We start from the raw sequence: 111,418 nt of genomic DNA, 5'->3' as shown, positions 1-111,418 counted from the left end.
ATCCGGCCTTCCTGGATCAGCCTGGCCACATTGGCGACGTTGATCTTGCTCCACACACTCTTGCTGCGCCGTCGCGTGTAGCGCTGCAGAAAACTCTGCTCGTCCAACCCCTTGCGCAAGCCATCGATCCAGCCCCAGCAAAGCACCACGTCGATGGCTTGTTTCGGCGTCACCGATGCCAGCCCCGAATTCACCTTGTGGATCTTGATCCAGACCTCATCCGCCTTGTCGTGATGCCGGGCGAGCCAGTCGTAGAAATCCTGTTCATCGGCGAATTCGCGGACGTTCTTGGGGTCGACTGTTACTGATGCCATTGGTGGGCGCTCCCTCACTCAGGCTTCTGCCAGCAACTGCTCCAGCCGCTGCTCCCGCAGCCCATAAAAGCGCTTGATCTCGGCGATCTGCGCCAGCAGCTCGGGCCGGCGCGCGGCCAGCGCCTCGGCTGCCAAACCCTGCGCCTTCACGGCCAGGATCATCTTGTTCTTGCTGGTGTGCTCCAGCGCGATGAACTCGAACACCTGGGTGCGGTAGCCCTGGCTTTCCAGCAGCAGCGCACGCAGCGAGTCGGTCACCATCTCGGCCTCCTGGCCCAGGTGGATGCCGTGCTGGAGCATGGGGCGCAGCACGGCCGGCATGGTCATCTGCGGGCGCAGCTCCTTGTGGCAGCAGGGCGAGCTCATGATGACGCGGGCGCCCGACTGCAGGCCGACGTGCAGGGCATGGTCGGTCGCGATGTCGCAGGCATGCAGGGCGATCATCACGTCCAGCGGCTGCACGGCCTGGGTGCGCACGTCGCCCTGGTCGAAGCGCAGGCCGGTCAGGCCCTCGTTGTCGATGATGGCGCCGCACAGCTTGACCATGTCGTCGCGCAGCTCGATGCCGGTCACGCGCGGCTGCAGGTTTTGCGACTGCAGCCAGTCGTGCACCGCAAAGGTCAGATAGCCCTTGCCCGAGCCGAAATCGGCAACCCGAACAGGGCCTGCCAGGCTGGCTTCCTCGACGGCCGAGGACAGGATCTCGACGAAGCGGTTGATCTGCTTCCACTTGCGCGCCATCGCCGGCACCAGGGCCGGCTCGCCCTTGACGAGATGGGTCAGGCCCAGGGCCGACCAGACCGGGTGGGCCATGTCCAGCGGGCGCTGCTTGGCCTTGTCATGGGCGGCCGGTGGCGGCGCTTCGGCGCCCTTGTCCGAGTCCACGCGCGTCACGCGCAGCGTCTCGCGGCCCTTGCGGCTGACGGCGAACTGCACCTCTTCGGTGGTCGTATGCAAGTGAGCGTTGCGAAAGCGCGCGCCCAGCAGCGTGGCGATCTCGGCCAGGCCCGCCTCGGGCGCGTGGTTCTTGGTGACGTCCTTGGTGCGATGCCGCCACAGAAAGCTCAGCGCCGGCTCGCCGCGCAACTCGACCAGGCGCACGGTCAGCCGCTCGACGTCGACGTCATCGCCCACCGGACCCGACAGCAGCAGCTTGCCGAACTGCCCGCCGGCCAGGGCCAGGCGGACGAGGTGCAGAAAGCGTTCGTGGGCCGGCGCCGTGGCGGCCGGCGGAGGCGTGATGAGGGACGTGAACAGGGGCGCGGCCATAGCCGCACATTGTCACTGGGGCCGCCGGCGCTGGCTCCACAGGCCGATGAAGCCCATGCCGGCCAGCAGCAGAGCCACGCTTTGCGGCTCCGGCACGGCGGCTGTCACCTGCAACGGCTCCCAGCTCATGGACACCAGGCCCAGGCGCTCGTCGGTGACGACGCCGGGGATCATGTAAGTGGGCCAGCCCTTGCTGTCGAAGCTGAAGAAGCGCGTGCCCTCGTCGTTCTGGCTGAAGGCGGCCATATGCCAGAGCGTGCCGTTGCCCAGCTCGTATTCCAGGCCCGCACGCTCGTTGAAACCCAGGCTGAAGGCCTGCACGGCGCGGTTGCCGGACCAGTGGAGCTCGAACTCGGTCAGCTCGTAGGCATAGAGCCAGCCGTTGCCGTCGAGGTCGCTGCCGGCGAAGTGGCCGCTCAGCGTGGCGCCATCGGCGTAGCCGGTCTGGTTGAAGTTGAAACTCTCGGCGCGCGCCGGTGCAACGCAGGCAGCGGCCAGGCCGACAAGGGCCGCAAGGGCGAGAAGACGGGGTGAGGACATGACGGAACTCCATCGGGGTTGAGGAGTCGTCATGCTGCCGATCGGGTCGCGTGGCCGCTTCGCCCAGGAGAGCCATGCCCGTGCCGCCGGTGATGGCCCGTTTGGGGCCAGGCGCGTCAGGCGTGCGTGATGTGCGCCCGCGTCTCGGCCGTGTCCAGGTGCGGCAGCGTGTTGAAGGTGACGAGGTGGTGGCGCTTGGGGTTGAAGGCGAACTCGGTGACGGCCGAATTGCGGATGCGCAAGTTGAGCTCGACAAAGGTCTCGGGCGGCGTGGACAGCACCTGGGCCACGGCCGTCGCGATCGGGCCGCCGCTGGAGACGATCAGCACCTGCTTGCCCACGCCCAGGGCCAGCACGCGGGCCAGTGCATCGGCCACGCCGGCGGCAAAGTCGGCGTGCAGCGGCATGCCCACCGGCGCCGTCTCGCCGCTCATCCAGGCCAGCAAGCCCTGGCGCAGCAGGCGGAAATGCTGCTTGACGGCCTCCGGCGTCGTGGGCACTTCGATAGTCCCCGGGTGAACGGCACGCACGATGGCCTCGCTGTCGTACTCGTTCAGCCCCGGCAGCGCGACGGCGGGCAGGTCCTCGCCATAGCCCTCGACGATGCCGGCCAGCGACTGGGCATGGCGCTTCAGCGTGCCGGTGAAGACGGCGTCGAAACGCTGGCCGCGTTCGCGCCAGTAGGCGCCGAGGTGGCAGCATTGCTCATGGCCCTTGGCACTGAGCTGGTCGTAGTCGGCCGCGCCAAAGCTGGCCTGACCGTGGCGGACGAGGTAGAGGCTTCCCATGACCCGCATCATGGATCGCGATGGCGCCTTCGGCTGTCGCGACAATGACGCCATGTCCCGACTCCGACAAGCCACCCGCGACGACACCGCCGAACTCTGGCGCGTGCGCTACGCCGTCACCGAAAACACCCTCACGCCGGGCCGCATTTCCGACGCCAAGCTGCATGCCTATCTCGAGGACTACGGCCGTGGCTGGGTCGTCGAGCTGGAGCCTGGCCGCATTGCCGGCTTCTCCATTGGCGACGCCCGCGACGGCCACATCTGGGCGATGTTCGTCGACCCGGCGCTGCACGGCCAGGGCTACGGCCGCCAGCTGCACGACGTGATGGTGGACTGGCTGTTCGAGCAGGGCCACAAGCGCCTGGACCTGGGCACCATGCCCGACTCACGCGCCGAGGCCTTCTACCGCCGCGCCGGCTGGACGCCGACCGACGAAGGCCTGGACGCCTACGGCGACAAACGTTTTGAACTGCACATCGAAGACTGGAAAACCCATGCTTGAAGCCCAAGTCATCGAGACCGGCCCCAACCCCGCCACCACCCTTATCGTGCTGCATGGTCTGGGCGACAGCGGCCACGGCTTCGTGCCCATCTGCGGCGAGCTGGATCTGAAGAGCCTGGGCGCCGTGCGCTTCATCCTCCCGCACGCGCCCGAGCGGCCGGTCACCATCAACGGCGGCTATGTGATGCGGGCCTGGTACGACATCCTGGGCGCCGACCTCGTCAAGCGCGAGGACGAGGCCGGCCTGCGCGAATCGCAGCGGCAGATCGCCGAACTCATCGACGGTGAGCGCCAGCGCGGCGTCGCGGCCGAGCGCATCATGCTCATTGGCTTCTCGCAGGGCTGCGCGATGGCGCTGATGACGGCGCTGCGCTACCCCGAGCGCCTGGGCGGTGCCGTCGGCCTGTCGGGTTATCTGCCACTGGCTGGAACGACGGCCGCCGAGCGTTCGACGGCGAACGCCGACCTGCCCATCTTCATGGCCCATGGCAGCCAGGACCCGGTCGTCGTGCCGGCCCGCGGCACGGCCAGCCGCGATGCGCTGCGCGCTCTGGGGCATGAGGTCGAATGGCATGACTACCCCATGCCGCACTCGGTCTGCATGGAAGAGATCGAGGACTTGAACGCCTGGCTGCTGAAGCAACTGGGCTGACTTCGCCGTCCTGTTCCCGACGCTGACCTCTGCAGCGCTGGGCGAAGATCGATGAGTCATGGAGCGCCTGGCCGAACAGATCGTTGACTGGCACAACCGCCACCCGCTCGCGCGGCGCATCGCCCTGGGCGATGTGCACACCGTGGGCGTGGTGGCCCTGCCCTTTGTGCGCGCCTCCGCCGAGGCGGGCGGCCTGGTCGAGCCCGTGCTGACCGACGTCGTCAGCGCCTTCGACGCGCTGCATGGCTCGCCACCGCTGTCACGTTGGGCGGCCTGGCAGCAGCGCCTGAAGCAGCTGCCGCGCCTGCTGAGCCGGCGCCCGCGCACGCAGTGGCGGGCCTTCAGCGAGAAATTCCTGCCCGGCCTGAGCCCGAACCAGGTCGAGCGCTTTGCGCTGGCGCACGGCTTTGCCGAGCCGCCGGCAACCCCCGAAAGCAAGCCTTGGCGGGTCATCGTCATCGACGAGAGCCTGGCCAGCAGCCATGGTGGCTGGCCCTTCGAGCTCTATCTGATGACGGCCGGCATCGACATGGGCAGCGGCCGCACCCGCGTGCTGGCGGGCCGCGGCATCCCATCTGAAATCGTCGGCCGCCGGCTGTGGGACCCGATCCGCCTGGGTGCCGTGGCGGCCGTGCTGGTGCTGCTGATCGCGGCGGGTGCCTGGACGCTGTGGCCACGCCACGCGGCTGAACCGGTCGCCGTGCCCGCCACAGCGGCATCGGCGGCATCGGCGCCCGCGCCAGCAGCGCAAGCGGCATCGATGCCGGCATCCGCTGCTTCCGCCGCCGAAGCCGCTGCCAGTGATGCGGCAGCCGACGCGCCGCCGCCCGACATCCGCCCGCGCTTCGTGGAGCGCACCGATGGCATCAAGCGCCCGCCCATGCAGCGCTCGGAAAAGCCCGCGGAGACGCCGGGGGAAAAAGCTGCGGAGAAGGCTGCTACCGAGACGGCGGCGGCAGCCTCTGCAGCAGCGGCCGCCAGCAAGCCCGAACCCGCCGACCCGCGGCTGGCCCGCTTTGCCCAATCGCCAGACAAGATCGTCGTCGCCCTCGTCGGCCCGCCGGGCAGCAAGGCCGAGGCCGAAGCCCTGCTGCTGAAGATGAAGGCGGGTCTGGTGGGCATGCACGGCAATCCCGATGCGCTGCAGGCCGACGTCATCCAGACGCCCGAAGGCTGGCGCGCCACGGTCTGGCCCTTCCCGAGCCGGGAGCAGGCCCAGCTGATCAACGCGACGCTGGTGGCGCGTGGCCTCAAGACCAAGGCCGTGAACTTCTAGCGCCGGATGACGAAGGCGCGCTTGTCGCTGCTGTCGAAACCGCAGCGCTCGTAGAAGGCCCAGACGGCCGGCTCCTTGCGGCTGGTGGTCAGCACGACCTTGTAGGCGCCTGCGTCCCAGGCTCTGTCGATGGCATGGCGTATGACGGCCTGGCCGTGGCCCTGGCCGCGATGCTCGGCATGGGTGACAACGTTCTCGATGACGCCGTAGCTGCTGCCGCCACGCGTCAGGTTGGGGATGACGGCGAGGTTGCAGCTGGCGATGAGCCGTTCACCGCCAAAGAGCCCGAAATGCCGCAGCCCCGGATAGGCAAACACAGCGCGCACCGCCTCTTGCGAAGGCGGCGCATCACCGGCGTTCAGATGCTGATAGAGATCAACAAGGGCATCGACATCGCCGATGCCCAGATCGCGGATCATGGTCATCGCATTTCTGCGGGCCGAGCGCCGGGCCGCTCCCTAGCCGGCCCGCGCTGGCGATGTGCTTGCGGCTCGATGCCGCAAGCATCGCCGTCCCCTCGGGGGACCGACCAGGCTCGCCTGCGTACAGCCAGGCGAGACTGGGCGAGGGGCACCATCACTTCACCTCGAGCTTCATCGTGTTGGCGATGAAGGCCAGGATGTCGCTGCGCTCCTCGATGATCTTCGAGGTGGGCTTGCCCGCGCCATGACCGGCATTGGTCTCGATGCGGATCAGCTTGGGCGCCGCGCCGGTGTCGGCGGCCTGCAGCGTCGCGGCGTACTTGAAGCTGTGGGCCGGCACGACGCGGTCGTCATGGTCACCGGTCGTGATCAGCACGGCCGGGTACTTGGTGCCGCTCTTGATGGTGTGCACCGGCGAATAGGCACGCAGGGCGTTGAACATCTCCGGGCTGTCGGCGCTGGTGCCGTAGTCGGTGGCCCATGCCCAGCCGATGGTGAAGTTCTGATAGCGCAGCATGTCCATCACGCCGACCTGCGGCACGGCGACGGCGAACAGATCCGGGCGCTGGTTGGTGACGGCGCCGACCAGCAGGCCGCCGTTGCTGCCGCCGTTGATGGCCAGCGTCGCCGGGCTGGCGACCTTGTTCTTGACCAACCAATCGCCGGCGGCGATGAAGTCGTCGAAGACGTTCTGCTTCTTCAGCTTGGTGCCGGCCTCGTGCCAGGCCGAGCCGTACTCGCCGCCGCCGCGGATGGAGGCGATGACGTAGACGCCGCCCATCTTCATCCACGTGGCCGCCGTGACGCCATAGCCCGGCGTGATGGAGATGTCGAAACCGCCGTAGCCATAGAGCAGCGTCGGGTTGCTGCCGTCCAGCTTCAGGCCCTTCCTGGCGGCGATGAAGATCGGGAAGCGGGTGCCGTCCTTGCTGGTGACGAACTCGCGGCGGGTTTCGAACTCGTCGGCGTTGAAGGCCGTCTTGGGCTTCTTGAACAAGCTGACCTTGCCGGTCTTGACGTCGTAGCGATGGATCTCGGCCGGCGTGGTCAGGCTGGTGTAGCTGAAGAAGGTTTCCTTGTCGCTCCAGCGGCCGCCGAAGCCGCCGGCGGTGCCGACGCCGGGCAGCTTGACCTCGCTGAGCTGCTTGCCGTCGGCGCCATGCACGCGCACCAGCGTGGCGGCGTCATGCAGATAGCTCAGCAGGAAGCGGCCGCCGACGGCGGAGGCCATGGTCATCGCGTCGGGGCCTTCGGCCACCAGCGTCTTCCAGTTGGCCTGCGCCGGGTTCTTCAGGTCGACGGCGACCAGCTTGCCGCGCGGTGCGCCCTTGTCGGTCTTGACGATGAGCTTGCCACCGACGGCGGCGATGGGGGTGTACTGGGCGTCGAAGTCCAGCGTGATGGGCTGGGGCTTGCCGCCGGCGAAGCCGCCCTTGGGCAGGGGCAGCACCATCAGGCCGTTCTTGCTGCCGGCGCTCTTCCAGACGCTGATGAGCAGCAGCTGGCCGTCGTCCGAGACCTCGGTGCCGAAGCCCCATTCCTTGTCGTCGCGGTTCTCGGCGACGAGAACGTCCTCGCCCTGGGCCGTGCCGAGGCGGTGGTAGTAGAGCTTCTGGAAGTAGTTGGCGCCGGTCAGCTTCTCGCCTTCCTTGGGCGCGTCGTAGCGGGCGTAGAAGAAGCCCTTGCCGTCGGCCGTCCAGGCGGCGCTGCTGAACTTGACCCAGTCGATCTTGTCGGCCAGGTCCTGGCCGGTGGCCAGGTCGCGCACCTTCCAGGTCTGCCAGTCGGAGCCGGCACCGGCGATGCCATAGGCCAGCAGCTTGCCGTCGCGCGAGGGCACGACGCCGCTCAGCGCCACGGTGCCGTCCTTGGACAGCAGGTTGGGGTCCAGCGCGACGGCGGGGGCGTCAGTCAGCGACTTGGCCGTGTACAGCACGTTCTGCTGCTGCAGGCCGTCGTTGCGGGTCCAGAAATAGCGGCCGCCCTCGCTGAAGGGGATGCCGAAGCGCTCGAAGTTGTAGAGCTCGGTGTAGATGCGGCGCGCCGGCAGGCGCTGCGGCATGGCGGCGAGGAATTTGTCGGTGACCTCGTTCTGCTGCACGACCCAGGCCTTGGTCTCGGCGCTGTTGTCGTCCTCCAGCCAGCGGTAGGGGTCGGCAACGGCGGTGTCGTGATACGCGTCGATCTGGTCGGCCTTACGCGTGACGGGATAGGTCAGCGACTGGGCCTGGGCGCTGGTAGCGAGCACGGCGGCGATGGCGATGGCAGACAGGGTGAGCTTCATCAGGCGGAGTCCTGGATTCGAGGAAGCGCCGATTCTCAGCCGGACCGGCAAGCCCCGCCGATCGTCATGCGATGAAGCCCTGACAGCAAAAACCCGGAGATCATGCCCACCGGCTCGCAGGCCGGTGGTCCTTCGTCAGGCGTCGGACAGGCCGCAGGGCCTGTCCTCGGTCCGGACTCAGCTCCGGTAGTCGGCGTTGATGGACACGTAGTCGTGGCTGAGGTCGCAGGTCCAGACCGTCGCGCTGGCCTGGCCACGGTTCAGGCCGACGCGGATGGTGATCTCCGACTGCTTCATGACGCGCTGGCCGTCTTCCTCGCGGTAGGTGGGCAGGCGCCCGCCCTGGCGCACGATGGCGACGTCGTCCAGGTCCAGGTCGATGAGCCCCTGGTCCAGATCACCGATACCGGCGTAACCCACCGCCGCCAGGATGCGGCCCAGGTTGGGGTCGCTGGCGAAAAAGGCGGTCTTGACCAGGGGCGAGTGGGCGATGGCGTAGGCCGCGAGCTTGCACTCGGCCTCGTCGCGGCCGCCCTCGATGGTGATGGCGATGAACTTGGTCGCACCCTCGCCGTCGCGCACGATGGCCTGGGCCAGCTCCTGGGCCAGCGCGATCAGCGCCTCGCGCAGCACCTTGGCGTCGGCGCTGTCCAGCGACGTGATCTCGGCATGCGCGGCCTTGCGGCTGGCGATCAGCATGAAGCAGTCGTTGGTGGACGTGTCGCCGTCGATGGTGATGCGGTTGAAGGAGGCGTCCGCGGCTTCCTTCACGAGGGGTTGCAGCAGGGCCGGAGCGATGTTGGCGTCCGTCGCGACGAAGCCCAGCATGGTGGCCATATTGGGGCGGATCATGCCGGCGCCCTTGGAGATGCCCGACAGCGTGACCGGCACGCCACCGATCTCGATGCGGCGCGAGGCGGCCTTGGGCAGGGTGTCCGTCGTCATGATGCCGGCGGCGGCCTCGGCCCAGTTGTCGGCCTTCAGCGCAGCCAGGGCCGCGGGCAGGCCGGCGGTGATGCGCTCGACGGGCAGCGTTTCCATGATGACGCCGGTCGAGAAGGGCAGGATCTGCTCCGGTTGGCAGCCGATCAGGCCGGCCAGGGCCTGGCAGGTTTCACGGGCGCGGGCGAGGCCGTCGGCACCGGTGCCGGCGTTGGCATTGCCGGTGTTGATCAGCAGCGCGCGGATGGCCGAACCCCCGGCCGGGTGCGCCAGGTGCTCGCGGCAAAGCTGCACGGGCGCGGCGCAGAAGCGGTTGGTGGTGAAGACGCCGGCGACGGCGGCGCCCTCGTCCAGCGCGATGACGCTGAGGTCACGCCGGTTGGCCTTGCGCACGCCGGCCATGGTCACGCCGAGGCGCACGCCCGGCACGGGCAACAGGGAGGCGGGATCGGGGGCGGTGAGATTGACGGGCATGGCGCGCTCGGTGGGAGTCAGGGAAAGCGCGCGGATTGTAGGAAGCAGAAAAGCAAAAAGGCTCCCGAGGGAGCCTTTTCAGCGGCGCGCGCTGCGCTCAGCGCGTCAGGCGGCGGCGGGCGATCATGCCGATGGCGCCCAGGCCGGCCAGCAGCAGGGCATAGGACTCGGGCTCGGGAACGGCGACCGTCGGCGTGGCGACGACCAGATCCTGGTAGTTGGCGTTGCTGAGCTTGGTCAGGCTGTACAGCGATGCGCCGTGGTAGGCCTGAGCGGCGGCCAGGTAGCTGCTGGCAAAGGTCTGCGCGCCGGTGGCCGTGGTGAGCTGTGCGCCCGTCAGGCCGGCGGTCTTCAGGAAGAAGTTGCCGTTGTTCTCTGCCAGGCTCAGCGTGCCGCTGGCCTCGCGCATGATTTCCCACACGGCGAGCTGGAAGCCTGCTTGCTGCGCGCCGTCATGCACGGAGCCGAAGCTGCTGGAGTACAGCGCCTGCAGCAGGGTGCCCTGCGTGCCGCTGAAGCTGCCGACCGTGTAGGTCTTGAAGCCCCTGCTCGTGATCGCGAACGACTGGTCGGGTTCGATGCAATAGGCCTGGAAGCTGCCGGTGGCCGCGTTCGTGTAGTTCAGGCCGCCGGTGATGTAGTTGGCCGTCAGCGAAGTCGTGAGCGCCGGGTCGCCGGCATCGCGGCTATCGAAACGGATGCTGACGTCGGCGAAGGCCGTGGCACTGGACAGCAGGGCTGCGGCGAGGGCGAAAGACTTGATCATGGTGGACTGCTCGTGAATTTCGGTCAGCCGGCTCAGCCGACGCGGCGGCGGCGCGACAGGCTCAGGCCAGCCAGGGCGACGGCGACAAGGGCCAGGGCGGTGGGCTCGGGCAGGTCGACGCCGCGGCCATTCAGCTGGGCTTGGTAGCCTTCGGGCGACTTGACGCCGTAGCCTTCACCGACGACATGCAGTTCCCAGTTGCCGGCCGACAGCCACAGCGGGCTCAGGCCCCAGGTTTCGGTGCCGCTCTCGTCGGCGTCCCAGTCGATGGCATGGGTTTCGGTCAGCGCGACGGTGGTACCGCCCAGCTTCAGGAAGGCCGACGTGATGTTCACGCTGGCGCTCGGCTCAGGGGAGAGGGTGAGGAGGGACGCGCCCAGCAGGGTCTGGCTGGTCAGCGTGAAGTTGAAGATGTTGTCGAAAGCGGCCGCGTCCTGGCCGTTGGACATGATGTTGTTGTTGCCGAAGGTGAACGACACCGGCGCGGCGGCGGCGGTACCGGCGGCGAAGGCCAGACTCAGGGCGGCGAAGGCTGTAGACAACGATTTCATGACGCGCTTTCAGGTTCTCTATTCGGGTCTACCCGGTGTTTTACCGGGGTATGGGCTGCACTCTAGGGGGGTGGACAAGGGCCTGGCACCCCTCATGCGTGTGGCGCAGGGGTCTGGTTGTGCCCAAACGCACGGTTTTCCCCCCACATGGGTGGGCTGAGCGAGGCCGGCGGCCCAATGAAAACGGGCCGGCAGAGCCGGCCCGTGAGGGATCGAGACCTGGAAACTCAGGCCAGCTTGCCGTGGCAGAGCTTGAATTTCTTGCCGCTGCCGCAGGGGCAGGGGTCGTTGCGGCCGATGTGACCGTACTCGGCCAGCAGCGTGGCGGGGTCGACGTCCTGGCTGATGGAGCCGTCTTCGTTCGGGTGCTGGTAGGTCACGTTGGACACCGCTTCGGCACGGCGCTCCATGGCCTCGGCGGCCTGGCTGGCCTCTTCCTGGCTCTGGATGCGCACATTCATCAGCGTGCGGGTGACTTCCATCTTCACGAGGTCCAGCAGCTGGGAGAACAGCTCGAAGGCTTCGCGCTTGTATTCCTGCTTGGGGTTCTTCTGGGCGTAGCCGCGCAGATGGATGCCCTGGCGCAGATAGTCCAGCGCGGCCAGGTGCTCGCGCCAGCGCTGGTCGATGCTCTGCAGCAGCACCATGCGCATGAAGGGGTTGAACTGATCGATGCCGACGCGGTCGAGCTTGTCCTGGAACAGCTCGTCGCCGGCCTTGGTGACGGCGGCCAGCAGGTCCTCGTCGGTGATGGAGTCGCTCTTCTTGACGAGTTCGGTCAGTGACAGGCCGATCTGCCATTCGCCCTGCAGCACCTGCTCCAGGCCGGGCAGGTCCCACTGCTCTTCCACGCTCTCGGCGGGCACGAAGGTGCGCACGACGTCGGTCAGCGTGGATTCGCGCAGCGAGGCGATCTGGGCGACCAGGACTTCGGCCTCGAGGATGTCGTTGCGCTGCTGGTAGATGACCTTGCGCTGGTCGTTCGACACGTCGTCGTATTCGAGCAGCTGCTTGCGGATGTCGAAGTTGCGGGCCTCGACCTTGCGCTGGGCGCCCTCGATGCTGCGCGTGACGATGCCGGCTTCGATGGCTTCGCCCTCGGGCATCTTGAGCCGGTCCATGATGGCGCGCACGCGCTCGCCGGCGAAGATGCGCATCAGCTGGTCGTCCAGCGACAGGTAGAAGCGCGAGGAGCCCGGGTCGCCCTGGCGGCCGGCACGGCCACGCAGCTGGTTGTCGATGCGGCGGCTCTCGTGGCGCTCAGTCGCGATGATGCGCAGGCCGCCCTCGGCGCGCACCTTGTCGTGCAGGCCCTGCCACTCGTCCTTGAGCTGCTGGATGCGGCGCGCCTTCTCGTCGGCGGGAATGGCGTCGTCGGCCTCGAGGAACTTGACCTGGTTCTCGACGTTGCCGCCCAGCACGATGTCGGTGCCGCGGCCGGCCATGTTGGTGGCGATGGTGATGACGCCCGGGCGACCGGCCTGGGCGACGATCTGCGCTTCCTTCTCGTGCTGCTTGGCGTTCAGCACGTTGTGGGGCAGCTTGGCCTGGTCCAGCAGCTTGGAGATCAGCTCCGAGTTCTCGATGGACGTCGTGCCGACGAGCACCGGCTGGCCGCGCGTGTGGCAGGCGCGGATGTCCTCGATGACGGCGTTGTACTTTTCCTTGTCGGTCTTGTAGACCAGGTCCAGTTCGTCCTTGCGGATGGTCGGGCGGTTCGGCGGGATGACGACGGTCTCGAGGCCGTAGATCTCCTGGAACTCATAGGCCTCGGTGTCGGCCGTGCCCGTCATGCCAGACAGCTTGCCGTACATGCGGAAGTAGTTCTGGAAGGTGATGGAGGCCAGCGTCTGGTTCTCGGCCTGGATCTGCACGCCTTCCTTGGCCTCGACGGCCTGGTGCAGGCCATCGCTCCAGCGGCGGCCGCTCATCAGGCGGCCGGTGAACTCGTCCACGATGGTGACTTCGCCGCCCTGCACGACGTAGTGCTGGTCACGGTGATAGACGTGGTGGGCCCGCAGCGCTGCATTCAGGTGATGCATCAGCGTGATGTTGGCCGCGTCGTAAAGGCTGGCGCCCTCAGGGATCAGGCCGGCCTCGGTCAGCAGCGCTTCCGCGACCTCGTGACCATCCTCGGTCAGGTGGATCTGGTGCGACTTCTCGTCCACCGTGAAGTCGCCGGCCTCGATGACGCCCTCGCCGGTGCGCGGGTCGAGCTCGCCGATCTGCTTCTTCAGCTTGGGCACGACGGCGTTGATGCGCAGATAGACGTCCGTGTGGTCGTCGGCCTGGCCCGAGATGATCAGCGGCGTGCGCGCCTCGTCGATGAGGATGGAGTCCACCTCGTCGACGATGGCGTAGGCCAGGCCGCGCTGCACGCGGTCAGCCGTCTCGTAGACCATGTTGTCGCGCAGGTAGTCGAAGCCGTACTCGTTGTTGGTGCCGTAGGTGACGTCAGCGGCATAGGCGGTCTGCTTCTGCTCGCGCGGCGCCTGTGGCAGGTTGATGCCCACCGACAGGCCCAGGAAGGTGTACAGCTTGCCCATCCACTCGGCGTCGCGACGCGCGAGGTAGTCGTTCACCGTGACGACGTGGACGCCCTTGCCCGTCAGCGCATTCAGGTAGACCGGCAGCGTCGCCATCAGCGTCTTGCCTTCGCCGGTGCGCATTTCGGCGATCTTGCCGTCGTTGAGCACCATGCCGCCGATCAGCTGCACGTCGAAGTGGCGCATCTTCAGCGCGCGCTTGCTGCCCTCGCGGCAGACGGCAAAGGCCTCGGGCAGGATGTCGTCAACGGTCTCGCCAGCGCTGATGCGCTGCTTGAACTCGGCCGTCTGGGCGCGCAGTTCGTCGTCGCTCAAGCCCTCGTACTTCGGCTCCAGCGCGTTGATCTTCGCCACGGTGCGGCGGTACTCTTTAAGCAGACGCTCGTTGCGGCTACCGAAAATCGAGGTGAGAAGCTTGGGCAACATGCTGCGAAGGAATGAGGAGCTGCGCGGCACCGGCCGGGGTCCCGGCGGGTGGAAGGCGCGAATCTGAGGGCATGGCAGGGCATTGCAAGACGGACTTGCCCGGCCGCGCAAAACGGCGCAGTTTAGCAGCGGGCCATGAAGCGGCCGGCCGCCTGACTACACTGCGGCCATGGCCACCCCGCCCCGCTATCTCGCGCCCAGGAGCTCGCGCGCCAGCGTCCCGTCGCCGACACCGGTGGCCGACGCGCTGCGCGCCCATGAAGGCCTGAGCCAGCTCAGCGCGCGCCTGGACGCGTCGCGGCGGCGGCTGCGCATCATCTCGCCCGCCCTGCCCGGCAACCTGCTGGCCAGCCTGCAGCCCGGGCCGCTGGACGAGGACGGCTGGAGCCTGCTGGCCGCCAACGCGGCCGTTGCCGCCAAGTTGCGCCACCTGCTGCCGCGCCTGGAAGCGCTGCTGGCCCAGGCCGGCCTGCCGGGGCATATCCGCGTCAAGCTGATCCAGAAATGAAAAAACCCACGGTCGCGAGACCGTGGGTTCTTGATTGGTGCCGGCTATCGGATTCGAACTGATGACCTACCGCTTACAAGGCGGTTGCTCTACCAACTGAGCTAAGCCGGCGAAGGACGCAAATTCTAGACGTTCACTTCACCCGTTTCAGCGAAGGCCGCGGGCCGCCGCTGGGAGTGTCCGGCGGGGGCGGCGTGTCGTCACCCTCGTCGTTGGCTTCGCTCGCCAGGCGCAGGCCGCTGCGCCGCGGCTCCGTCGCCACAGGGGCGGCGGGCACGTGGGCGCCTTCGGCCAGGGGCTCGGGGGCCGGAAAGGCCATGCCCTGGCCGTTCTCGCGGGCGTAGATGGCCACGACATGGTCCACCGGCACGATGATCTCGCGCGCGACACCGCCGAAGCGGGCCTTGAACTGGATGAACTCGTTGCCGAGGTCCAGTCCGCTGGTCGCATCGAAGCCGATGTTCAGCACGATCTCGTTGTTCGAGACGTACTCCATCGGCACCTGCACCGAGCGGTCGACGTGGACCGCGACATAGGGCGTGAAGCCGTTGTCCGTGCACCAGTCGTGCAGGGCACGGATCAGGTAGGGGCGGGTGGACGTGCCATTGCCCGCGCCGCCTTCGATCCCTTGCGATTTATCCATGTACAACAGTCAACCCGGTCAGGGCGCAATTCGGTCAGTAGACCCAGCAACCGACAGTGGAACCGGCTTGGCCAGCCCACTGACGGCTCCCCATGAGGCGAAGCGCGCAGGCGCTTCGGGGGACGATCAGCGGCGCATGACCTTTTCCGAGGGCGTCAGCGCCTCGATGTAGGCCGGGCGGCTGAAGATGCGCTCGGCGTACTTCAGCAGCGGCAGCGCGTTCTTGGACATGTCGATGCCGTAGTAGTCCAGGCGCCACAGCAGCGGGGCGATGGCCACGTCGAGCATCGAGAAGTCGTCGCCCAGCATGTACTTGTTCTTCAGGAAGATCGGGGCCAGCTGGGTCAGGCGGTCGCGGATCTGCGAGCGGGCCTTTTCCAGTTGCTTGTCCGTCGCCTTGGTCGTCGTGCCGCGGCCTTCGAGGATGTTCACGTGGGCGAACAGCTCCTTCTCGAAGTTGAGCAGGAACAGGCGCACGCGGGCGCGCGCCACCGGGTCGCCGGGCATCAGCTGCGGGTGCGGGAAGCGCTCGTCGATGTACTCGTTGATGATGTGCGATTCGTACAGGATGAGGTCGCGCTCGACGAGGATGGGCACCTCGTTGTACGGGTTCATCAGTGCGATGTCTTCGGGCTTCGCGAACAGGTCAACGTCACGGATTTCGAAGTCCATGCCTTTCTCGAACAGCACAAAGCGGCAGCGGTGCGAGTAGGGGTCGGTGGTACCGGAGTAGAGGACCATCATGGCTTGGGCTCCCGAGGGGTCAGTCAATCAAAACTCACGCGGCAGGCCGCCGCGCAAAAAGCAAACGCAGTGGGTGGCTGGATGCCCTCCCCACTGCGTGTTTGGCACCGCTTTGAGGCGGTGCCGGGACTTGCAGGTCTACTTCACATCCTTCCAGTACGAGGCGTTCAGACGCCAGGCGAATACGGTCAGGATGGACAGGAAGATCAGCACGATGACGCCCAGCTGGAAGCGCTGGCCTTGTGCCGGCTCGCCCATCCACTGCAGATAGGCGACCAGGTCGGCCACCGCTTCGTCGTACTGGCGCTCGGACAGCGTGCCGGGCGTCAGTTGCTGATAGCCGGCGAAAACGTGGATCTTCTTGTCGTGGTCATGCGGGTCGGCGACTTCCTCGAACTTGGCGGCGCGCTGGCCCTGCAGTTCCCACAGCACATGCGGCATCGCGACGCTGGGGAAGGCCAGGTTGTTCCAACCGGTAGCCTTCGTGTCGTCGCGGTAGAAGTTCCGCATATAGGTGTAGAGGTAGTCCGCACCGGAGCCCTTGGCGCCATCGGCGCGCGAGCGCGCGATGACGGTCAGGTCGGGCGGGTTGGCGCCGAAGAAGGCCTTGGCGTCCTTCGCGTCCAGGCTGACCTTCATGGTCTCACCGACCTTCTCGGCGGCGAACAGCAGGTTGTTCTTGATGTCGGCTTCGGACAGGCCGATGTCGCGCATGCGGTTGTAGCGCATGTAGGCGGCCGAGTGGCAGTTCAGGCAGTAGTTGACGAACAGCTTGGCGCCGTTCTGCAACGCAGCCATGTCCGCCATCTTTTCCTTGGGGAACTTGTCCCACTCGATGCCGCCACTGGAAGCGTGGGCGGCACCAGCCAGGCTCAGCGAAGCCAGCAGGAGAGCGATCAGCTTTTTCATTTGTGTTGTTGCTCCGCGGCTCAGTGGGCGTGGAAGGTCACACGGTCGGGCACCGGCTTGGGCGTCCCCAGGCGGCTCCACCACGGCATCAGCAGGAAGAAGCCGAAATAGAACAAGGTGCCCACCTGGGCGACCAGGGTGCCCATGTCGCTCGGCGGCTGGATGCCGAGGTAGCCCAGCCACAGGAAGAAGACGACGAAGACGGCGTAGACAACCTTGTGCCAGTCCGGGCGATAGCGGATCGACTTGACCGGGCTGTGGTCCAGCCAGGGCAGGAAGAACAGGATGACGACCGCGCCGCCCATGACGACCACGCCCCAGAACTTCGCGTCGAAGACCTTGAGCAGGAAGATCAGCACGGCAGCCGCCACCAGCAGCGCCACCTTGGCGGCGCCACCGAACTTGCCCTTCAGGAAGCTCACGACGGCCGCGATGCCGACGACGCCGCAGAGCACGTTGACCATGGTGTCGGTCGTCGCGCGCAGCATCGAGTAGAACGGCGTGAAGTACCAGACCGGGGCGATGTGCGCCGGCGTCTTCAGCGGGTCGGCCGGGATGAAGTTGTTGTACTCGAGGAAGTAGCCGCCCAGTTCCGGTGCGAAGAACAGGATGGACGTGAAGGCCATCAGGAACAGGCAGACGCCGTAGATGTCGTGCACCGTGTAGAACGGGTGGAAGGCCACGCCGTCCAGCGGGATGCCGGTCTTGGGGTCCTTGTGCTTCTTGATCTCGACGCCGTCGGGGTTGTTGGAACCGACGTCGTGCAGGGCCAGCAGGTGGGCCACCACCAGGCCCAGCAGCACCAGCGGCACGGCGATGACGTGGAAACTGAAGAAGCGGTTCAGCGTCGCGTCACCGACGACATAGTCGCCGCGGATCATCAGCGCCAGGTCCGGGCCGACGAAGGGCACGGCCGCGAACAGGTTCACGATGACCTGGGCGCCCCAGTAGGACATCTGGCCCCAGGGCAGCAGATAGCCCATGAAGGCTTCGGCCATCAGGCACAGGAAGATCGCGCAGCCGAAGATCCAGACCAGCTCGCGCGGCTTGCGGTAGCTGCCGTAGATCAGGCCACGGAACATGTGCAGGTAGACCACGACGAAGAAGGCCGAGGCGCCCGTGCTGTGCATGTAGCGGATCAGCCAGCCCCAGGGCACGTCGCGCATGATGTACTCGACCGACGCGAAGGCCAGGCCGGCATCGGGCTTGTAGTGCATCACCAGGAAGATGCCGGTGACGATCTGGATCACCAGCACCAGCAGCGCCAGCGAGCCGAAGACATACCACCAGTTGAAGTTCTTCGGTGCGTAGTACTCCGACATGTGGACCTTGTAGGCGTCGAACGCGGTCGGGAACCGGTTCTCCAGCCAGGTCATGGTCTTCACGCCTGCCGAGGCGCCTGCGGGTGCTTCTTTGAATTCAGCCATGTCTCGTCCCGTGGTTCCGTTTAGGCCTTCTTGTCTTCACCAATGACCAGTCGGGTGTCCGACAGGTACATATACGGCGGCACTTCGAGGTTGTCGGGCGCGGGCTTGTTCTTGAACACGCGGCCGGCCATGTCGAAGGTCGAGCCGTGGCAGGGGCACAGGAAACCGCCTGTCCAGTCGTCGGGCAGCGAGGGCTGGGCACCGGTGGCGAACTTGTCGCTCGGCGAGCAGCCCAGGTGGGAGCAGATGCCCACCACCACCAGGTATTCCTTCTTTTCCTGCCGCGAACGGTTCTCGTTCTTGGCGTACTCGGGAATCGGGAAAGCCTTGCGGTCCGAATTCGGATCGGCCAGCTGGCCGTCGTTCTTCTTCAGGGCCTCAAGCTGCTCCGGCGTGCGGCGCACGATCCAGACCGGCTTGCCGCGCCATTCGACGGTGAGCTTTTCGCCCGGCTTGATGCCGGAGATGTCGACCTCGACGGGGGCACCGGCGGCCTTGGCGCGCTCGCTCGGCGCAAAAGTGCTGACGAAGGGCACGGCGGTCGCAACGCCACCAACGGCGCCAGCGCAACCGGTTGCAATCAACCAGGTCCGCTTGCCTTGGTCCACTTGCTGGTCACTCATGAGGGTCCTCTAAAGAGACTTCTGATCAGGGGCAGCCCAGGATTCTAACGGACGCTTACCCACGGCTCGGCCAAGCGGCGACCGACCACAGGTTTACCCGCCTTCTAGGTGCATGGACTTGGCGCCAACATCGCCCGAGTCATCTCACAGACATCGCCATCCAGGAGGCCCGCATGAGTTTCTTCTCCGAGTTCAAGGAGTTCGCCGTCAAAGGCAATGTCGTCGACCTGGCGGTCGGCGTGATCATCGGCGGCGCCTTCGGCAAGATCGTCGACTCCCTGGTCGGTGACGTCATCATGCCGGTCGTCAGCAAGATCTTCGGCGGGCTGGACTTCAGCAATTACTTCATCCCGCTGGCCGGCCAGACGGCCACCACGCTGGCCGAAGCCAAGAAGACCGGCGCCGTGCTGGCCTATGGCAGCTTCCTGACCGTTTCGCTGAATTTCATCATCCTGGCCTTCGTCATCTTCCTGATGATTCAGCAGATCAACCGCCTCAAGCGTGAGCCCGAAGCCACCCCCGCGCCAGCCGAGCCGCCGCCCACGCCGGAAGATATTCAGCTGCTGCGCGAGATTCGCGACTCGCTGAAGCGCTAAGCTCTCGCCCCGCTCCGCCGCCCGGTAAGCAATAGTTACCGGGCTTTTTTTTGCCACCAAATTGGCAACCCGTTGAAAACCCGTGCTTGTTGCAAGCGCGATACTTTCGATGCAGCTCGTGCCACTTTGTTGATGAACGCGCCAGAGATACGCCTCAATCCTCACCTCGAAGCCTCGCTGACCCGCATCCGTCTGGCGGGTGAGCAGGCGGCTGAGCGCTGCGCGGAAGGACTTGGGCTGTTGGCGCTGTCCTCCGGCCAGGTCAAGAAGCGCGACACGCTGCTGGCGGCTCAATTCGTTTTCCGCCAGCAGCAAGGCGTGTTTTCGCAGCGTTTTGTGCAGAGTTTGCGCAAGCAGGTCGCGGCCGAGCAATCCGATCCCAAGCCGCAGACCGCGGCGCCAGCCAAGAAGGGCTGGGGCGAGCTCTCGCTGATGGACGACGACCAGGTCAACAACCTGGTGGCCGCCGACCGCATCGGCCTGGCCATCGGCCACCACTGCGAGTGGGAGCTGCGCGAGGTCGAGTCCTATGTCGCCGGCATCCAGGTCGGCGAGCGCAACCCCTTGCGGCCCGAACTCATCGGCCAGGGCCTGCTCGACGCCATCCAGGCCATCACCGACGACCCCGTCACCCGCCAGACCCTGACCGACGAGCTGACCCGCTCCCTGGCCCAGGAGATGCGCGCCTGCTACGGCGACATCGCCGAGCTGCTGCGCTCGCGCGGCCTGCGCCCCCAGGATTTGCGTGTGCGCGCGACGCCGGACGGCGCGGCCTCGCGCCTGGGTGGCCTGGGCGCCCCCACCCAGCCGGGCGACCTCGATTCGGGTCACGGCGGCATGTCCACCCGCGGCGGCTACGGCGGCTCGGGGCATGGCGGCCTGGGCGGGCAAGGCGGCCAGGGCGGCGGCCGCAACACCGGCTTCGGTGGCATGGGCGGCGGCTTCGGTGGTCGCGGCGGTGGCGGTGGTGGCGGCGGCTTCGGCCGGGTCGAACCGCAGATGATGGACCTGCTGCGCCGCCTCGCGCAGGCGCCCGGGGCCTATGAGCCAGCCTACGACAGCCACGGCAACTCCGGCCGCATGGGCCTGGACACCCTCAGTGGCGAACCCAGCGCCTGGGGGCAGATGCCCCTGCCGGCCAATCTCATCAACCAGCACCGCGACGAGCTGCGGCAGATGGCCACAGGCCGGCTGGACCACATGGTCATCGACGTCGTCGCCGGCCTGTTCGACCAGATCCTGTCCGACCCCAAGGTGCCGCCGCAGATGGCGCGCCTGCTCGCCCGCCTGCAGCTGCCCGTGCTGCGCGTGGCCCTGGGCGACGAGACCTTCTTCTCCTCGCGCCGCCATCCGGTGCGCGTGTTCGTCAACCGCATGGGCTCGCTCGCCTGCGCCTTCGACGACTTCAGCGATGACCCGGGCCGCTCCTTCCTGGCCCATGTCCGCGACCTCGTGCAGGACGTCGCCCAGGGCGATTTCGACCGCATGGACGTCTACACGGCCAAACTGGACGCCCTCGAAACCTTCATCGCCGAGCAGACCCGCAACACGCTGAAGGCCGCTGGCGACGCCGCCGCCGTCGTCGAACGCCGCGAGACCGACCTGCGCCTGCAGCAGCGCTATGCGCTGCAACTGCAGCAGCAGCTGGCCCGGGTGCCGATGCAGGACTTCCTGCGCAGCTTCCTCGCCCAGGTCTGGAGCCAGGCCATCGTGCTGGCCTCGCGAGAAGGCGCGCCGGAGCGGGCGCTGCGCCTGCGCACCCTCGGCCGCACCCTGGTCATGAGCGTGCAGCCCAAGGGCGGCACGGCGGCCCGCGCCGACTTCCTGCGCGAGCTGCCCAATCTGATGCGCACCCTCAACGAGGGCATGGATCTGATCCGCTGGCCGGACGGCCCACGCAAGGACTTCTTCGGCGTGCTGCTGCCGGCACACGCCGAGTCGCTGAAGGGCCAGGCCCCCAGCGCCCTCGACACCAATCTGCTGATCAAGCAGCTTGATCAGATCTTCGGCGTCGCGCCGCCTGGAGAAGCCGATCTCGCCAAGCCCATCGCGGGCGAAAGCGCCCCCGGCGAGCTCGACGCCAGCCAGCGCCTGACGCCGGCCGAGGCCAAGAGCCTGGGCCTGGTCGAGGACGCCAGCGTCGACTGGAACGGCGAGCTCGATCTCGACCTGTCGGGCAACGACGCCGCCGCGGCGGCCGAGCCTCTGCAGGCCGTGGACATCTCCATCGACGGCCTGCCCGCCGCCGAAAGCCCATCAGAGCCCAGCGGCGGGGCCGGGCTGATGGACAACATGCAGATCGGCTTCGCCTACCAGATGCACACCGGCACCGAGTGGCAGAAGGTGCGCCTGGCCCATGTCAGCGCGGGTCGCAGCTTCTTCATCTTCACGCATGGCAGCCGCCACCAGGAGACGGTGACGATGACGGCCCGCATGCTGAGGAAGCTCTGCGAGGCCGACCGCATGCGCGCCTTCGAGAACGCTTACCTGCTCGAGCGCGCCACCGCGCGCGCGCGCGCGCAGCTGGCGGCGCTTACGCCGGCGCGCTAAGCCGTCGAGCCATTGCCAATGCCGTACCCAGGCTGGCTGGGTCGGCCAGGCCCCGCCCCGCGATGTCGAAGGCCGTGCCGTGGTCGGGGCTGGTGCGCACGAAGGGCAGGCCCAGCGTCACATTGACGCCCTGCTCCACGCCCAGGTACTTGACCGGGATCAAGCCATGGTCGTGCACCATCGCGACGACGACGTCGAACTCACCGCGGCGCGCGCGCATGAAGATGGTGTCGGGCGCATAGGGGCCGCTGGCATCCATGCCCGCCGCGCGTGCATCGGCAATGGCTGGCGCGATGTGCAGGATCTCCTCGTCGCCGAACAGGCCACCTTCGCCCGCATGCGGGTTCAGGCCTGCCACCGCGATGCGCGGCGCCGCGATGCCCATGCGCTGCAGCGCCGCCTGCGTGATGCTCAGCGTCTCGGCCACCGCCTCGCGGGTCACGCGCTCGATCGCCTCGCGCAGCGAGCAGTGGATGGTGACGAGCACCGTGCGCAGCTCCTCATTGGCCAGCATCATGCGCACCGGCACGCCACCCGCCAGCGCCTGCAGCATCTCCGTGTGGCCCGGATAGGGCGAGCCGGCCGCGTGCAGGGCCTCCTTGTGGATGGGGGCCGTGACGAGGGCGCGCGCCCGGCCGGCCTGGATCAGGCCGACGGCGGCCGCTATGCACAGGGCCGCGGCCGCGCCGGCACGGGCGTCGACCTGGCCCAGCGGTGCCTCGATCAGACCCACCGGCAGGCCCACGGGTTGCCAGACCGGCAGGCAGCGCGGCGGCACGCGGCCTAACTCCTCGGGCTCCTGCAGCTCGGCCACCGCCAGCCCGCCGCCGATGGCCGCAACGGCCCTCCTCAGCACGGCCACGTCGCCCACCACGAGGGCGTCGCGCGGCGCATTCTGGCGCCACAGCCTGGCGATGATCTCGGGGCCGATGCCGCAGGCATCACCCATGCTGACGACCAGGGGCTGGCCTAGGGAGTTTTCCGGGGTCATGCTGCATTCTTTCATCACCTCGGTGGCGCACTGGCAGACTGCCGACCGCCTGATCACGCCGTGGAGATTCTCTTGCGCAAGACCCTTGTTGCCGCCCTTGTTGCCACCCTGACCGCCGGCCTGCACCTGGCCGCACCGGCCGCCACCCAAGCGGCCCCCAAGCCCGCAGCCACGGCTGCCGACGCCTCTGCCAAGGCCCATCAGGCGCTGCAGGCCCTGTTCGATGAAGCCTGGGAGTCCGAGGCCCGCGCCGCGCCCGAATGGGCGACGCTGCGCGGCGACCTGCGCTTCAACGACAAGCTGAGCGACCGCTCCGAGGCCGGCCTCGCCGCCCGCGACGCCTTCGCCCGCGACATGCTGGCCCGCGCCCGCGCGGTGGACGTCGGCCTGCTCAGCGACACCGACCGCGTGTCCCTCGCCCTGTTCATCAACCGCTACCAGCAGGAAGTGGCCATGCAGGGCTTCGCCGGCTGGCGCACGTTGACGCTGGGCACGCTGTACGGCGCGCAGTCGGCGCTGGCCGGTTTTGCACGCAATGTGCCGGTCAACAACGAGGCCCAGGTCAAGCAGTGGCTGGCGCGCCTGGCCGCTTATCCGGCGCGGGTCGACCAGGAGATCGCCATCCTGCGCCACGGCCTGGCGCTGGGCTGGGTCACGTCCAAGCCGGTGCTGGCCCGTGCCATCGCCCAGGTCGAGGGCCAACTGACCGAGGACGTCACCAAGAGCCCTGCCTACGAGCCCTTCGCTCGCATGACAGTGGACGCCGGCGTCAAGGCCAACTACCAGACCCAGGGCCAGGCGGCCATGCGCGAGCTCTTCTACCCGGCCCAGCGCAAGCTGCTCGCCGTCATGAAGGACGAGCTCAGCCCCAAGGCGCCCGACAGCGGCTCGCTGTCGACCTACCCAGGCGGCGACAAGGTTTATGAGGCGCTGATCCTGCGCCATGTGACGCTGCCGCTGGCGGCCGGCGACATCCACACCACCGGCCTGCGCGAGGCCGCGCGCATCCGCGCCGAGATGGAGAAGGTCAAGGCCGAGGCCGGCTTCGACGGCGACCTCGCCGCCTTCAAGAAATTCCTCTACAGCGACCCCAAGTTCTTCAACCAGAGCGCCGATGAGCTGCTGGACGGCTACCGCGCCATCGCCAAGCGCATCGACCCCGAGCTGCCCAAGCTCTTCACCCAGTTGCCGCGCTCGCCCTATGGCATCCGCGGCATGCCGCCCTACACCGGCGAAGGCGCGGCCGACAACTACAACGGCCCGTCGCTGGACGGCACGACGCCCGGCTGGTTCAACGCCAACGCGATCGCCTTCAAGCGCCGGCCCAAGTGGGCGATGGAGACCCTGGTGGCCCACGAGACCGTGCCCGGCCATCACCTGCAGATCTCGCGCCAGGTCGAGCTGGGCGAGCTGCCCAACTTCCGCCGCCAATCGCAGTACTCGGTCTTCAGCGAAGGCTGGGCGCTGTATGCCGAGACGCTGGGGCCGCAGATCGGCCTGTTCCGCGACCCCTACACGCGCTTCGGCCACCTGCAGGCGCAGATGTTCCGCGCCGCCCGCCTGGTCACCGACACCGGCCTGCACGCGCTGGGCTGGAACCGCGACAAGGCCATCGCCTACATGATCGAGCAGACCGGCCACGACGCCACCTTCATGACGGCCGAGGTCGACCGCTACCTGTCCCAGCCCGGCCAGGCGCTGAGCTACATGATGGGCGAACTGAAGATCAAGGAGCTGCGCGCCCGCTCGGAAGCCGCCCTCGGCGCCAGGTTCGACCAGCGCCGCTTCCACATGGCCGTCATCGACCAGGGGGCCATGCCGCTGCCGCTGCTGGAGCAGCGCATCAATGCGTGGATCTTGAGCGAAAAGGCACGGCCATGAGCTACGCAATCGGCATTCCCGGCCAGCCCTGGGGCCCGACCGAGGTCGCCGCCTGGCGTGGGCGCCTCGTCAAGCAGCGCAGCTTTGCGGCTGACGTGGTCGCCGCCATCGAGCCCCTGAAGCAGGACTTCGACGTCAGCGAATACGGCGCCGTGGTCTACAACGGCGAGCGCTTCCCGCTGCTGGCCATCCGCAGCCGCGGCTGGCGCGACGACCTGCCCATCCACGTCGTGACCGGTGGCGTGCACGGCTACGAGACCAGCGGCGTGCAGGGTGCGTTGCAGTTCATCCGCGAGCATGGTCAGGAAGTCGCCGGCCGCGCCAACCTGCTGGTGGTGCCTTGCGTCAGCCCCTGGGCCTATGAGCGCGTGCAGCGCTGGAACTTCGACGCCCTGGACCCCAACCGCAACTTCCGTGCAGGCAGCCCCGTGCCCGAGTCCGCGGCCCTGGTGGCCTTGCTGGCGCCGCTGCGCGGCCGCGTGCTGATGCATATCGACCTGCACGAGACGACCGACACGGACGAGTCGGAGTTCCGCCCGGCCCTGGCGGCACGCGATGGCGAGGTGTTCGAGCCTGGCGTGATCCCCGATGGCTTCTACCTTGTCGACGACGCCGAGCACCCGCAACCCGAGTTCCAGCGGGCTGTCATTGCCGCGGTGGCCCAGGTCACCCACATCGCCGAGCCCGATGCCAACGGCCAGATCATTGGCTGTCCGCTGCAGTCGCCCGGCGTCATCAGCTTCGCGGTGCGCAGCCGCAACCTGTGCGCCGCCATCACCGGCGCCCGCTTCAGCACGACGACCGAGGTCTACCCCGACAGCCCGCGCGCCACGCCCGAGCAATGCAACGCGGCGCAGGTCGCCGCCACCCGCGCCGCGATCGCCTACGCGCTGGCGGCCGAGACCTGAACCTCAGGCGGCGTCATTCACAGACCAGCAGGCCCCTGGCGCCCACGCCATGCGTGGACTGCAGCAGCGACGTGGCATTCACCAGCCGCCCCATGCGGCGCCGCACGAAGCCGTCGGCATCGCGCTCGAGCTTGACGCAGAGTTCAGGGTCCAGCCCCATCGCGATGCGCTCCTCGAAGGTGGGCTTGGGCGAATTGCTGCGCGGGTCGGTCGTGGCCGGGTTGGCCAGGGCGCCGCGCAGGATTTCGGGGCTGGGCCTCAGGTTCAGCGCGCCGGGTGCAGAAGCCGCCGCACCGGGTGACACGGCCGCACCGGTCGCCGCAACCACGGGGGCGCCCTCGCCGCTCGGCGCGGCGGACAGGGTTGGCGTGGGTCTCGGGCTGATGCCCGGTGATGCGGCGGCGGGCGGCCGCGCCTGCACGCGCGCCGCACGCTGGCGCAACTGCGGCGGCTGCGGCACCAGGCGCAGCACCACTGAACGCCGCGCTTCTTCGCCTCCCGCCGGCCACCGTCGCGCCTGCAAGACGAGCAGCAGCAACACCGYGTGCCCCAACAGCACGGCGCAGACCGCCACCTGCCGGCGCCGGGACGAAGCCAGGCGCCAGCGGCCTGGCCGCATGACGGCCTCCGCCGCCTTCACGCGCCGGCCAGATGAAGGCCAAGCATCCCAAGGACACGAGTGGGCGAGCGGGCAACGCAGCAGCAGGAAGGCATGCCGGATGCTAGGAGCCGCGGCCCCGCGCCGGGTTACGCCAGGATTAGGTCAGGCTGGGTTGTCCACGTCGATGAACTGCCAGCTGAGGCCCAGGTCCTGGGCGACCTGGGCACCCACGCCCTGCACGCCATAGCGCTCGGTGGCGTGGTGGCCGGCGGCGATGAAGGCGACGCCGGTCTCGCGGGCGTAGTGGGCTTGCGGTTCGGAGATCTCGCCGGTGATGAAGACATCGGCGCCGGCCGCGATGGCCGATTCAAAATAGCCCTGGGCGCCGCCCGTGCACCAGGCGACGCGGCGCAGCGGGCGGCCGTCACCGGGCACGGCGGTCACGGGGCGACCGAGCCGTTCGGCCAGTTGCGCCGTCAGCGCATCGAGACCGGTCGCCTCGACGGCAGCGCTGAAGCCCAGGTCCTGTTCGCCGAAGCGGCGGTCCGCCGTCCAGCCGAACTGCGCGCCGAGCTGGGCGTTGTTGCCCAGGGTCGGGTGGGCGTCCAGCGGCAGGTGGTAGGCGAAGAGGTTGATGTCATGCTGGATCAGGCGGGCCAGGCGCTGCTTCATCCAGCCCGTCACGCGGCCGTCCTGGCCGCGCCAGAACAGGCCGTGGTGCACGAGGATGGCGTCCGCCTTGGCGGCGATGGCCGCATCGATCAGCGCCAGGCTGGCAGTGACCCCGCAGACGAGATGGCGGACATCTGCGCGCCCCTCGACCTGCAGACCGTTCGGCCCATAATCCTTGAAGCGCGCGGGCTCCAGCAACTGGTTCAGTCGGAGCTCCAGCGCGGCGCGATCGGTCATGGCTTGATGGGGATGTGGTGTTGAAACGGCTCTGGCTGATTTTCGCGCAGGCGGTCACCGTCATCCTCGCCGCACTCTTTGTCGTCGCGACGCTGAAGCCGCAATGGCTGAAGAACGCCCGCCTGCCCGACGCGACCATCGCCCAGACCGCGCGCCAGATCGCGCTGCCCCCATCCGCCGCCGCCTCCGTGGTGCGCGTGGGCTTTTCGCAGGCCGCGCGTGTCGCGGCGCCGGCGGTCGTCAGCATCACGGCCAGCAAGGCGCCGTCTCGAGCGGGCCGTGCGCACGAGCAGTTGTTCGGCTTCCCGTTCGGACCACGCCAGCCGCGCGGCAACCCTCAGCTCGGCCTGGGATCGGGCGTCATCATTTCGGCCGACGGCGTGCTGCTGACCAACAACCATGTCGTCGATGGCGCCTCCGACATCGAGGTCATGCTCAGCGACGGCCGCCAGGCCAAGGCCAAGCTGATTGGCACCGACCCCGAGACCGATGTCGCCGTGCTGAAGATCAATCTCCCCGACCTGCCGGTCATCGCGATGGGCGACGCGGCCAGCCTGGCTGTGGGCGACGTCGTGCTGGCCATCGGCAACCCCTTCAATGTCGGCCAGACCGTCACGTCCGGCATCGTCTCGGCGCTGGGCCGCAACCAGTTGGGCATCAACACCTTCGAGAACTTCATCCAGACCGACGCGGCCATCAACCCCGGCAACTCGGGCGGCGCGCTGGTGGATGCCGATGGCCGGCTGGTGGGCATCAACACGGCCATCTTCTCGCGCAGCGGCGGGTCCCTGGGCATCGGTTTTGCCATCCCCGTCGATGTGGCGCGCCAGGTGGCCTCATCACTGCTGCAGGACGGGGTCGTCGCGCGCGGCTGGATCGGCGTGCAGACGCGCGAGCTGACGCCGGAGCTGGCCGAGGCACTGAAGCTGGGCGATGCCAAGGGCGTCCTGATCGGCGGCGTCTACGACGATGCGCCAGCGGCCAAGGCCGGCATCAAGCCGGGCGATGTGCTGACCCGCGTCGGCGCGCATGCGGTGGCGACGCCGACCGAGCTGCTGGCCAGCGTCGCGGCGCTCAAGCCCAGCAGCCAGGTCGAGGTGAGCGTGCAGCGCGCCGGCAAGGCCCTGCAGTTCCAGCTCGCCGTGGCGCAGCGGCCGCGGCCGCCACGCAATCAGGACGACTGATCGGTGGTGGTCGCCTCAGCCTCGTCGGGCGCCTTGGTATGGCGCACGAAGTAGCCGGCGGCGAACAGGCCCACTTCATAGAGCAGGCACATCGGGATGGCCAAGGCCAGCTGGGAGACGATGTCCGGCGGCGTGATGACGGCCGCGACGATGAAGGCGACGACGATGAAGTAGCCGCGCCATTCGCGCAGCTTCTCGACCGACACGATGCCCATGCGCGCCAGCACGACGACGATGACCGGCACCTCGAAGGCCGCGCCGAAGGCGATGAACATGTTCATCACGAAGCCGAGGTAGGCCTCGATGTCTGGCGCCGCCGTGATGCTCTTGGGCGCAAAGCTCTGGATGAACTTGAAGACCTGGCCGAAGACGAAGAAATAGCAGAAGGCCACACCGCCGAAGAACAGCAGCGTGCTCGACAGGACCAGCGGCACCACCAGGCGCTTTTCGTGCGAATACAGGCCCGGCGCGACAAAGGCCCAGGCCTGATAGAGCACGATGGGCAGCGCCAGCATGAAGCCGGCCAGCATCGTGATCTTGATCGGCACGAAGAAGGGCGCGATGACGTTGGTCGCGATCATCTTGGTGCCTTCGGGCAGGTTGGCCACCAGCGGCGCGGCCAGCCAGTCATAGAGCTGGCTCGGGCCCGGGTAGAGGCAGAGCACGCCGAAGCAGACCGCGATGGCGATGACGGCACGCAGCAGCCGGTCGCGCAACTCCATCAGGTGGGTGACGAAGGGCTGTTCGGTGCCGGCGAGTTCGTCGTGGTCGGGGTTCTGGAAGGAGCTCATCAACGGATACCCGGCGGACGGAAGCGCGCCACTCGGGCAGCCCCTGATTGGGTGTGACGCTTCACGCCGGCCTTCTGCTTGAACCACACCGGCGTGCTGCCGCGCTTGAGGCGCCAGTTCTTCCGGGGATGGCGGTATTCCGGCGGCGGCGGCGCGATGGTCGTGCCCGCTTCGTAGGACGGGTCGCTGGTCACGTCGCTCCAGGTCTGGTTCAGGGCCTGGCTGGCCGAGTCCACCTCCTGGCGCACGCTCTGCTCGACATCGCGCGCCGCCGTCTCGAACTGGGACTTCATCTTCTGAAGTTCCTCCAGCTCGATGGAGCGGTTGACCTCGGCCTTCACGTCGGCCACATAGCGCTGCGCCTTGCCGAGCAAGGTGCCCACCGTGCGGGCCACGCGCGGCAGCTTCTCGGGGCCGATGACGATCAAGGCCACCGCGCCGATCAGCGCGATCTTGTCGAAGCCGAAGTCAAGCACTTAGGACTTGGTCTTGGCGTCGACGTCGACCGTGTTCGGGTCATTGACCTTGCGAGCGGTGACCTGCTGGGGCGCAGCGGCCGCGTCCTCGGACGCAGTGCCGTCCTTCACGCCATCCTTGAAACCCTTGACGGCCGCGCCGAGGTCGGAACCGACATTGCGGAGCTTCTTGGTGCCGAAGATGGCGATGACGACGACGAGGACGATCAGCCAGTGCCAAATACTGAATGAACCCATGATGTTGACTCCTTGTGGACTGGCTCAAATTCTAGGTGAGGGATGACCCTAGCATCAGGGGTCATTTCGAGGCCGAGCGCGTTCCGGTGCGATCGTGCTCAGCCCTTAGGTTTGGTCACAACTCAGCCTTTCAACCAGGGACGCGGGCCGCCCATCACATGCAGATGCAGGTGCAACACCTCCTGACCGCCGTCGGGACCGGTGTTGATGACGTGGCGGAAACCGTTGGTGACGCCCAGTTCCTTCATCAGCCGCGGGCCCAGGGCCGTCATCTTGCCCAGCAGCGCGGCATCGGCTTCGGTCACATCGCCCATGGACGCGATGTGGCGCTTGGGGATGATGAGGACGTGGACAGGCGCCCAGGGATGGATGTCGTGGAAGGCGAGGACGTCTTCGTCCTCATAGGCCTTCTTGCTCGGGATCTGGCCGGCGACGATCTTGCAGAACAGGCAGTTGGGGTCGTGAGTCATCTTTTGCTCGCTTCAGACCGGCATGGGCTTGCCGTCGTTCCAGTTCAGGAAGCCCTTGACGATGCGGTAGAGGAACCAGATGCCGTCTACGGCGAGGATCACGAAGCCCACGCCCAGCAGCAAGGTGGCAAAGCCCAGGACGCCCCACACCAGACTCCACCAGAAGGTGCGGATCTGCCAGGTGAAATGGCTGGCGTAGACGGTGTCCGCGGCGTCCTCGCGCTTGATGTAGTTGATGATGATGGCGACGACGCCGGTGAAGCCGGTGAAGAAGCTCAGCGCATAGAGGGCATAGACCACCATCGTCAGCTGCTTGAGGCTGGCCAGCTTCTCGTCGGGCGCGCCGACACCCAATGCCACGGGGCTAGGATCATTGTTCATGGCGCTTCTTTCGTCGGCGGGTTGCGGGACGCAAATTCTTCCAGGCCGGACAAGCCCTCGCGACGCGCAAGTTCCCTGAGCACGTCCTCGGGCGTCAGGCCGAAATGGGCCAGCGCGACCATGCTGTGGAACCAAAGATCGGCCACTTCATAGACGACCTTCTGCGGGTCGCCATCCTTGGCGGCCATGACGGTCTCGGTGGCTTCTTCGCCGACCTTCTTCAGGATGGCGTCCAGGCCCTTGTCGAAGAGCTTGGCGACATAGCTCGTCGTCGGATCGGCGCCTTTGCGGGAGGCGATGACCGCGCCGACGCGGTGGAGGATGTCGTCACTCATAGATCTTGCTCGGGTCCTTCAGGACCGGCTCGGTGGCGCTCCAGACGCCGTTTTCCAGCTTCTGGAAGAAGCAGCTGTGGCGGCCGGTGTGACAAGCGATGCCCGGCTCGTGGCCCAGCTGGGTGATGGTCAGCAGCACGACGTCGTTGTCGCAGTCCATGCGGATGGCGTGCACCTGCTGGAAGTGGCCGCTCTCCTCGCCCTTGTGCCAGAGCTTGGCTCGCGAACGGCTCCAGTAGACGGCCTGGCCGCGCTCGGCCGTCAGCGCCAGCGCCTCGCGGTTCATCCACGCGAACATCAGCACGTCGCCCGTGCCCTGCTCCTGGGCGATGACGGGCACCAGGCCCTTGTCATCCCATTTGATTTCGTCCAACCAGCTCATGGTTTCAGTCTAGGTGAGTGGGGCCGACATGGCCGCGCTCCGCGGCGAACCAATCCAGCACGGGGAAAGTGCCCGGCAGCACCGGCTTCACCTGCACGGGCAGATTGGCCCAGGCCATCTGCTGGTTCTCCAGCATCTGGAACTCACCCGTCCACTCGAACACCTTGCAGAAGTTCAGCCGCACCAGTGCGTGGGGGTAGTCGAAGATCTCCGTCTTCCACGGGTAGGCGGCAGCTATCTCGATGCCGATCTCCTCGCGCAGCTCGCGCGCCAGCGCCTGCTCGACGGTCTCGCCCGCCTCGACCTTGCCGCCCGGGAATTCCCAGTAGCCGGCATAGACCTTGCCCTCGGGGCGCGAGGTCAGCAGGAACTGGCCGTCAGGGGCGACGAGAACGCCAACCGCCACTTCGGTGATGGGACGTTCACTCATTCGGCCCGCCCCGCCATGTCGCGCGCGAATTGGTAGGCCACGCGGCCCGACCGCGAACCCCGCTCCAGGGCCCAGATCAGGGCCTGCTGGCGCGCGCCTTCGATGGCGGTGTCGTCGAGGCCGAAGTGGCGCAGCCACTGCGCCACGATGGCCAGGTATTCGTTCTGGCTGAAGGGATAGAAGCTGATCCACAGGCCGAAGCGCTCGGACAGCGAGATCTTCTCTTCCACCGCTTCGCCGGGATGGATCTCGCCATGCTCGCCATGGGTGCCCGAGAGGTTGTCGACCATCTTCTCGGGCAGCAGGTGGCGGCGGTTGCTGGTGGCGTAGATCAGCACGTTGTCGGTGGCGGCCGCGACCGAGCCGTCGAGCACGCTCTTCAGCGCCTTGTAGCTGGCCTCGCCTTCGTCGAAGCTCAAGTCGTCGCAGAAAACGACGAAGCGCTCCGGGCGGGCGGCGACCTGTTCGACGAGGTCCGGCAGGTCGACCAGGTCGGCCTTGTCGACTTCGATGAGGCGCAGGCCCTGGGCCGAGAACTCGTTCAGCACGGCCTTGATCAGCGAGCTCTTGCCCGTGCCCTTGGCGCCCGTCAGCAGCACGTTGTTGGCCGGCTTGCCGGCGACGAACTGGGCGGTATTGCGCAGCAGACGCTCCTTCTGCGGCTCGACTTCCTTCAGATCCGACAAGGCGATGCGGCTGATGGCACGCACCGGCTCCAGGCACAGCGCGCCGTGCCGTCGGCGGGCGCGGAAGGCGGTGGACGCGGCCCAGTCGGGCGGCTTGGCGGCGTGGGGCAGCACCGCTTCGAGGCGGGTCAGCAGGCCCTCGGCGCGGACAAGGAAAGATTCCAGAGCGGCAGACATCGCCGCAGTTTAGGCCGGCAGGCTCAGGCGATCGCCTTGAGCGAGGCTTCCAATTGCTCGGTCGGCAGCCGCTTGAAGCCCGAACGCGCATAGCGCTGCAGCCGGCCGATGATGAAGCTCACCCAGACCGAAGCCTGGGCGTTGGCCTGCACGGTCGGCGTCAGCGAGCCCTGCGCCTCGGCCGCGGTGCGCAGCACCTGGCGCAGCGAGGACTCGATGCGGTCGAAGAACTGGTTCATGCGCGCCACCAGGCGCTCGTTCTCGTAGACGAGGGCGTCACCCACCATCACGCGTGTCATGCCGGGGTTCTTCTCGCCGAACTGCAGGATGACGCTGGCGATGCGCGCGGCCTTGCCGGGCGGCGGCAGGGGGTGCGGCGAGTCGGCGATCTGGTTGACCAGGCCGAAGACGCTGCCCTCGATGAAGTCGATCAGCGCCTCGAACATCTGCGCCTTGCTGGCGAAGTGGCGGTACAGGGCCGCCTCGCTGACGTCGAGCTTGGCGGCCAGCGCCGCCGTCGTGACGCGGTCGGCGCCCGGCTGCTCCAGCATGCCGGCCAGCACCTGCAGGATCTGCGTGCGGCGCTCGCCGGGCTTGGGGCGCTTCTTCGGGCTGGAAGTGGGGTTGTCGGCGGCGGGCTGGTCAGCGTCCATGCCGACGATGCTAATCGCGCAGCCAGCCTAAACGGCGCGCTTCGTAGATCGCTTCCACCTTCGAACGGACGTGCAGCTTGCGGTAGACCCGCTTGACATAGGTCATCACCGTGTGCGGCGAGACCTGCATGAACTGCGCGATCTCGTCGAAGGTGAAGCCCTTGGCGGCCAGGTGCAGCACGCGCGACTCCTGCTCGGAGAGGGCGACGACCTCTTCGTCCGCCATCGTGGCGGCCATCGCCTCGGGCGACGGGCCGGTGGAGCCCTGGCTGCCAGGCGCCAGGCGCACCAGCAGACGGCGGGCGATGACGGGGCTGATGGGACTGCCGCCAGCGCGCAGCGAGCGCAACTGGCCGGGCAGGTCCAGCGCCAGGCTGTCTTTCAGCAGATAGCCGGTGGCACCCGCCTCGATGCTGGCCACCACATGCTGCTCGTCGCCAAACACGGAAATGACCATGACCTCGCACTGCGGCCGTGTCTGGGCCGCATGGCGGATCAGCTCGATACCGCTACCACCAGGCAGGTCCAGGTCGACGAGGAGGACGTCGGGCTGGAGTTGGTCGAACATGCGCCGGCCCTGGGGCAGGTCGGGCGCGATGCCCAGCAATTCAATGTCGGGCACGCTGCCGAGGGCATGCGTGAAGGCCTCCCGGAAGCGGGCTTGGTCTTCGACGATCAGGACCGAGAACGGGGACATGGACTCTGTGGGACTCTTCAAAGCGGGGAACCCCCATTGTCCGACGAAGATTCCCCCTCAGCCATGCGCGTCTTCCTTCATTACTGGGGGGAACGTAACAACGCGGCCAGCGAGCGTACCCGCCGGTCCACATAGGCGGGGCGGTGCTGCAGGCGCCGGCCATCGGCCGCCTTGCGCAGCCAGCGTTGCATCCAGACCGTCCCCATCCCCAGGCTGCGGGCCGCTTTCTGGTGGATCAGCGTGTCCTCGACGAGGATGCACTGCTCCGGTCGCAGCTTCAGCCGCGCCAGCACGATGCGGAACATGCGCGTGTCGGGCTTGGGGCGGGAGTGGCCGAAGATGATCATGTCCTCGACGCAGATCAGCCGCTCGAACACGCCGGTCAGGCCGATGGCCGCCAGCACGCGCTCGGCATAGCTGCGCGGCGCATTGGTCATCAGCAGCTTGCGCCCGGGAAGCCGGCGCAGCGCGGACAGGTCGTGGCCATGGCCGTGCAGATGCGCCTCCAGCCCGGGCAGCCTGTGCGTCTCGCGGAGGAAGTGGGCCGGCTTCACGCCATGGTGGCGCTGCAGCCCCGTCAGCGTCGCGCCATAGCGCTGCCAGTAGACGGTGCGCAGCACGGCGGCCTCCTCCTCGGTCAGGCCGAGGTAGGTGACCATATAGGCCGACATGGAGGTGTTCAGCTCGGCGAACGCGCGGTGCGAGGCGTTGTGCAGCGTGTCGTCGAGGTCGAACAGCCAAGTCTTGGGGCTTCGTCGACTCATCGTGAGCTGATCATCGCAAGTCCTCCCCTTCGGCTCAGACGCGGCACGAGCATTTCGTCTCATCGAGACGAAATCATCGTGCCGTAGGCCTGATCCGTCAGGATCTCCAGCAACATTGCATGCGGCACGCGGCCGTCGATGATGTGCACGGCATTGACGCCGCTCTTGGCCGCGTCGATGGCGCCGGCGATCTTGGGGATCATGCCGCCGCTGATGGTGCCGTCCTCCACCAGCTCGTCGATGCGGCGCGGCGTCAGCTCGGTCAGCAGCTCGCCCTGCTTGTCCAGCACGCCGCGGATATTGGTCAGCATCAACAGCTTCTCGGCCTGCAGCACCGTGGCCAGCTTGGCGGCCACGACGTCGGCGTTGATGTTGTAGCTCTCGTTGTGCTCGCCGAAACCGATGGGGCTGACGACGGGGATGAACTGATCGTCCTGCAGGGCCTTCACGACGCTGGGGTCGATGGCGACGATGTCGCCGACCTGGCCGACGTCGTGCTCCTTGCTCGGGTCGTCCTTGTCCAGCATGCGCAGCTTGCGGGCGCGGATCATGCCGCCGTCACGCCCCGTCAGGCCCACGGCCTTGCCACCGGCGGCATTGATGAGGCCGACGATGTCCTGCTGCACCTGGCCAGCCAGCACCCACTCGACGACTTCCATCGTCTCCTCGTCGGTGACACGCATGCCCTGGACGAACTCGCCCTTCTTGCCCAGGCGGCTCAGTGCGCCTTCGATCTGCGGCCCGCCACCGTGCACGACGATGGGATTCAGGCCGACGAGCTTGAGCAGCACGACGTCCTCGGCGAAGTCCTGCTGCAGGGCCGGGTCGGTCATGGCGTTGCCGCCGTACTTGATGACGATGGTCTTGCCGTGGAACTTGCGGATATAGGGCAGGGCCTGGGAAAGGATCTCGGCCTTCTCGCGCGGCGCGATGTGGGAGACGTCGGTGGCGTGGGGGGTGGTCATGGCTGCTCCGGGGGGACTTGCCGTCATTCTAGGAAGGGCCCGGGCACTCAGGCCCGATCCTTGAACACCAACTTGCATTGGCGCTTGTAGGCCCACCAGGCCGAGAGGCTCGCCGTCGCCAGTGCCGACAGCGCCGCCCAGGTGGCGACCGACGCATAGCCGAAGCCGGTGTCGCGGCGTTGCAGCCATTCGACGGCGCCGAGCAGCGCCGCGGCCAGCAGGAAGACCTGCACGAAGCGCAGCAACCAGAACCTCTCCAGAATCTTCGCCACTGCGGGCCCCGCGTCGAACAAGAAGGTGGGCGGCATTGTTGCCTGCCAGGGCCCGCACCATGGCGAGAATGCGGGGCATGCAAGCCAGCGCCTATCTGAAGCTCTCCATCGCGACGGCCCTCGTGACGATCGCCCTGAAGACGGCCGCCTGGTGGTGGACCGGCTCGGTCAGCCTGGCTGCCGATGCGCTGGAATCCCTCGTCAACCTGGCCGGCGCGGTGTTCGCGCTGGCCATGGTCACGCTCGCGGCCCAGCCGCCGGACGAAGGCCACCCCTATGGCCACCACAAGGCGGAGTATTTCTCCAGCGGCTTCGAAGGCATCCTCATCATCGCGGCGGCCCTGGGCATCCTGTGGGGCGCCGCGGACCGTTGGCGGCACCCGCAGCCGCTGGAGTCCATCGGCCTGGGCGTGACGCTGGCCGTCGTCAGCTCGGCGCTGAACGGCTGGATGGCCTGGGCCATGCTGCGCAAGGCGCGCGAGGTGCGCTCGGTCGCGCTGGCAGGCGATGCGCGCCACCTGATCACCGACGTCTGGACCTCGGCCGGCGTCGTGGCCGGTCTGCTGGGCGTCATGGCCACCGGCTGGCATTGGCTGGATCCGCTGCTGGCCGTCATCGTGGCGCTCAACATCCTGCGCGAGGGTGTGCACCTGATGCGCGAATCCACCGGCGGCCTGATGGACCAGGCCCTGGACGCCGAATCCATGGCCGAGGTGATGGCGGTGCTGGATGGTTTTCTCCATCCGCATGCCATCCGTTTCGATCACATCGCCAGCCGCGTGGCCGGCCAGCGCCGCTTCGTCGACCTGCATATGCACATGCCGGCGAGCTGGACGCTGGGCCGCGCGGCCGCGCTGCGCGTGGACGTGGAGCAGGCGCTGATGAGCGCGGTGCCGGGGCTGCGCGCCAGCATCCAGCTGCTGCCCATGGACGTCGAGGCCCACACCATGGACCAGGAAGACCTGCTGTGATCGCCGCGCCGCAAGCCCTCTCTCGCCCCTGATTTCCCATAGGCGCAAAGTCCTGCCGGCGCCACCTCGGGATCGCAATTTTCGGGAATGTCCCGCCCCGCGACTTGGGGTTGTTGCTGGCGGCGGTGGGACGTAGTGTCAGCGCCATTGCGGCCGAAATGGGGTCTTCATCATGAAGCAGCTATTGGCAGGACTGGCGCTCGTCGCGCTCGGGGCACCGGCGCTGGCCATGCCGACGTTGGTCGAAGGCTTCGACGACATCAGCCTGCTGGGCGCCGCCGGGTGGAACCAGATCAACAACAGCAYGCCGGGCGGCAGCACGAGTTGGTTCCAGGGCGACAACGTCAGCAGCTTCCCGGCCAGCTCGGGCGCCGCCAACTCCTATATCGCCTCCAACTTCAACGCCGCCAGCTTCGGTGGCGCGATCAGCAACTGGTTGATCACGCCGATGCTCACCCTGCACAACGGCGATGTGCTGAGCTTCGTCGTGCGGGTGGCCGGCAGTGGCTTCCTCGATACGCTGGAAACCCGCCTGAGCCTGTCCGGCGCCAGCAGCGACGTCGGCGCCACCACCTCCAGCTTCGGTGACTTCGCAATCCTGCTGGGCAGCTATTCGTCGACCAATGACGACGGCTGGGTGACGCAGAACTACACCATCTCCGGCCTGGCCAGCGACACCCTCGGGCGGCTCGCCTTCCGTTACGTGGTGGGCGACACCTCGGTGGACGGCAACTACATCGGCGTGGACACCGTCCAGGTGAACGCCGCCGCTCAGCGGCTGCCCGAGCCGGGCACGCTGGCGCTGAGCGCGCTCGCGCTCGCGCTGGCAGGCCTGTGGCGGATACGCCGCCGAACCTGAGCTTCGTTCGGCCGCGCTGGCCGACCATCACGGCCCACCGGCGCCGGCCCTTTGTCTAAGTCGTGAACTAGCAAGGAGCAAGCATGGATCTGCATACCTTCCATTTGCGGCCGGTATCCGCCGCGGCGTCGGTGGCCTTGATCATGCTGGCGGCGCCAGCCTGCGCAGCGGAAGGCCCCGCAACCGACAGCGCATCAGGCCAGGCCGCCAGCGGCATCATGAGCTTCCCGCATGTGCGCGTGATCAATGCGCCCGTGGCAGGCGCGGGCAAGGCAGCCCAGCTGCCAGCCCAAACGCCCGCGATGACCGCCTTCATCGACCCGGCCACCGGCCAGCTGGTGCAGCCCACGGCCGAGCAGGCGGCGGCGCTGCAGGCTGCTGCCGCCGCTGCCGCTGCCTCGCGGCAAGCGGCCAAGACCAACGGCCGCGCGCGTGCCATGGCCGTGACCCAGCCCACCATGCTCTACGGCCCCGACGGCAGCGTGGGCATGACGCTCGACGACAGCTCGGCCAGCTATGCGGTCGCGCGCAAGGACGCCAAGGGGCGGCTGCAGCAGGCCTGCGCACCCACGGCAGAGGCCGCCATGGCGCAACTCGAGGCCGCCGACCGGGCAGCAAAGGGAGGGCAAAAGTGAATCACCACCTCACCGCAATCCCGGCGCGCACGGTGCTCCGCGGCGCCCTCCTCGGCGGCATCGGCCTGGCCTTCTCCGCCCTGACCTTCGCCGCTTCGACCATCGTGATCGTCAATGGCGATCCAGCCGGTGTCGGCTTCAATGACGCCACCCCGGCGGCACCCGTGGGCGGCAACCCCGGCACCACCCTCGGCCAGCAACGCCTGAACGCCTTCCAGGCTGCCGCCAACACCTGGGGCGCCACCCTCACCAGCAGCGTCACCATCCGCGTGCTGGCCACCTGGGAAGCCCTGACCTGCACCGCCACCGGCGCCGTGCTCGGCAGCGCCGGCGCGACCGAAGTGTTCCGCGACAGCCCCAGCATGCCGGTGCCCGGCACCTGGTTCGGCAAGGCGCAGGCCAATATGTTAGCTGGCGTCGAGCTTGACCCCGCGACCGCCGACATCCGCGCCCGCTTCAACATCAACCTGGGCCAGGCGGGTTGCCTGACCGGCATCTTCTTCTACCTCGGCCTGGACAACAACCACGGCACGAACGTCGACCTGGTGACCGTGCTCACGCATGAGTTCGGCCATGGCCTGGGCTTCCAGACCTACACCAACGCCAGCAGCGGCGCACAGCTCGCGGGATTTCCAAGCATCTGGGACCACTTCCTGCTGGACGCGGCCACCGGCAAGCTCTGGAAGAACATGACCAATGCCGAACGGGCCGCCTCGTCGCTCAAGAACGGCAAGCTGGTCTGGACGGGCAGCAACGTCAACGCCAACCTGGCCACCGTGCTGCAGGCCGGCACGCCGCTCCTCAGCATCAGCATGCCGGCCTCGGTGGCGGGCAACTACTCGGTCGGCACGGCTTCCTTCGGGCCGGCGCTGTCCAGCCCCGGCCTGACCGGAGAGATCATGCCCGTGGTCGACACGGCGCCCAATCTCGGCCTCGCCTGCAACCCGCTGTCGGCGGCCAATGCCCTGGCGGTCACGGGCAAGATCGCGCTGGTCGACCGCGGCGTCTGCACCTTCAACGTCAAGGTCAAGAACGCCCAGAACGCCGGCGCGATCGCGGTGATCGTGGCCGACAACGTGGCCGGTTCACCGCCACCCGGCCTGGGCGGCACTGACGCCACCGTCACCATCCCGTCGGTGCGCATCACCCAGGCCGACGGCGCGGCGCTCAAGGCGGCGTTGGCCACCCGCACGCGCACGCGTTCGGGCATGTTCGCCAACCTGGGCGTGGATCTGTCGGTGCGTGCCGGTGCCGACGGCGCCGGCCGCATGCTGATGTTTGCGCCCAACCCCTTCCAGGGCGGTTCGTCCGTCTCGCATTTCGACACCAGCGCCTTCCCCAACCTCTTGATGGAGCCATCGATCAACGGTGACCTGAGCCACTCGGTCGTGCTGCCCAAGGACCTCACCTACCAGTTGCTCAAGGATATCGGCTGGCTTTGAAGGGGCGCTGGGGCCGGGCGCCCCGCCCTGTGCTGCAATCCCGACAGGATCACAGCACAGGAGGAGCACTTGATCAGTCTGCTGCAGCGCGTCGCCCAAGCGCGCGTGGAGGTGGCCGGCCGCGTCACCGGCGAGATCGGCCAGGGTCTGCTGATGCTGGTCTGCGCCGAGCCGACCGACAGCGAAGCGACGGCCGAGACGCTGATTGCCAAGGTGCTGAAGCTGCGCGTCTTCAGCGACGACGCCGGCAAGATGAACCGCAGCCTGCAGGACGTGGCCGGCGGCCTGCTCATCGTCAGCCAGTTCACGTTGGCGGCCGACACCAGCGGCGGCAACCGGCCGAGCTTCACCGGCGCGGCGCCGGCCGAGCAGGGCCGGCGGCTTTACGAACACACGCTGGCATTCGCGCGCAGCCAGCATGCTGTCGTCGCCAACGGCGAGTTCGGCGCCGACATGCAGGTCCACCTCGTCAACGACGGGCCGGTGACCATTCCGATGCGGATGGGCTGATGGCCAAGATCGTCCACATAGCTTCGACCACCGGCCTCGAGCCCGTGCTTGACCAGCCGCGCGAAGACCGCCGCCTCAGCGGTGCGCCGCGGCGCCAGACCTGGACGCTGCACGAAGCCGGCCCGATGAGCGCCGGCATCTGGGCCTGCGAGGTCGGCCGCTGGCGCATCGTCTTCCCCGCCGGGCGCCAGGAGTATTTCCACGTGCTCGAAGGCCGCGTGCGCCTGCACGGGCCGGACGGTGCCGTCGACATCGGCCCGGGCCAAGGCGGCGTCATCCCGCCGGGTTTCGAGGGCGAGTTTGAAGTGCTGGCGCCGGTACGCAAGCACTTCGTCCTCGTCGACGTGGGCTAGCCGAGCTCGATCGTCCAGCGATTCACGCTGCCCGGCGCCGGTCGCGCCAGCGCCAGCGCGCCCATGCGGTAGGCATGCGGGCGGCGCAGGGCGGTGATCTCCTGGCCCGACTCGTCCCGCACACGCACGACGCCGTGGCCGCGCGGGCCGACGCGGTAGCTCAGCTCGAAGCGCAGGTCCGCCAGCGTCAGCTGCACGGTCAACCCGTCCAGCACCGCCGGCATGACGGGGTCGACGACGAGGCCGCCCTGCTCCAGCCTCAGCCCGAGCAGCGAGTTGATGACCAGGCCCAGCGCAATGCCCGGGCCGCTGGAGTAGATGCGCCAGCCACCGTCCAGCGCCACCTCGCCGGCCAGCGCACGGCCATAGTGGGCCTGGGCCTCGTAGCGGTCGGCGAAGGCGGCGTCGGAGCTGGAGTAGTAGCAGTTGGCCTGGCGCCGGCTCGCGCTCGGCACGCGGTCCGTCAGCGCGATCGGGTGGGCAAGCGTGAGCGCGTGCAGGAAGGCCTCGGCGTGGCCGAGGTGGGCCAGCATCTGCGCATAACGCAGATGGGCATGCATATACATGATGCCGATCTCGCGGCCGAAGAAGGTGCTGGTCTCGGCGCGCTGGAAGAGCTGCGAGGGGCCGCCGCGATAGGGCAGCGGCGCGTCGAACAGGCGGGCGCCATCGGGGCCCTTCAGGTGCAGCTCGATCAAGGCCGCCTGCACCGCCGCCTGCTCGGGCGTGAAGAGCTCGTCGATGACGGCATGCATCATCGGCAGCAGGCTGTAGCGCAGGCCGGTGCGCGTGTCGCGCGGATGGATCCACAGCTCGCGTTCGCCCTGCTCGGGGAAGAGTGCATAGCCGGCGACGACATCGTCCTGCACCAGCAGGCGCTGGAACTCGGCGCGCACGCCCATGGCTTCGGCCGTCAGCGCGGCGGCTGCATCGGCGCGGCCGAGGCGGCCCAAGGCCGTCGCCAGCGTGTGCAGCATCTGGTGGTGCAGCGTGACCGTCCAGGCGCTGCACAGGCGCTCGCGCAGGGCCGGGTCGGCCGGCTGCAGCGAATCGTTCCAGTCGCCATGCCAGTAGGCGGCCAGGCCCGTGCCGGGCACGACGCGCTGGCGGATCAGCGCCAGCGCTTGCTCGACATGCGCAGCCAGGCTGACTGCCTCACCACCGTGGAAGGGCAGCACCTCGTCGAGCAGACCGGCGTCGCCGCTGGCGATCAGGTATTGCGCCAAGGCCAGCAACGGCCAGAAGACGATGTCGCCATGCGAGTCACCGGCACGGATGTTGGACTCGCGCTCGAAGAACATGAACCACTGCGGCCAGTCGCCGTCGGGGTTCTGGGCCGCGAAGACGCGCAGCAGCAGGTCGCGCACGGGAGCGGTCTGGCCGAGCGCCAGCAGCATTTCCAGCGGCCCCTGGCAGACATCGCGCGTGCCCCAGCCGCCACCCGAATACTGCTCAAGGCCGCGCGGCGACAGATAGTGCACCAGGGCGTTGTGGGCATACCAGGGCAGGATGTCGCTGAGCTGCGCCAGGGCCGGGTGCTGCCATTGCGGCAGCGTCAATGGCTGAGCGGGTGGCGGCAAGGTCTCGAGCAGCTCGCCGCGCAGCGTCAGTGAAAAAGCATGGGCCGGCGAGAAATCCAGGCACAGCAGCGGCTCGCCGCGGCTGACACCGTCGTCGAACAGCCGGCCGTCGTCGCCGACGATGGACAGGCCCGGCGCTTCGACGACGAGGCCGCCGCCGGGGAAGCGTTCCGCCAGCTCGCTGCCCTCGGGCGGTGTGATGCGCAAGCGGTAGTCGCTGTGCTCCCACACAGGCTTGGCCGACGCGGCACCATCATCACCGCCGACCGCCAGGTTGATGCTGGCCCGCAGGCGCAACGCGCGGCCCTTGAGCACACGCAGGCTCAGTGCCATCGCATCCGGCGCGGCGCCGGCCGACGCGATGACCTCGATGACGCCGGTATCAAAGGCATACAGCCAGCGGCAGCGCTGCGGCTGGATCTCGAAGGCCGACGGCAGGCCAAGCAGCTCCCAGTCGCAGGCTTGCTGCTGCACGAACAGCCGCAAACCGGCCGTGCCGAACAGGCCGAGCAGGCTGCGCTGAGTGGACAGCAGGCGGTTGATGCTGACATGGCCCTGGGTCAGCATGGAATGGAAGACGCCGCCCATCCAGCAGGTGGACGTCAGCGCGCCCTCGTCGGGCACGAGGTGGTCGCCGCTGCGCAGGATGTGGCCATGCGGTCGCTGCACGAGCAATTCCTTGGCGCGCAATACGACGTGGCGGCTCTCATCGGCGAAGAAGCTCAGCAATTGGCCGTCCTGCCACTCCTCGTGGCGGCGCTCTCCGGGCAGCCAGGCCGCCAGGTCCTCGGCGCTCAGCTCGCGGCTGGCCAGCATCTGTGCGCTGGCGAACAGGCTGGGCGTGGGTGCCAGGCCAGGCGCGTCCAGCATGGCAGACGGTTGGGCCTCGGGCAGCGCCAGCACGGCGGGCAGGCGCCCCAGATCGGCATCGCCGCTGGCCTCGGGGTGGTGGGGCTGCAGCGCCAGGAAGAAGCCAGCCGCCGTGCGCTCGCCGGGCGCCAGCGCGATGGCCTCGTCCTGCAGTGCAACGACGGCATGCTCGTGCTGCAGGCGCCGCCCCGGCAGGCCGCTCAGCAGGCCTGGCGGCGGCGCGCCCTCACGCGCGGCATGGCCCCACACCTGGCTGGCGTCGGTCGCGAAGCTGTCGGCGCGGCGCAGCGAACCCGCCAGCAGCCAGGGGTGGCGGCCGCTCTGGGCCTGGTTCTGGCGCGCGGCCAGCAGGGCACCGTGGCGGGGGTGCTGCAGCGGCTGCAGATCGATGTAGTGGCTGACGTAGAACTCGTTGGTGCGCGCGGCGCCATAGTCGGCCAGACCGACGTCCTGCACCAGCACGGGCGAGATCTCGCAGGCGGTGTCGCCCAGATTCGCGGCCTGCAGATGCCAGAACAGCACGGGCTCGCTGGCCGACAGGCGCAATTGCAGCCGCAAGGCCAGGCCCTCCCATTCACCGCGCATCTCGAAGCCGCCTGCATCGCTGTGCACGCTCAGCGGCGAGCGCGGCCCGAGCAGCGGCACGATGCGCCAACCGCTATCGCCCGCCTCGCGGCGGCGCAGCCAGACATTGGCCAGCCCGCCTTCCAGCTCATTGCCCGGAAAGAGGTTGAGCATCAGCGCCGGCCCGAACATCAGCCGGCGCAAGGCGCCGTGGGACAGCAGCTCGGCTTGGAGGCCGGCCGGATTGCTAAGCGAGTGAGCGGTCATGTTTGTCGCTGCGCCAACAGCCAGGGCAGCAGATCGGGGTCTTGATAGGCGGGGGTCCAGGAGTCGTGGCCGACGCCGGGATAGATGGTGAAGCTGACCCGGCCGCCCACGGCGCGCAGCGCGTCGACGCAGGCCTGCTGGCCGGCCAGCGGCACGGCGGTGTCGGCATCGCCGTGATAGGCGCGCACCGGCACCTCGCGCATGGCCTCGACGGAGACCGGGTCGCCGAAACCGCAGACCGGCGCGATGGCTGCGAGGTCGCGCGGATAGGCGCTGGCCCAGTTCCACACGCCGTGGCCCCCGAGGCTGAGGCCGGTGGCGAGGCTGCGCCGGCGGTCCACGTAGAGCCGCGCCTGCAGGGCCAGCATCAGGCGGTGCAGGCGCTCGGGCTGCCAGCGCGCGCCGTCTTCGAGCTGCGGGCTGACGATGATGAACTGCGGGTTCACGCCGCGTGCCGCCCACGACGGCGGGCCGTGGATCTTGACCTTCTCCAGGTCGGTGCCGCGCTCGCCCGAGCCGTGCAGGAAGACCAGCAGCGGCCAGCGCTCGCGCCTCTCGGTGTAGGCGCGCGGCAGCGACACCCACATGCGCTCGCCCTCGATCTCCCAGGCCCGCTGCTCACCAGCGGCCAGGCCGGCAGGTGGCGTCGGCGGCATGGCCGCGCAGGCGCTGAGCAGAGCGGGCGTCGTCAACAGCAATTGGCGGCGGTTCATCGTCATGGCGTGGGCTCCAGCTGAACGGTGGTGGCGTTGGCGGGCAGCGGCAACTCGCGGCCCTGCCAGCTCAGCGCTTGAGTTTCGACGTTAGCGCGCGGCAATGGCCCTGCGCCAGGCCAGGCCAGGCGCATCTCGCCGCCCAGCCGCTCGGGGCGGCGGTCGATGTGCAGCGTCCAGCCGCCGTCGGCGCGCTTGAGCAGGCGATAGTCCAGCCGCCCCCAGGCGGTGGACAGGCCCGCGACGCCGATGTCGCCCGCCTCGCGCCAGCTCGCCGGCAGGCCCGCGCCGAGCACCAGGTCGGTTTCGGTCTCATAGGCGAGCAGGTCCAGGGCCGAGCGCAGATAGTCGGACGAGACCCAGGCATGGGGCATGTCGCCGAGGAAGCCCGGCTTGCGCGCATCCGGCCGCACGACCTCGGCCCACAGGTTCCAGCCCGCGGGGCGCTGGTGGCCGAAGAACCAGGCCAGCAGCCGGTGCGCTTCGTCCGCCCGGCCCAGTCGCACCAGGGCGCTGACATTGCGCAGCTCGTAGGGCGTGTAGTCGGCCCAGGCCTTGCGGCCCTCGATGCGGGCCAGGGCCTCGGCCCAGTAGCGGTCGAAGGTGGCGCGCAACAGTTCGGGCGCGAGATGGCCAGCCTGGGCCGGGTTCAGCGCCATCGTCGTGGACGTCGCATCGAAGTCGCCGCGATCGGCGGCGCCGGCGATGTGGGTGATGCCGTAGTGCTTCGCGGTCGCGGCGATGGAGGCGGCCAGGTCGGCCGCGAACTCGTCGCGCGACACCGCCCAGCGCACGGCTTGCGCCGTGTCGCCCAGGGCCTGCGCGATCTGTACCGCGTCCTTGTAGCCGCGCAGGGCCCAGAAGTCGTCCCAGTAGGCGTAGGCGGCCTTGTCCGAATAGCCCTCGTGGCTGATGGAGGGCGGCATCAGCCCCTTGAAGCGCGGGTCGGCATCGGGCTTGCGCTCGCTCTGGCGCAGAGCTTCCATCCACGCGACGACGCGCTGTACCTTGGGCCAGTGGCGCTCCAGCAGCGCGCGGTCCTGGGTATGGCGCCAAAGTTCGGCGACGGCGAACAGGTATTGGCCGTGGCTGTCGTTCTCGACGACGGGATCGGCGCCGCGCTGATCCACGCAGCAGGGCACCTTGCCGGATTCGAAGATATGGCCGCCGAACCAGTCGACGAACTCCCTCGCCGCCTGCGGCTCGCCCATGCGCACCAGACCGGCCACCATCATGGCGCCGTCGCGCACCCAGGAGCGGGCATAGGAGCGGGTGCCGGGTCGCAGCGCCGGGCCGTCGCGCGACATCAGGATCTGGGCCAGCGCGCTGCGCAAGGTGTCGGCCACTGGCTGGGCCTGCGGCGGCAGCTGCAGCTCCAACACGCCGAGGCGGTCGCGCCATTGCGCGGCGGCCACGGCGAAGCGGGCGTCCAGCGTGGCGGTGTCGCCATTGCCCGTCACCCAGCCGAAGCTGCGCGACTCGCCAGGCGCCAGCTCGACGTCAAAGCGCAGCAGCGCCGAGGGCAGGCTCTCGACATCGCGCAGGTGCGTGAGCGGCGGCGCCTGCAGCAGCGCGGCCAGACCCGGGCCGCTGCTCCAGGGCGCGGCGCGGACTTCGGTGGGCGCCTCGCGCGGCGTCAGGCGCAGTCCCGGTGCCGTCAGCGCGCCCTCGGCCCAATGCAGGGAAGGCAGCGGGCTGATGCCGCCCTGCGTCGACAGGAATTGCTGCGGCGGGTTGACCTGCCAGGGGCGCAGTGCGAGCAGCAGCGCATAGTGCTGCGGTTTCGGCGTCGGGTTGCGCAGCGTGTAGCGGGCCAGCAGCTTGGGATCCTTGGCCGGGCCGTCGGCGGCGGCTTCGACGCGCAGCTCCACGTCCGCATGCCGCCACTGCACGACGGGCAGCGCGTGCTCGACGAGGCTGTGCTCGATGCGCGCCTGAGCCCAGGTGACGAGGCGGCCGTCATCCAGCCGCACAGCGGGTTCGACGCTGGGGCCGCCACGGGCCAGCTCGATGGCGCCGTCTTCGCTGACGAGGCCGGAGCGCTGGGCGCCGCCGTCGACGCCGACGACGGTCCAGTAGTTCTGCTCGCCGAGGAAGGCGCGCGGCAGCTCACCACGCGGCAGCGCGCGGGCGAGCTCGGCGACAGCGGCGTTGCTGTCGGGCCATTGGGCGGCGTCACGCAACTCGAGCTCGGGCGGCTTTTTGCCCTCGTAGCGCAGCCGGATCCAGCGCCACTCCTGCTCGCCGAGGAAGAGGGCCCGGCCGGGGCGTGCGGACAGCAGCTTCCAGCGCCGGTTGTCGTCCGACACCTCGACCCGCAGCGGCGCGCCGCTGGCGAACCACAGGCCGTTGAACTCACGCAGCTGCTGGAAGTCCAGCGTCACCTCGCCGGCACCCTGCTTGCGGCGCGGTTCGGGCCAGGCCTTGGGTGCGGGCTCGCGCGGCTCGCGGCCGATCGCGCCGACACACAGGGCCCCGGCCCCGCCGCCATCCTGCTGGCCGGCGACGACGACGAACTCGATGAACTGGCTGCGCTTGAGCACGCGGTCTTCGGTCGGGCCCCAGGCGAAGGCGATGTGGCGGCGCTTGAAGCGCGTCTCGGTCAGCGTGTCGGGCAGGGCCAGCGCCGGGCGGTGGATCCACCAGACGTTGTCGCCGCTGGCATCGACGAATTTGATCTGCACGTCGTTGCCGGCGGTCTTGCCCTTGAGCTGGGTGGTCAGCGCGAAATCGGCCGGCCAGTCCAGCGGCAGTTCGCGGCGCAGCACGGCATAGCCGGAGACGCCGGTGAAGTCGTAGTCGAGGCAAAGGGAGTCGTCGCGCGCGTCGCGGCGCAGGCTGGCCTTGACCTGGTCGGAGGCCGTCGCTTTCCAGCGGCTGGCGTCCTTCATGTCGTCCAGTACGACGGCGCCCGCGCAGGGGGCGGCCAGCAGCAGCAGGCAGGCCAACAGCTTCTTCATTTCACGCTGCCCATCAACAAGCCCTGCATGTAGTAGCGCTGCAGGGCGACGAACAAGGCCAGCACCGGCAGCACCGTGATGACGGCGCCGGCCATCATCAGCTCGCTGTCCTGCACATGCTCGCGCGACAGCGCGGCAAGAGCGACGGGCAGCGTGTGCATCTCGCCGTCGGTCAGCACGATCAGGGGCCACATGAAGTCGTTCCAGCTGCCGAGGAAGGCGAACACGGCCAGCGTGACGAGGACAGGCTTCAGCGTCGGCAGCACGACGCTCCAGAAGATGCGCCACTCGCCGGCCCCATCCAGCCGCGCCGCCTCGAGCAACTCGTCCGGCACGCCGCGCGCGTACTGGCGCACCAGGAAGATGCCGAAGATGCCGGCCATGCTGGGAATCAGCACGCCCATCCAGGTGTTCACCAGGCCCATGCCCTTGAGCATCAGGAAGAGGGGCAGCATGGCAACCTGGCCCGGAATCACCAGGGCCGCGATCAGCAGGCCGAAGACGCGCTCGCGGTGGCGAAAGCGCAGCTTGGCGAATGAGTAGCCCGCCAGCGTGTTGAAGCTGACCGAGACCAGCGTGCTGATGACGGCCAGGCCCAGGCTGTTGACAAAGGCGCGCTTGAGGCCGCCGTCGCCGAGCAGCTGCTGGTAGTGCGCAAAAGTCGGATGCTTGGGGATCAGCGGCGGCGGCAGGCTCTGGGCCGTGCCGGCCGGCATCAGCGACACGCAGACCATCCAAACCAGCGGGAAGGCCGCCAGCGCCGCAAAGGCCCACAGCAGGCCGTTGACGAAGACCGTTTTGGGCTTCATGCGCCCTCCCCCGTCAACCGGCGCTGCACGGCGATCAGGCCCTTGCTGACCACCACGATGATGACGAAGAGGACGAAGGCCACGGCCGAGGCCAGGCCCAGGTTCCACCACTTGAAGCCTTCCTCGTACATCAGATAGAGCACGCTGACCGTGCTCTGCAGCGGCCCGCCCTGGGTCATCACATAGGGTTCGGCAAAGAGCTGGAAGTAGCCGGCCGTCGTCAGGATGGTGACCATCAAGAGCGTGGGCGCGATGCTGGCGAGCGTGATGTAGCGGAACTGGGCCCAGCTGCGCGCACCGTCCAGCCGCGCGGCCTCGTACAGGTCGTGGGGCACGGCCTGCAGGGCGGCGATGAAGATGATCATGTTGCCGCCGAAGTTCTTCCAGGCGGCGAACAGGATGATGGTGGGCATGGACCAGTGCGGGTCGCCCAGCCAGTCCACCGGATCCAGGCCCAGCGACTGCAGCGTGTAGTTCACCAGGCCGTACTTGACGTGGAAGAGATAGCGCCAGATGACGGCGACGGCGACCAGCGTCGTCACCACGGGGGCGAACAAGGCCGTGCGCAGCAGCGGCTTGAAGCGCACGAGCTTGCTCTGCAGCAGCACGGCCGCAGCCAGCGAGACGCCGATGGACAGCGGCACGCCGAGCACGACGAAATAGAGGGTGTTGCCCAGGGCCTTCCAGAACAGCGGCAGGCCGAGCACGTGCAGATAGTTGTCCAGGCCCTGCCAGCGCAGATTGCGCAAATCGGCCAGGGCATAGATGTCGAAGTCGGTCAGGCTGAGCACCAGGCCGGCGAAGACCGGCACGCCGAAGAAGAGGGCAATGACGATCAACGCCGGGGCGGCGAAGGCCCAGGCGGCGAGCGACTCACGACCGCTGTGCTTCATGCGACGACCTTTCGGTCCAGCATCCAGCGCCGCTTTTCCAGGATGCCGTCGACGAGGGCATCCAGCCGCTTCACCGTCGTGTCCAGGTCGGTCACGCCGTGCACCGCGCGCGTCGCGGCGAGCTGCATCTCCTTCTCGATGCGCTCCCATTCGGGCACGGCCGGCGCTGCGCGTACGCGCTGCAGCTGGCGGTGGAAGGCGGCGGCGTGCCTGTCCTCGGCCAGCGTCGCGCCGTTCAGCGGCAGGGCCCAGGCGCTGCGCCGCGCCGGCAGGTCACCGGTCAGGCGATAGAACTCCAGCTGCACATCGGGCCGGCTCAGATAGCTGATCAACGCCCAGACCTCGGCCTTGTGGCGCGAGCGCTTGAACATCGCGAGGCTGGCGCCGCCAGCGAGGGACGCACCGGGGCCGTTCGGGCCGGGCAGCTCGGCGGTGATCCAGGCATTGGCCAGTTCGGCCGGCAGGCGGCGCTTGAACTCGCCGATGTCCCAGGGCCCGGACATATAGAAGGCGAAGTTGCCGCGGCCGAACTCCTGCCAGAGGTTGCCGATCTGCACCTCGCTGACGCCGGGCGCCTCGCCGCGCTGGAAGCGCTCCAGGTAGAAGCCCAGAGCGGTGCGAAAGCCTGGCGACGAGAAGTTGCCGTAGCGGCCGCCATCACGCAGCACCTCGCCCGGCTGCTGCAGGGCCAGGGCCAGCAGCGGCGCGGACTCGTTGGTGGGCAGCAGCATGGGCTTGTCCATGCCGTGCTGGCGCAACCTGGCCAGTGCCGCGCGCCAGTCGTCCCAGCTCACGGGCATGGACGGGATGCCGGCACGCGCCAGCAGGTCCTGGCGCACGAACATCAGCCGCGTGTCCACATACCAGGGCAGGCCCACGCGCTGGCCACCGGGCGCATTCGTCGCCCAGATGCCGTCGAAGTAGTCACCCGGTACAAGAGCCGGCGTGCGCGCCAGCCAGGGCTCCAGCGCCTCCAGCGCGCCCAGGGCCTGCATCTCGGGCAGCCAGGTGTTGCCGACCTGGGCGAGGTCGGGCGTCGCGTCGCCGGCGAAGGCGGTCAGCAGCTTCTCATGCGCGGCCGTCCAGGGCAGTTGCTCGACCTTCACGCGCACGCCCGGGTGCTCGCGCTCGAAGGCCGGCATCAGCTCGGCCACGACCTCGCTCTCGCGGCCCATCGCCCAGAAGCGCAGCGTGGTGCCGCGCTCTTGCGCGCAACCTGTCAGGGCTGCTGCGGCGGATGCAGTGAGCAGGTCGCGGCGGCGCATGTCAGAAGCTGTGGGCGGATCCGGCGCGCCCGAGCAGGCCGTTGCAGTGACGCCAATCAAGGCGCAAAGCGCAGTCGTAGCTGGGGCTACGGCGAGCATTTGCAACGCCGAGTGGCGGCGCTGCGGCGGGATGAGGGGGCGTGAGGGATTCGTTCACAGCTTCTCTAGCCAGCCCCCGGTGAAGCCGGCGCGCTTGAGGCCGCGCACCAGATGCGCGTTCTTGYGCATGACCTGCCACACCAGCTCGCCGCGGTGGTTGCCCATCATGGCCAGCAGGGGGCCCTGGTCGATGCCCAGCATGTCGGTGTCCACCCAGCCCTTGCCGGGCTCGATGCGGCCATGCGTGAGACGCACGTCGGGGTAGTTGAAGCTGGGATTGAAGGCATCCCAGAAACCATAGCGCCCCCAGGTGTGCGGGTAGCGCTCCTTGATGGCCATCAGCGCCGGGATGACGATCTCGGGCGCGAAGGCGATGGAACTGCCGGCCGCATAGGGCGCCAGCGTGCCATCGTCGTACAGGCCCATGCCGCGGCCGGCATAGCTGATGAAGCGGCGCTTCTCGGTCTTGCCGGCGGTCGTCTTGTAGGCCAGCTTGATGTCGGCCGGGCCGTCGCTGGCGCTGACACCCCAGACCTCGGCGCTGTAGCCCTGCCAGCCCAGCGGGTTGGCGGCGGCGTAGTCGCGCTGCACATAGGTGGCGCGGCGCGAGTTCTCGAAATAGTCCAGGCCCTTGGCACGCATATAGGCGTCGCGAATGCCGCGGAAGTCCACCCAGCAATGCGTGAACTGGTGGCCAAACAGCGGCGGGAAGCGCAGGAAAGTCTGGCCATGGCTCTCGCCCCAGCTGTGCTCGTCGTAGGTGCTGAGCCAGGCGTCATAGGCCTCGGGCAGCACCGGCCGCGTGGGCGAGCCCAGGGCCAGCAGATAGACCATCATGGCCTCGTTGTAGCCCTTCCAGTCGGACGGGATGAAGCCCTTCTCGGGCGACCAGCCGTGGCTGATGGACGGCGGCCGCACCTGGGCCCAGGCCCAGTCGACGCGGCCGTAGAGCTCATCTACCAGCTTGCGGATGGCGGCCTCGTCGGCATGCTCGCCATCGAAGTAGCTCTGGGCATGCAGGGCGCCCATCAGCAACAACGCCGTGTCGACGGTGGACAGCTCGCACTGGGCGAAGCGCAGGCCCTCCTTCATGTCGAGGAAGTGATAGAAAAATCCCTTGTGGCCGGCCACGCCGGTCTTGCCCGGGCCCTGCGGCAGGCCGGCGAAGAAGCGCAGCGTCGTCAAGGTGCGCTCGCGCGCCTGGGCTCGCGTGATGTAGCCACGCGCCACGCCGACCGGATAGGCGCTCAGCGCGAAGCCGACGGCCGCGATGCTGGCGAAGGACGGCGTCGGCCAGCGGTCGGGTGCCAGGCCGGTCTTCGCATCCGTCGTCTCCCAGAAGAAGTCGAAGGTGCGACGCTCGAGGTCGGCCAGGAAGGTGTCGGCCGCGGGCGCCGCCGTCTCGGCCCAGCTGGGCAGGTTGGCGGCCAGGGCAAGGCCGGCGCCGTGTGCAAGGACGGCGCGTCGGGTCAGCAAACTCATGATGGGGGTGATTGTGGGAGCCGGCCTTGCATTCGGCGCAGCCAGCTCCCGGACTTCAGGATCAGAACGTGTAGCTCACGCCCAGCTTGAACTGCCGCATCGTGCCGCGCACACCGGTCTTGGTGTCGAAGTGGTCGTTGTCGCCACCGAGCGCGTTCTTGGGCGGGGTCGACGGGCCACCGACCCAGTCGTCGTAATAGCCCCAGTTGGCGGTGTTGAACAGGTTGAGCACGTCGGCGCGGATCTGCAGCTCGCCGCCATAGACCTTGAAGCTCTTGGCCAGCGCCATGTCGAGCTGCTTGAAGGTGTCGGAGCCGCGCGCGACGGCGACGCAGCCGTTGGCGCCGCTGAAGCCGGTATGGCAGTCCACCACGCGCCGCGGCTGGCCGTCGCCCACGGTCAGCTTGCCCGAAAGCTGCATGCCCCAGGGCAGGCTGTCGATCAGGCCGCCCACCACCAGGCGGTTCTTCTCGGCATCCTTGGCCGGCCGGAAGCCGTAGGTGCTCTTGCCGTACGTCCAGTCGAAGATGTCATCCGACCATTCGTTGTTGGTGGTCTTGGCGTCCGTGTGGGTGTAGGCCACCGTCATGCTCCAGCCGCTGGCCTGGGTGTAGGGCTTCTCCAGCGACAGGAAGAGGCTGGTCGACTTGTTCTGGCCGACGAAGTCGCCGAGCACGATGGTGCCGTAGTTGCGCGGCGCACCGCCCCACAGCGGATCGATGGAGTTCGAATTGCCGAAGCCGCCGTTGGGGTCGCGATTGCCGTTGAACCAGATGAACTGGTTCTTGGCATGGACCTTCGAGATCGCGACGTCCATATTCCATTGCCCCAGGGCCTGGCGCAGGCCCAGGCTCATCTGGTCCGCGAAGGGCATCTTGAAATCGTTGCGGATCATCCAGGTCTCGCCATTGGGCTGCTGGTTCTTCTGCAGTTCGTCCAGCGCGTTGTTGGCCATCCTGCGGTCGTAGCTGCGGCCCACCCCGCCATAGATCACCGAGGCCTTGTCGCCGAACACGTCGAAGGACGCGCCCAGGCGCGGCGCGAAGGCCGTCTTGAACTCCTTGCGCGAATTGCCGGTCGCGATGTAGTCCGCGATATTGATGCCCCCCTTGGCCATCGACTGCGCATACGTCTGGCCAGCAGGTGCCGTGATGCCATCGACGGTGCGGCCGTCCAGCGCATTCAGCATGGCGATGCGATCAGCCGGCGTCACGTATTTGTTGTTGAGCATGTTGTCTTCATAGTCCCAGCGGATGCCGAGATTGAGTTCCAACTGCTTGGTGAGCTTCCAGTCGTCCTGGATGTAGATGCCGTATTGCTTGTTCTTGAAGTTGGCCGTGGCATCGGGCACCGCGAGGCGGATGTTGCACTGGTCGCTGGACAGGCCGCTGCTGCTGACGTTGGTGCCGGTGCAGGCCAGGCCGCTGAAGTAGGGCATGCCGGTCGTCGTGTTCACCACGGTGTCGATGGCGGCCACGCGGAAGGCCGTGCCCCTGAGGTCGTATTCCATCGCCTTGAGCTGCACACCGCCCTTGAAGACGTGGCCCGCCAGGCCCGTGTAGCTGAGGTCGTCCTTCAGGTAGAAGCCGCTCTGGCGGCGGTCCTGGGCATTGGGCGAGCCGCCGTCGAAAAAGATGTCCTGAACGTTGTTGATGGCGTTGGTGGGCGAGTACTTGTAGCGAACCAGCGGGGCGCCGGAGTCCGACTGCGGGTTCCACTTGGTGCTCTCCCAGCCCACGCGGGCCTCGTTGAGCCAGGTGTCGCCCGTGTACTCGTGCTTCAGGTCGAGGCGGTACTCGTTGTTGTTGTTGTTGATGGCGGTGCTCTTCGAGAAGCGATCGCCGTCGACCGAGTAGCCCGTTTCCTTGCGCAGCGTCGTCGTCAGGTCCAGGCGCTGGCGGTCGTCGATCTCGGCCGACAGCTTGCCGAACAGCAGATGCTCCTTGAATTCGCCCTTGAACGAGCCCTGCTCTGCTGCAAGCGTGGCAATGACACCGGGGCTGCCCGGGTATTTGTCCAGGTTGGTCGCGGTCAGCTGGCGGGGCTTGTCGAGCGTCTTGCCGTCATAGGCGACGAAGTAGTGCAGCGTGTCCGGCTTGATCGCACCGCCGATGCTGAAGCCGCCTTCGAGCTGCTTGTTGGACGGCGTGGCGATGCCATTGGCCTCATCACGCTTCTGGATGGGGCTCAGCGAGGTCCAGTTGCTGCCCGTGCGGTTGACGTAAACGTTTCCATGCGTTTCATTGCCGCCCGATTTGGTGACTGCGGAGATGGCCACGCTGGAGACTTGGTCGTACTCGGCCTTGTAGTTCTGCGTCAGCACGCGGTACTCGGCGATGGCCGTCTGCGGGAAGGGATTGCCGCGGCTGGTGTCCTGGCCGGAGACGCCGCCCCGCAGGATGTTGTTCTTGCGCCCGACGCCATCGATGAAGACGTTGAGGGAGTCCTGGTTCTGCGAGCCGCTGCGCACCCGCGTATTGCCGGCGGGGTCGGTGTCGAAGCGCACGCCCGGCGCGAAATCGGCAGCCGACAGGAAGTTGCGCGACGCCTGCGGGATGGCCTCGATCATCCGGTTGGAAACCGTCATGCCAACCTGCGAGTCGATGACGCCCTGGCGCTGCGCGCTGCCCTGGATGACGACGGTGCCGAGCTTGGCGTCGGTGCTGGCCAGGTCCAGCGTGGCGTTCTGTCCCACCGACAGCGTGACGAGGCTGCCCGTGGCGGCGCCGCCGACGCGGATCTCGTAGCTGCCCGGATTCAGGCCCAGCAGCACATAGCTGCCGTCGGCCAGGGTCTTGGCGCGATAGGTGTTGCCGTTGCTCTTGTTGACGGCGACGACATCGGTGCCGGCCGGCGCCGTGGCGCCCGCGGCGGTGATGGTGCCGCGCACGGTCGCGTTGGATGACTGTGCCTGGGCGGCGCCGGCGAGTACGAAGCAGACGGCCGTGGCCAGCGCGTGGCGGCGCCAGTGTTTGCAGTGGGAAGCGTTGCTCATGATGTCCTTGTCTCCTGGTTGTGTACTGTGGTTCGGACGGGATTCAGGTGCTGCCGCAGGACTGGCGCACGACGAGCTGCACCGGCATGACGGTGGCGCTCGGGTCGGTAGCGTTGCTTTCGAGGGTGTCGGCCAGCGCATCGAGCGCCTGGCTGCCCAAAGCAGCAATCGGCACGTGCATGGTCGTCAGCGCGGGGCTGACATAGCGCGCGATGGGGATGTCGTCGAAGCCCGCCAGCGCCATGTCTTCGGGCAGGCGCACGCCACCGGCTTGCAGGGCGCCGAGCAGACCGATGGCCATGATGTCATTGGCGGCGAAGACGGCGTCGGGCCGCTCGGCCGCCGGCAGGGCCAGCAACGCCGCCGCGGCGCGCTGGCCACCGGCTTCGGAGAAGTCGCCTTCCAGCAGCCAGGGCTCGACACCGGCGGCCAAGCCGGCGCGGTAACCACGCTCGCGCTCGCGTGCCTCGAAGTTGGCCTGCGGCCCGCCGAGGAAGGCGATGCGGCGCCGGCCGCTGCGCACCAGGTGCTCGGTCATCGCGCGCGCACCGCCGAAGTTGTCGACGGCGAAGACGCGCTGCGTCGGCTTGCTGACGCCGGAGTTCAGCAGCACGGCCGGCAGGGCCGGCGGCAGGTTCTGCGACAGGAAGTCGTCGTCGGCATGCGGCGACATGACGATGAGGCCGTCGACACGGCCGTTCATCGCGCGCAGCGCGGCAGCGGCCTCGTGGGCGTCGTCGTGGGAGCTGGACAGCAGCAGGTGCAGGCCGCGCGCGCGGGCGGCCTGGTCGATGCCGCGGATCAGCTCGGAGAAGAACTCACCGTGCAGGTCGGGCAGCAAGGCGCCGATGGTGTCGGTGCGGCGCGTGATGAGGCTGCGCGCGGCGCCCGACGGGCTGTAGCGCAGTTCGCGGGCGACTTCGACGATGCGCTGGCGCGTGTCGGGCAGCACGTTCTCGGCGCCGTTGAGCGCACGCGAGACCGTGGCAACCGACACGCCGGCGACGCGGGCGACATCCTTGATCGTGGCGGGAGAGACCGTCATCTTGTTCTCAGAGGTTGGCGCCATGGGAAGCGATGACCTCAGCATAGAAGCGCGCGCTGGCCTTGGGCGTGCGCTTCTGTGTCTGAAAGTCCACATGCACGAGACCGAAGCGCTTGGCGAACCCAAGAGCCCACTCGAGGTTGTCGAACAGCGACCAGGCGCAGTAGCCACGCACGTCGGCGCCACGGCTTATGGCGTCCTGCACGGCGGCGATGTGGGTGCGCAGATAGTGCACCCGCAGCGGGTCGTCGATGCGGCCGTCTATTGAACTGGGGGGGTCGTAGAAGGCGGCACCGTTCTCGGTGACGTAGAGAGGCAGGCCGCCGTAGCGCTCGTGCATCCACACCAGGGTGTCGGCCAGGCTTTGCGGGTGCAGCTCCCAGCCCGTCTCGGTGTAGATGCCGCCGGGCTGGCGCTGCGGCGCGGCGGGCACGGGCCAGGCCTTGGCGTCGTGGCGGACGACGGCGCGGGTGTAGTAGTTCAGGCCGAGGAAGTCCACCGGTTGCTTCAGCGCCTCGACCTCGGCGGCCGGCCAGTCCGGCCAGGCTTCACCAAAGACTTCGCGCAGCTCGTCCGGGTAGCTGCCCAGCAGCGCCGGGTCGAGGTACTGCCGGTTCATATAGGCGTCGGCCAGCCTGGCCGCATGGCGGTCGTACTCGCTGGCATCGGCAGGCAGATGCTTGGGCTCGATGTTGACGACGAGACCGATCCTGTTTTTGCCGGTCGCCCGGTAGGCCTGCACGCCCTTGGCGTGGGACTGCATCAGCCGGTGGGCCACGATGGCCGCCTCGAAGGCGCTCTTGTGGCCGGGCGCCAGCGTGCCATGCATGAAGCCGCCGTCGGCCACGACCCAGGGCTCGTTGAGCGTGACCCACATGGGCACGCGGTCGTCCAGCGCCTTGAAGCAGACCTGCGCATAGTCGGCGAACCAGTCCGGCATGTCGGGGTTGAGCCAGCCGCCACGGTCGTCCAGCGCGGCGGGCAGGTCCCAGTGGTGCAGCGTCGCCATCGGCGTGATGCCGGCGGCCAGCAGTTCGTCGACGAGGCGCTCGTAGAAGCCCAGGCCGGCCGCGTTCACCGCGCCACGTCCTTGATTTCGACCTTCAGGCAGCACCCGGTTCCAGGCGATGCTGAAGCGATAGGCGGTCAGGCCGAGCTCGCGCATCAGCGCGACGTCGTCCTTCATGCGGCGGTAGTGGTCGCAGGCCATGTCGCCGGTGTCGCCGCCGAGCACGCGGCCCGGCGTGCGCACGAAGCGATGCCAGTTGCTGACGCCGGCCCCATCGGCCAGCGGCGAGCCTTCGATCTGATAGGCGGAAGTCGCGCAGCCCCAGAGGAAGCCAGGCGGGAACGGTTGTCTCATCCGTATGCCGACTCCGCTTGCACGGGTCGGTCTCTGCGTCGTCATGTAAACGTTTACATGCATTCTTTCCGTGAATACTTGACGAGTCAACAGCGTGTTTACCCGCTGCGTGAGCCACGGCTGCAGGGGCCTCTCCTGGCAAGTCCCGAATCGGGCACGTGCGGCGCGCTGCTATCGTCCGCCCGCCAAAAAAACCAGGGAGAAACGCATGTCCATTCAAGAAGACCCGATCGTCCGCAGCGCCGCCCGCTGGTTCTGGTGGATCGCCGGGCTGTCGCTCGTCAACGCCGTGATGTTCCACAGCGGCAGCGACGGCAACTTCGTCCTTGGCCTGGCCATGACGACGCTCGCGAACGCCATGTTCGCGTCGATGCTGCCGGTGGCCATCGCGCTGACGGCTCTGACCGTCGGCTTCTACTTCGCGATGGGCCTTTACGCCCAGCGCGGCAAGCTCTGGGCCTTCTATGCCGGCCTGGCGCTCTACATCGTCGACGCGCTCATCTATCTGAAGTTCGAGGACTGGATGTCGGTCGGCTTCCATGCGCTGGCGGCCTTCTTCATCGCCCGGGGCCTGATGCGCGTACGCGAGCTCGAGCGCCTGCCCGCGGCCGAAGGCGCCTGAGCATGAGCGGTGCGCCTCCCGACGGCCTGCCGGTCTACCGCCTGCTGACCGGCCCCGACGACGCGGGCTTCTGCCATCGCGTCAGCGAGGCGCTGGCACTGGGCTACCGGCTCTACGGCTCGCCGGCGGCGACGTTCATCGGCGAGCGAGTCATCGTGGCGCAGGCCTTGCTCTGGCCCTCGGCAGACGATCGCGTCAACGGCTGAAACTCCCTCCCCGCGAGCATCGCCGTCCCCTCGGGGACCGCCTGGACTTGCCTGCGTTCAGCGGGGCAAGGCCAGGCGAGGGGCACCACATCAATCCGCGTAGATGCCGGCCGCCTTGATGACCGGCGTGAGCTTGGCGATCTCCGCCTCGACGAACTTCTTGTGATCGGCAGGCGTGAGGCGGGCGTCATTGATGATGACCGCACCCAGGGCCTCCTGGCGCTTGTGGAAGTCGGCATCCTTGAGCGCCGCGCGCAGCGCCGTGTTGATCTTGTCGATGACGGCCTTGGGCGTGCCCTTGGGCGCGTACATGCCGTGCCAGACCGTCAGATTGAAGCCCTTCAACCCCGATTCGTCCGCCGTCGGCAGCTTGGCCAGCACGCCGCTGGTCAGGCGCTTGGACGACATCACCGCATAGGCCTTGACCTTGCCGGCCTCGATCTGGCCGGTGGTGTTGGTGGTCTGGTCGCACATGATGTCGACCTGGCCGCCGAGCAGGTCGTTCATGGCCGGCGCGGTGCCCTTGTAGGGGACGGTCGTCATGTCGATCTTGATGGCCGACTGGTACAGCAGGCCGCACAGATGCGAGGCCGAGCCGACACCGGCGTGGGCCAGGTTGATGCTGCCCTTGTTGCTGTCCAGCCATTTGCTCAGCTCGGCATAGTTGCCGGCCGGCAGGTTGGGGCGGCCGATCAGCGTCATCGGCACCTCATTGACCATGCCGAGGTATTCGAAGTCTTCCAGCGTCTTGTAGGGCAGCGAGCGGTACAGGGCCGGTGCACTGGCGATGCCGATGTGATGCAGCAGCAGCGTGTAGCCGTCGGGTGCGGCCTTGGCGACCTTGTTCGCACCCAGCGTGCCGCCGACACCGCCGACGTTCTCGATGATGATGGTGGCGCCCAGGGGCTTGCGCAGCGCCTCGGCCAGGTCACGGGCAACCTTGTCGGTCGGCCCGCCGGCCGCGAAGGGCACGATCACCGTGACGGGCTTGTCGGGATAGTCGGCAACGGCGGTGCCGGCAGCCATCAGGGCCGCGAGGGCGATCAGGGTCGTGCGCATGGGGTCGTCTCCAGGGTGCTTGTGCGCGCGATCTTAGGCATAGCGCTGCACCCGGCGCCCCCGGGATGGCCCCAGGCTCGTCCCGTCAGGGGTAGCTCAGCGTCAGCGTGTAGCGCTGCGTGCTGCTGCTGCCCGAATAGGCGCCCACGCGGATGTAGACGGCCAGCGCCGCAGCCCCGGTGTTCTTGTAGCTCATGGACTCGGTGCAGGTGCCGCTCTCCGACGACGTGAGCGTCGTGCCGCTGGCGTTGTGCAGATAGAGGTCGTAATCGAAGGCGGCCGGGCAGCTCATGTCGACGCGCAGCGTCTTGCCGGCGGCCAGCGTGACCTTGAAATAGTCCTTGTCGGTCGTCGTGGCCATGGCGCCGCTGAGGGTCGTCTGGTTGGTGACGACGTTGGCCGTGGCGATGGTGCCGTTGGACTCAGTCTCGTTGAGCGTCGCGCTGGCGTTGCTGATGCTGAAGTTGACAGCCGACGAGGCGCCCGAGTTGCCGGCCGCGTCGTACGCGCGGGCGACCAGGCTGTGGCTGGCGTTGGTGAGCGTCGTCGAGTCCAGCGTCATCGAATAGGGCGAGGTGGTGTCGCTGCCCTTGACGACACCGTCGACGACGAAGTCGACACGCGCCACGCCGACGTTGTCGCTGGCCGTGGCCGACAGCGTGATGGTTCCCGCCGTGCCGGACTCGCTGGCCGTCGCAGTGGGCGGCGTGGTGTCGACCTGCGAATTGGACTGCGTGACCCAGACGGGCGCCGTCCACAGCATCTTGCCGTCGTTCTGCGTGATCTTGGCGTAGTAGAAATGCTCGCCGACGGCCGGCGTCGTGCTGGCCGTGGCGCTGCTGGCCAGCAGCGTGACGGTGCCGTTGCGCTGGGGCACGCCTTCGTAGATCTGCACGCTGGTGGCCGTCTTGCCGCTGCTGCTCACGTAGCCCACGCTCAGGTTGAGGGCGCCGCCGTTGGCGAAGCGCTCGCCCATCACATGGCCGTTGGCGGTCAGCGCGATCTGCGCCGTCTTGTCCATCGTCGCGAAGACGCGGCGCGCCTTGATCGCATCGAGGAAGCTGGTCTTGCTCAGCGCCGTGCCGTTGGGGATGAGGATGCCCGTGCGGTTGGTGTAGGACTTGCCCCAGTTGGCGCAATGGTTGTCCTGGTTGCTGGCGGGTGCGACGTGGAAGCCGCGTTCCAGCATCTTGTTGAAGGCGTCCTCGAAGTTGCTGAGACCCGTCTCGGTCTCGGTCGTGTTGGACGAGAAGGCCGAGCTGTTCAGGATCTCGGTCAGCACCATGACCTCGTCGCCATCGGCGCTGTAGCCCAGGGCCGTGCCACCGACGAGGAACTGGCCGGTGGTGTCGGGATGGTTGAACTGGCCGACGAGGCCGAGCTGGCGCATCGTCGCGTAGAGCGCCGCGTAGTCGCTCTTGGCCGTGAAGCGGTCGCCGAAGAGCTGGTTGCTGCTGTTGTATTCCCAGGCGAACAACTCCGTGCTGTTGAAGATGTTCATGTGGCCGCCATTGCTGATGACGCCCCATTCCATGCCGTAAAGGGCAAGGTAGTTGGACGTCGTCGCGGCGGTGGCAGCGGAGAGGCCGGCCTGGTAGCGGCTCTTGGCAGTGGCGGGGCTGCCGCTCGCGTTGGTGCTGGAGGAGCCGTCGAAATAGTGGTTGTGCTCGGAGGACATCAGGATGTCCAGGCCGGCCGTCTTGCCATAGGTGAAGGCGTCGGCCGGGCCGAAGGCACCCGTCTGCGCGGGCTGCGACGACGAGCAGCTGCTCAAGGCGCCGCCGCCGTCCGAGTCATTCGTCTGGCTGTGCAGATTGGCGTAGTAGACGGTGTAGGGCAGGCTGTTGATGGCCGGCGCCGACTGCGCCTTGACGAGGCCCCGCCCGGCCGCGGTGGCCATGGGCGCATAGGGCGGCAGCTCGACGCTGGCCGGCTGGCCGAGGGCGATCGGCCATTGCTGCTCGGCATGGTCCAGCGCTGCGGCCGCGGCCAGCAGGCGCTCCTGGCGCCCGGTTGTTGCGCCCTGGCTCAAAGCGGTCGCGGCGTCGAGGCTGGCGGCCTCGAGCTTGAGTTGGTAGAGGCCATCGGCGAGCGCCGTGCCACCGGTGCCGCGGCCGGCCCAGCGTACGCTGGCCGTCACCGGCGCGCCGGCGTAGCGCGACTCGCCGCTCCAGCGCTGCAGCACGCGGCCCTGTGCGTCGACGAGGCTGAGCGCCCACGCAAAGACCTGGCCGTCGGCGATGCCGGGGTGGTCCATCTGCACGCTGAACACGCGCTCGCCGCTGGCGGCCGTGACCGCAAACGGCGCGGACAGCGTGGCCGAGAACTCGTGATGGTCAGGGTCCTTGGCGCGCGGGCGCACGGCGGCGGTCTTGGTCAGGTCGCCTTCGGCCTGGGAAGACTGGGCAGAGGCCTGCGGGTCACTGCTGTTGCCGCCTCCGCAGGCTGCGAGCAGCAGCACGAGCAGGGTGGGCGGAAGATGGCGAGAAAGCCGGCGATGGGTCATGGCGCGTCCTCAGCTGGTGCCAGCGGTGGCCGGCAAAGCGGCGGACTGTGGTGGCGCCGCCAAGCTGAGTCCATGCGGGCCTTCCTGTCACCGATTCAGGTGAGGGCCTGTTCACACTGCGGTAGCAGGCCCCGCCGGCCCCGAGGTCTTCAAACGCGCGTCACACGGGGCGGCGATCCTCGATGACCCGGCCATCGTTGGGCAGGCTGCCCGGCGCCAGCAGCTCGACCTCACCGCGCAGCTTGGTGATGTCGCGCAGCGCCATCTGCAACTGCTCGACGAGGCCCTCGATCGGCTCGGCCTCGATCTGAAGGCACATGCGGTCATTGGYCAGCTCACCCTCGACGACGAGGCGGGCCCGGCCACGCTGGCCGCAACGTGACAGCACCTCGGCCACCTGGCCCGCGTGCACGAACATGCCACGCACCTTGGCCGACTGGTCGGCCCGGCCCAGCCAGCCGCGCAGGCGCTGGTTGGTGCGGCCGCAGGGACTTGCGCCCGGCAGCACGGCGGACAGGTCGCCGGTCGCGAAGCGGATCAAGGGATAGCCGGCGCTGAGCGTCGTCACGATGACCTCGCCGACCTCGCCCTCCGCCAGCGGCTCACCCGAGCCGGGCCGCACGATCTCGACGATGACGCCCTCGTCGACGACCAGGCCCTCACGGGCCGCGGTCTGGTAGGCGATGAGACCGAGATCGGCCGTCGCGTAGCACTGGTAGGCGTTGACGCCATGATCGGCAAACCAGCTGACCAAGGCCGGCGGGCAGGCCTCGCCGCTGACGAGGGCACGTTGCAGATAAGGCAGCACATGCCCGCCTTCCGCCGCCTTCTCCAGCAGGATGCGCAGCAGGCTGGGCGTGCCGGCATAGGCCTCGGGCTGCAGGTCCAGCAGGGCCTGCAACTGCAGATCGGTGTTGCCGACGCCGCCTGGCACGCTGGCTGCGCCCAGTGCACGCAGGCCCGCCTCCATCATGGCGCCAGCTGGCGTCAGGTGGTAGCTGAAGCCCACATGGGCGAGCTGACCGGCGCGGATGCCGGCCGCATGCAGGGCGCGAGCGGCGCGCCAGGGGTCGATGCCGTCGGCGTCGGGCTCGGGCTCGTACAGCGGCCCGGGTGACTGGAAGATGCGCCGCGGCATGCCGGCGGCAAAGCCACCGAGGCGCAGCGCCCGCCGCGCGGCCTGGGCGGCGGCGAGGCTGCTCTTGCGCGTCAGCGGCAGCGTGGCCAGCGCGGTGCGCGAGGTGATGCTCGCGGCGTCGACGCCGGCCAGCAGCTCGGTGTAGGCCGGACTGCTGGATTGAGCATGCGCGATCTGTTCCGGCAGCGCAGCCATCAGCGCGGCCTCGCGCTCGCCGGGATCACGGACCTCAAGGCTGTCGAAGAACTCGCCTGAATTCACTCGTCTTCCTTCCAGCGCGTGAGCCGGCGCTTGATCTCGTCCTGCAGCTTGCGCAGTTCGGTCGCCGACTTCAGCGTGAAGCTGTCCCACTCGGGCGTGCGCGCCGGGCGCTTGGTGAGCTGGACCTTGACGGTCGCACCCTCCACCGCCAGCTTGAGCACCACGTCGGCGCCCAGCATCCAGCCTTCGCCCCGCTCGGCCAGCACGCGCTGGTCGCGCGCAAAGCGCTTCATCGTCAGCAGCGCCGAGTCCGCATCAAAGGGCGGAGGCGCCATCTCCCAGTTGTCATCACTCATGTCGGCCCCCACGTCGTTTCACTCCTGCCCCCCGAGGGGGCGCTCGCCGGCTTGGGACGGCCCTGCGCTCGGCTCGTCATGCCAGCCACCTCTTGCGACGTTTGTAGGACTTGACGTCCTTGAAGCTGCGCCGCCCCTCCCCGCCGACGCCGAGATAGAACTCCTTGACGTCCTCGTTCTCGCGCAGCGCGCTGGCAGCGCCGTCCATGACGACGCGACCGTTCTCCAGGATGTAGCCATAGTCGGCATAACGCAGCGCCATGCTGGTGTTCTGCTCGGCCAGCAGGAAGGTCGTCCTCTCCTTGGTGTTGAGGTCGCGCACGATCTCAAACACCTCCTCGACGATCTGCGGCGCCAGGCCCATGGACGGCTCGTCCAGCAACACCATCCTGGGGTTGGCCATCAGCGCGCGGCCGATGGCGCACATCTGCTGCTCGCCGCCCGAGGTGTAGGCCGCCTGGCTGCTGCGGCGCGTCTTCAGTCGCGGGAAGTAGTTGTAGACCTTTTCCAGCGTCGCCGCCACGGCCGCCCGCCCGTCCTTGCGCGTGTACGCGCCGGTCATCAGGTTCTCTTCGATGGTCAGGTGGGCGAAGCAGTGCCGCCCCTCCATGACCTGCACCACGCCACGCTCCACCATGGCCGCCGTCGACAGCTTCTCGATGCGCTCGCCGCGCAGCTCGATGCTGCCCTTGGTGACCTCGCCGCGCTCGCCTTCCAGCAGGTTGGAGACGGCCCGCAGCGTGGTCGTCTTGCCRGCGCCATTGCCGCCCAGCAAGGCCACCACCTGGCCCTCGGCCACCTGCAGGCTCACGCCCTTGAGCACGAGGATGACGTGGTTGTAGATGACCTCGATGCCATTCACATCGAGCAGCGGCTTGCTCATCTTCAGCTCTGGCAATCCGCCGGGGTACGGCGGGTGATCTTCTTTTCACCCGCGTACTTGTCCGCCGCCGCCTTGACCATCGGCTTGATGATCTGGCTGTCGGCCTCGTACCAGTCGCTGCTGAAGCTCCACTTCGCGCCGTCCCAGGTGTGGATGCGTGCCCAGGTCGAGCCCTGGTGGTCGGTGCAACTGGTGCTGATCGGGCGGATGACACCGGTCAGGCCCAGGGACGCCAGCTTCTTGTCGTCCAGCGCCAGGTTCTCCAGGCCCCAGCGCACCTGCTCGCCGGTCATGACCTTGCCCTTGCCGAAGCGCTCCTGCGCACGCCGCACGGCCTCCACGCCGAGCGCCTGGATGACCAGGCCGCGCGTGTACAGCACCGAGCCGACCTCGTCCTTCGGGCCCGTGCCCTGGCCCTTGTCGTGCACGAGCTTGAGGATGTCCTGGATGACCTTGGGGCTCTGGCCCGAGGTGTTGAGGTTGAGCGCGTTGTAGCCCTTGGCGCCCTCGCCCACGTCCTTCACGTCGGGCTCGGCGCCCGACCACCAGACGCCGTACATCTTGTCGCGCGGATAGCCGGTGGCCTGGGCCTCCTTCAGCGCGGTGGAGTTCATGACGCCCCAGCCCCACAGCAGCGTGTAGTCGGGCCGGGCCTGGCGCACCTGCAGCCAGGCCGACTTCTGCTCCACGCCAGGTGCGGTCACGGGGATCTTCACCAGCTCGAAGCCATGCGTCTTGGCGCGCTCTTCCAGCAGCGGGATGGGCTCCTTGCCGAAGGGGCTGTCGTGATAGACCAGGGCGATCTTCTTGCCCTTGAGCTTGTCCAGGCCGCCCTCCTTCTTGCCGATGTGCTGGATGAGGATGTCGGCCGCCGTCCAGTAGCTGCCCATCAGCGGGAAGTTCCAGGCGAACACGCCGCCATCGGCCGAGGCCGACAGGCCATAGCCCAGCGTGATCAGCGGGATCTTGTCGTTGGGAACCTTGTCGGTCAGCGCGAAGGTGATGCCGGTGGCCTGCGGATCGAACAGCGTCGCGCCCTTGCCCTTCAGGCGCTCGTAGCACTCCACGCCCTTGTCGGTCGCGTAGCCGGTCTCGCATTCCTCGAAGGTCAGCTTGACGCCGTTGACGCCGCCGTCACGCGCATTGATCAGCTTGATGTAGTCCTGCTTGCCATTGGCCCAGGGCGTGCCGTTGGGCGAATAGGGGCCGGTGCGGTAGACCAGCAACGGGAAGAACTGCTCCTTGGCCTGGGCCTGGGCGGCCGGCGTGGCGAGCTGCAATGCGGCAAGGGCCGCGCAGGCGATGAGGGTCTTCATGGGCTTTGTCTCCTGTCGTTGTGGTGCGTTGGATTCAATGCGGGAAGGGCCAGAGGCGCAACTTCTCTTTGGCGGTTGCCCAGAGTCGCGCGAGGCCGTGTGGTTCCTTGATGAGGAAGAACACGATGAGGGCGCCGAAGATCATCAGCGCGAGATGCGAGGCGGTGGCCGTGTCGATGGGCAGGCCGGTCCAATAGGGCAGCTTGTCCAGGATCAGCGGCAGCACGACGATGAAGGCCGCGCCGAAGAAGGCACCCGAGATCGAACCCAGGCCGCCGATGATGACCATGAAGAGCAGGTCGAACGAGCGGTTGATGCCGAAGGCCGCCGGCTCCCAGGAGCCCAGGTGCACGAAACCCCACAGCGCGCCGGCCACGCCGATGATGAAGCTGCTGACGGCAAAGGCGCTGAGCTTGGCCTGCATGGGCCGGATGCCGATGACGGCGGCCGCGACGTCCATGTCACGCATGGCCATCCACGAGCGGCCGATGTGGCCGCGCACGAGGTTCTTGGTGGCCAGCGCGAACACGACGACGAAGCTCAGGCACAACAAGTAGCGCGACGCGGGGGACTCGACGCTGAGGCCGGCCATGCTCAGCCCCGCCACGCTGACCGAGCCGGACGAAGACCCGTTGGTGACCCAGGGCAGGCGCAGACAGGCCCAGTCGACAAAGAACTGCGCCGCCAGCGTCGCGACCGCGAGGTAAAGACCCTTGATGCGCAGCGACGGCAGGCCGAAGGCGACACCCAGCACGGTCGCGCCCAGGCCACCCGCCAGCAGCGACACGATCAGCGGCATGCCCTCGAATCGCGCCTGGCAGTTGTAGGCCACATAGGCGCCCACGGCCATGAAGGCGCCCGAGCCCAGCGAGATCTGGCCGCAGTAGCCGACCAGCACGTTAAGGCCGAGCGCGGCGAGGGACAGGATCAGGAAGGGGATGAAGATGGCGCGCAGCAGGTATTCGCTGGACACCATCGGGATGACGACGAAGGCGGCGATCAGCATCAACGCCATCGCGATGCGGTCCTGGCGGATGGGCAGGATCTGGCTGTCCGCCGAGTAGGTCGTCTTGAACTGGCCGTTTTCGCGGTAGAGCATCGTCAGACCCGATCAATGATCTTCTCGCCAAACAGCCCTTGAGGCCTGACGAGCAACACGACAAGAACCAGCACGTAGCCGAACCAGTATTCGATACCACCGCCAAGCATGGGGCCCAGATAGGCCTCGGACAGCTTCTCCCCCACGCCAATCAGCAGACCGCCGACGATGGCGCCCGGCACGCTGGTCAGCCCACCGAGGATGACGACGGGCAGTGCCTTCAGCGCCACCAGCGACAGCGAAAACTGCACCCCGAGCTTGCTGCCCCAGATCATCCCGGCCACCAGCGCGACAAAGCCGGCCACGCTCCAGACGATGACCCAGATGCGCGACAGCGGGATGCCGATGCTCTGCGCGGCCTGGTGGTCGTCGGCGACAGCGCGCAGCGCGCGGCCGGTGGCGGTCTTCTGGAAGAACAGCGACAGCCCGGCCACCAGCGCCGCTGCGATCAGTGCCGCGTAGAGATCCTCCTTGCTGACGAGGATGCCGCCCTGGAAGACATCCTCGAACAGGAACATCGGGTCCTTGGGCAGGCCGATGTCGATCTTGTAGATGTCGTTGCCGAACAGCGTCTGGCCCAGGCCTTCGAGCAGATAGGCGATGCCCAGCGTGGCCATCAGCAGCGTCACGCCTTCCTGGTTGACGAGCTTGGACAGCGCCAATCGCTCCACCAGCCAGGCCACGACCACCATCACCGCCAGCGCGCCGACAAAGGCCAGCAGGTTGATGAGGATCTTGCCGTCCAGGCCTGTGAACTTCGGGATCCATTCGGCAAAGCGCGCCATCGCGAGCGCCGCGAACAGCACCATGGCGCCCTGCGCGAAATTGAAGACACCGCTGGCCTTGAAGATCAGCACAAAGCCCAGCGCGATGAGGGAATAGAGCATCCCCGCCATCAGGCCGCCAATGAGGGTTTCGAGGAATGGGCCCATCAGTGTGAAGCTCCCAGATAGGCTTTGATGACGTCTTCGTTCTTGCGCACGTCATCCGGCGCACCGTCGCCGATCTTCTTGCCGTAGTCCAGCACGACGACCCGGTCCGAGATGTCCATGACGACGCCCATGTCGTGCTCGATAAGGACGATGGTGGTGCCGAACTCGTCGTTGACGTCCAGGATGAAGCGGCACATGTCCTGCTTCTCTTCCACATTCATGCCGGCCATGGGCTCGTCCAACAGCAAGAGGCTGGGCTCCATCGCCAAGGCACGGCCGAGGTCCACACGCTTTTGCAGGCCATAGGGCAGGCGGCCGACCGGCGTCTTGCGATAGGCCTGGATCTCGAGGAAATCGATGATGCGTTCCACCGCTTCGCGCTGCTCGCTCTCTTCGCGCCGCGCGGGGCCGAGGTGAAGGGCCTGCCAGAACAGGCCGCGCTGCATGCGCAGGTTGCGGCCGGTCATGATGTTGTCCAGCACGCTCATGCCCTTGAACAGCGCCAGGTTCTGGAAAGTGCGGGCCACGCCCATCTCGGCGACCTGGCGCGGGCTCATGCCCTTGAAGGTGCGGCCGCGCAGCGTGATGGCGCCCTGCTGCGGCTGATACACACCGTTGATGCAGTTCAGCATCGAGCTCTTGCCCGCGCCGTTGGGGCCGATGATGGCGCGCACCTCGTGCTCGCGCACATCGAAGCTGATGTCGGTCAGCGCCTTCACGCCGCCGAAGGCGAGCGAGATGTTCTTCACTTCCAGGACGACTTCGCCGATCTTCTTCATGCGGCCTGTCCCTTGACGGCCGGGAAGGTCTTGGCCTCGACGATGCGCAGATCGGCCGCCACCATGGACGTGCGGCCATCCTCGAACTTGACCTGGGTCTCGATGTATTGCGACACCTTGCCGTCGTAGAGCGCGTCTATCAGCACGCCGTACTTCTCGGCGATGGCGCCGCGGCGCACCTTGCGCGTGCGCGTCAGCTCGCCGTCATCGGCGTCCAGTTCCTTGTGCAGGATGAGGAAGCGGCTGATCTGGCTGCCGGCCAGCAACTCGTCCTGGGCCAGGTCGGCGTTGACCTTCTCGACGCAGTCGAGGATGAGCTCGTAGACCTCGGCGCGCTGGGCCAGGTCGGTGTAGCCGGCATAGGGCAGGTTGCGGCGCTCGGCCCAGTTGCCGACGGCCTCGAAGTCGATGTTGATGAAGGCGCAGACCTTCTCGCGCTTGTCGCCGAAGCAGACCGCTTCCTTGATGTGGGAGAAGAACTTCAGCTTGTTCTCGACGTACTTGGGTGCAAACATCGCGCCATCGAAGGCGCCTCCCATCAGGCGGCCGACATCCTTGGCACGGTCGATGATCTTCAGGTGGCCGCCTGGCGTCAGGAACCCCGCATCGCCGGTGTGATACCAGCCGTCTGCCGTCAGCGCCTCGGCCGTCGCCGCGTCGTTCTTGTAATAGCCCTTGAGCAGGCCGGGCGAGCGCACCAGCAGCTCGCCGCTGTCGGTCAGCTTGATCTCCACGCCGTCGATGGGCACGCCCACCGTGTCGGCGCGGGCCTCGTGGTCGGGCTGCAGGCAGACGAAGACGGCGGTTTCCGTCGAGCCGTAGAGCTGCTTCAGATTGATGCCGATGGCTCGATAGAAGCTGAACAGGTCGGGACCGATGGCCTCGCCCGCCGTATAGGCGACACGCACGCGCGAGAAGCCCAGCGTGTTGCGCAACGGGCCGTAGATCAGCACATCACCCAAGGCATAGGCCAGGCGGTCCAGCAGCCCCACGGGCTGCTTGTCCATCAACCGCGGGCCGACACAGCGCGCCAACGTCATGCAACGCTCGAACAGCCAGCGCTTGACCGCAGAGGCGTCCTCCATGCGGATCATGACCGTCGTCAGCAGGCCCTCGAAGACCCGCGGCGGCGCGAAGTAATAGGTCGGGCCGACCTCCTTCAGGTCGATGCTGACGGTGGAGGCCGACTCCGGGCAGTTGACGACATAGCCCACGGCCAGCCACTGCGCATAGCTGAAGATGTTCTGGCCGACCCAGGCCGGCGGCAGATAGGCCAGCACTTCTTCGTCGGACGTCAGCTTGTCGAAGCGCTGGCCCGCCTGGGCGCGGTCGATCAGCGTCGCATGGGTGTGCATGACGCCCTTGGGGTTGCCCGTCGTGCCCGAGGTGAAGAACAGCGCCGCCACGTCACCAGGCAGGCAGGCCGCCACCTCGGCGGCAAAGAAATCCGGCCGCTCCATGGCGTAGGCGCGCCCGCGGGCGGCCAGTTCGTCCAGCGATGCCAGCCCTTGCTCGTCATAGTGGCGCAGGCCACGCGGGTCGTCGAACCAGATGCTCTTGAGCTGCGGGCACTGCTCGCGCAGCTCCAGCAGCTTGTCGACCTGTTCCTGGTCCTCGACGATGGCGAAAGCGATCTCGGCGTTGTTCAGCGGGAAGACGAACTCGGCCGCGACGGCGTCCTGATAGAGGGGCACCGGCACGGCACCCAGGCATTGCGCGGCCAGCATGCTGGCGTACAGGCGCGGCCGGTTTTCACCGACAACGATGATGTGCTCGCCGCGGCGCAGGCCGGCGGCCGCAAGACCCAAGGCCAGCTCCTGAACCAGCGCCGCGAGCTGCGCCCACGACAGCGTCTGCCACACGCCATAAGCCTTCTCGCGCAGCGCAGGCGCGTCGGGCCGGCGGGCGGCATGGTCGAGCAAGAGCCGAGGGAAGGTCGTCAAGCCTGTCTCCAATGCGAGGGCTGGAGCCCCCGTCTGTGGGAGCCATTCTGGTCAGTACTTTGACGCCCATCTGTCCGTACGACGACAATTTACGGGTCTTCACGGCCCAGACTTTCCCACCCCCATGGCCGACACGCCGCTGCCGCTCAGACAACGCACCCGTCGGCCGACGCCAGCCGAACTGGACGCCATCCCCTGGCTGAAGCTGCTGGACGGTGCGATGCGCGAGCGCGCCGTCACGACGCTGGAGGTCGGCGACGCCGAGCCCGGCGAGCGGCTGTGTCGCATCGGGCGCCCCGCGACGCTGTGGTTCGGCGTCGTCGACGGCCTCTTGAAGATGAACAACGACGACTCGCTGGGCGCTGCCGTCACCTTCACCGGCATCCCGCCGGGCGGCTGGTTCGGCGAGGGCACGCTGCTCAAGCGCGAGGTCTACCGCTACAACATCCAGGCCCTGCGGCCCAGCGTCGTCGCCGGCCTGCCCATCGACAGCTTTCATGCCTTGCTGGACGGCAGCATCGCCTTCAACCGCTTCGTGCTGGACCAGCTGAACGAGCGCCTGGGGCAATTCATCGCCGCGCGCGAGACCGACCGCATCCACGACCCCGACGTGCGCGTCGCCCGCAACCTGGCCGCCCTCTTCCACCCGACGCTGTATCCCGGCGTGGGCAACTGGCTGCGCATCACGCAGCAGGAGCTGGGCTATCTGGTGGGCTTGTCGCGCCAGCGCGTGAACCAGGCGCTGAACCGCCTGGGCGGCGACGGCCTGATCCGCATCGAGTACGGCGGGCTGCGGGTGCTGGACCTGCAGGGCCTCAGGCGCTTCCAGCCGGAGGCCGCCTAGGCCCTGAATCTCTGCGGCGACAGCTGCTGCGCCGTGACCCCCATGTCCGCCAGGTCCTGCGGCAGTGCGCGCCCCAGCGCCAGCGCCGCAGCCGCGCGGCCCAGAGCCGGCGAAGTCTGGATGCCGTAGCCGCCCTGCCCCGCGCACCAGAAAAAGCCCGGCGCCGAAGCGTCGAAGCCCACGACGGGCGAGCGGTCCGGGCTGAACACGCGCAGCCCCGCCCAGCGGTGGCGCACGCGCTTCACGGGCCGGCCGGTCAGCGTCTCGAAGCGGTCCACGGCGATGGCCACGTCCAGCTCCTCGGGCTGGGCGTCGCAGGGCGGGCTGGGCGTTTCGTCGGCGGCGGAGATCAGCAGCAGGCCGGCGTCGGGCTTGAAGTACTGGCTCTCGTCGATGGCGACGACGGCCGGCCACAGCGTCGCGTCCACGCCGTCGGGCAGGTCGATGAGGACAGCGGTGCGGCGCAGCGGCTGCAGCGGCACGGGCGCGACGCCGGCCAGCGCCGCCACATCGTCGGCCCAGGCACCGGCCGCATTGATGACGACACCAGCGCGAAAGCTGCCGGCGGCCGTGTGCGCCAGCCAGTGCGAGCCCTCGCGCTCCAGCCCCTTCAGCCCCGTGCCCAGATGCAGCTCGGCGCCGGCAGCGCGCGCGCTGCGCAGAAAGCCCTGGTGCAGCAGGTCGACTTCGATGTCGGCCGAGCTCACGTCCAGCAGCGCGCCGGCAATGCGGTCGCGCTGCAGCAGGGGCACGCGGGCCAGCACCTCGTCGACGCTCAGCGTGGTCGTGCGTTCGCGCACATCCGCATCGGCCGTGAAGCTCGCGACGAGGTCGAGCTGGCCGGCGCCGACCAGGAACAGCGTGTGCCGCTCGCGCAGCAGCGCCTCCTTGACCATGCCTTGCGACGGCGTGCGGAAATAGCCCAGGCTGGCCCGCGTCAGCGCGCGGATGGTCGCGTTGCCGTAGAGGGCCGAGTACAGGGCGGCCGAACGGCCGGTGGAGTGGTAACCCGCATGGGGCTCGGCTTCCAGCACGGCCACACTCGCCTTCCCCGCGAGGGAGGCCGCCACCGAGGCTCCGGCAATGCCGGCACCGATGACGATGCAATCCACGTTCTTCGTCGTTGTCACTTGGCCCATGGCTGCTTGCATGTAATTTTCCAATTTGGAAAATAACTGTACCATCACGAAAATCGTTGAGCAATGCTGAAATCGGTGTGCCCGGCGCCCTTTGGAAGGTTTTGAGGAGATCGAGTGGACGCTTCCCTGCAAGCCCGCGCGCCCGCGCAGTGGTTCGGCCAGCCACGTGGCCTGGTGGTGCTCTTCCTGACCGAGATGTGGGAGAAGTTCTCCTTCTACGGCATGAAGGCGCTGCTGATCTATTACATGATCCGGCACCTGCAGTTCCCGCAGGCCGACGCCTCGCTGATCTATGGCGCCTACACCGGCGGCGTCTATCTGACGCCCATCTTCGGCGGCTATATCGCCGACCGCTGGCTGGGCCGGCGGCGCGCCATCCTCATCGGCGGCTCGCTGATGGCCCTGGGCCACTTCACGCTGGCCTTCGAGTCGGCCTTCTTCCCGGCCCTGCTGCTGATCGCCCTGGGCAACGGCCTCTTCCTGCCCAATCTGCCCAGCCAGGTGGGGGATCTCTATGAAGAGAACGACCCGCGCCGTGGCGGCTCCTACAACATCTACTACGTCGGCGTGAACCTGGGCGCGCTGCTGGCGCCGCTGGTGTGTGGGACCCTGGGCGAGGTCTACGGCTGGCACTACGGCTTCGGCGCGGCGGGCATCGGCATGTGCGTGGGCCTGGTCATCTATGTGCTGGGCGCCAGGCATCTGCCACCCGACCGGCCGCGCTCGGCCGAGCCGGCTGCAGCCGCATCGGGCAGCTTCTCCGCCGCGAGTGTCCTGCCGCTGCTGCTTGTCGGCCTGGCGGTCGTCGTCTTCCGCAGTGGCTACGAGCAGAGCGGCAACACGCTGGCCGTCTGGGCCGAAACCGGCGTGGATCGCGCGCTGTGGGGCTTCACGATACCGGTCACGTGGATGCAGTCGCTGAACCCCTTCTTCGTCTTCCTGTTCACGCCTTTCGTCATCGCCGGTTGGCGTCGCGCCGCCGAGCGCGGGCGGGAGCCCTCGTCGCTGATGAAGATGTCGCTGGGCGCCGCCGGCGTGGCCCTGTCCTATCTGATGCTGGCCCTGCTGGCCGCCACGCATGGCAGCACGCCCGTCAGCACCTTGTGGGTGGTGGCCTTCTTCGTCGTCTACACGTTGGCCGAGCTCTACATCCTGCCGGTGGGCCTGGGCCTGTTCGCGCGCCTGGCGCCCAAAGGCATGGGCGGCACCTTCGTCGCGGCCTGGTTCCTCGCCTCCTTCGGCGGCAACTTGCTGTCGGGCGTGGTGGGTCGCCACCTGGAGTCACTGGGCGCGGCGAACTTCTTCGTCGTGCTGGGCGTCATCACCGGGATCGCCGCGGTGGCGCTGTTCGCGCTGCGGCCCCAGCTAAAGCGCGTGGAAGACGCGAGAAAGAAAGCCTCTAGCGCCGCGTAACCTTCGCCTTGGGTTTGGCCGCGGCCCGCGCCGCCTTGGCCGGCGCGGCCGGCTCGGGTGCCGTCAGGCGCTGCGAGGCCTCGACGAAGTGATGCGTCATCACGTCGCCCTGGCCGTTGCGCGGCGCGCAGGTGGCCACCAGCCGGCAGGCGCCTTCTGAAGCCTTCAGATAGGCGTGGCCCATCTCGCTGTCGAAGAAGATGGAGTCGCCCGGCTTCAAGATGACAGGCGCGTACAGCTCGGAGTGGAAGGCGACCTCGCCTTCGAGGACGTAGGAAAACTCTTCGCCCGGGTGGCGGATCAGGTCGCCGAACTCAGCCTTGAACTCGTCCAGCGTGCGCGCCCGCACCTCGACGATCAGCGGCGTGAAGCGCTTGTTCAGCAGCTCCGACGCGAGATAGGTCTGCTTGTAGCTCTGCGTGTCGACGACCTGGCCGTCGCCGACGCGGTGCACCACGCGCCGGCCACCGCCATTGGGCGCCGGGCGGGCGCCCTGGGCGTCGTGCAGCAGTTCGGCCATGTCCACGCCCAGGCCGCGGCTGAGCAGCATCAGCTTGTCGTACGACAGCGAGACATTGCCTTTTTCCAATTTGGACAACGTGGACACCGCCATGCCGGTGCGCTCGCCCACCTGGGCCAGGGTCAGGCCGAGGCGCTTGCGCACGCTGCGGATGTGTTCGCCGGGAGAGGTGGAAGAGGCCATGTCTCTAGGGAGAGGGAGTCGTTTCATCTTAGGCCATGCCTGCCTGCGGGCCGTCTGCTCGCTTGCCCTGAGCCGAGTTGGTATTTTCATCTAAGGTTTACACCAATGGGAAAGATTTTTCCAAATTGGAAACTTCACTCATCGAACAACCCAACTTCTGACTCAGGAGATGCCATGAGCCGGTCCATCCGCTTCGCTCGCCTCGGCACGCCGCCCCAACGCCACAAGCTTGCGGCCTTGCTCGTGCCCTGCCTCGCCGCGCTGTGCGCATCGCCCGCGTGGGCGCAGACGAACGCTGCCACAGACAGCAAGGCCGATGTCGAGAAGCTCGACGTCGTGACCGTCACGGCCACGCGCCGCCGCGAGCCGGTGCGCGACGTGCCGCTGCGCGTGGAGACGCTGGGCGCCGAACCGATGGAGCGCGCCGGCGCCACGTCGCTGAGCGACTACGTCGGCAGCCTGCCGGGCATCGACGTGAAGACCTCCGGCGGCCCGGGCCGCAACGCCGTCACGATGCGCGGCGTCAGCGTCGGCGAGCAGCAGATCGCCACCGTCGGCATGTACGTCGACGAAGTGGCCTTTGGCTCCAGCAGCGCCTTCGTCGGCGGCGCCAACACGGCGCTGGATTTGTCACTGCTGGACCTGAAGCACATCGAGGTGCTGCGCGGCCCCCAGGGCACGCTGTACGGCGCCGGCGCCATGGGCGGGCTGCTGAAGTACGTGACCAACGAGCCGGACAGCACGCAGTTCTCCGGCAAGGTGGGCGTCGGCATGCGCCAGGCCCGCGGCGGGGCTCTGGGCCACACCGAGCATGCGGTGCTGAACGTGCCGCTGAGCCAGGACGTCGCCGCGCTGCGCGTGTCGGCCTTCAACGACCACGAGGGCGGCTATATCGACGCCGTCGGCAAGGCTGCGGGCGAGCACATCAACGACGGCAACACGCGCGGCGCGCGGGTGTCGGCACTGATCGAGCCCATGGCCAAGATGAAGCTGCGCCTGGCCCACACCCAGCAGGAGATCCAGCGCAACGGCCTCAACGTCATCGAGTACGACGCCGCCAAGGGCCAGCCGGTCTACGGCGACCTGACCCGCCATCTCGACACGGGTGAGGCCTACAAGCTCAAGACGCGCCTCAGCTCGGCCGACTTCGAATACGACCTGGGCTGGGCGCGCTTCAACGCCATCGCGTCGACGCAGCGCCTGGACAGCGCCACCGGCCAGGACGCCACGGCCCTGCTGGGCGGCAACCCGGCCTTCGATTTCGTGTCGCTGGACAACGCCTTCAGCCTGCGCAAGCAGACCCAGGAGCTGCGCCTGACCTCGCAGCGCGGCACGATCGAATGGCTGCTGGGCTACTACCGCACCAAGGAGACCGGCCACGTCGGCCAGCGCCTGTGGGCGCAGCTGGCGGGCGGTGGCGGCGACATGACGCTGACCACCACCGGCCAGCCCTCCGAGTACCGCGAGCGCGCCCTCTATGGCGACCTGACCTGGAATATCGACCCGACCTGGTCACTGACCCTGGGCGCCCGCGTGGCCAAGAACGAGCAGGTCTACACCGTCTTCGTCAACGACGTGCTGAACTCCTCGGCACCCAGCGACGACACGGCCAAGACCTATCTCGCCACGCTGCGCTATGCCCTCGACAAGACCAGCAACGTCTACTTCCGCGCCGCCAGCGGCTACCGGCCGGGCGGCCCCAATTCGCCGGCCATCGACGCCAACGGCCAGGTCATCCCCGGCACGCCCGCCACCTTCGGCCACGACACCTTGTGGAGCTACGAGCTCGGCTACAAGGCCGACCTGCTGGACAAGCGCCTGAACCTCGAGGCGGCCTTGTTCAACATCGACTGGAAAGACCTGCAGCAGCCCAAGGCCGTGGGCGCCAGCACCATCGTCGTCAACGCCGGCAAGGCACGCGTGCGCGGCCTGGAACTCGYGGCGCGCTACAAGGTCGACGCGCACTGGAATCTGGACGGCAACCTGGCCTACACCGACCCCAAGCTGACCGAAGGCTCCACTGCCCTCGGCCCCTCGGGCTCGCGCCTGCCCAACACCGCCAAGCTGGCCTACACCCTGGGCCTGCGCTATGCCTATGACCTGGCCAACCACCCGTCCTACGCCGGCCTGAATGTGCGGCGCGTGGGCCAGCGCAATGCCGGCTTCGATTCGGCGGGCAGCTCGGTGCCCAACTTCAGCCAGCCGGGCTACACGCTGGTGGACGCGCAATGGGGCCTGGAGATCGGCGGCTGGCAGCTGGCCGCCTTCGTCCGCAACCTGACCGACAAGCGTGCCATCCTCGGCGCCGACACGGCCCTGACGGCCTTCGGTCTGCCGCTCAACGTCACGACGGTGGCTCCGCGCACGGTGGGCGCCAACCTGACCTTCAACTTCTGACCCTGGACCTCCCATGAAGCAGTTGTTCACCCGCCTGCGCGCCGCCGCGCTGGCCCTGTGCATCGGCGCGCTGCCGGCCGCCTTCGCCCAGACCAAGCCGGCCACGCCACTGACGGCCGTCGACGTCGAGGCCTTCATCGATGGCCTGGTGCCCACGGCGCTGCGCAACGCGCGCGTGCCGGGCGCCGTCGTCGTCGTCGTCAAGGACGGCCAGCCGCTGCTGCAAAAGGGCTACGGCCTGGCCGACTGGGACAAGAACATCCCCGTCGACCCGCACAAGACGCTGTTCCGGCCCGGCTCGGTGTCCAAGCTGTTCACGTGGACGGCCGTCATGCAGCTCGTCGAGCAGGGCAAGCTGGACCTCGACGCCGACCTGAACAAATACCTGGACTTCACCATCCCGGGCCGCAACGGCAAGGCGCTGACGCTGCGCCATGTGATGACGCACACGACGGGCTTCGAGGAGACGGCGCGCGACCTGCTGACCTACGACAGCGCCGGGCCCGACCTCGGCAAGGTGCTCAAGGGCTATATCCCGCCCTATGTCTACGACCCCGGCACGACGCCCGGCTATTCCAACTACGCGACGTCGCTGGCCGGCTACATCGTGCAGCGCGTCAGCGGCAAGTCCTTCGACGACTACATGGACCAGCAGGTCTTCGCACCGCTGGGCATGAAGCAATCGACCTTCCGCCAGCCGCTGCCCGACGCGCTCAAGGGCCAGATGTCGCAGGGCTATATGACCTGGGACGAGAAGCCCAAGGGCTTCGAGGTCATCAGCATGCCGCCGGCCGGCAGCATGTCGGCCACCGGCGCCGACATGGGCCGCTTCATGCTGGCTTTCCTGCAGCAGGGCAAGCTCGGTGAGGCTCAGCTCCTCAAGCCCGAGACGGTCAAGCTGATGCACACCCAGCTGACCCGGCCGCTGCCGGGGCTGCTGGGCATCGGCCTGGGCTTCTACGAGCAGAACATCAACGGCCACCGCGTGCTGGCGCATGGCGGCGATACCGTGCTCTTCCACAGTGACCTGCTGCTGTTCGTCGACGATGGCATCGGCCTCTACATCTCCGTCAACGCCCCCGGCCATGAGCGCCAGGGCGGCTGGTTGCGCGACAAGCTGTTCGAGGCCTTCGCCGACCGCTATCTGCCCGACCAGCGCCCGGCCACCAAGCCGGAGGTGGACGAAGCCACCGCCAAGCTGCATGCCCAGCAGATGGCGGGCAACTACCGCAACACGCGCCGCGAGGATTCAACCTGGCTGTCGGTGCTGCAGCTGCTGAGCCCGGTCAAGATCCAGGCCCTGGAAGACGGCCGCCTGTCCATCGACCTGGCCGGTTCGCGCAGCAACTATCGCGAGGTGAAGCCCTATTTCTGGGAGGAGGAGCACGGCAAGCGCCGGCTGCAGGCCGTGGTCGAGAACGGCAGGGTCAAGCATTGGGGCCTGGAGCCCTATGTCTTCGCCTTCATCTTCGAGCCCGTGCCCTTCATGGCCAGCACGACGGTGCTGGTGCTGATGGGCCTGGCCATTGGCACGCTGCTGCTGACCGTGCTGCTGTGGCCCGTCGCCGCCCTGCTGCGCCGCCGCCACCATGTGGCCGTGCCGCCCGCCAAGCAGGTGACCTGGGTGCGTGGCGCCAGCGTGGGGGCGATGGTGGCCCTCGGCCTGTGGGGCTGGGTCGTGGCCCTGCTGGAAAGCCTGGGCGATGCGTCCATCCTGCTGCCCCTGGCCCAGCTGAGCCTGGCGCTGTCGGCCATCGGCGGCCTGGTCGTGGCCGGCCTGCATGTCCGCAATGTGCTGAAGGTGGGGGACAAGTGGAGCAAGGCGCTGGCAGTGGCGTGGGTGTTGGCCTTCGCCATCCTGCTGCTCGTGAGCCTGAACCACCACCTGATCAGCTTCAACCAGTACTACTGACATGAGCAAGCCGATGCGGCTCTTCCTCGGCGGGCTGGTGCACGAGACCAGCAGCTTCTCGCCCCTGCCCACCAGCGTGCAATCCTTCCGCGAAGGCGTGCTGATCCACCGCAGCGACCCGCGGGCCTTGCAGCAGGTCGCGGCCCAGCCCAATCTGATGGGCGTCGTCGCGGCCGCGGCGCGACAGGGCGACACGCTGCTGCCGGGGCTGTATGCCGAGGCCCAGCCGTCGGGCCCCTTGTCCCGCAGCGACTACGAGGCGCTGCGCGACGAGCAGCTGGCCGACCTGCGCGCGTCCATGAGCCAGGGGCCGGTCGACGCCGTGCTGCTGGTGCTGCACGGCGCCATGCTGGCCGAGGGCTATCACGACTGTGAAGGCGACCTGCTGATGCGGGTGCGCGAGCTCATCGGCCCCCAGGTGCCGCTGGGCGCGCTGCTGGACCTGCATTGCAACCTCAGCCCGGCCATGCTGGAGTCTGGCGCGGCCCTGGTGGCCTGCAAGGAGTACCCGCACATCGACTACGCCGCCCGCGGCGAGGAACTGCACGCCATGCTGGGCGCCATGGCGCGCGGCGACCTGGCGATCAAGGCCCACTGGAAGCGCGTGCCGCTGCTGGGCATCTTCGGCACCACCGTCGCGCCGATGAGCGACTTCGTGGCGCGGCTCAAGGACAGCGAAGACCGGCTGCCGGGCATCCTGTCGGTGTCGGTGCTGCATGGCTTCCCCTGGGCCGACACGCCGCACACCTGCGCGGCCGTGCTGGTGCTGGCCGAGGATTCGCCGGCCGCGGCGGGCGTGGCTTCAGATCTGCTGGAGGAGTTGGCCGAGGCCTTCTACGGCATCCGCGAGACAGCGGCCGCCAAGCGCCTGCCGCTGAAGGAGGCGCTGGACCTGGCCGAAGCCGAGATGCGGCTGGCCCGACCCGGCCCCGTCGTGCTGGCCGACACCGCCGACAACGCCGGCGGCGGTGCGGCGGGCGACAGCACCTTCGTGCTGCGCGAGCTGCTGGAGCGCGGCCTGCGCGATGTGGCCCTGGGCATGATCTGGGACCCGCAGGCCGTGGCCATCGCGACCTCGGCCGGCGTCGGCGCACGGCTGCCGCTGCGCATCGGCGGCAAGGTGGGGCCGATGTCGGGCGACCCGGTGGATCTCGAGGTGGAGGTGCTGGCCTGTCGTGCCGATGCCCGCCAGCGCAGCTTGACGCCCGGCGGCACCGATCCCCTCGGCCCTTCAGTGGCGGTGCGCGCCAAGGGCATCGACATCGTGCTGAACAGCATCCGCCAGCAGGTGTTCTCGGCCGAGTGCTTCACCCAGCTCGGCATCAACCCAGCGGCCAAGCGGCTGGTGGTCGTCAAGTCGACCCAGCATTTCCGCTCCGGCTTCGACGCGATGGCTGCGGCAGTCGTCTATGCCGACTCGCCGGGCAGCCTGCAGGCCAATATCGGCAGCCTGCCCTTCAGGCATCTGCCGCGGCCGGTCTGGCCGCTCGACTAGGCTGGCGACGGCAAATTTGCCCCCCCAACCAAGGGACGGCACGCAACCGACCGGTTGGGCCGGTCACGCACAATCCCTGCCAGCACGATGGAGCCGCTCGGGCTCAGTGCGCAAATAATTCAGGGAGTCTTTGATGAAAAACCGCCAAGGCATGGGCAGCTTGCTGCTTGCCTGTGCAATTGCCTTCGTTGCGCCGCTCGCTTCGGCCACACCCAGCGGGTTCCAAGTCACCACGGTCAACCTGTGGACCAACGACCTTGCCTATAACGCCACGAGTGGCGAATGGCTCGTCGCCGTGCCAAGTTATGCGGCGTTCGGCGTCGGCAATTCCATCACTCGGGTTTCGTCAACGGGCAAGGTGCTCCAGTCCACCTACATGGGCAGCGAGCCTTATCGCATCGCGCTGTCCCAAGACGGCAGCTTGGGTTACGTCAGCCTCTGGGGCGCGAATGCCATCCRCTCCTTCAATGGCCTGACTGGCGCTGCGCTGACTCAGGTTTCCCTTGGCAGCAACTATGCCGAGGACCTCGAGGTGTCGCCGACCGACAAGACCGTCGTTGCCGCATCTCTGGCCAATCACTATTTCAGCCCGCGACACGAGGGCGTTGCCATCTTCAAGAATGGCGTCCTGCTGCCCGGTCAAACACCCGGCCATACGGGTTCCAACGTCATCGAGTTTGGCGCGGATGGCTCCACGCTTTACGGCTTCAATACCGAGACCAGCGAACGGGGTTTTCGGACCATGGGAGTCAGCGACTCTGGCGTGACGGTCCAATCCGTCAAGAACCAGGTCTTCAATGGATATACCCAAGACATCCAGTACGACTCTGGCATGGTTTTCAACAGCAACGGCGAGGTCGTCGATGCAGCCACGGGCCAAAAGCTGGGCCAGTTCCCGATCGTTGGCTATCAAGGCAGCTTGCTGGCCTCGGTGGCAACTGGCGAAGCCTATTTCCTGCACAACAGTGGCGTGTTGACCATCTTCGATCTCGCCACGTTCACCGCCAAGGCGACGTATTCGCTCGGCATCCAGATCGGTGCGGGCGGAACGTTCACGGACCTGACCCTGGGGGCGAATGGCAATCTGGCAGTCAACGCAGGGGGCGAGAAGATCTATCTGCTGACTGCCGTGCCGGAGCCGGGCAGCGCGGCGCTGCTGCTGCTGGGCCTGCTTGGCTTGGCCTGGCGCAGGTCGCGCCAGCAGGCCTGAGGCGAATCTCTCAGGCCGCGAAAGCGATCGCTTCGGGCTCGCCGCGCGGCAGCGTCGCCCAGCGGTCGGCGCCCAACTCGTAGAGCAGGGCTGCAGCGCTGCCGGGGCCGTCGGCGAGGGTGCCTTTGAGGCGCAGGCCCAGGCATTCCAGCGTCTTGCGCGTGGGGGCATTGCTCGGCAGCACGGCGGCGACGACGGCGCCTTCATGGTGCTGCTCGAAGGCCTGGCTCATCGCGTACTGGGCCATTTCGGACGCCAGGCCGCGGCCCCAGGCCTGGGGCGTGATGCGGTAGTAGAGGTAGAGGCCCGAGTGGCCGGCGACGCTGCGATGCATGAGGCCGCCGAAACCGATCAGGTTGTCGGGTCGTTCGCGCTCGGCGATGGCCCAATGGCCGAAGCCGCGCGTCCGCCAGTGGCTGATCCAGGCTTGCAACTGGGCCTCGATCGCCTCGCGGCCATGCGGCGTGGCGGCGGCGCAGAAGCGGTTGACGGCCGGATCGGCGTGGAGCGCCGTCAGGGTGTCCAGATCGCTGTCCCGGGGCGGGCGCAACATCAGGCGGCGGGTGACCATGGCTGCCGGTACAGGCGCAACAGGCTCGCTGAACTCAAACTGGACCATCTAGTCAGAAACTCGGTAAAAACCCGTAGGAGAGTAGCGGCGAGCCGGCTTGTACGGAAGTCCCGCGATGGCGGGTCTTGTCGCAAAACCGTCACAAAACCACGTAAAGACGCTCAGGGCGCAAGGGTTTACCCACGCGGCGCGGTCCTACATCCCTGCCGCCGAGAAGCGTCCAAGCTGTCGCTGTCACGACTTCACCCTCCAGCAACTGGCGTGACAGGAGATCGGCATGTCCAACCCATGGCTCAAGAAGAACCCGTTCATGAGCATCTGGCTCAGCGCCGCCAACTCAGTGGCCAACTCCGCGCGCGCCCAGGTCGCCGCGACGTCCAAGCGTCAGGCCAATGCCGCCATGGCGAACGCCAGCCAGCAGGTCGTGGACTTCTGGTTCGGCGCCTTGACGCCGCAGAAACCGCCGCCCCGTGCCCGGCGCACGACGAAGCGCTGAAGAAGCCCTCCATGACACAGACCATCATCGACTTCCACCTCGGCGTGCGCTTCAAGGTTGAAGCGATCCCGCGCGGCGAGACTTTCCAAGGGCGTTACACGCTCCTCGAGAACGACTTGGCCGGCGACACGGGTACAGATGACAGCTATCGGCCAGCGACCGAAAACAATTGGGCCACCGCGGATGAAGCGCTGACCTACGCGACCGAGGCCGCGCACCATGCCATCGAAGGCATCCCGCCGTTCACCAAGGGGCAGCCGGAACGCGTGTGAGGCGCGAGCGCCTCACCGCCTTCAGCCGGTCAGCAGCGCATTGACGCGGCGAACGTAGGCGGCCGGGTCTTCCAGGTGCCCGCCCTCGGCCAGCACGGCCTGGTCGAACAGCACCTGGGCCAGGTCGTCGAAGTGCGCACTGCCGTCCAGCTTCTTGACCAGCGCATGCTCGGCGTTGATCTCCAGCGTTGGCTTGCTCTCGGGAGCGGTCTGGCCGGCCTGCTTCAGCAGGCGCGCCAGGTGGCCGCTCATGTCGCCCTCTTCCACGACGATGCAGGCCGGCGAGTCGACCAGGCGGGTCGTCACACGCACGTCCTTGGCGCGGTCCTTCAGCGCCTCCTTGAGCTTGTCCAACAGCGGCTTCAGGCTCTCGGCCGTCTCGTCGGCCTTCTTCTTCTCGTCCTCGTCCAGCAGCTTGCCCAGGTCCACGGCGCCCTTGGCGACGGACTGCAGCGTCTTGCCCTCGAACTCGTAGAGGTGGCTCAGCATCCACTCGTCGACGCGGTCCACCAGCAGCAGCACCTCGATGCCCTTCTTGCGGAAGATCTCCAGCTGCGGGCTGTGCTTGGCGGCGGACAGGGAATCGGCGGTGATGTAGTAGATGACGTCCTGGCCATCCTTCACGCGCGACACGTAGTCGGCCAGGCTGACATTGGCGTCGGCATGCGTGGACGCGAAGCGGAACAGCTTGGCCAGCCGCTCCTGGTTGGCGTGGTCTTCGCCGATGCCTTCCTTCAGCACCTGGCCAAAGTCGGTCCAGAAGGCGGCGTACTTGTCCTTGTCTGCCTGCTCCTCGCTGTTGGCCAGGCTCTCCAGCATGCCGAGCACGCGCTTGGTCGAACCCTCGCGGATGGCCTTCACGTCGCGGCTTTCCTGCAGCAGCTCACGCGAGACATTCAGCGGCAGGTCGGCCGAGTCGATGACGCCCTTGACGAAGCGCAGGTAGACCGGCATCAGCGCCTCGGCGTCATCCATGATGAAGACGCGCTTCACATAGAGCTTCACGCCACCACGCTTGTCTCGGTTCCACAGGTCGAAGGGCGCCTTCTGCGGGATGTAGAGCAGCTGGGTGTATTCGCTACGGCCCTCGACGCGGTTGTGCGTGTAGGCCAGCGGCGCGTCGCTGTCGTGGCTGATCTGCTTGTAGAACTCTTCGTACTGCTCTTGAGTGACTTCGCTCTTGCTGCGGCTCCACAGCGCCGAGGCCTTGTTGACCGGCTCCCACTCGTCCAGCACGACCTGCTTGGCGTTGTCGGCGTCCCACTCTTCCTTCTTCATCAGGATGGGGAGCGAAATGTGGTCGCTGTACTTGCTGATCGTCGACTTGACGCGCCAGGTCTTGAGGAACTCTTCCTCGCCGTCGCGCAGATGCAGGATGACGTCGGTGCCGCGGCCGGCCTTGGTGATGGTTTCCAGCTCGTACTCGCCGGTGCCTTCGCTGCTCCAGCGCACGCCCTGGTCGGCCGGCAGCCCGGCACGGCGGGTCTCGACCGTGATGCGGTCGGCCACGATGAAGCCCGAGTAGAAACCCACGCCGAACTGGCCGATCAGCTGGGCGTCCTTCTTCTGGTCGCCTTCCAGCTTGGCCATGAATTCGCGCGTGCCGCTCTTGGCGATGGTGCCCAGGTGGGAGGCGGCCTCCTCGGCGCTCATGCCGATGCCGTTGTCGCTGATGGTCAGCGTCTTGGCTTCCTCGTCGAAGCTGACGCGCACTTCCAGGTTGGGTTGGTCCTCGAACAGCGCGGCGTTGTCCAGGGCCTCGAAGCGCAGCTTGTCGCAGGCGTCACTGGCGTTGGACACCAGCTCGCGCAGGAAGATCTCCTTGTTGGAGTACAGCGAATGCGTGACGAGGTGCAGGATCTGCTTGACTTCGGCCTGGAAGGCGTGGGTTTGCTTGGTCATGGCGTTGGAAAATCTCTGAGGAATCTGGGGCATTACCGCCCGACGGGCGGCCAGTTGAGGCTGACCCGGCGGAATTCAAGGCCCGGCAGCGTAAACCCAATCACGCCCTCACCCTCATGCACAACCTCGGACACGGCATCTATCGGCTGCCGCGGGTCATCTCCAGCCCCGATTGCCAGCGCTTCATCCAGCAGGCCGAAGGCTTCGGCTTCGAGCCGGCCACCATCAACACGGTCAAAGGCGTGAAGCTGGAGACGGAGGTCCGCAACAACGACCGCGTCATCTTCGACAGCTTCGAGCTGGCCCTGGAGGTGTGGAAGCGTGTCGCGCTGGACCTGCCGCCGGTATGGATGGCACGCGGCCTGGCGGGCCTGAACGAGCGCTTTCGTTTCTACCGCTATGCCCAGGACCAGAAGTTCGACTGGCATGTCGACGGCCCCTTCGAGCGCAGCAACGGCGAGCGCAGCCTGCTGACCATCCTGATCTACCTGGGCGGCGAGTACGAGGGCGGCGCGACCACCTTCGACGTCGACGGCGAGCTGATCGAGGTGCGCGGCGACGAGGGCGATGTCGTCGTCTTCCCGCACCGGCTGCGCCATCGCGGCTCGCTGGTCACATCGGGCACCAAATACATGCTGCGCAGCGACGTCATGTACTACCCGCTGGTGGGGGCCGGGCAGTCAGACTTCCCCAGTCTCGACGCCCTGCGCGCGATGGCCGCCAGCGCTCAGTAGGACACGGCCAGTCGCGGCACGTCGACCTTGATCAGCGCCTTGGACAGCGACCCGGCCGCCGCACGGGCGTAGTCCAGCGCCCAGGCAGCGTCGGCAAACGCGGCCGGCCCGGCAGCCAGCGCGATGCCGACGAGCTTGTCGGCCAGCAGCACCTTGCCGGAACCGCGCAGGGGCTCGCACTCCAGACGGACGAAGTTCTCGTCCAGCCAGCGGCGCGCGGCCTCGAAGCCCAAGACCTCGGCGCCGTCGAGCTGCAACTCGATGGGCGCGACGGCCTCGAAGATGACGGTGATCCGGGCTTGCATGGCCCGGATTGTGTCAGCGCCCGGCCAGCACCGCCTGCGACAGCACGTCCAGCACGGCCAGGGAGTCGTCCCAGCCCAGGCAGGCGTCGGTGATGCTCTTGCCGTACTCCAGCGCGGCGGGGTCGTCCTTGCCGGGCGTGAACTTCTGGGCGCCGTCGTTCAGATGGCTTTCCACCATGACGCCGAAGATGCTCTTGCCGCCCTCGCGCATCTGGCCGGCAATGTCGCGCGCCACGTCCAGCTGGCGCTGGTGCTGCTTGCTGGAGTTGGCGTGCGAACAGTCCACCATCAGGCGTTGCGGCAGCTTGGATTTCTCCAGGTCGGCGCAGGCCTCGGCGACGCTCTTGGCGTCGTAGTTGGGCGCCTTGCCGCCGCGCAGGATGACGTGGCAGTCGGCATTGCCGCGCGTCTCGACGATGGCGACCTGGCCGTTCTTGTGCACGGACAGGAAATGGTGGCCGCGCGCGGCGGCCTGGATGGCGTCGGTGGCGATCTTGATGTTGCCGTCGGTGCCGTTCTTGAAGCCGATGGGCGCCGACAGGCCCGAGGCCAGTTCACGGTGCACCTGGCTCTCGGTGGTGCGCGCGCCGATGGCGCCCCAGGCGATCAGGTCGCCGATGTACTGCGGCGAGATGACGTCCAGGAACTCGCTGCCGGCCGGCACGCCCAGGCGGTTGATTTCCAACAGCAGCTGGCGGGCGATGCGCAGGCCCTCGTCGATGCGGTAGCTCTCGTCCAGGTAGGGGTCGTTGATCAGCCCCTTCCAGCCCACGGTGGTGCGCGGCTTCTCGAAGTAGACGCGCATGACGATTTCCAGCGTGCCGGCGTACTTCTCGCGCTGCTCTTTCAGCTTGCGGGCGTACTCGAGCGCGGCGCTCGGGTCGTGGATGGAGCAGGGGCCGATGACGACGAGCAGGCGATCGTCCTCGCCGCTCATGATCTTGCGGATGCGCTGGCGGGTCTGGCCGATCAGGTTCTCCATCGCCGTGCCGCGAATGGGGAAGAAGCGGATCAGATGCTCCGGCGGCGGCAGCGGCGTCACGTCGACGATGCGCTCGTCATCGGTGGCGCTGGTCTTGTCGTCCTGGGAGTACCAGCGCTGGGCTTCGGGTTGGACGGAGGAGACTTTGGCGTTCATCGGATCAGCCTTTCTGACAATGGCTTGCCGTTGCGTTGCAGGCTAACTTTGCGGAGCAAAGTTAAGGCGCAACGCGCCGGCCGGAGACAAAACAAAAAACCGCCGGGCTTTGGAGGCCCGGCGGTTTGTAGGGAGTCTGGGTTCAGCGCGCGCGCTCAGGACTCTCCACCGCCGGGGCGGGGAAAAAACCAAAAGCTAAAGTAAGCGGCGCGGGACATGGGAGCAGAATCTAGCACGCCGGCTGCAGCGAGCTTTCGGCAGCGGGCAAGTCCCGCTTGACCCGCGAACCGGCTTGYGTGGCAATCGGCATCTCTGCACAGGAGACAAGCCATGCAAAGACGCCATGCCCTCGGCGCTGCGGTCACCGGCCTCGCCGGAGTGACTGTCGCCGGATGCGCCTCGACGGCGGCCACTTCCGCCGCGCCCTTCACGGTCGCCCAGCCCTTCGTGCCCATATCCGGCAGCAGCGAGATCTTCCCGGTGCGGCGCATCTACTGCATAGGCCGCAACTACGCGGCCCACGCCCGCGAGATGGGCTCGGACCCCACGCGCGAGCCGCCCTTCTTCTTCCAGAAGCCCAGCGACGCGGTGCAGTTCGCGCCGCCCGGCCGCACCACCGACCACCCCTATCCGACGCTGACCAAGAACTACCACTACGAGCTGGAGTTGGTCGCGGCCCTGCACAAGGGCGGCAAGAACGTCCCCGTCGACAAGGCTCTGGACCTCGTCTATGGCTATGCCGTCGGCCTCGACATGACCCGTCGCGACCTGCAGCGCGGCATGGGCGACCAGAAAAAGCCCTGGGAAATCGGCAAGAGCTTTGACCGCTCCGCGCCCATCGGGCCCATTCACCGCGTGGCCCAGGTCGGCCACTTCACCCAAGGCGCCATCACGCTGAAGGTCAACGGCACGGTGAAGCAAGACGCCAACCTGAACCAGATGATCTGGAGCGTCGCCGAGCAGATCGCCCAGCTGTCCCAGGCCTTCGAGCTGATGCCGGGCGACATCATCTACAGCGGCACGCCGGAGAACGTCGGGCCGGTGGTGCCGGGCGATCTGATGGAGGGAACGATTGCGGGGTTGCCGCTGCTGAGCGTGAAGGTGGTGGCCTGATCAGGCCGTACCACCCACCGTCAGCCCCTCAATCCGCAGCGTCGGCTGCCCCACGCCCACCGGCACGCTCTGGCCTTCCTTGCCGCAGACGCCCACACCCGTGTCCAGCGCCATGTCGTTGCCGATCATGCTGACGCGCGTCAGCGCGTCCGGGCCGTTGCCGATGATGGTGGCGCCCTTGACGGGGTACTGGATCTTGCCGTTCTCGACCCAGTAGGCCTCGCTGGCCGAGAACACGAACTTGCCGCTCGTGATATCGACCTGGCCGCCGCCGAAGTTGGTGGCGTACAGGCCCTTCTTGATGGACGCGACGATCTCCTTGGGGTCGTCCTTGCCGCCCAGCATATAGGTGTTGGTCATGCGCGGCATCGGCACATGGGCATAGCTCTCGCGGCGGCCGTTGCCGGTGGGGGCGACCTTCATCAGCCGCGCGTTCATCGCGTCCTGGATATAGCCCTTCAGGATGCCGTCCTCGATCAGCACATTGCGCTGGCTGGCGCAGCCCTCGTCGTCGACGTTCAGCGAGCCGCGGCGGTCGGGGATGGTGCCGTCGTCCAGCACCGTGACGCCCTTGGACGCCACGCGCTGGCCGATGCGGCCGGCAAAGGCGCTCGAGCCCTTGCGGTTGAAGTCGCCCTCCAGGCCGTGACCGACGGCTTCGTGCAGCAGCACGCCGGGCCAGCCGGGGCCGACCACGACGACCATTTCGCCGGCCGGTGCGGGGCGGCTTTCCAGATTCGTCAGCGCGGCGTGGACCGCCTGCTCGACGTAGCTCGCGATCATCTCGTCGGTGAAATAGGCCAGGCCGAAACGCCCGCCGCCGCCGCCCGACCCCACCTCGCGGCGGCCATTGCTCTCGGCGATGACGGTGATGGACAGGCGCACCAGCGGGCGCACGTCGGCTGCCAGCGTGCCGTCGGCACGGGCGATCAGCACCACCTCGTGCTCGGCGGCCAGGCCGGCCATGACCTGTGCGACGCGCGGGTCCTTGGCACGGGCCATCTTCTCGGCGCGCTCCAGCAGCGCGACCTTGGCGGCGCTGTCCAGGCTGGCGATGGGGTCGGCCACGCCATAGAGCTCGCGGCTGCCGGCCACGCGGCCCTGGTTGGGCACTTTCACCTTCTTGCTCTGGCCCGCGGCCGCGATGGTGCGCACCGTGCGCGCGGCGTCCAGCAGCGAATCGAGGGAGATGTCGTCTGAATAAGCGAATGCCGTCTTCTCACCGGCCACCGCGCGCACGCCGACGCCCTGGTCGATGCTGAAGGAGCCGCTCTTGACGATGCCCTCCTCCAGGCTCCAGCCCTCGGCGCGGGTGGTCTGGAAATAGAGGTCGGCATCGTCGACGCGATGCTCGGTGATGAGGCGCAGCGCCTGCGAGAGCGAGGCCTCGGTCAGGCCGAAGGGCTCCAGCAGTTGCGAGCGGGCGGTGGCCAGGCGGGCCAGGGTGGGTTCGACGGCGATCATGGGCTGATTCTAGGAAGGTGCGCGTCAGCCACCTGAAGGCATGGACATGCTTTTTTACGCGAGTCATGTCGGCCCTGGTTGCAAGGACGTCGTTGTGGACGGGCCTTGCAACCCAGCATCCTCAAGGAGCACTCGATGAAGACCTCTCACAAAGCCCTGATCGCCCTGCTGACCCTGGCCGGCGCCAGCGCCTTTGCCCAGACCCCTGGCACCAACACGCCGCGCATCGACAAGCGCGAAGCCAACCAGCAGGCCCGCATCGCCCAGGGCGCCGCCAGTGGCAGCCTGACGGCCCACGAGACCCAGCGCCTGGAGAAGGAACAGGCCCGCGTCGACAACGCCGAGGCCAAGGCCAAGGCGGACGGCAGCGTGACGGCCAAGGAGCGCCGCCACCTGACCGCGATGCAAAACGGCGCCAGCCGCGACATCCATCGCAAGAAGCACAACGCCAGGGCCGCCAGCGCACCGGGCTGAAGCGAAGCTGCCCCTCGCCCAACCTCGCATCGCTGAACGCGAGCGAGTCTGGTCGGTCCCCCGGGGGGACGGCGATGCTCTCGGCATCGAGCCGCGAGCACATCGCCGGCGCGGGCCGGCTAGGGAGCGGCCCGTCGCTCGGCCCGCAACTCCCCGCTTGCATGCGTCGTACGTGCCGCAAATTCGGAAATGGCGGCCGAAATGACCACGCATTACGCCTGCTAACAAATCCATCCCTGGCATGGCCCTGCTAGGGATGGCCGCCGGGAGCAGGCCCCGGACAGCATGCAGCGTCACCGTCCTTCACGGAACACGGAGCGCTGCATGAAGCTTGTTCTCTCGCTCGCCACGCTGGCCCTGGCCGCCGCGGCCACCGGCCCGGCCCTGGCCTATACCCAGGTCGGCGCCGGCTACAGCCAACCCGTCTTCCTGACCGCCCCGGTAGGCGACTCGCGCCTCTTCGTCGTCGAAAAGGGCGGCCTCATCAAGGTGCAGGACAGTGGCGGCAGCGTGTCCACCTGGCTCAATCTGTCGGGCCAGGTCGACACGGGCGGCGAGCGTGGCCTGCTGGGCCTGGCCTTCGACCCCGGCTTCGCCAGCAATGGCCGCTTCTACGTCGACTACATCGACAAGACGACGCTGAGCACCGTCGTGGCGAGCYACACGGTCAATGGCTCAGGCGCCGTGGATCTGGCCAGCGCCAAGACCATCATCACGGTGGCCCAGCCGGCCGGGCGCGACAACCACAAGGCAGGCTGGATAGGCTTCAGCGCCGCCGACCCGGGCCATCTCTACATCGCCACCGGCGATGGCGGCAGCGGCAACGACCCCGACAACAACGCCCAGAACCTGAACAGCAACCTCGGCAAGCTGCTGCGCATCACGCCCAATGCCGCGGGCGGCTACACGGTGCCGGCGGACAACCCCTTCGTCGGCGTGGCCGGCAATGACGAGATCTGGGCCTATGGCCTGCGCAACCCCTTCCGCAACAGCTTCGACCGCCAAACCGGCGACCTGTGGATAGGTGATGTGGGCCAGGGCGCGCGCGAAGAGGTGGACTTCGCCTCCGTGGCCGCCGGCCTGGGCCGAGGCGCCAACTACGGCTGGCGCATCCGTGAAGGCAATATCGCCACGCCCGGCATCAACGACGGGCCGCCGCTCACCCCGGTAACCAATCCGCTGTTCGACTACGACCGCAATGTCGGCGGCACCGTCATCGGCGGCTACGTCTATCACGGCGCGGATGCCAGCCTCGACGGCAAATACATCTTCGGCGACTACGTCGCGGGCAAGGTCTGGAGCTACAGCAACGGCACGCGCACGGAACTGTCCGATCCCTTCTCCACCTTCCAGCTGACCAGCTTCGGCGAGGGCGGCGACGGTTCGCTCTACGCCGTCGGCATCAACGGCAACATCTATCTGCTGGCCGCTGCCGTGCCCGAGCCCGCCCCCGCCCTGCTGTTGGCCGTGGGCCTGGCCGCCGGCGGCCTGCTCACTCGTCGCCGCCGCGCTTGAGCTTGAGGCCGGCGTCGTAGAGCCGGTTGCGCGGCGCGCCGCTGATCTGCGCCGCCAGCGCCACGGCCTGCTTCAGCGGCAGCTCGGCCGCCAGCAGCGCGAGCACACGCAAGGTCTCGGCCGGCAGGTCGTCGTCCGCGGTGGCCTGGGGCGCCGCAGCGTGCAGCACAAGCACAAACTCGCCGCGCTGGCGTTGCGAATCGGCCGCCAGCCAGCCGGGCAGCGTGTCGGCCGGCGCGGTGTGGATGCTCTCGAACTGCTTGGTCAGCTCGCGGCAGACGGTCACGCGCCGCGCCGGCGCCAGTTCGGCCAGCAGCGCGATCAACTCGACGATGCGGTGCGGCGCCTCGAAGACGACCTGGCTCTGGCCTTCGACGGCCAGCACGGCCTGCAGCGCAGTGCGGCGCTCGCCGGCCTTGGTCGGCAGGAAGCCGACGAAAGAGAAGCTTGTCGCCGCGGTGTCACCGGCCACGCTCAGCGCCGTCGCCGCGCTGCTCGGCCCCGGCAGGGGCAGCACGCGGTAGCCGGCAGCAACCACCTCCTGCACCAGCACCGCGCCGGGGTCGGAGATGGCCGGCGTGCCGGCGTCCGACGCATAGGCCACCCGCTCCCCCGCCGCCAGCCGCGTGATGACGCCGGCACTGCCTTCGCGCTCGTTGTGCTGGTGCACGGCGATCAGCGGCTTGTGCAGGCCCAGATGGCGCAGCAGTTGGGCGCCCTGGCGTGTGTCCTCGCAGGCCAGCGCGTCGACCAGGCTCAAGGCATGGATGGCGCGCAGGCTCAGGTCGGCCATATTGCCGATGGGCGTCGCGACGAGATAGAGCGTGGCGGCCGGATACTGCTGGCCGCCGGCTGCAGCCTGGGCGGCCTGGCGAACCAGGGAGGCGTCAATGTTCAACTGGGGCTCTCGATCAAAACCGGATACCAAGGCGCGCGGGGACGCGGCCGAAGATGCAGCACTTGCGCATCTGCTGCGCGCTGGCTTGCGCCTGCTGGAGAGGAATTATCGAGTCGGCGCCGGTCCCAATCGGCGGGCGGGCGAAGTGGACTTGATCATGGCCGATCGTGACGGCACCCTGGTGTTCGTGGAAGTGCGGGCCCGGGCCGATGCCTCGCATGGTGGCGCGGCCGCCAGCGTGACCGCCAAGAAGCAGCAGCGCCTGATCTACGCCGCCCAGCACTATCTGCTGCGCCATGCGAGCCCGCCACCCTGCCGTTTCGATGTCGTCGCCATCGACGGCACCGAACTCACCTGGTTACAAGGGGCCTTCGACACCGAGTGATGCTGTGTTGGTGTTCAACGCGAACCGGCGCCGGGCCGCCCCTAGCCGGCCCGCAGGCGATGTGCTTGCGGCTCAACGCCACAAGCATCGCCGTCCCCTCGGGGGACCGGCCAGGCTCGACCGCGTTCAGCGGCGCGAGACCGGACGAGGGGCTTCTATGATGGCGCCCCAATGATCGAGCAACGTATCCAGCAGCAGTTCTTCGAGAGCGCCGACCTGCTCTACCAAGCCGCCGAGCAATTGGCCCGGCCCCTGGCGATGGCCGCACAGATGGTGGTGGACGCCATCACCGGCGGCAGCCGCATCCTCTGTGCCGGCCAGGGCCTGGCCAGCATGGACGCCGACTACCTGGCCGCCCGCCTGGCCGGCCGCTTCGAGCAGGACAGGCCGGGGCTGGCAGCCTGGAGCCTGTCGGCCCAGGTCCGCGACGCCGCCGGCGTCGACCTGGCCCGGCTGCTGCAGGCCCATGGCCACCCCGGCGACGTCCTCATCATGATCGAGCCGCTGCGCGAGCAGCGTGACGCCTGGCAGGCAGCGGTCGCCGTGGCCCATGCGCAGGAGATGAGCATCATCGCGCTGACCGCCCAGCCGCCCGGCGCCGCCGACGAATGGCGCGGCCTGCTGCAGGACACCGATATCCAGATCCGCGTCAGCCACGGCCGCGAGCCGCGCGTTGTCGAAGCCCAGCGCGTGCTGCTGCATGCGCTGGCCGACGCTGTCGACCTGCAACTGCTGGGCAGCGACGAATAACCCTTTCGATGGAAGCCCGATGAAAAAACTCAGCCTCACCCTGACCGCCGCCATCCTCGCCAGCACGCTCGCCACCGGTTGCGCACCGCTGCTGATCGGCGGCGCGATGGTGGGTGGCGTCAGCGTCGCCACCGACCGCCGCACCTCGGCCACCCAGCTCGAGGACGAGACCATCGAGTACAAGGCCGGTTCCCGCATCCGCGATCAGCTCGGTGACAAGGTCCACGTCAACATCAACAGCTACAACCGCGTCGCGCTGATCACCGGCGAGGCCCGCACCGAGGCCGACCAGGCCCAGCTGGAGCGCATCGTCGCCGGCGTCGAGAGCGTCACCCGCGTGGTCAATGAGACCGCCGTCACCATGCACAGCGCGCTGAACGGCCGCTCCAACGATGTCCTCTTGAAGAGCAAGGTCAAGGCCTCGCTCATCGATGCCCCCGACCTGCTGAGCAATGCCTTCTACGTCGTCGTCGAACGCGGCGAGGTCTTCCTGCTGGGCCGCGTCACCGAACGCGAAGCCAATCGCGCCACCGACATCGCGCGCGGCGTCAGCGGCGTCCGCAAGGTCGTGCGGGTGTTCGAGATCATCAGCGAAGAAGAGCTCGCGCGACTGACCCCGAAGAAATCGTAAGCCGTCAGGCTCAGAGGCGCTTGATCAGCGAGGACGTGTCCCAGCGGTTCCCACCCTGGGCCTGCACGTCCGCATAGAACTGGTCCACCAGCGCGGTCACTGGCAGGCGTGAGCCGTTGCGGCGCGCTTCGTCCAGCACCAGGCCCAGGTCCTTGCGCATCCAGTCGACTGCGAAGCCGAAGTCGAACTTGCCTTCGACCATGGTCTTGCCACGGTTGTCCATCTGCCAGCTCTGGGCGGCGCCCTTGCCGATGACGTCCAGCACCTGGGCCATGTCCAGGCCCGCGTTCTGGCCGAAGCGCACGGCCTCGGACAGGCCCTGCACGACGCCGGCGATGCAGATCTGGTTGACCATCTTGGCCAGCTGACCCGAGCCTGGGCCGCCCAGCAGGGTCACGGCCTTGGCAAAGGCCAGGGCGATGGGTTTCGCGGTTTCGAAGGGCGCCGCATCGCCGCCGCACATCACCGTCAGCGCGCCGTTGACGGCACCAGCCTGGCCGCCGGAGACCGGCGCATCGATGAAGGCAACGCCTCGCGCGGCGGCGGCGGCATGCAGCTGGCGGGCGACGGCGGCCGAGGCGGTGGTGTGGTCCACGAAGACGCTGCCCGAGGTCATGCCGGCCAGGGCGCCGGCATCGCCCAGCACGACGGAGCGCAGGTCATCGTCGTTGCCGACGCAGCAGAACACGAACTCCGCGCCCTTCACGGCTTCGGCCGGCGTGGCGGCGAAGGCACCGCCATATTCCTGCGTCCAGGCCTGGGCCTTGGCCGCCGTGCGGTTGTAGACGGTGACCTGATGACCGGCTCGCGCCAGATGGCCGGCCATGGGATGGCCCATGACGCCCAGGCCCAGGAAGGCGACGCGGCGGGCGGGAATCGGGTCGTAGCTGCGGGTGCTCATGGGGATCAGAGAATCGTCAGGTGTTCGGTACCGCTGGACAGGTCGCCCGCACGGGCACGCTCGCTGTTGAGCTTGATCTGCAGGCGCAGGTCGTTGACCGAGTCGGCATTGCGCAGCGCGTCCTCGTAGGTGACCTTGCCGGCCTCGTAGAGGTCGAACAGCGACTGGTCGAAGGTCTGCATGCCCTGCTCGCGGGAGCGCTTCATCAGCTCCTTGATCTCGCTGATCTCGCCCTTGAAGATGAGGTCGGAGATCAGCGGCGAGTTCAGCAGGATCTCGACGGCGGCGACCCGGCCCTTGCCCTCGCGGCGCGGCAGCAGGCGCTGGGAGACCAACGCGCGCAGATTCAGCGACAGGTCCATCAGCAGCTGCTGGCGGCGGTCTTCGGGGAAGAAGTTGATGATGCGGTCCAGTGCCTGGTTGGCGCTGTTGGCGTGCAGGGTGGCCATGCACAGGTGGCCGGTCTCGGCGAAGGCGACCGCATGCTCCATGGTCTCGCGGTCGCGCAGCTCACCCATCAGGATGACGTCGGGCGCCTGGCGCAGCGAGTTCTTCAGCGCGGCTTCCCAGCTGTCCGTGTCCAGGCCCAGTTCGCGCTGGGTGACGATGCAGTTCTTGTGCGGATGCACGAATTCGATCGGGTCCTCGATGGTCACGATGTGGCCATAGGTCGTCTCGTTGCGCTCATCGATCATGGCGGCCAGCGACGTGCTCTTGCCCGAGCCCGTGGCGCCCACGACGATGACCAGGCCGCGCTTGTGCTGCACCACCTCGCGCAGCACGACGGGCAGGTCCAGCGATTCGATGGTCGGCAGCGTCGAGGGAATCGTCCGCAGCACCAGGCCCACCTGGCTTTGCTGGATGAAGGCGTTGACGCGGAAGCGCCCGACGCCGTGGGGCGAGATCGCGAAATTGCACTCCTTGGTGCGCTCGAATTCGGCCGCCTGCTTGTCGTTCATGATGGCCCGTGCCAGCTGCAGCGTGTGCTGACCGGTCAGGGGCTGGGGCGACACCTTGGTCATCTTGCCGTCCACCTTGATGGCCGGCGGGAACTCCGCGGTCAGGAAGAGGTCGGAGCCCTTGCGCGACAGCATCAGCCGCAGCAGGTCGTTGATGAATTTGGATGCCTGATCGCGTTCCATGGTCGATGTCCTTGTGCGATCAGCCCGGGAAGTTCTCTGGGAACTTCGCCTTGGCCCGCGCCTCAGCGGGAGAAATGATGTTGCGGCGGACCAGGTCGGTGAGGTTCTGGTCCAGCGTCTGCATGCCCTGCGAATTGCCCGTCTGGATGGACGAGTACATCTGCGCCACCTTGTTCTCGCGGATCAGGTTGCGGATGGCCGAGGTGCCCAGCATGATCTCGTGGGCCGCGACGCGGCCGGTGCCGTCCTTCAGCTTGCACAGGCTCTGCGAGATGACGGCCTGCAGCGACTCCGACACCATCGCCCGCACCATTTCCTTCTCGGCGGCGGGGAAGACGTCGACGATGCGGTCCACCGTCTTGGCGGCCGACGAGGTGTGCAGGGTGCCGAACACCAGGTGACCCGTTTCAGCGGCGGTCAGTGCCAGGCGGATGGTTTCCAGGTCGCGCATTTCGCCGACCAGCACGCAGTCCGGGTCTTCACGCAGCGCCGAGCGCAACGCGTTGCTGAACGAGTGGGTGTGCGGGCCGACCTCACGCTGGTTAATCAGGCTCTTCTTGGATTCGTGCACGAACTCGATCGGGTCCTCGATGGTGAGGATGTGGCCGTACTCGTTCTCGTTGAGGTGGTTGACCATGCCGGCCAGCGTCGTGCTCTTGCCGGAGCCGGTCGGGCCGGTCACCAGCACCAGGCCGCGCGGGCGCAGCGCCAGTTCGGCGAAGACCTTGGGCGCATTGAGCTGCTCCAGGCTGAGGATCTTGCTCGGAATCGTCCGGAACACGGCGCCCGCGCCGCGGTTCTGGTTGAAGGCGTTGACGCGAAAACGCGCCAGGCCCTGGATCTCGAAGGAGAAGTCGACTTCCAGCGTCTCCTCGTACATCTTGCGCTGGGAGTCGTTCATGATGTCGTAGACCATGTCATGGACCGCGCGGTGGTCCAGGGCCTCGACATTGATGCGGCGCACGTCGCCGTGCACCCGGATCATCGGTGGCAAGCCGGCCGAGAGGTGCAGGTCGGATGCCTTGTTCTTGACCGAGAATGCCAGCAGCTGAGTGATGTCCATGGGGCTAGGGCCTGTTTACACGACGGGAATCGGTGCGAGAGGGTCTGCGCGGGCGCAGGGCTAGGCGTCGCGCCGAAGCCCGGGCTGGTTGCCCGGGCAAGGCGTGCAACGACGCTATGCGCCCGCGCAGACCCTCTCCCGAAGGGTTGTCACTCAAAAACCCGCGCGCGGCGTTGCGAAGCCTCGCTGGGGATAACCCCAACTTCGACTTCGCGCCTTGCTCGCGGGCTTTTGAGTGGCAACGCATCCGATCCCCGTTGTGTAAACAGACCCTGAAGTGCTCGGACCATTATGGCGATCTCCGACTCCCTCCAAGCCACCAAAAATCGCATCGCTGCGGCATGTGTCTCAGCCGGCCGCCCCCCCCAGGCGGTACGTCTGCTCGTCGTCAGCAAGACTTTTCCCGCTTCGGCGGTGCGCGAGGCCTTCGCGGCCGGTGCCCGCGCCTTCGGCGAGAACTATGTGCAGGAAGGCCTGGCCAAGATCGGCGAACTGGCCGATCTGCGCGACCAGATCGAATGGCATCTGATCGGCCCGCTGCAGTCCAACAAGACCAAGCCCGTCGCCGAACACTTCGACTGGGTGCACAGCGTGGACAGGCTCAAGATCGCCGAGCGGCTGGCCGAGCAGCGCCCCGCCCACCTGGCGCCGCTCAATGTCTGCCTGCAGGTCAATATCAGCGAAGAGGCGAGCAAGAGCGGCCTCGTGCCCGCCGACGTCCCGGCGCTGGCCGCCCAGGTCGCCGCCCTGCCCCGGCTGAAGCTGCGCGGCCTGATGGCCATACCCGAGCCCGGCCCCAGCGCGCTGGCGCAGCACCAGGCCATGGCCGCCCTGTTCGGCGCGCTGAAGGCCGAGGGCCTGGCGCTGGACATCCTGTCCCTGGGCATGAGCGCCGACCTGGAGGACGCCATCCGGGCCGGCTCGACGATGGTGCGCGTCGGCAGCGCCATCTTCGGCGCGCGGTGAACGGCGAGGCGCCACGCTACCGCCGGCTGGCCGACGAGCTGGCCCGACTGATCCACGGCGGCGCGCTGCGCCCGGGCGACCGCCTGCCCTCGGTGCGCCAGACCCAGGCCAGCCACCACTGCAGCGCGGCCACCGTCTTCCAGGCCTATCACCGCCTCGAAGCGCTGGGCCTGGTGCGCGCGGCGGAGCGCTCCGGCTATTTCGTCGCCCCCACCATGGTGCCGGCTGCGCGGCCCGCAGCGGACGGGGCCCAGCCGGTGGCCGTCAGCGAGTTGGTCTTCCAGCTGCTCGGCACCGGCGGGCATGAGATCCACGCGCCGCTCGGCTCGGCCTTCATCAGCCCCACGCTGTTCCCGCTGGACGCGCTGCGCCGCGCGCTGGCGGCCGGCAGCCGCAGCCTCACACCAGCCGAGCTGACCCAGCAACTGCCCAGCGGCCACGCAGGCCTGCGCCGCCAGATCGCGCTGCGCTATCTGCGCCAGGGCCTGAGCATCGCGCCCGATGAGATCGTGCTGACCGACGGCGCCCTCGAAGGCCTCAATCTGTCGCTGCAGCTGCTGACCCGGCCCGGCGACGCGGTGCTGATCGAGTCGCCGTGCTTCTACGCGGCGCTGCAGGCGCTGGAACGCCTCGGCCTGCGCGCCGTCGAAGTGCCCGCCGACGCGGCCGAGGGCGCCGACCTGGACCGCATGGCCGCCCTCATTGAACGCCACCGGCCCACGGCCTGCTGGCTGATGACGAGCTTCCAGAACCCGCTGGGCAGCCTGATGCCACCCGACAAAAAGCGCGCCCTCGTCGCGCTGCTCGAGCAGCATGGCATCCCGCTGATCGAGGACGACGTCTACGCCGAGCTGCAGCACCAGGGCAGCCCGCCGCCGCCCGCCAAGGCCTTTTCGACGCGCGGCGAGGTGCTGCACTGCGGCTCCTTCTCCAAGACGCTGGCGCCGGGCTACCGCGTCGGCTGGGTGGCGGCGGGCCGCTTCGCGCCGGCGCTGCGCCGGGCCAAGCTCAGCCAGAGCCTGTCGGGCTCCTGGCCGGCCCAGGCCGCCGTCGCCCATTACCTGGAAGGCGGCGACTACGACCGCCATCTGCGCGCGCTGCGGCGGGCGCTGGCCGCCCAGCAGCAGGCGCTGAGCGCAGCGGTCCGCGCGCATTTCCCGCCGGGCACGCGGCTGACCCGTCCCGAGGGCGGCTATTTCATCTGGGTCGATCTACCTGCCGGTCATGACACACTGGCCCTGCAGCGCGCCGCATTGGGGGAAGGCATCAGCCTGGCTCCGGGGCCGCTGTTCTCGGCCCATGGTGGCTTCAGGACCAGCCTGCGCCTGAACAGTGGCCAGCCCTGGACACCGGCGCTGGCGGCCGCCGTGGCGCGCCTGGGCGAACTGATACGGTCTCCGCAGCCCTGATCTGCTCCTTACGCCGGGTCGCCAAGCCGGGCAAGATGACGGCCGATGTCGCCCCTGCTCCGCTCCCTGTGGCTTCTCCTCCTCGCCTGTTGCCTGCCAGCCGGTGCCGTTGATGCCGTGCCCAACGACCTGGCGCAGCGCGCCATGGCCTGCACGGGCTGCCACGGCAAGGAGGGCCGCGCGGCGCCCGATGGCTACTACCCACGCCTGGCCGGCAAGCCGGCGGGCTACCTCTACAACCAGTTGCTGAACTTCCGCGATGGCCGGCGCGACTATGGCCTGATGAGCGAGCTCATCGCGCCGCTGTCGGATGCTTATCTGAAGGAACTCGCCGGCCATTTCGCGTCGCTGGACCTGCCCTACCCGCCGCCGCAGAAGCCCAGCCTGCCGGCACCCGAACTGGCGCGCGCCGAAGCGCTGATCCGCAACGGGGATGCCTCGCGCAAGCTGCCCGCCTGCGCCGCCTGCCACGGCGAGCGCCTGACGGGCAGCCAGCCCGCCGTGCCGGGCCTGCTCGGCCTGTCGCGCGACTATCTGAATGGCCAGCTCGGCGCCTGGCGCAGCGGCCAGCGCCGCGCCAAAGCGCCCGACTGCATGGCGCAGATCGCCAAGACGCTGACCGAAGCCGAGATCAACGCCATCACGCAATTCCTGGCGGGCCAGGTGCTGCCCGCCAACCCGCATCCGGCGGCCGCGCTGGCGGCGCCGGCATCGCTGCGCTGCGGCGGCCTGCAGCCATGAAGCGCCTGTTGTCCGTCCTGGTCGTGCTGGCCGTCCTGGTCGCGAGCGCCGGCTGGGGCCTGCTCGCCTGGCAGCGCGGCATGGCGGATGCGACGCCGCCCTCGACGGTGCCCATCGCGCTGGAGCGTGGCGCCTACCTGGCCGCCGTCGGCAACTGCGCCGGCTGCCACACGGCCCGCGGCGGCGAACGCCTGGCCGGCGGCCGCGCCATCCCGACGCCCTTCGGCACCGTCTTCTCATCCAATCTGACGTCCGATGCCACCGGCCTGGGAGGCTGGAGCGCCGACGACTTCTGGCACGCCCTCCACCTGGGACAGAGCCGCGATGGCCGTCTGCTGGTACCGGCCCACCCCATCGTCAACACGACGCTGGTCACACGCGAGGATGCGGACGCCCTGCATGCCTGGCTGCAGGCCCAGGCGCCCGTGGTGGCACCGCGGCGCGAACACGAGCTGCGCTGGCCTTTCGGCAGCCAGCTGGCTATGGCGGCCTGGCGGGCGCTGTATTTCACGCCTGGCGCCTACCAGGCCGACCCGACCCGCGACGCCGCCTGGAACCGCGGCGCCTACCTGAGCCAGGGGCTGGCCCATTGCAGCGCCTGCCACGCCGGCCGCAATGCGCTGGGAGGCGACCAGGGCGCGGCCGATTTCCGCGGCGGCCTGCTGTCGGGCCTGGGCTGGGTGGCGCCATCGCTGCATGACCCGGCCGAGGCGGGCGTGCAGCGCTGGCCGCAGGCAACACTGCAGCGCTGGCTGCGCGACGGCCATGTCGACGGCCACGCCGCGCTCGGCCCCATGGCCGAGGTCGTCCTCGGCAGCACGGCGGCGCTGAACGATGCCGACCTCGCCGCGATGAGCAGCTATCTGCGCGCCTTGCCCGAGCAGGCCGTCGCCCGCGCCGAGCCGGCCGAGCCCAACCCACGCCGCGTCGAGCGCGGTGCCGGCCTCTACCGCGAGCATTGCGCCGCCTGCCATGGCGAGCAGGGCCAGGGCCGGCGCGACGAAAGCGGCGCACTGGCGTATCCGGCGCTGGCCGGCAGCCGCGTCGTCACCCAGGCCAGCGCCGCCAACCTGATCCGTGTCATCGAGCGCGGCGGCTTCGCGCCGGCCACGCCCGGCCACCCGCGCCCCTATGGCATGCCGCCCTTCGCGGGCGTGCTGAGCGCCGAGGATCTGGCCGCCCTGGCCAGCCATCTGCGCCAGTCCTTCGGCCACCATGCGGGAGAGATAGCCACCGTCGAGGTCCTCAGGTTGCGAGCTGCCGCGGCGCGGCATTGACAGCGCAACCCCGGGAGCGCGGGGAGCCGACGTGAACGACTTCACGCAAGCCTGCTGCAGGCATGAAGCAAATGGTCACAGGTCGCGACACACTGCGCGCCGGCCCCCGGGTATGGCCGCAAAAACAAGGCCGACAGGCCTACAGTCGTCGTTGAATTCAAGAGCGGCAGCCCCGCCGCCGATACCCGAACACCGGACAAGGACCTGAACAGCATGAACTTCCTGACGCAATTGCGCATTGGCCATCGATTGGCCTTGAGCTTTGGCCTGCTCATCCTGCTGCTGGTGGGCATCGGCATTTACGGCGCGAAGAATGCGAACGGCCTGGCCAAGGATCTGGACCGCACCGCCAACTCCAGCCTCTTCAAGATCGGCGCAGCCAACGGTCTGGAAAGCCAGGTCAACATCATTTCCCGCGCCGTGCGCGATCTGCTGCTGCTGGACACCGCCGGTGCCATCAAGAAGCAGAAGAAGGCCATTGCCGACGCGCTGGACGAGGGCGAGAAGCAGCTCAAGAGCCTGGAAGACGCCCAGTCGGGTGACGGCGAAAAGGCAGCCATCGCCGAGGTGCGCGGTCACAAGGCCAAGTTCCTGGCCGCGCTCGAGAAGTTCCAGAAGATCCAGGCCGATGGCACGCCCGACGAGGCCCGTGAAAGCCTGATCACCGACCTGCGCCCCGCCCAGGCGGCCCTGCAGGAAGGCCTGAAGAAGCTGGTCGACATGCAGTTCGAAAGCGGCAAGGCCCTGGCCACGTCCGGTGTCGAACTGGCCCGCTTCTCCGTCTGGGTGACCATCATCCTGCTGGTCGTGGCCGTCGTCATCGGCATCGGTGGCGGCCTCGTCATCACCAGCTCCATCGTCGCCCCGGCCCGCAAGGCCCAACTGGCCGCCGAGGCCATCGCCGCCGGTGACCTGACGCAAGACATCCGCGTCGAAGGCCGTGACGAACTGAGCCAGATGCTGCAGGCCATGAAGGACATGCAGCAAGCCCTGTCGGGTGTCGTGCGCGACGTGTCCACGGCCGCCAGTGAAGTCGCCCAGAACTCCGGCTCCATCGCCGACAGCAACTCCAACCTGGCCGAGCGCACCACGCGCTCCGCCGCCAGCCTGCAGAACACCGCCGCGTCGGTGGAGGAGATCGCCTCCACGCTGAAGGGTGCCAGCGACCTGACCCGCCGCGCCGCCGGCATCGCCGTGACGGCCCGCCAGGCCGCCAGCAACGGTGGCGCCGTCGTCTCCAAGGTCGTCGAGACCATGGAAGAGATCAGTGCCAGCTCCAAGAAGATCGGCGACATCATCGGCGTCATCGACGGCATCGCCTTCCAGACCAACATCCTGGCGCTGAATGCCGCCGTGGAAGCCGCCCGTGCCGGCGAGCATGGCCGCGGCTTCGCCGTCGTGGCTGCCGAAGTGCGGGCGCTGGCTCAGCGCTCGGCCGGCGCCGCCAAGGAAATCAAGGTGCTGATCCAGGAATCGACCGTCAAGGTCGAGAACGGCACCACGCTGGTCAACAACGCCGGCGTCACCATCCGCAGCGTCGTCGACGAAGTCAACAACATGGGCCAGCTGATCGAGGAAATCTCGCATTCGGCCCAGGAGCAGGCCACGGGTGTCGGCGTCGTCAACGGCGCAATGAACGAACTCGACAAGGCCACGCAGCAGAACACCAGCCTGGTCGGCGACCTCAGCCGCTCGGCCGACGCGCTGCGCGACAGCTCGACCCGCCTGATCGAAGCCGTCGGCTTCTTCCGGGCCGCTTGAATCCCATCATCCATCGCCCGAGGCCCGCCATGTCATTCCTGCGTTCCGCCACCGTCCTCGCCGCCAGCCTGATGCTGGCCCTGGCCGCGCAAGCCGCGCCCAAGGTCGTCAAGAAAGTGCCGCCGGAGTTTCCGGCCGAAGCCTCCAAGAAGGGCATCTCGACCGGCTCCGTCAAGGCCAAGATGACCATCGAAGCCGACGGCAAGGTCAGCGAGGTCGAAATCGTCGAGGCCGAGCCCAAGCGCGTCTTCGACCGCGCCGTGAAGGCAGCCCTGATGGAGTGGAAGTTCGAGCCGGGCGAAAAAGGCACCCACGAAGTCAAGCTCGTCTTCAAGAACGAAGACTGAACAAGGACCGCGGCATGCAGGCCGCGGGCAGGAGTAGCGACCGAATCAGCGCTTCAGCGCGGGCACTTCGCTCGCCCGCTCCCCGGGCTTCAACCAGTGCATCCCGCCCAGCACCAGCATCACTGTGACGACGGCGCCCGTGACCAGCAAGGTCAGGCGCCGTTTCTTTTGGGCCTGGCGCGCGCGGATGCGCGTGCCGCCGGCAGATTCGCGCAAGGCCGGGGAGAGATGGCTGTGTGACAGGCGCCTGAGGTTCACCGCCTGCTTGCGGCCGTCACGCCCCGTCACAATTTCAAAGCTCAGCGGCTCGTCCGGCCGCGGACCTTCGCCATCGGTCGGAAATGCCGCAAGGCCGACAAACACTTCTTCCCCCCCGCCGACCGGTCGGATGGCGCCATAACCAGCATCCTGGTTCCACGCGCTCAGTACTCCTTGGAATCTCATACTTACCTCAACGACTACCCCCAGATCTTGGGGGATGGCGCGGGGCAGCCCGAAACCGGATGTAAGCCGCCGACAATCCGCCCTCCGTCGTATTTCCACCTCCCAGCGCATGCCCATCAACTGGTTCCCCGGCCATATGAACTCCACCCGTCAGGCGATCAAGGATCGCGTCAAGGCGGGGCTGGACGTGGTCATCGAACTGCTCGACGCACGCCTGCCGGGCTCCAGCAGCAACCCGCTGCTGGCCGCGCTGACGACGGGCCGGCCGTCGCTGAAGGTGCTCAACAAGCAGGACCTGGCCGACCCCGTCCAGACCGCCGCCTGGCTGGACTTCTACAACGCCCAGCCTCACACCCGCGCCATCGCGCTGGATGCGGGCGACAAGGCGCCGGCCCGTGCCCTCATCAAGGCCTGCCGCGAACTCGCCCCCTTGCGCGGCGACATGCACAAGCCCTTGCGCGTGCTGATCTGCGGCATTCCCAATGTCGGCAAGAGCACGCTGATCAACACCCTCGTCGGCAAGCGCGCCGCCAAGACGGGCGATGAACCGGGCATCACCAAGCTCGAGCAGAAGTTCGTGCTGGAAAACGGCTTCTACCTGTTCGACACGCCCGGCATGCTGTGGCCGCGCATCGCCATCGAGCAGAGCGGCTATCACCTGGCCGCCAGCGGCGCGATCGGTCGCAATGCCTTCGACGAGGAAGAGGTGGCGCTGGAGCTGATCGCCACGCTCAAGCGGCGCTACCCGGAGCGCCTGCAGGAGCGTTTCGGCCTGCAGGAACTGGGCACGGACGAAGCCGTGCTGGAAGCCATCGGCGTGAAACGCGGTGCCAAGATCCGTGGCGGCGCCGTGCAGATGCACAAGGCCGCCGAGGCGCTGCTGATGGACTTGCGCGGCGGCTCGCTCGGTTGCATCACGCTGGAGACGCCCGCGGAGATGGCCGCCTGGCGCCAGGCGGCGGCCGACGAAGAGGAGCGCAAGGCGGCCGCAGCGGAAGCCGCGCGCCTGGCCGACAAGGAACGCCGCAGCGGCAAGCGGAAGTCGTCCAGCGGTGACGGGGGCGCAAGCGCGTGATTCCCCGGCCTTGACCGGTCCGGCGACGCGCCTATGCTGGGTCGCATCAGAACGACCAGAGACATCATGAGCCGACTCTCCCTGCTCGACCTCGCCTTCTTCATCGCCGAGAGCGAGGCCAGTCCCAAGCATGTGGCGGGCCTGCACATCCACCAGATTCCCAAAGGGTTGAAAGGCGGCGGCGCCAACTTCGCCAAGCAGCTCTTCGAAGAGTTCCTGACCCACACCGACGTGCAGCCGCCGTTCGACCAGGTCATCAACTTCGTGTCGCCGACGCTGATGCCGAGCTGGAGCACGGCCGAGAGCGTCGACCTGGCGCAACACGTCTTCTTCCACAAGATGAAGGCCGGCGCCAATGACCGCAAGGCCCTCTATGCGCTGACGTCCGAGCTGCACGAGCCGGTGCTGGACCGCAGCCGGCCGCTGTGGGAAGTGCATGTCATCGCCGGCCTGTGGGACAAGCAGTTCGCCATCTACTACAAGATGCACCACGCCGTGGCCGACGGCATCACGATGACGCGCTGGGGTGTCGAGTCGCTGCGCACGACGCCCGACGACGACACGGTCACGCCGGTCTGGTCCTTCGATCACACGCGCAGCAGCGGCGGCAGAGGTGGTCTCAAGGGCAAGAAGCGGCTGGACCAGGCGGTCGCCGGCACGGTCTGGAAGCAGCTCACCGCCAACAGCAAGCGCGCCGTCGGCATCGGGCGCCTCACCGCCATGCTGGCGCTGGAAGCCATCAAGCTGACCAAGAACGCCATCGCCCTGCCCTTCATGGCCAGCGGCGGCACGCCCTTCACCGGCAACGCGACGCCCGGCCGCCAGTTCGCGACGGCTGCCGTGCCCATGGCCCGCATCGACGCCATCCGCAAGGTGTCGCGCGCCACGCTCAACCATGTCGCGCTGACCTGCCTGGACGGCGCCATGCACCGCTACCTCGCCGACGAGGGCGTCGAGCTGGACCGGCCCATCACCATCCAGATGCCGGTCAACCTGCGCCGCGAAGGCGAGAAGAGCGGTGGCAACAAGATCGGCATCATCCTGGTCGACCTGTCGCCACCCACCGACGACGCCTATGTGCGCCTGCGCAATGTCGGCTACTCGCTGCGCAATGTGCGCGCCATGATCGACGCCGTCGCGCCCGAGGCGGTCGAGACCTACACCATCCTGACCGGCCTGCTCGGCCAGATCGCCGGCATGCTCAAGCTGGCCGATGTCGTCACGCCCATGGGCAACACGCTGGTGTCCAACGTGCCAGGCCCGGCCGAACGCCTCTACCTGAAGGGCGCGCCGCTGCTGGAGATGCACCCCGTCTCGACGCTGCCAGCCACCCATTTGCTCAACATCACGCTGTTCAGCTATGCGGGCACGCTCTATGTCGGCCTGATCGCGACCGACGCGCTGCCCAACCTGGGCCGGCTGGCGACCTATGTCGAGGAGGAGGTCGCGACCCTGGAGAAGGCGGTCGGCATCTAGGCCGCAACGATGCGCCTCATCGACGCCGACGCGATCGCACCGACCGCCTGGAAGAACGGCGGCGGCAGCACGCGCACGCTGCTGGCACTGCCGGCTGAGGACGCCTGGCATCTGCGAGTTTCAATGGCCGACGTTGACCAGGACGGTCCGTTCTCGCCCTACCCCGGCGTCGAGCGCTGGCTGGCCCTCGTCGACGGCCCGGGGATGCAGCTCGAATTCACCCATCGGACCGTGACGCTGACGCCGCTCGACCCGCCGCTGCGGTTCGATGGCGCCACGGCGCCGTTCGGCCGCCTGCTGCAGGCGGCCACGCGCGACCTGAACCTGATGAACAAGGGTGGGCAGGCGGCGATGCACGCGGCGCGGCCTGGGCGCCCCTGGCGTGCGCGCCAGCAGTCCTGCGGCCTGTTTGCGCTGCAGGCCGGCCACTGGTCTTGTGCCGATGGCCGCAGCGCGGCCTTGGGCCGCCACACGCTGCTCTGGCTGGACGCCGCGCCGCAGGCCGAGATGACGTTCGACCAGCCGGGCCTGTGGCTGGAATTCAGTGCGCCAGAAATGTAGACAGCTCCCAACATGCCCTTGCCCCTCTTCCCCTCGACGTGGATGCGCGAAGAACACCGCCTGCTGCGGGACGGCGCCGCGCGCTTCTTCACTGAGCGCTGGGTGCCGCGTGCGGCCGGCTGGCGCTCGGCCGGCCTGATGGAGCGCGACACCTGGCGCGAGGCCGGCGCCCAGGGCCTGCTGTGTGCGGCCATGCCTGAGCAGTTCGGCGGCAGCGGCGGCGACTTCGGCCACGAGGCCGTCATCGTCATGGAGGCGGCGCGGGCCAATCTCGGCGGCTTTGGTGGCAGCGTGCACTCGGCCATCGTCGCGCCCTATCTGCTGCGCCATGGCAACGACGAACAGAAGGCGCGCTGGCTGCCGGCGCTGGCTACCGGCGAGCGCGTCGGTGCCATCGCGATGACGGAGCCGGGCACGGGCTCTGACCTGCAGGCCATCCGCACCCGCGCACGCCTGGAGGGCGGCCACTACGTCATCAGCGGCCAGAAGACCTTCATCACCAACGGCCAGAACGCCGACCTGATCGTCATCGTCTGCCGCACCGGTGACGCCCCGGGCGCCAAGGGCCTGTCGTTGATCGTGGCCGAGATCGACGCCGACACTCGTGGCCTGACGCGCCGGCGCCTGGACAAGATCGGCCTGCACGCCCAGGACACCAGTGAACTCTTCTTCGACGAACTGCGCGTGCCGGCCAGCCACCTGCTCGGCGAGCGCGAAGGCCTGGCCTTTGGCCAGCTGATGGGCGAACTGCCGCAGGAGCGCCTCGTCATCGCCGTGCAGGCCGTCGCGATGATGGAGAGGGCGCTGGACGACACCGTCGCCTACGCCAAGCAGCGCGAAGCCTTCGGCCAGCCGATCTGGAATTTCCAGAACACCCGCTTCGTGCTGGCCCAGGCCCAGAGCGATGTGCTGGCAGCCCGTGCGCTGGTGGACGCCGCCATCTCGGCCCATCTGAAAGGCGAGCTCGACGCCGCCCGGGCGGCGCTCGTCAAGGCCTGGTGCAGCGACCTGGCCTCCAAGCTCACCGACGCCTGCCTGCAGCTCTTCGGCGGCTATGGCTACATGCTGGAGAGCCCGATAGCCGAACTGTGGGCCGACGCGCGCGTGACGCGCATCTACGGCGGCACCAACGAGATCATGAAAGAGCTGGCTTCGCGGTCGATGTGAGGTCCAGCACCCGGCGCGGAAAGGCCCGCGCCAGCGCCGCATAGCCGGCGTCGTTGGGGTGCAGGTGGTCGCCGCTGTCGTAGGCCGGGCGCAGACGGTCGGGATGGGCGGGGTCGCGCAGCACGCGATCGAAGTCCAGCAGGCCGTCGAACTCCGACGCATGCGCGCGCAGCCATTCGTTCACCGCCACGCGCACCTTCTCCTTGGCCGGCGTGTGGTAACCCTTGGCCAGCGTGGTGCGGGCAAAAGGCGCCAGCGTGCTCGCGACGACACGCAGGCCCTGCTCGCGCATGCGCGCCGCCAGTTGCCGCTGGCCCTGTATCAGCGCGACCGCATTGGCCGCTTCGGCGGGGTCGGCCAGCGTGCCGGGCAGGCCCAGATCGTTGGTGCCGAGGTGGAGCAGCACGACGCGCGCGCCGCTGGCGCCGGCCGCTGCATCCACCGCGCGCGCCAGGCCGCTGGGACCGAAGGCGGCACCGGTCGGATTGCGTCGATCGCGCGGCGCGTCCCTCAACAGCCGGTTGCCGATCAGTCCCTCGTTGAGCACGCCCACGGCCCGTGCCTCGCGCCTGAACTGGCGCGCCAGCTGGTCGCCCAGGCGCTGGTCGGCGTCCTCGGTGCTGCCGTCGCCGTCGACCTGCGAATCGCCGAAAAGCAGCAGGGCCTGCGCCGCCGCCACCGGCTGCACGTCAAGCCCAGTCAGCAGCGGCCAGTTGCCCATGGCGATGCGTGGGCCGGGCGTTTCGCGGGTGCGCGCGTCGCCGGGCAGCAGATAGCTGGTCTGCTGGGCCAGCGTGTGCACGGTGCTCAGCTCGACGGCACCGGCGAAGTAGAGGTCCACGGCCAGAGCCTCGCCGGCCGCGAGGTCCATGTCCAGCGGGTCGCTCCAGACCTCGGCACCGGCCGCAAGGCGCACGCCCACCGCCCCGTTGAAGCGCAGGCCACGCCGGCTGTCCGGCCGCAACCGCCCCTCGCCCCGGTGCAGCGCCAGCTGTGCCGCAGCGACTTCCACCGGCTCGGTGCCGAAACGGTTGCTGAGCCGCACGCGCAGCGCCCGCCCCGCCAGCGTGGGGCGCAGGATGAGCCTGAGCGTCTGCTGCTGCAGCCGCAGCGGCTGGTCACCCATGACGGGCTGGGAGGCAGCACGCCAGCTCCCCACCCAAGCTCCCTCGGCCCTCGCGGGCAGCGCCCACAGCTGCAGGGCGACAAACAGAACCATCCAGAGCATGCGCATCGGCGTCTTCCTCCAAGCAGGACGCGCAGCGTAGGCGGTCGGCTGCAGCGCCGCATGGTCGATGTGACGAATCACAATCGGTGACGACGAAACCCGCTGGAGCCCGACATGTTCGACGCCTACCTCTACGACCACTGCCGTACGCCGCGCGGCAAAGGCAAGCCCGAGGGCTCGCTGCACGCGGCCACGCCGATCTGGCTGGTGCGCAGCGTGCTGCAGGCCCTGCAGCAGCGCAACCGGCTCGACACGGCCCTGGTGGACGACGTCATCCTCGGCTGCGTGACCCCTATCGCCGAGCAGGGCGGCGACATCGCCCGCATCGCCGTGCTGGATGCCGGCTGGGCGCAGTCGGTGGGGGGCGTCACGCAGTCGCGCTTCTGCGCCTCCGGTCTGGAAAGCGTCAACCTCGCCGCAGCCAAGGTCGCGAGCGGCTTCGAGCAATTGGTCGTCGCCGGCGGCGTGGAAAGCATGAGCCGCGTGCCCATGGGCAGCGACGGTGGCGCCTGGATGCTGGACGAGCGCGTCGTCGGCGCCGTCGGCTTCGTGCCCCAGGGCATCAGCGCCGACCTGATCGCGACGCTGGGGGGCTTCACGCGTGAGGAGCTTGACGCCTATGCGGCACGCTCCCACCAGCGCGCCGCCGCGGCTCGCGCGGCGGGCCACTTCCAGCGCGCACTCGTGCCGGTGCTGGACGAAGCCGGCGCGCTGCTGCTGGCCGAGGACGAAACCATCCGGCCGCAGACGAYGGCCGAAACCCTGGCCGCGCTGAACCCGTCCTTCATCAAGTTGGGCGCGAAGTTCGATGGCCTGGCCTTGAAGAAGTACCCACAGGCCGCAAACATCGAGCACCGCCACCATGCCGGCAATTCATCGGGCATCGTCGACGGCGCGGCCGTGGTGCTGGTGGGCTCGAGGGCCGGCGGCGACGCGGCGGGCTTGAGGCCGCGCGCCCGCATCCGCGCGGCCGCCGTCGTCGGCTCCGAGCCGACCATCATGCTGACCGGCACCACGCCGGCCTGCCAGAAGGCGCTGCGCCAGGCCGGCATGCAGGCCTCCGACATCGACCTGTGGGAAATCAACGAGGCCTTCGCCGCCGTGCCGATGAAGACGGCACGCGACCTCGGCCTGGACCTGGAGCGCGTCAACGTGAACGGCGGCGCGATTGCGCTGGGCCACCCGCTGGGCGCGACCGGTGCGATGCTGCTCGGCACGCTGCTCGACGAGCTGGAACGGCGCGATCTCCAGACCGGCGCCGTGACGCTGTGCGTCGGCGGCGGCATGGGGATCGCGACCGTCATCGAGCGGGTCTGAGGGTCTACTCCCCCTCGTGGCAGGCCTTCCCTGAGGGTTGTGGCCAGAAAGGGCGCAGGCTGTGTTGCAGGTGCTCGCTGGGTCGACGTTCAGCTGGCGGCCTGCAGCCGTGCCTGCGCCCCTCC

General features: G+C 68.1%; 108 protein-coding genes and 1 tRNA gene (1 of these 109 cut by a window edge). 43 read left to right on the top strand and 66 right to left on the bottom strand.

The genetic code is table 11. The features are described 5' to 3' along the window. The 4 genes from AC1D2H_RS21825 to AC1D2H_RS21810 all read right to left on the bottom strand — a co-directional run. Positions 1-332, bottom strand: the 5' portion of a protein-coding gene (locus AC1D2H_RS21825) for a YdeI/OmpD-associated family protein (RefSeq protein WP_478012430.1). The gene continues 286 nt to the left of window position 1, outside the view; the window shows 332 of its 618 coding nt (coding positions 1-332); the start codon lies at positions 330-332; its stop codon lies beyond the left edge, outside the window. After that, positions 333-1,583 carry a class I SAM-dependent methyltransferase gene (locus tag AC1D2H_RS21820; RefSeq protein WP_478012429.1) on the bottom strand — a complete coding sequence of 417 codons (1,251 nt, stop codon included), beginning with the start codon at positions 1,581-1,583 and terminating at the stop codon, positions 333-335. It abuts the gene before it with no gap. Positions 1,584-1,595: 12 nt separating this feature from the next. Next, entirely contained in the window at positions 1,596-2,123 is a 528-nt protein-coding gene (locus AC1D2H_RS21815) for a PEP-CTERM sorting domain-containing protein (protein WP_478012428.1), read from the bottom strand. 116 nt (positions 2,124-2,239) lie between these two features. Then, positions 2,240-2,911 (bottom strand): histidine phosphatase family protein, encoded by a 672-nt coding sequence (locus AC1D2H_RS21810; RefSeq protein WP_478012427.1) that lies wholly within the window; start codon positions 2,909-2,911, stop codon positions 2,240-2,242. 52 nt (positions 2,912-2,963) lie between these two features. Here AC1D2H_RS21810 and AC1D2H_RS21805 point away from each other — a divergent pair, with 52 nt between their 5' ends. From AC1D2H_RS21805 to AC1D2H_RS21795, 3 genes are read left to right on the top strand one after another with little or no spacing between them, the layout of a single operon-like run. After that, positions 2,964-3,413, top strand: a complete 450-nt coding sequence (locus AC1D2H_RS21805; RefSeq protein WP_478012426.1) for a GNAT family N-acetyltransferase — start codon at positions 2,964-2,966, stop codon at positions 3,411-3,413. Then, positions 3,406-4,065 carry an alpha/beta hydrolase gene (locus AC1D2H_RS21800; RefSeq protein ID WP_478012425.1) on the top strand — a complete coding sequence of 220 codons (660 nt, stop codon included), beginning with the start codon at positions 3,406-3,408 and terminating at the stop codon, positions 4,063-4,065. The genes AC1D2H_RS21805 and AC1D2H_RS21800 overlap by 8 nt, the downstream gene beginning before the upstream one ends. Before the next feature lie 58 nt (positions 4,066-4,123). Beyond that, the gene (locus AC1D2H_RS21795; protein WP_478012424.1) at positions 4,124-5,341 is read left to right on the top strand and encodes a hypothetical protein; all 1,218 of its coding nucleotides are present in this window, start codon (positions 4,124-4,126) and stop codon (positions 5,339-5,341) included. Here the strand turns inward: AC1D2H_RS21795 and AC1D2H_RS21790 are convergent. The 6 genes from AC1D2H_RS21790 to secA form a co-directional block, all read right to left on the bottom strand. Further along, complete coding sequence (locus AC1D2H_RS21790) at positions 5,338-5,766, bottom strand: GNAT family N-acetyltransferase (RefSeq protein ID WP_478012423.1); 429 nt, start codon at positions 5,764-5,766, stop codon at positions 5,338-5,340. The genes AC1D2H_RS21795 and AC1D2H_RS21790 overlap by 4 nt on opposite strands. Before the next feature lie 151 nt (positions 5,767-5,917). Continuing rightward, positions 5,918-8,047 (bottom strand): prolyl oligopeptidase family serine peptidase, encoded by a 2,130-nt coding sequence (locus AC1D2H_RS21785; RefSeq protein ID WP_478012422.1) that lies wholly within the window; start codon positions 8,045-8,047, stop codon positions 5,918-5,920. A gap of 177 nt (positions 8,048-8,224) precedes the next feature. Continuing rightward, the gene (gene argJ / locus AC1D2H_RS21780) at positions 8,225-9,463 is read right to left on the bottom strand and encodes a bifunctional glutamate N-acetyltransferase/amino-acid acetyltransferase ArgJ (protein ID WP_478012421.1); all 1,239 of its coding nucleotides are present in this window, start codon (positions 9,461-9,463) and stop codon (positions 8,225-8,227) included. A gap of 97 nt (positions 9,464-9,560) precedes the next feature. After that, on the bottom strand, positions 9,561-10,229 hold the full coding sequence (locus AC1D2H_RS21775; RefSeq protein WP_478012420.1) for a PEP-CTERM sorting domain-containing protein: 669 nt from the start codon (positions 10,227-10,229) through the stop codon (positions 9,561-9,563). 32 nt (positions 10,230-10,261) lie between these two features. Then, positions 10,262-10,780, bottom strand: a complete 519-nt coding sequence (locus AC1D2H_RS21770) for a PEP-CTERM sorting domain-containing protein (protein WP_477933485.1) — start codon at positions 10,778-10,780, stop codon at positions 10,262-10,264. Between the two features lie 227 nt (positions 10,781-11,007). Beyond that, positions 11,008-13,752 carry a preprotein translocase subunit SecA gene (gene secA / locus AC1D2H_RS21765; RefSeq protein ID WP_478012419.1) on the bottom strand — a complete coding sequence of 915 codons (2,745 nt, stop codon included), beginning with the start codon at positions 13,750-13,752 and terminating at the stop codon, positions 11,008-11,010. 169 nt (positions 13,753-13,921) lie between these two features. Between secA and AC1D2H_RS21760 the strand changes: the two genes are divergently transcribed. After that, positions 13,922-14,260 (top strand): hypothetical protein, encoded by a 339-nt coding sequence (locus AC1D2H_RS21760; protein WP_477933489.1) that lies wholly within the window; start codon positions 13,922-13,924, stop codon positions 14,258-14,260. 35 nt (positions 14,261-14,295) lie between these two features. On the opposite strand, the gene AC1D2H_RS21755 is transcribed toward AC1D2H_RS21760, so the two are convergent. From AC1D2H_RS21755 to petA, 6 genes are all read right to left on the bottom strand, one after another. Further along, a tRNA-Thr gene (locus AC1D2H_RS21755) sits at positions 14,296-14,371 on the bottom strand. Positions 14,372-14,393: 22 nt separating this feature from the next. Next, positions 14,394-14,903 (bottom strand): ClpXP protease specificity-enhancing factor, encoded by a 510-nt coding sequence (locus AC1D2H_RS21750; protein WP_477933491.1) that lies wholly within the window; start codon positions 14,901-14,903, stop codon positions 14,394-14,396. A 126-nt stretch (positions 14,904-15,029) separates the two neighbouring features. Further along, a complete protein-coding gene (locus tag AC1D2H_RS21745) occupies positions 15,030-15,647 on the bottom strand; it encodes a glutathione S-transferase N-terminal domain-containing protein (RefSeq protein WP_056192820.1) in 618 nt (205 codons plus the stop codon). A gap of 138 nt (positions 15,648-15,785) precedes the next feature. Continuing rightward, positions 15,786-16,556, bottom strand: a complete 771-nt coding sequence (locus AC1D2H_RS21740) for a cytochrome c1 (protein WP_477933493.1) — start codon at positions 16,554-16,556, stop codon at positions 15,786-15,788. A 20-nt stretch (positions 16,557-16,576) separates the two neighbouring features. Further along, a complete protein-coding gene (locus AC1D2H_RS21735) occupies positions 16,577-17,983 on the bottom strand; it encodes a cytochrome b (protein ID WP_477933495.1) in 1,407 nt (468 codons plus the stop codon). A 20-nt stretch (positions 17,984-18,003) separates the two neighbouring features. Then, complete coding sequence (gene petA, locus AC1D2H_RS21730) at positions 18,004-18,606, bottom strand: ubiquinol-cytochrome c reductase iron-sulfur subunit (RefSeq protein WP_477933497.1); 603 nt, start codon at positions 18,604-18,606, stop codon at positions 18,004-18,006. Between the two features lie 173 nt (positions 18,607-18,779). Here petA and mscL point away from each other — a divergent pair, with 173 nt between their 5' ends. Further along, the gene (mscL, locus tag AC1D2H_RS21725; RefSeq protein ID WP_478012418.1) at positions 18,780-19,202 is read left to right on the top strand and encodes a large conductance mechanosensitive channel protein MscL; all 423 of its coding nucleotides are present in this window, start codon (positions 18,780-18,782) and stop codon (positions 19,200-19,202) included. Between the two features lie 132 nt (positions 19,203-19,334). Beyond that, the gene (locus AC1D2H_RS21720; RefSeq protein WP_477933501.1) at positions 19,335-21,752 is read left to right on the top strand and encodes a DUF1631 family protein; all 2,418 of its coding nucleotides are present in this window, start codon (positions 19,335-19,337) and stop codon (positions 21,750-21,752) included. Here AC1D2H_RS21720 and pdxA read toward each other — a convergent pair. Then, positions 21,736-22,743 carry a 4-hydroxythreonine-4-phosphate dehydrogenase PdxA gene (pdxA, locus tag AC1D2H_RS21715; protein ID WP_478012417.1) on the bottom strand — a complete coding sequence of 336 codons (1,008 nt, stop codon included), beginning with the start codon at positions 22,741-22,743 and terminating at the stop codon, positions 21,736-21,738. The genes AC1D2H_RS21720 and pdxA overlap by 17 nt on opposite strands. 72 nt (positions 22,744-22,815) lie before the next feature. On the opposite strand from pdxA, the gene AC1D2H_RS21710 reads away from it, so the two are divergent. Both AC1D2H_RS21710 and AC1D2H_RS21705 read left to right on the top strand, forming a co-directional pair. Further along, the gene (locus AC1D2H_RS21710; protein ID WP_478012416.1) at positions 22,816-24,624 is read left to right on the top strand and encodes a DUF885 domain-containing protein; all 1,809 of its coding nucleotides are present in this window, start codon (positions 22,816-22,818) and stop codon (positions 24,622-24,624) included. Continuing rightward, a complete protein-coding gene (locus AC1D2H_RS21705; protein WP_478012415.1) occupies positions 24,621-25,532 on the top strand; it encodes a M14 family metallopeptidase in 912 nt (303 codons plus the stop codon). Before AC1D2H_RS21710 ends, AC1D2H_RS21705 begins: the two co-directional genes overlap by 4 nt. A gap of 13 nt (positions 25,533-25,545) precedes the next feature. Here AC1D2H_RS21705 and AC1D2H_RS21700 read toward each other — a convergent pair whose 3' ends face one another. Both AC1D2H_RS21700 and AC1D2H_RS21695 read right to left on the bottom strand, forming a co-directional pair. Further along, positions 25,546-26,151, bottom strand: a complete 606-nt coding sequence (locus tag AC1D2H_RS21700; protein WP_478012414.1) for a hypothetical protein — start codon at positions 26,149-26,151, stop codon at positions 25,546-25,548. Positions 26,152-26,295: 144 nt separating this feature from the next. After that, positions 26,296-27,042, bottom strand: coding sequence for a Nif3-like dinuclear metal center hexameric protein (locus AC1D2H_RS21695; protein WP_478012413.1), 747 nt, complete (start codon positions 27,040-27,042; stop codon positions 26,296-26,298). 17 nt (positions 27,043-27,059) lie between these two features. Between AC1D2H_RS21695 and AC1D2H_RS21690 the strand changes: the two genes are divergently transcribed. Then, positions 27,060-28,226 (top strand): S1C family serine protease, encoded by a 1,167-nt coding sequence (locus tag AC1D2H_RS21690; protein WP_477933513.1) that lies wholly within the window; start codon positions 27,060-27,062, stop codon positions 28,224-28,226. On the opposite strand, the gene tatC is transcribed toward AC1D2H_RS21690, so the two are convergent. From tatC to AC1D2H_RS21620, 14 genes are all read right to left on the bottom strand, one after another. Further along, a complete protein-coding gene (gene tatC / locus AC1D2H_RS21685; protein ID WP_477933515.1) occupies positions 28,214-29,017 on the bottom strand; it encodes a twin-arginine translocase subunit TatC in 804 nt (267 codons plus the stop codon). The two genes, AC1D2H_RS21690 and tatC, sit on opposite strands and share 13 nt — an antisense overlap. Then, positions 29,017-29,493, bottom strand: a complete 477-nt coding sequence (tatB, locus tag AC1D2H_RS21680) for a Sec-independent protein translocase protein TatB (protein WP_477933517.1) — start codon at positions 29,491-29,493, stop codon at positions 29,017-29,019. The genes tatC and tatB overlap by 1 nt, the downstream gene beginning before the upstream one ends. Further along, positions 29,494-29,730, bottom strand: a complete 237-nt coding sequence (gene tatA / locus AC1D2H_RS21675) for a Sec-independent protein translocase subunit TatA (RefSeq protein WP_478012412.1) — start codon at positions 29,728-29,730, stop codon at positions 29,494-29,496. Positions 29,731-29,852: 122 nt separating this feature from the next. After that, complete coding sequence (locus AC1D2H_RS21670) at positions 29,853-30,200, bottom strand: histidine triad nucleotide-binding protein (RefSeq protein ID WP_477933521.1); 348 nt, start codon at positions 30,198-30,200, stop codon at positions 29,853-29,855. 12 nt (positions 30,201-30,212) lie between these two features. Further along, positions 30,213-30,581, bottom strand: a complete 369-nt coding sequence (locus AC1D2H_RS21665; RefSeq protein ID WP_477933523.1) for a DUF4870 family protein — start codon at positions 30,579-30,581, stop codon at positions 30,213-30,215. Next, entirely contained in the window at positions 30,578-30,916 is a 339-nt protein-coding gene (locus AC1D2H_RS21660) for a phosphoribosyl-ATP diphosphatase (RefSeq protein ID WP_478012411.1), read from the bottom strand. The genes AC1D2H_RS21665 and AC1D2H_RS21660 overlap by 4 nt, the downstream gene beginning before the upstream one ends. Continuing rightward, positions 30,909-31,298: a phosphoribosyl-AMP cyclohydrolase gene (hisI, locus tag AC1D2H_RS21655; protein WP_477933527.1), complete on the bottom strand. Its 390-nt coding sequence runs from the start codon at positions 31,296-31,298 to the stop codon at positions 30,909-30,911. Before hisI ends, AC1D2H_RS21660 begins: the two co-directional genes overlap by 8 nt. Before the next feature lie 4 nt (positions 31,299-31,302). After that, positions 31,303-31,728, bottom strand: a complete 426-nt coding sequence (locus AC1D2H_RS21650; RefSeq protein WP_478012410.1) for an NUDIX domain-containing protein — start codon at positions 31,726-31,728, stop codon at positions 31,303-31,305. Continuing rightward, complete coding sequence (locus AC1D2H_RS21645) at positions 31,725-32,591, bottom strand: ATP-binding protein (RefSeq protein WP_477933531.1); 867 nt, start codon at positions 32,589-32,591, stop codon at positions 31,725-31,727. The genes AC1D2H_RS21650 and AC1D2H_RS21645 overlap by 4 nt, the downstream gene beginning before the upstream one ends. Positions 32,592-32,614: 23 nt before the next feature. After that, positions 32,615-33,244, bottom strand: coding sequence for a nucleoid occlusion factor SlmA (slmA, locus tag AC1D2H_RS21640; RefSeq protein WP_477933532.1), 630 nt, complete (start codon positions 33,242-33,244; stop codon positions 32,615-32,617). A gap of 10 nt (positions 33,245-33,254) precedes the next feature. After that, positions 33,255-33,941, bottom strand: a complete 687-nt coding sequence (locus AC1D2H_RS21635; protein ID WP_477933534.1) for a response regulator — start codon at positions 33,939-33,941, stop codon at positions 33,255-33,257. An 80-nt stretch (positions 33,942-34,021) separates the two neighbouring features. Next, positions 34,022-34,705, bottom strand: coding sequence for a pyrimidine 5'-nucleotidase (locus AC1D2H_RS21630; protein ID WP_477933536.1), 684 nt, complete (start codon positions 34,703-34,705; stop codon positions 34,022-34,024). Between the two features lie 59 nt (positions 34,706-34,764). Next, complete coding sequence (gene argB / locus AC1D2H_RS21625) at positions 34,765-35,670, bottom strand: acetylglutamate kinase (RefSeq protein ID WP_477933538.1); 906 nt, start codon at positions 35,668-35,670, stop codon at positions 34,765-34,767. Positions 35,671-35,717: 47 nt separating this feature from the next. After that, the gene (locus AC1D2H_RS21620) at positions 35,718-35,942 is read right to left on the bottom strand and encodes a hypothetical protein (protein WP_478012409.1); all 225 of its coding nucleotides are present in this window, start codon (positions 35,940-35,942) and stop codon (positions 35,718-35,720) included. 77 nt (positions 35,943-36,019) lie between these two features. On the opposite strand from AC1D2H_RS21620, the gene AC1D2H_RS21615 reads away from it, so the two are divergent. From AC1D2H_RS21615 to AC1D2H_RS21590, 6 genes are all read left to right on the top strand, one after another. Then, entirely contained in the window at positions 36,020-36,913 is an 894-nt protein-coding gene (locus AC1D2H_RS21615) for a cation diffusion facilitator family transporter (protein WP_477933542.1), read from the top strand. A gap of 172 nt (positions 36,914-37,085) precedes the next feature. Continuing rightward, the gene (locus AC1D2H_RS21610) at positions 37,086-37,772 is read left to right on the top strand and encodes a choice-of-anchor J domain-containing protein (RefSeq protein ID WP_478012408.1); all 687 of its coding nucleotides are present in this window, start codon (positions 37,086-37,088) and stop codon (positions 37,770-37,772) included. Positions 37,773-37,855: 83 nt separating this feature from the next. Then, positions 37,856-38,407 carry a post-PEP-CTERM-1 domain-containing protein gene (locus AC1D2H_RS21605; RefSeq protein WP_477933546.1) on the top strand — a complete coding sequence of 184 codons (552 nt, stop codon included), beginning with the start codon at positions 37,856-37,858 and terminating at the stop codon, positions 38,405-38,407. Beyond that, complete coding sequence (locus tag AC1D2H_RS21600) at positions 38,404-39,849, top strand: PA domain-containing protein (protein ID WP_478012407.1); 1,446 nt, start codon at positions 38,404-38,406, stop codon at positions 39,847-39,849. Before AC1D2H_RS21605 ends, AC1D2H_RS21600 begins: the two co-directional genes overlap by 4 nt. Before the next feature lie 69 nt (positions 39,850-39,918). Beyond that, entirely contained in the window at positions 39,919-40,359 is a 441-nt protein-coding gene (gene dtd / locus AC1D2H_RS21595; protein WP_478012406.1) for a D-aminoacyl-tRNA deacylase, read from the top strand. Continuing rightward, positions 40,359-40,712 (top strand): cupin domain-containing protein, encoded by a 354-nt coding sequence (locus AC1D2H_RS21590; protein ID WP_478012405.1) that lies wholly within the window; start codon positions 40,359-40,361, stop codon positions 40,710-40,712. Before dtd ends, AC1D2H_RS21590 begins: the two co-directional genes overlap by 1 nt. Here AC1D2H_RS21590 and AC1D2H_RS21585 read toward each other — a convergent pair. From AC1D2H_RS21585 to AC1D2H_RS21540, 10 genes are all read right to left on the bottom strand, one after another. Beyond that, positions 40,709-43,993, bottom strand: coding sequence for a hypothetical protein (locus AC1D2H_RS21585; RefSeq protein ID WP_478012404.1), 3,285 nt, complete (start codon positions 43,991-43,993; stop codon positions 40,709-40,711). The genes AC1D2H_RS21590 and AC1D2H_RS21585 overlap by 4 nt on opposite strands. After that, positions 43,990-44,712 carry a carboxylesterase family protein gene (locus AC1D2H_RS21580; RefSeq protein ID WP_478012403.1) on the bottom strand — a complete coding sequence of 241 codons (723 nt, stop codon included), beginning with the start codon at positions 44,710-44,712 and terminating at the stop codon, positions 43,990-43,992. The genes AC1D2H_RS21585 and AC1D2H_RS21580 overlap by 4 nt, the downstream gene beginning before the upstream one ends. Further along, complete coding sequence (locus AC1D2H_RS21575) at positions 44,709-47,666, bottom strand: glucosidase family protein (RefSeq protein WP_478012402.1); 2,958 nt, start codon at positions 47,664-47,666, stop codon at positions 44,709-44,711. Before AC1D2H_RS21575 ends, AC1D2H_RS21580 begins: the two co-directional genes overlap by 4 nt. Then, positions 47,663-48,475, bottom strand: coding sequence for a carbohydrate ABC transporter permease (locus AC1D2H_RS21570; protein WP_478012401.1), 813 nt, complete (start codon positions 48,473-48,475; stop codon positions 47,663-47,665). The genes AC1D2H_RS21575 and AC1D2H_RS21570 overlap by 4 nt, the downstream gene beginning before the upstream one ends. Further along, positions 48,472-49,368: a carbohydrate ABC transporter permease gene (locus AC1D2H_RS21565; RefSeq protein ID WP_478012400.1), complete on the bottom strand. Its 897-nt coding sequence runs from the start codon at positions 49,366-49,368 to the stop codon at positions 48,472-48,474. Before AC1D2H_RS21565 ends, AC1D2H_RS21570 begins: the two co-directional genes overlap by 4 nt. Continuing rightward, complete coding sequence (locus AC1D2H_RS21560; RefSeq protein WP_478012399.1) at positions 49,365-50,633, bottom strand: sugar ABC transporter substrate-binding protein; 1,269 nt, start codon at positions 50,631-50,633, stop codon at positions 49,365-49,367. Before AC1D2H_RS21560 ends, AC1D2H_RS21565 begins: the two co-directional genes overlap by 4 nt. Positions 50,634-50,786: 153 nt before the next feature. Next, entirely contained in the window at positions 50,787-52,214 is a 1,428-nt protein-coding gene (locus AC1D2H_RS21555; RefSeq protein WP_478012398.1) for a glucoamylase family protein, read from the bottom strand. Between the two features lie 61 nt (positions 52,215-52,275). Next, positions 52,276-55,209: a TonB-dependent receptor gene (locus tag AC1D2H_RS21550; protein WP_478012397.1), complete on the bottom strand. Its 2,934-nt coding sequence runs from the start codon at positions 55,207-55,209 to the stop codon at positions 52,276-52,278. 43 nt (positions 55,210-55,252) lie between these two features. Continuing rightward, the gene (locus tag AC1D2H_RS21545; RefSeq protein ID WP_478012396.1) at positions 55,253-56,254 is read right to left on the bottom strand and encodes a LacI family DNA-binding transcriptional regulator; all 1,002 of its coding nucleotides are present in this window, start codon (positions 56,252-56,254) and stop codon (positions 55,253-55,255) included. 7 nt (positions 56,255-56,261) lie between these two features. Beyond that, complete coding sequence (locus AC1D2H_RS21540) at positions 56,262-57,617, bottom strand: GH1 family beta-glucosidase (RefSeq protein WP_478012395.1); 1,356 nt, start codon at positions 57,615-57,617, stop codon at positions 56,262-56,264. Between the two features lie 208 nt (positions 57,618-57,825). Between AC1D2H_RS21540 and AC1D2H_RS21535 the strand changes: the two genes are divergently transcribed. Continuing rightward, a complete protein-coding gene (locus AC1D2H_RS21535) occupies positions 57,826-58,239 on the top strand; it encodes a hypothetical protein (RefSeq protein WP_478012394.1) in 414 nt (137 codons plus the stop codon). Positions 58,240-58,241: 2 nt separating this feature from the next. Then, on the top strand, positions 58,242-58,445 hold the full coding sequence (locus AC1D2H_RS21530) for a DUF1737 domain-containing protein (RefSeq protein ID WP_478012393.1): 204 nt from the start codon (positions 58,242-58,244) through the stop codon (positions 58,443-58,445). A 90-nt stretch (positions 58,446-58,535) separates the two neighbouring features. Here AC1D2H_RS21530 and AC1D2H_RS21525 read toward each other — a convergent pair whose 3' ends face one another. The 10 genes from AC1D2H_RS21525 to AC1D2H_RS21480 all read right to left on the bottom strand — a co-directional run bounded on the left by AC1D2H_RS21525 (position 58,536) and on the right by AC1D2H_RS21480 (position 70,657). Beyond that, positions 58,536-59,504, bottom strand: a complete 969-nt coding sequence (locus AC1D2H_RS21525) for a tripartite tricarboxylate transporter substrate-binding protein (RefSeq protein WP_478012392.1) — start codon at positions 59,502-59,504, stop codon at positions 58,536-58,538. A gap of 85 nt (positions 59,505-59,589) precedes the next feature. Then, a complete protein-coding gene (locus tag AC1D2H_RS21520; RefSeq protein WP_478012391.1) occupies positions 59,590-62,010 on the bottom strand; it encodes a CehA/McbA family metallohydrolase in 2,421 nt (806 codons plus the stop codon). 160 nt (positions 62,011-62,170) lie between these two features. Then, on the bottom strand, positions 62,171-63,343 hold the full coding sequence (locus tag AC1D2H_RS21515) for a phenylacetate--CoA ligase family protein (protein WP_478012452.1): 1,173 nt from the start codon (positions 63,341-63,343) through the stop codon (positions 62,171-62,173). 62 nt (positions 63,344-63,405) lie between these two features. Further along, positions 63,406-63,705, bottom strand: a complete 300-nt coding sequence (locus tag AC1D2H_RS21510) for a hypothetical protein (protein ID WP_477933581.1) — start codon at positions 63,703-63,705, stop codon at positions 63,406-63,408. 76 nt (positions 63,706-63,781) lie between these two features. Further along, the gene (locus AC1D2H_RS21505; protein ID WP_057300575.1) at positions 63,782-64,588 is read right to left on the bottom strand and encodes an ABC transporter ATP-binding protein; all 807 of its coding nucleotides are present in this window, start codon (positions 64,586-64,588) and stop codon (positions 63,782-63,784) included. A 2-nt stretch (positions 64,589-64,590) separates the two neighbouring features. Beyond that, positions 64,591-65,904 carry an ABC transporter substrate-binding protein gene (locus AC1D2H_RS21500; RefSeq protein WP_057300576.1) on the bottom strand — a complete coding sequence of 438 codons (1,314 nt, stop codon included), beginning with the start codon at positions 65,902-65,904 and terminating at the stop codon, positions 64,591-64,593. Between the two features lie 34 nt (positions 65,905-65,938). Next, on the bottom strand, positions 65,939-67,003 hold the full coding sequence (locus AC1D2H_RS21495; protein ID WP_478012390.1) for a branched-chain amino acid ABC transporter permease: 1,065 nt from the start codon (positions 67,001-67,003) through the stop codon (positions 65,939-65,941). A gap of 2 nt (positions 67,004-67,005) precedes the next feature. Next, on the bottom strand, positions 67,006-67,935 hold the full coding sequence (locus tag AC1D2H_RS21490) for a branched-chain amino acid ABC transporter permease (RefSeq protein ID WP_057300578.1): 930 nt from the start codon (positions 67,933-67,935) through the stop codon (positions 67,006-67,008). Next, positions 67,935-68,714: an ABC transporter ATP-binding protein gene (locus AC1D2H_RS21485; RefSeq protein ID WP_478012389.1), complete on the bottom strand. Its 780-nt coding sequence runs from the start codon at positions 68,712-68,714 to the stop codon at positions 67,935-67,937. The genes AC1D2H_RS21490 and AC1D2H_RS21485 overlap by 1 nt, the downstream gene beginning before the upstream one ends. Beyond that, positions 68,711-70,657, bottom strand: coding sequence for an AMP-dependent synthetase/ligase (locus AC1D2H_RS21480; protein ID WP_478012388.1), 1,947 nt, complete (start codon positions 70,655-70,657; stop codon positions 68,711-68,713). The genes AC1D2H_RS21485 and AC1D2H_RS21480 overlap by 4 nt, the downstream gene beginning before the upstream one ends. Positions 70,658-70,781: 124 nt before the next feature. On the opposite strand from AC1D2H_RS21480, the gene AC1D2H_RS21475 reads away from it, so the two are divergent. Next, positions 70,782-71,501 carry a Crp/Fnr family transcriptional regulator gene (locus tag AC1D2H_RS21475; protein WP_478012387.1) on the top strand — a complete coding sequence of 240 codons (720 nt, stop codon included), beginning with the start codon at positions 70,782-70,784 and terminating at the stop codon, positions 71,499-71,501. Here AC1D2H_RS21475 and AC1D2H_RS21470 read toward each other — a convergent pair. Continuing rightward, positions 71,498-72,640 (bottom strand): NAD(P)/FAD-dependent oxidoreductase, encoded by a 1,143-nt coding sequence (locus tag AC1D2H_RS21470; RefSeq protein WP_478012386.1) that lies wholly within the window; start codon positions 72,638-72,640, stop codon positions 71,498-71,500. The two genes, AC1D2H_RS21475 and AC1D2H_RS21470, sit on opposite strands and share 4 nt — an antisense overlap. A 114-nt stretch (positions 72,641-72,754) precedes the next feature. Between AC1D2H_RS21470 and AC1D2H_RS21465 the strand changes: the two genes are divergently transcribed. Next, positions 72,755-74,053 (top strand): peptide MFS transporter, encoded by a 1,299-nt coding sequence (locus tag AC1D2H_RS21465; protein ID WP_478012385.1) that lies wholly within the window; start codon positions 72,755-72,757, stop codon positions 74,051-74,053. Here the strand turns inward: AC1D2H_RS21465 and AC1D2H_RS21460 are convergent. Next, positions 74,040-74,756: a helix-turn-helix domain-containing protein gene (locus AC1D2H_RS21460; protein ID WP_478012384.1), complete on the bottom strand. Its 717-nt coding sequence runs from the start codon at positions 74,754-74,756 to the stop codon at positions 74,040-74,042. The two genes, AC1D2H_RS21465 and AC1D2H_RS21460, sit on opposite strands and share 14 nt — an antisense overlap. Positions 74,757-74,930: 174 nt before the next feature. On the opposite strand from AC1D2H_RS21460, the gene AC1D2H_RS21455 reads away from it, so the two are divergent. From AC1D2H_RS21455 to AC1D2H_RS21440, 4 genes are all read left to right on the top strand, one after another. Beyond that, positions 74,931-77,153, top strand: a complete 2,223-nt coding sequence (locus tag AC1D2H_RS21455) for a TonB-dependent receptor (RefSeq protein ID WP_478012383.1) — start codon at positions 74,931-74,933, stop codon at positions 77,151-77,153. Between the two features lie 13 nt (positions 77,154-77,166). Then, the gene (locus AC1D2H_RS21450) at positions 77,167-79,065 is read left to right on the top strand and encodes a serine hydrolase domain-containing protein (RefSeq protein ID WP_478012382.1); all 1,899 of its coding nucleotides are present in this window, start codon (positions 77,167-77,169) and stop codon (positions 79,063-79,065) included. Position 79,066: 1 nt separating this feature from the next. Continuing rightward, positions 79,067-80,560, top strand: coding sequence for a M81 family metallopeptidase (locus AC1D2H_RS21445; protein ID WP_478012381.1), 1,494 nt, complete (start codon positions 79,067-79,069; stop codon positions 80,558-80,560). A 133-nt stretch (positions 80,561-80,693) separates the two neighbouring features. Next, positions 80,694-81,770: a YncE family protein gene (locus AC1D2H_RS21440; RefSeq protein WP_478012380.1), complete on the top strand. Its 1,077-nt coding sequence runs from the start codon at positions 80,694-80,696 to the stop codon at positions 81,768-81,770. A gap of 10 nt (positions 81,771-81,780) precedes the next feature. Here the strand turns inward: AC1D2H_RS21440 and AC1D2H_RS21435 are convergent, their stop codons facing one another. Next, a complete protein-coding gene (locus AC1D2H_RS21435) occupies positions 81,781-82,341 on the bottom strand; it encodes a GNAT family N-acetyltransferase (RefSeq protein WP_477933608.1) in 561 nt (186 codons plus the stop codon). A gap of 277 nt (positions 82,342-82,618) precedes the next feature. On the opposite strand from AC1D2H_RS21435, the gene AC1D2H_RS21430 reads away from it, so the two are divergent. Together AC1D2H_RS21430 and AC1D2H_RS21425 are read left to right on the top strand one after the other, a co-directional pair. Continuing rightward, positions 82,619-82,837, top strand: coding sequence for a hypothetical protein (locus AC1D2H_RS21430; protein WP_477933610.1), 219 nt, complete (start codon positions 82,619-82,621; stop codon positions 82,835-82,837). A gap of 11 nt (positions 82,838-82,848) precedes the next feature. Further along, the gene (locus AC1D2H_RS21425; RefSeq protein ID WP_478012379.1) at positions 82,849-83,109 is read left to right on the top strand and encodes a hypothetical protein; all 261 of its coding nucleotides are present in this window, start codon (positions 82,849-82,851) and stop codon (positions 83,107-83,109) included. Between the two features lie 21 nt (positions 83,110-83,130). On the opposite strand, the gene htpG is transcribed toward AC1D2H_RS21425, so the two are convergent. Next, positions 83,131-85,011, bottom strand: coding sequence for a molecular chaperone HtpG (htpG, locus tag AC1D2H_RS21420; protein WP_478012378.1), 1,881 nt, complete (start codon positions 85,009-85,011; stop codon positions 83,131-83,133). A 116-nt stretch (positions 85,012-85,127) separates the two neighbouring features. On the opposite strand from htpG, the gene AC1D2H_RS21415 reads away from it, so the two are divergent. Then, complete coding sequence (locus AC1D2H_RS21415; RefSeq protein ID WP_478012377.1) at positions 85,128-85,745, top strand: 2OG-Fe(II) oxygenase; 618 nt, start codon at positions 85,128-85,130, stop codon at positions 85,743-85,745. Here the strand turns inward: AC1D2H_RS21415 and AC1D2H_RS21410 are convergent. Both AC1D2H_RS21410 and AC1D2H_RS21405 read right to left on the bottom strand, forming a co-directional pair. Beyond that, positions 85,739-86,050: a hypothetical protein gene (locus AC1D2H_RS21410; RefSeq protein WP_477933618.1), complete on the bottom strand. Its 312-nt coding sequence runs from the start codon at positions 86,048-86,050 to the stop codon at positions 85,739-85,741. The two genes, AC1D2H_RS21415 and AC1D2H_RS21410, sit on opposite strands and share 7 nt — an antisense overlap. Before the next feature lie 13 nt (positions 86,051-86,063). Further along, a complete protein-coding gene (locus AC1D2H_RS21405; RefSeq protein ID WP_478012376.1) occupies positions 86,064-87,188 on the bottom strand; it encodes a 3-deoxy-7-phosphoheptulonate synthase in 1,125 nt (374 codons plus the stop codon). 330 nt (positions 87,189-87,518) lie between these two features. Here AC1D2H_RS21405 and AC1D2H_RS21400 point away from each other — a divergent pair, with 330 nt between their 5' ends. After that, positions 87,519-88,301 (top strand): fumarylacetoacetate hydrolase family protein, encoded by a 783-nt coding sequence (locus AC1D2H_RS21400; RefSeq protein WP_478012375.1) that lies wholly within the window; start codon positions 87,519-87,521, stop codon positions 88,299-88,301. Here AC1D2H_RS21400 and tldD read toward each other — a convergent pair whose 3' ends face one another. Further along, the gene (tldD, locus tag AC1D2H_RS21395; RefSeq protein WP_478012374.1) at positions 88,302-89,765 is read right to left on the bottom strand and encodes a metalloprotease TldD; all 1,464 of its coding nucleotides are present in this window, start codon (positions 89,763-89,765) and stop codon (positions 88,302-88,304) included. It abuts the gene before it with no gap. A gap of 135 nt (positions 89,766-89,900) precedes the next feature. Between tldD and AC1D2H_RS21390 the strand changes: the two genes are divergently transcribed. After that, complete coding sequence (locus AC1D2H_RS21390; RefSeq protein WP_478012373.1) at positions 89,901-90,239, top strand: hypothetical protein; 339 nt, start codon at positions 89,901-89,903, stop codon at positions 90,237-90,239. A gap of 324 nt (positions 90,240-90,563) precedes the next feature. Beyond that, a complete protein-coding gene (locus tag AC1D2H_RS21385; RefSeq protein WP_478012372.1) occupies positions 90,564-91,754 on the top strand; it encodes a PQQ-dependent sugar dehydrogenase in 1,191 nt (396 codons plus the stop codon). Here AC1D2H_RS21385 and rsmI read toward each other — a convergent pair. Continuing rightward, a complete protein-coding gene (gene rsmI / locus AC1D2H_RS21380; RefSeq protein WP_478012371.1) occupies positions 91,732-92,652 on the bottom strand; it encodes a 16S rRNA (cytidine(1402)-2'-O)-methyltransferase in 921 nt (306 codons plus the stop codon). The two genes, AC1D2H_RS21385 and rsmI, sit on opposite strands and share 23 nt — an antisense overlap. On the opposite strand from rsmI, the gene AC1D2H_RS21375 reads away from it, so the two are divergent. The 3 genes from AC1D2H_RS21375 to AC1D2H_RS21365 all read left to right on the top strand — a co-directional run bounded on the left by AC1D2H_RS21375 (position 92,645) and on the right by AC1D2H_RS21365 (position 94,418). After that, positions 92,645-93,037, top strand: coding sequence for a YraN family protein (locus tag AC1D2H_RS21375; protein WP_477933635.1), 393 nt, complete (start codon positions 92,645-92,647; stop codon positions 93,035-93,037). The genes rsmI and AC1D2H_RS21375 overlap by 8 nt on opposite strands. A 171-nt stretch (positions 93,038-93,208) precedes the next feature. Next, on the top strand, positions 93,209-93,787 hold the full coding sequence (locus AC1D2H_RS21370; RefSeq protein WP_477933637.1) for an SIS domain-containing protein: 579 nt from the start codon (positions 93,209-93,211) through the stop codon (positions 93,785-93,787). Between the two features lie 19 nt (positions 93,788-93,806). Continuing rightward, the gene (locus AC1D2H_RS21365; protein ID WP_477933639.1) at positions 93,807-94,418 is read left to right on the top strand and encodes a BON domain-containing protein; all 612 of its coding nucleotides are present in this window, start codon (positions 93,807-93,809) and stop codon (positions 94,416-94,418) included. A 10-nt stretch (positions 94,419-94,428) separates the two neighbouring features. Here the strand turns inward: AC1D2H_RS21365 and AC1D2H_RS21360 are convergent, their stop codons facing one another. From AC1D2H_RS21360 to AC1D2H_RS21350, 3 genes are read right to left on the bottom strand one after another with little or no spacing between them, the layout of a single operon-like run. Continuing rightward, on the bottom strand, positions 94,429-95,319 hold the full coding sequence (locus AC1D2H_RS21360; RefSeq protein WP_477933641.1) for an NAD(P)-dependent oxidoreductase: 891 nt from the start codon (positions 95,317-95,319) through the stop codon (positions 94,429-94,431). Positions 95,320-95,324: 5 nt separating this feature from the next. Continuing rightward, complete coding sequence (locus tag AC1D2H_RS21355; RefSeq protein ID WP_477933643.1) at positions 95,325-96,461, bottom strand: PilT/PilU family type 4a pilus ATPase; 1,137 nt, start codon at positions 96,459-96,461, stop codon at positions 95,325-95,327. A gap of 19 nt (positions 96,462-96,480) precedes the next feature. Then, a complete protein-coding gene (locus AC1D2H_RS21350; RefSeq protein ID WP_477933645.1) occupies positions 96,481-97,524 on the bottom strand; it encodes a type IV pilus twitching motility protein PilT in 1,044 nt (347 codons plus the stop codon). 291 nt (positions 97,525-97,815) lie between these two features. Between AC1D2H_RS21350 and AC1D2H_RS21345 the strand changes: the two genes are divergently transcribed. The 6 genes from AC1D2H_RS21345 (at position 97,816) to AC1D2H_RS21320 (ending at position 104,025) form a co-directional block, all read left to right on the top strand. Next, a complete protein-coding gene (locus AC1D2H_RS21345; protein ID WP_478012370.1) occupies positions 97,816-98,490 on the top strand; it encodes a YggS family pyridoxal phosphate-dependent enzyme in 675 nt (224 codons plus the stop codon). After that, positions 98,487-99,899, top strand: coding sequence for an aminotransferase-like domain-containing protein (locus AC1D2H_RS21340; protein ID WP_477933649.1), 1,413 nt, complete (start codon positions 98,487-98,489; stop codon positions 99,897-99,899). The genes AC1D2H_RS21345 and AC1D2H_RS21340 overlap by 4 nt, the downstream gene beginning before the upstream one ends. 45 nt (positions 99,900-99,944) lie before the next feature. Beyond that, positions 99,945-100,640, top strand: a complete 696-nt coding sequence (locus tag AC1D2H_RS21335; RefSeq protein WP_478012369.1) for a c-type cytochrome — start codon at positions 99,945-99,947, stop codon at positions 100,638-100,640. Then, positions 100,637-101,917, top strand: coding sequence for a c-type cytochrome (locus AC1D2H_RS21330; RefSeq protein ID WP_478012368.1), 1,281 nt, complete (start codon positions 100,637-100,639; stop codon positions 101,915-101,917). Before AC1D2H_RS21335 ends, AC1D2H_RS21330 begins: the two co-directional genes overlap by 4 nt. A gap of 213 nt (positions 101,918-102,130) precedes the next feature. Further along, entirely contained in the window at positions 102,131-103,678 is a 1,548-nt protein-coding gene (locus AC1D2H_RS21325; protein WP_477933655.1) for a methyl-accepting chemotaxis protein, read from the top strand. A 29-nt stretch (positions 103,679-103,707) separates the two neighbouring features. After that, a complete protein-coding gene (locus AC1D2H_RS21320; protein ID WP_478012367.1) occupies positions 103,708-104,025 on the top strand; it encodes an energy transducer TonB in 318 nt (105 codons plus the stop codon). 45 nt (positions 104,026-104,070) lie between these two features. On the opposite strand, the gene AC1D2H_RS21315 is transcribed toward AC1D2H_RS21320, so the two are convergent. Beyond that, on the bottom strand, positions 104,071-104,469 hold the full coding sequence (locus tag AC1D2H_RS21315) for a cold-shock protein (protein WP_477933659.1): 399 nt from the start codon (positions 104,467-104,469) through the stop codon (positions 104,071-104,073). Between the two features lie 109 nt (positions 104,470-104,578). Between AC1D2H_RS21315 and ylqF the strand changes: the two genes are divergently transcribed. The 4 genes from ylqF to AC1D2H_RS21295 all read left to right on the top strand — a co-directional run bounded on the left by ylqF (position 104,579) and on the right by AC1D2H_RS21295 (position 108,748). Next, entirely contained in the window at positions 104,579-105,544 is a 966-nt protein-coding gene (ylqF, locus tag AC1D2H_RS21310; protein ID WP_478012366.1) for a ribosome biogenesis GTPase YlqF, read from the top strand. Positions 105,545-105,610: 66 nt separating this feature from the next. Beyond that, on the top strand, positions 105,611-107,020 hold the full coding sequence (locus AC1D2H_RS21305; RefSeq protein WP_478012365.1) for a wax ester/triacylglycerol synthase domain-containing protein: 1,410 nt from the start codon (positions 105,611-105,613) through the stop codon (positions 107,018-107,020). Positions 107,021-107,029: 9 nt separating this feature from the next. Then, positions 107,030-107,581 (top strand): HutD/Ves family protein, encoded by a 552-nt coding sequence (locus AC1D2H_RS21300; protein ID WP_478012364.1) that lies wholly within the window; start codon positions 107,030-107,032, stop codon positions 107,579-107,581. A 12-nt stretch (positions 107,582-107,593) separates the two neighbouring features. Continuing rightward, a complete protein-coding gene (locus AC1D2H_RS21295) occupies positions 107,594-108,748 on the top strand; it encodes an acyl-CoA dehydrogenase family protein (protein WP_478012363.1) in 1,155 nt (384 codons plus the stop codon). Here the strand turns inward: AC1D2H_RS21295 and AC1D2H_RS21290 are convergent. After that, positions 108,717-109,982, bottom strand: a complete 1,266-nt coding sequence (locus AC1D2H_RS21290) for a GDSL-type esterase/lipase family protein (protein ID WP_478012362.1) — start codon at positions 109,980-109,982, stop codon at positions 108,717-108,719. The two genes, AC1D2H_RS21295 and AC1D2H_RS21290, sit on opposite strands and share 32 nt — an antisense overlap. Positions 109,983-110,090: 108 nt before the next feature. Between AC1D2H_RS21290 and AC1D2H_RS21285 the strand changes: the two genes are divergently transcribed. Then, entirely contained in the window at positions 110,091-111,293 is a 1,203-nt protein-coding gene (locus tag AC1D2H_RS21285) for an acetyl-CoA C-acetyltransferase (protein WP_478012361.1), read from the top strand. The last annotated feature ends 125 nt before the right edge of the window (positions 111,294-111,418 follow it).

The sequence above is a fragment of the Roseateles sp. P1_C1_2 genome (assembly GCF_056406535.1).
The sequence above is the reverse complement of the archived record's forward strand: the minus strand, read 5'-3'. Positions and strand labels throughout refer to the sequence as shown.

Excerpts from the sequence above, each read along its gene's own strand:
- AC1D2H_RS21760 (WP_477933489.1), top strand. The coding sequence starts at position 13,922 with ATGGCCACCCCGCCCCGCTATCTCGCGCCCAGGAGCTCGCGCGCCAGC.
- AC1D2H_RS21360 (WP_477933641.1), bottom strand. The coding sequence starts at position 95,319 with ATGAGCACCCGCAGCTACGACCCGATTCCCGCCCGCCGCGTCGCCTTC.
- tatC (WP_477933515.1), bottom strand. The coding sequence starts at position 29,017 with ATGAGCTCCTTCCAGAACCCCGACCACGACGAACTCGCCGGCACCGAA.
- AC1D2H_RS21475 (WP_478012387.1), top strand. The coding sequence starts at position 70,782 with ATGGCCGACACGCCGCTGCCGCTCAGACAACGCACCCGTCGGCCGACG.
- ylqF (WP_478012366.1), top strand. The coding sequence starts at position 104,579 with ATGCCCATCAACTGGTTCCCCGGCCATATGAACTCCACCCGTCAGGCG.
- AC1D2H_RS21500 (WP_057300576.1), bottom strand. The coding sequence starts at position 65,904 with ATGAAGACCCTCATCGCCTGCGCGGCCCTTGCCGCATTGCAGCTCGCC.
- AC1D2H_RS21795 (WP_478012424.1), top strand. The coding sequence starts at position 4,124 with ATGGAGCGCCTGGCCGAACAGATCGTTGACTGGCACAACCGCCACCCG.
- secA (WP_478012419.1), bottom strand. The coding sequence starts at position 13,752 with ATGTTGCCCAAGCTTCTCACCTCGATTTTCGGTAGCCGCAACGAGCGT.
- AC1D2H_RS21695 (WP_478012413.1), bottom strand. The coding sequence starts at position 27,042 with ATGACCGATCGCGCCGCGCTGGAGCTCCGACTGAACCAGTTGCTGGAG.
- AC1D2H_RS21590 (WP_478012405.1), top strand. The coding sequence starts at position 40,359 with ATGGCCAAGATCGTCCACATAGCTTCGACCACCGGCCTCGAGCCCGTG.
- AC1D2H_RS21800 (WP_478012425.1), top strand. The coding sequence starts at position 3,406 with ATGCTTGAAGCCCAAGTCATCGAGACCGGCCCCAACCCCGCCACCACC.
- AC1D2H_RS21585 (WP_478012404.1), bottom strand. The coding sequence starts at position 43,993 with ATGACCGCTCACTCGCTTAGCAATCCGGCCGGCCTCCAAGCCGAGCTG.
- AC1D2H_RS21425 (WP_478012379.1), top strand. The coding sequence starts at position 82,849 with ATGACACAGACCATCATCGACTTCCACCTCGGCGTGCGCTTCAAGGTT.
- AC1D2H_RS21390 (WP_478012373.1), top strand. The coding sequence starts at position 89,901 with ATGAAGACCTCTCACAAAGCCCTGATCGCCCTGCTGACCCTGGCCGGC.
- AC1D2H_RS21525 (WP_478012392.1), bottom strand. The coding sequence starts at position 59,504 with ATGCGCACGACCCTGATCGCCCTCGCGGCCCTGATGGCTGCCGGCACC.
- argJ (WP_478012421.1), bottom strand. The coding sequence starts at position 9,463 with ATGCCCGTCAATCTCACCGCCCCCGATCCCGCCTCCCTGTTGCCCGTG.
- AC1D2H_RS21435 (WP_477933608.1), bottom strand. The coding sequence starts at position 82,341 with ATGGTCACCCGCCGCCTGATGTTGCGCCCGCCCCGGGACAGCGATCTG.
- AC1D2H_RS21365 (WP_477933639.1), top strand. The coding sequence starts at position 93,807 with ATGAAAAAACTCAGCCTCACCCTGACCGCCGCCATCCTCGCCAGCACG.
- AC1D2H_RS21810 (WP_478012427.1), bottom strand. The coding sequence starts at position 2,911 with ATGGGAAGCCTCTACCTCGTCCGCCACGGTCAGGCCAGCTTTGGCGCG.
- AC1D2H_RS21735 (WP_477933495.1), bottom strand. The coding sequence starts at position 17,983 with ATGGCTGAATTCAAAGAAGCACCCGCAGGCGCCTCGGCAGGCGTGAAG.
- AC1D2H_RS21445 (WP_478012381.1), top strand. The coding sequence starts at position 79,067 with ATGAGCAAGCCGATGCGGCTCTTCCTCGGCGGGCTGGTGCACGAGACC.
- AC1D2H_RS21470 (WP_478012386.1), bottom strand. The coding sequence starts at position 72,640 with ATGGGCCAAGTGACAACGACGAAGAACGTGGATTGCATCGTCATCGGT.
- AC1D2H_RS21740 (WP_477933493.1), bottom strand. The coding sequence starts at position 16,556 with ATGAAAAAGCTGATCGCTCTCCTGCTGGCTTCGCTGAGCCTGGCTGGT.
- AC1D2H_RS21315 (WP_477933659.1), bottom strand. The coding sequence starts at position 104,469 with ATGAGATTCCAAGGAGTACTGAGCGCGTGGAACCAGGATGCTGGTTAT.
- AC1D2H_RS21375 (WP_477933635.1), top strand. The coding sequence starts at position 92,645 with ATGTTCAACTGGGGCTCTCGATCAAAACCGGATACCAAGGCGCGCGGG.
- AC1D2H_RS21785 (WP_478012422.1), bottom strand. The coding sequence starts at position 8,047 with ATGAAGCTCACCCTGTCTGCCATCGCCATCGCCGCCGTGCTCGCTACC.
- AC1D2H_RS21580 (WP_478012403.1), bottom strand. The coding sequence starts at position 44,712 with ATGACGATGAACCGCCGCCAATTGCTGTTGACGACGCCCGCTCTGCTC.
- AC1D2H_RS21355 (WP_477933643.1), bottom strand. The coding sequence starts at position 96,461 with ATGGAACGCGATCAGGCATCCAAATTCATCAACGACCTGCTGCGGCTG.
- AC1D2H_RS21520 (WP_478012391.1), bottom strand. The coding sequence starts at position 62,010 with ATGACCCATCGCCGGCTTTCTCGCCATCTTCCGCCCACCCTGCTCGTG.
- AC1D2H_RS21415 (WP_478012377.1), top strand. The coding sequence starts at position 85,128 with ATGCACAACCTCGGACACGGCATCTATCGGCTGCCGCGGGTCATCTCC.
- AC1D2H_RS21775 (WP_478012420.1), bottom strand. The coding sequence starts at position 10,229 with ATGATCAAGTCTTTCGCCCTCGCCGCAGCCCTGCTGTCCAGTGCCACG.
- AC1D2H_RS21300 (WP_478012364.1), top strand. The coding sequence starts at position 107,030 with ATGCGCCTCATCGACGCCGACGCGATCGCACCGACCGCCTGGAAGAAC.
- AC1D2H_RS21530 (WP_478012393.1), top strand. The coding sequence starts at position 58,242 with ATGAGCGGTGCGCCTCCCGACGGCCTGCCGGTCTACCGCCTGCTGACC.
- AC1D2H_RS21570 (WP_478012401.1), bottom strand. The coding sequence starts at position 48,475 with ATGAAGCCCAAAACGGTCTTCGTCAACGGCCTGCTGTGGGCCTTTGCG.
- AC1D2H_RS21790 (WP_478012423.1), bottom strand. The coding sequence starts at position 5,766 with ATGACCATGATCCGCGATCTGGGCATCGGCGATGTCGATGCCCTTGTT.
- AC1D2H_RS21745 (WP_056192820.1), bottom strand. The coding sequence starts at position 15,647 with ATGATGGTCCTCTACTCCGGTACCACCGACCCCTACTCGCACCGCTGC.
- AC1D2H_RS21615 (WP_477933542.1), top strand. The coding sequence starts at position 36,020 with ATGCAAGCCAGCGCCTATCTGAAGCTCTCCATCGCGACGGCCCTCGTG.
- AC1D2H_RS21750 (WP_477933491.1), bottom strand. The coding sequence starts at position 14,903 with ATGGATAAATCGCAAGGGATCGAAGGCGGCGCGGGCAATGGCACGTCC.
- tldD (WP_478012374.1), bottom strand. The coding sequence starts at position 89,765 with ATGATCGCCGTCGAACCCACCCTGGCCCGCCTGGCCACCGCCCGCTCG.
- AC1D2H_RS21405 (WP_478012376.1), bottom strand. The coding sequence starts at position 87,188 with ATGAACGCCAAAGTCTCCTCCGTCCAACCCGAAGCCCAGCGCTGGTAC.
- AC1D2H_RS21650 (WP_478012410.1), bottom strand. The coding sequence starts at position 31,728 with ATGAGTGAACGTCCCATCACCGAAGTGGCGGTTGGCGTTCTCGTCGCC.
- AC1D2H_RS21335 (WP_478012369.1), top strand. The coding sequence starts at position 99,945 with ATGTCGCCCCTGCTCCGCTCCCTGTGGCTTCTCCTCCTCGCCTGTTGC.
- AC1D2H_RS21400 (WP_478012375.1), top strand. The coding sequence starts at position 87,519 with ATGCAAAGACGCCATGCCCTCGGCGCTGCGGTCACCGGCCTCGCCGGA.
- AC1D2H_RS21630 (WP_477933536.1), bottom strand. The coding sequence starts at position 34,705 with ATGAGTCGACGAAGCCCCAAGACTTGGCTGTTCGACCTCGACGACACG.
- htpG (WP_478012378.1), bottom strand. The coding sequence starts at position 85,011 with ATGACCAAGCAAACCCACGCCTTCCAGGCCGAAGTCAAGCAGATCCTG.
- AC1D2H_RS21460 (WP_478012384.1), bottom strand. The coding sequence starts at position 74,756 with ATGGCCTCTTCCACCTCTCCCGGCGAACACATCCGCAGCGTGCGCAAG.
- pdxA (WP_478012417.1), bottom strand. The coding sequence starts at position 22,743 with ATGACCCCGGAAAACTCCCTAGGCCAGCCCCTGGTCGTCAGCATGGGT.
- AC1D2H_RS21350 (WP_477933645.1), bottom strand. The coding sequence starts at position 97,524 with ATGGACATCACTCAGCTGCTGGCATTCTCGGTCAAGAACAAGGCATCC.
- AC1D2H_RS21560 (WP_478012399.1), bottom strand. The coding sequence starts at position 50,633 with ATGCGCCGCCGCGACCTGCTCACTGCATCCGCCGCAGCAGCCCTGACA.
- AC1D2H_RS21450 (WP_478012382.1), top strand. The coding sequence starts at position 77,167 with ATGAAGCAGTTGTTCACCCGCCTGCGCGCCGCCGCGCTGGCCCTGTGC.
- AC1D2H_RS21545 (WP_478012396.1), bottom strand. The coding sequence starts at position 56,254 with ATGACGGTCTCTCCCGCCACGATCAAGGATGTCGCCCGCGTCGCCGGC.
- AC1D2H_RS21645 (WP_477933531.1), bottom strand. The coding sequence starts at position 32,591 with ATGTCTGCCGCTCTGGAATCTTTCCTTGTCCGCGCCGAGGGCCTGCTG.
- AC1D2H_RS21490 (WP_057300578.1), bottom strand. The coding sequence starts at position 67,935 with ATGGGCCCATTCCTCGAAACCCTCATTGGCGGCCTGATGGCGGGGATG.
- petA (WP_477933497.1), bottom strand. The coding sequence starts at position 18,606 with ATGAGTGACCAGCAAGTGGACCAAGGCAAGCGGACCTGGTTGATTGCA.
- slmA (WP_477933532.1), bottom strand. The coding sequence starts at position 33,244 with ATGGACGCTGACCAGCCCGCCGCCGACAACCCCACTTCCAGCCCGAAG.
- AC1D2H_RS21305 (WP_478012365.1), top strand. The coding sequence starts at position 105,611 with ATGAGCCGACTCTCCCTGCTCGACCTCGCCTTCTTCATCGCCGAGAGC.
- AC1D2H_RS21320 (WP_478012367.1), top strand. The coding sequence starts at position 103,708 with ATGTCATTCCTGCGTTCCGCCACCGTCCTCGCCGCCAGCCTGATGCTG.
- AC1D2H_RS21770 (WP_477933485.1), bottom strand. The coding sequence starts at position 10,780 with ATGAAATCGTTGTCTACAGCCTTCGCCGCCCTGAGTCTGGCCTTCGCC.
- AC1D2H_RS21820 (WP_478012429.1), bottom strand. The coding sequence starts at position 1,583 with ATGGCCGCGCCCCTGTTCACGTCCCTCATCACGCCTCCGCCGGCCGCC.
- AC1D2H_RS21720 (WP_477933501.1), top strand. The coding sequence starts at position 19,335 with ATGAACGCGCCAGAGATACGCCTCAATCCTCACCTCGAAGCCTCGCTG.
- hisI (WP_477933527.1), bottom strand. The coding sequence starts at position 31,298 with ATGAGCTGGTTGGACGAAATCAAATGGGATGACAAGGGCCTGGTGCCC.
- AC1D2H_RS21430 (WP_477933610.1), top strand. The coding sequence starts at position 82,619 with ATGTCCAACCCATGGCTCAAGAAGAACCCGTTCATGAGCATCTGGCTC.
- AC1D2H_RS21495 (WP_478012390.1), bottom strand. The coding sequence starts at position 67,003 with ATGCTCTACCGCGAAAACGGCCAGTTCAAGACGACCTACTCGGCGGAC.
- AC1D2H_RS21325 (WP_477933655.1), top strand. The coding sequence starts at position 102,131 with ATGAACTTCCTGACGCAATTGCGCATTGGCCATCGATTGGCCTTGAGC.
- argB (WP_477933538.1), bottom strand. The coding sequence starts at position 35,670 with ATGACCACCCCCCACGCCACCGACGTCTCCCACATCGCGCCGCGCGAG.
- AC1D2H_RS21635 (WP_477933534.1), bottom strand. The coding sequence starts at position 33,941 with ATGTCCCCGTTCTCGGTCCTGATCGTCGAAGACCAAGCCCGCTTCCGG.
- tatA (WP_478012412.1), bottom strand. The coding sequence starts at position 29,730 with ATGGGTTCATTCAGTATTTGGCACTGGCTGATCGTCCTCGTCGTCGTC.
- AC1D2H_RS21660 (WP_478012411.1), bottom strand. The coding sequence starts at position 30,916 with ATGAGTGACGACATCCTCCACCGCGTCGGCGCGGTCATCGCCTCCCGC.
- AC1D2H_RS21540 (WP_478012395.1), bottom strand. The coding sequence starts at position 57,617 with ATGAGACAACCGTTCCCGCCTGGCTTCCTCTGGGGCTGCGCGACTTCC.
- AC1D2H_RS21410 (WP_477933618.1), bottom strand. The coding sequence starts at position 86,050 with ATGCAAGCCCGGATCACCGTCATCTTCGAGGCCGTCGCGCCCATCGAG.
- AC1D2H_RS21510 (WP_477933581.1), bottom strand. The coding sequence starts at position 63,705 with ATGAGTGATGACAACTGGGAGATGGCGCCTCCGCCCTTTGATGCGGAC.
- AC1D2H_RS21330 (WP_478012368.1), top strand. The coding sequence starts at position 100,637 with ATGAAGCGCCTGTTGTCCGTCCTGGTCGTGCTGGCCGTCCTGGTCGCG.
- AC1D2H_RS21670 (WP_477933521.1), bottom strand. The coding sequence starts at position 30,200 with ATGACTCACGACCCCAACTGCCTGTTCTGCAAGATCGTCGCCGGCCAG.
- AC1D2H_RS21290 (WP_478012362.1), bottom strand. The coding sequence starts at position 109,982 with ATGCGCATGCTCTGGATGGTTCTGTTTGTCGCCCTGCAGCTGTGGGCG.
- AC1D2H_RS21550 (WP_478012397.1), bottom strand. The coding sequence starts at position 55,209 with ATGAGCAACGCTTCCCACTGCAAACACTGGCGCCGCCACGCGCTGGCC.
- AC1D2H_RS21665 (WP_477933523.1), bottom strand. The coding sequence starts at position 30,581 with ATGAACAATGATCCTAGCCCCGTGGCATTGGGTGTCGGCGCGCCCGAC.
- AC1D2H_RS21295 (WP_478012363.1), top strand. The coding sequence starts at position 107,594 with ATGCCCTTGCCCCTCTTCCCCTCGACGTGGATGCGCGAAGAACACCGC.
- AC1D2H_RS21805 (WP_478012426.1), top strand. The coding sequence starts at position 2,964 with ATGTCCCGACTCCGACAAGCCACCCGCGACGACACCGCCGAACTCTGG.
- mscL (WP_478012418.1), top strand. The coding sequence starts at position 18,780 with ATGAGTTTCTTCTCCGAGTTCAAGGAGTTCGCCGTCAAAGGCAATGTC.
- AC1D2H_RS21575 (WP_478012402.1), bottom strand. The coding sequence starts at position 47,666 with ATGAAGAAGCTGTTGGCCTGCCTGCTGCTGCTGGCCGCCCCCTGCGCG.
- AC1D2H_RS21705 (WP_478012415.1), top strand. The coding sequence starts at position 24,621 with ATGAGCTACGCAATCGGCATTCCCGGCCAGCCCTGGGGCCCGACCGAG.
- AC1D2H_RS21535 (WP_478012394.1), top strand. The coding sequence starts at position 57,826 with ATGTCCATTCAAGAAGACCCGATCGTCCGCAGCGCCGCCCGCTGGTTC.
- AC1D2H_RS21370 (WP_477933637.1), top strand. The coding sequence starts at position 93,209 with ATGATCGAGCAACGTATCCAGCAGCAGTTCTTCGAGAGCGCCGACCTG.
- AC1D2H_RS21815 (WP_478012428.1), bottom strand. The coding sequence starts at position 2,123 with ATGTCCTCACCCCGTCTTCTCGCCCTTGCGGCCCTTGTCGGCCTGGCC.
- AC1D2H_RS21565 (WP_478012400.1), bottom strand. The coding sequence starts at position 49,368 with ATGAAGCACAGCGGTCGTGAGTCGCTCGCCGCCTGGGCCTTCGCCGCC.
- AC1D2H_RS21345 (WP_478012370.1), top strand. The coding sequence starts at position 97,816 with ATGGCGATCTCCGACTCCCTCCAAGCCACCAAAAATCGCATCGCTGCG.
- AC1D2H_RS21605 (WP_477933546.1), top strand. The coding sequence starts at position 37,856 with ATGGATCTGCATACCTTCCATTTGCGGCCGGTATCCGCCGCGGCGTCG.
- AC1D2H_RS21485 (WP_478012389.1), bottom strand. The coding sequence starts at position 68,714 with ATGAAGAAGATCGGCGAAGTCGTCCTGGAAGTGAAGAACATCTCGCTC.